A 112836-nucleotide genomic window follows, 5' to 3' on the forward strand; every position below is an offset into this window, starting at 1 on the left:
GGTATCGGCCGCGACGGCGGCAACTGGAGCTTCGAGTTCTACATGGAACAAAAACACGTCGGCTTCGCAACCGGAAACCACAACATCATGCAGCTGGGGAAACTGTAACCGACTGCACTCGAAATACGCGCGAAGAAACTCTAACTCCAGGAGGAGACCATGGGAGAAATCGTACTTGCCGCCAAAATGACTCACGTGCCTACCCTGCTCATGTCCGAGCAGGAAGGACCGATCAAAGGCAAGCGTCAACCGGCTATTGATGGCCACCGGGAGATTGCTCGTCGCGCCAAGGAACTGGGCGCAACAACGGTTGTCATCTGTGATACGCATTGGGTGTTGAACGCGGGCTTTCACATAAACGCCAACGACCATTTTGAGGGTCTATTCACGTCGAATGAATTCCCGCAGTTCATTCAGGACCTGCCCTATAAATATGAGGGCAACCCCGAATTGGGTGATGCGATTGCGCGGATTGCGACCGAAAAGGGTGCTTATACGTTGGCCCATCACCTGGACAGCCTTGAGGTGGAATACGGCACGCTGGTGCCGATGCGGTTCATGAGCCGTGAACACGAAATGAAAGTGGTGTCGATCGGTGCGTGGTGCACCGTGCACGCTCATGACGAGAGCCGTATCGTCGGCGAGGCAATCCGCGAAGCAGTCGAGGCCAGCGACGAAAAGGTGCTGCTGGTTGCGTCGGGTTCGCTGTCGCACAAGATCTGGGCCAACAAGGACTATGCCGCCAATAACGGCACTTTCACAATCAGCTCAGAATTCAATCGCCAGATGGATCTGCACGTGCTGGAAATGTGGAATAACGGCGATCACGCTACGTTCCTCAAGATGCTGGGTGACTATGCCAACTTCTGCTGCGGTGAAGGTTCGATGCATGATACCGCGATGCTATACGGCGCACTCGGCTGGGACGCTTACGACAAGAAATGCGAGGTTGTGACCGAGTATTTCCCGTCCTCGGGCACCGGTCAGACTAACGTCATATTCCCGGTCTGAGGGTCGCGGTTCCCATACCGATTGCTTGCCCCTGGTGCCTTTTGGCGGGGCAAGCCGTTGATCTATCTAATTCGAACTGATGCAGGTCCCCAAATGTTTCCTTTGAAAGACCCCGGTTTGCTGCGAGAGGCTGCCCTTGTAGGTACACGCTGGATTGAAGCTGACCCGGCCAACGGCCTTGCCGTCACCAACCCTGCCACCGGTGAAGTTATTGGTCATGTTCCCAATCTGGGCGCCGCCGAAACCGCCGAAGCTATTGCTGCCGCCGAGACCGCGCGCCACGGGTGGGCTAAACGCACCGCCAAAACGCGTAGTCAAATTCTGCGTCGCTGGTACGAACTGATGATGGAGAACCAGGACGATCTGGGTGCCATCCTGACAGCTGAGCAGGGCAAGCCACTGGCCGAAGCCAAAGGTGAGATCGCCTATGGTGCCAGCTTCATTGAGTGGTTCGCAGAAGAGGCCCGCCGCGCCTATGGTGATGTCACCCCAGGCCACGCGCCAGACAAACGCATCCTGACGATCAAACAACCCATCGGGGTTGTAGCCGCGATTACGCCGTGGAATTTCCCAAACGCTATGATCACGCGCAAGGCTGGCCCTGCTCTGGCGGCGGGCTGCTCCATGGTTCTGAAACCGGCCAGCCAGACTCCATTCTCAGCTATCGCGTTGGCGGTTCTGGCCGAAAGAGCGGGCCTGCCTGCGGGGCTGTTCTCGGTCGTCACCGGCTCAGCCCGTGGCATTGGCGGCGAGATGACCGGGAACCCGACAGTACAGAAACTGACCTTTACCGGTTCGACCGAGATCGGAACGCTTCTATATGCGCAATGCGCACCAACGATCAAAAAACTGGGGTTGGAGCTGGGTGGCAATGCGCCCTTCATTGTTTTCGATGATGCTGATCTGGACGCTGCTGTGGAAGGAGCGGTGATCGCCAAGTTTCGAAATAATGGTCAGACCTGCGTTTGTGCCAACCGCATTTACGTGCAGGCCGGTGTCTACGATTCCTTTGCCGCCAAGCTGCGCGACAAAGTAGCGACTTTGCCCACTGGTAATGGCTTTGACGAAGGTATCATATTTGGTCCGCTGATCGATCAGGCGGCAGTCGACAAGGTTGCTGAGCACATCGCTGATGCGACCTCGAAAGGTGCCGAAGTCACTCTGGGCGGCAAGTCGCACGATCTGGGTGGCACATTCTTTGAGCCAACCATTTTGACCGGTGTTACTTCGGAGATGGCGGTCGCGACCGAAGAGACGTTTGGCCCGGTCGCACCCCTTTTTAAGTTCAACACCGAAAGCGAAGTCGTCGCTGCGGCAAATAACACCGAGTTCGGCCTTGCCTCATATTTCTATTCCCGCGACCTGGCTCGCGTTTGGCGAGTTTCCGAGAAGCTGGAATATGGCATGGTCGGAATCAACACCGGCCTGATCTCGACTGCGGAAGCTCCGTTTGGCGGGGTTAAGATGTCTGGTCTGGGCCGTGAAGGCTCGCGCCATGGGCTGGATGACTTCATGGAACTCAAATACCTGTGCATGGGCGGCATCGACACCGCCGAGGAGGCTTAATGCGCTTTGCTACTTTTACCACCGAAGGGGATACCTTTTTTGGCGCGATTACCGATGATGGTGCGATTGCCCTGAACGGTGATTTCCCCGAGTTTTCCAGCCTGTATGAGGTCATCGCTGCGGGTGAGTTTAGCCAGTTGGCTGCGGCGGCCGAGGGTAAGCCTGTGACCCATTCCGATTTCACCTATGAAATGGTGATGCCGGATGCACGTCGCATTCTGTGCGTCGGCGTGAACTTTCCGGACAGAAATGCGGAATACAAGGATGGCAGCGCGCAACCGGAATATATGTCGCTGTTCCCCCGCTTTGCCAGCGGTTTTACCGGCCACAACCGCCCGCTGATCCGTCCGCCGGAAAACCACACGCTGGACTACGAGGGCGAAGTGGCCATTGTAATCGGCAAGGCGGGTCGCCGGATATCGCAGGACGAAGCCTATGAGCACATCGCCGCGTTGACGCTGTGCAACGAAGGCACGATCCGCGATTGGGTGCGCCATGCCAAGTTCAACGTAACTCAGGGCAAGAACTGGGATAATTCAGGGTCGATCGGCCCTTGGCTGGTGCCCTTCACCGACCCGGCGCAATTGGATGACGCCCGCATTCAAACCCGCGTCAATGGTGAGTTGCGTCAGGACGACACCCTCGACCGCATGATGTTCCCGATCCGGCGCGAGATCGAGTATATCTCGACCTTCATGACCCTGAAGCCGGGTGACCTTATCGTAACCGGCACCCCCACCGGTGCGGGCGCGCGCTTTGACCCGCCAAAATATCTTGCACCGGGTGACGTGGTCGAGGTTTCTGTCGGAGGTATCGGCACCCTGCGCAACACAGTCGAGGATGAGAAGGCATGACACCCGAAGAGCATGCCCGCGCAGCAGCCGACCTGCTTCAGGCCGAACGCACCGGCGACCAGATCGGTCTGCTGAGCCTGCGCCACCCCCAGATGGGTATGGACGACGCTTATGAGGTGCAGAACGCCATCTATCGCCAGAAGCTGGCCGAGGGGCGCAAGGTCATCGGGTGGAAAATCGGTCTGACATCGAAAGCGATGCAATATGCGCTGAACATCGATATTCCCGACAGCGGCATCCTGTTTGATGATATGGCGTTTGAAAACGGTGGTATGGTCCCTGCGGGCCGGTTCATCCAGCCCCGGATCGAGGCTGAAATCGCCTTTATCATGAAATCCGCCGTCGGTGGCGAGAATGTCAGCCGCGACGACATCGTATCCGCCACGGACTACGTCTCACCGGCGATTGAAATTCTGGACACACGTATTCAGCGTCAGGACCCCGAGACCGGCAAGGCCAGAACCGTCTTTGACACGATCAGCGACAATGCCGCCAATGCAGGGATTGTGCTGGGTACAGAGCGCCACGCGATTGACGAATTCGACCTGCGCTGGGTTGGTGCCTTGACCTTCCGCAACGGTGAGATTGAGGAAACCGGCCTTGGGGCCGGCGTATTGAATGATCCTGTTGAAAGTGTTGTCTGGCTGGCCCGGCGCATGGCGCAATACGGACAAAGTATTGAACCCGGACAAGTGATCCTGTCGGGCAGCTTCATTCGCCCCGTCGAATGCCCGCCAAGCACAGAAATTCACGCCGATTTCGGACCCTTCGGCTCGGTCGATATCAAATTTGATTGAAGGAGCACCTTAATGCCCGCGCCAACAAACCCCTTCAAGGCCGCACTGAAAGCCGGAAAACCCCAGATCGGATGTTGGATTGGGATGGCCAATGCATATGCCGCCGAAATCGCCGCCACATCCAGATTTGACTGGCTGCTTGTTGACGGGGAACATGCCCCGAACGATCTGCGGTCTATCCTTGAGCAAGTGAGGGTCATCGAAGGCACAGGTAGCCAACCGGTAGCGCGCCTGCCAATTGGCGAGACCTGGATGATCAAGCAATATCTCGATGCTGGCGTCCAAAGCATATTGGTGCCAATGGTTGAAAGCGGCGATCAAGCGCGGGAATTGGTGCGCGCGGTGCAATATCCACCACATGGAGTTCGAGGCGTTGGGTCTGCTCTGGCGCGTGCTTCGCGTTTCGCGGCGATCCCGGATTACCTGACAACGGCAGGCGACCAGATTTGCCTGTTGGTTCAGGTGGAAAACCGCCTTGGCCTGGATGCACTGGATGACATTCTGACGACAGATGTCGACGGCGTATTTATCGGTCCGTCAGATTTGGCCGCGGATATGGGGCACATCGGCAATGCTGGCCACCCCGACGTGGTCGAAGCGGTTTTGGACGCGTTGTCAAGGATCGTGGCAGCGGGCAAGGCAGCGGGCATCCTAACGTTGGACCCCGTGATGCAGCGCAAGTGTCTGGATCTTGGGGTTACGTTCCTGGCCACGAATATCGACGTAACACTTTTTGCCAAGTCTATGCGCGGGGCGGCCGAAACTGCGTTGGAAATGTTGCCAGACCAGTGCGCGTCTGGAAATGCGCGAACAGAAATGGCCAGCAAGTATCTTCAGCAGTTATGCAAGCACTGGTCCCACAAAGGGCAAGTCGAATTTGGCGCAACTGAAGGAAACGTTTCGTTTGAAAACCGGCGCGCGGTTGCGATGAAAGCGACGGACGAAGGGCTGGAAATAGTTGCTTCAGTCGGCCCACGTGAGGATTTGAACTTTTGGATGGGTGTTATAGAGGACCACCTGAAACGCTTTGCGTTTCGCGAGGAGTTCGAGGTTGTTTGGAATGCATAGCGCTGGAATGCAAGGGCAACCGAGCGCGCCCGGGACTTTCGGACACCGTCGCAGGCTACGATTTGTAGTCTGCGGGTATTCGACAAGATCCTGCACCGGATTCTGACTCGGGTAAAACAAGCCGCAACTGCGGATTTTCCAAACCTAAAGCGGCATCAACCTCGATAGACGTTGTGACAGTGGAAACAGACAGGCTTGCAACGAGTGATAGATGTCCGGCTTGCCGTCAAAGATGGATGTCACAACAGCCCCTGCCCCATCTACTGCTGGATACCAGCCGCCATGCTGATGATCGACAAATGTTTCATTCGCATAGGTCCAGAGCTTTCTGTACCACTCCTCGTCTTCTGGCCTTCTGTCAAGCACGATCAGAGCGGCAACCGCCCCGATGGCTTCGGTGATGGGCCACCAGAACCGCGAAGCGTTGGCAACGCGGCCATCAAAATCAAGTGTGTAGGCCAACCCGCCATCAGGCAGCCACGCATCTTTCAAAGCCTGCGCAATCAGGTGGCGCGCCGTGTTCGGAGTATTAGGGCTCGTTCGGCCTGACAAATCCCAATGCTGAAGCTGAAGCCGACCCAATTCGAACGAATGCCCCGGCGTTGTTCCGGAAGGCCTGAACATCGGATCGCCCGCATAATCTCGGTTAATTTGCCAATCAGACGAATAGTGTTCGGGAAGCCGCCAGTTTTCACCGGGTGCAATTTTGCCAATGAAAAAGTCCAGAATGCGACCGGCGCGGGACAGGTAGGTTTCGTCCCCTGTTGCCTCAAAGGCAGCCAGCATCGCCTCAACGCCGTGCATATTGGCATTCATTCCACGATATGCGGAAAACGGCGTCCAATCCCTGTTCCATTCATCGCGAAACAGGCCCGCTTCTTCGTCCCAGAAGTGTTTTTCCAGAACATTTCGGACATCTGTCATTAGTTTGTCTGCATCCGGGTGACCCGCCATTTTCGCACTTGCCGAGGCAAGAAGGACAAAGACGTGCCCATAAGCAAGCTTGCGGTCATCCTTGATCTGATCCCCTTCCAGCGCCCAAAGATATCCGCCGTGGTCGCGATCTCGGTGATGGCTTTCAAGATATGCCATACCGTGATCGATGATCCGTTCAGCACCTTGAAAACCAGATAGATGTCCTAATGCATAAGAATGAATCAACCGGGTTGTCGTGTGCAGCTCCTGCAGCTTGCCGAGCAGCGGGCGACCATCGTGACCAAGTATATAGAACCCGGGCTCATCCCGGCAACTTGCGCTGAAGAACGTAAGTTGCCGCTTGGCCTGGTTCATCAACCAATCGCGGTGTCTTGGCGTTTCAATCCAAAACCCGGTCTCGGACTGTGACCCCGGAAGCAATAACTGATTGTCGTTCATCTAAATATCCCGCGGATGGAGTCCTGTCGTGCGCGACTTGGCCCGATCTTCCAAATTGCCCATCATCTCAGCAAGCACGTAGCAACGCTGTACCATCCGAGGCAAACAGATGTGCATTCTGTGCTTGAATGCGCAAACCGAGGCGATCCCCGGATTTCACGGGGATATTGCCATGCTTGCGCACCATCATGGGGCCGATCCCCTCAGCATTGACGTAGATGTTCGTGTCCGACCCCAGATGTTCAACAACATCCGCAACGGCGGACAGATCACCGGCACCGTTTTCCACAACATCGATGTGTTCCGGCCTTACACCCAGTTCTTTGGCCTCAGCGGCAAGGGGTTGATCGAGAATTTTAATTTCAACTCCATTCCCGACATTCACACCAGTTTCAGTTCCCAATACAGGCACAACATTCATGGTGGGTGAGCCGATAAACTGCGCAACAAACTTGTTGGCCGGTCTTTCATAAAGCTCAAGCGGGCTGCCGACTTGCTGGATGTCGCCTGCGTTCAGAACAACGATCCGATCTGCCAGCGTCAACGCTTCGACCTGATCATGGGTCACGTAGATCATGGTCGCGCTGAGCTTTTGATGCAGCCGCGCAATCTCCAGCCGCATCTCGACACGCAAAGCGGCGTCAAGGTTTGACAATGGCTCGTCAAACAGAAATGCGCGCGGGTCTCGGATGATGGCCCGCCCCATAGCAACCCGCTGACGTTGACCACCTGAAAGGGCCTTGGGCAAGCGATCCGTCAATTTGGTCAATCCCAGCGTCTCTGCCGCCTGGGCGACCTTTGATATGCGTTCAGCCACCGGAGCTTTGCGGATTTCCATCGAGAAACCCATGTTCCGAGCGACATCCATATGCGGATAGAGAGCGTAGGATTGGAACACCATCGCGATGTCCCGGTCCCTTGGCCTCACATCGTTCATACGCTCGCCATCGATCAGAAAGTCGCCGCTTGATATCGGTTCAAGACCAGCAACCATGCGCAGCAAAGTGGATTTGCCGCAGCCTGACGGGCCGACCAGAACGATGAACTCACCATCCTGAATTTCAAGATTGATGTTGCGCAGGACCTCGACGGATCCATAGCGTTTTGCAACATCACGAAGTTCGATACGTGCCATGATCTGGCCTCCTATCCTTTGACCGCGCCGGACGTGAGGCCCTGCACGAGATAGCGTTGAATGAAGATGAAAAAGAGGCAACTTGGGATCAGAGCCAGCACGCCAGCCGCCATCATTTGCCCCCAATCGACCGAGAATTTGGAAACAAATGTCAACAAGCCAACCGGGAATGTCATCGCGTCGTTCTTCGAGATCAGCATCAACGCAAACAAGAGCTCGGACCACGCGGCAGTAAAGACAAACCCAAGCGTCGCCCCTAACCCGGGCAATGTCAGCGGGAACACCACTTTGCGCAGCGCCTGAAACCGTGTACAGCCATCCATCATCGCCGCATCTTCCAGATCTTTGGGTATGCCATCAAAAAATGACTGCATCAGGAATGTTGCAAAGGGGATGTTGAACGCAGTGTAGACCACGATAAGGCTTGTCAGCGAATTCAGCAGCCCCAGGTCCGCGATGATCTTGTAGATGGGTGCGATGATCATCAGCAGGGGGAACATCTGGGTGACTAGCATCAAGGCGATGATGATGCGTTTGCCCGCAAAAACGAAGCGGGAAAAGGCATAACCCGCCCCAGCCGCGAACAAGGTCGTAAAGAACGCCGCGCCCAGCGACACCACAAGAGAGTTCCGGAAATAGGCCACAAAATCGGTCTGAAAGATAACCGTTTTGAAGTTTGAAAAGGTCACCTCGCTTGGAAACAGGCGGGTGCCCTCTGAAAAGATCAGTGCGTCCGGCGTCAACCCGATCTTGAGCAACCAATAAAGCGGGAACAACGCAAAGATCAGATAGAACGCAAGTGCCGCGTATTTACCCACAACCAGCAGGGGGTTGGGTTTCCTGACAGCTGACATGGTCAACTCCTCAAATCTTGACCAGCTTCTTGCGAAGCCAGAGCAGGATAACGGCGTAAATCAGAAGGATCAGCAACAGCGCCACAGCAATGGTTGACGCGTAGCCGAAGTCCAATTTGCGAAAAGCGGTGGTGAATATGTAGGTCGACAGGATTTGCGTCGAATTGGCAGGCCCGCCGCCGGTCATCACATAGATCAGGTCGGCGAAATTGGCGATCCAGATCGTCCTCAGCATCACGGTGATCGCGATCATCGGAGCAAGAAACGGCAACGTGATCTTGGTGAAGGTCTGCCAGGGGGTCGCGCCATCGACTTCTGCGGCCTCATAAAGCTCATCGGGTATTGATTGCAAAGCCGCCAGCAGCGTGATCGCAAAGAACGGCACGCCAAACCAGATATTTGCTGTGATCGGACCCCAAATGGCAAGCTTGGGGTCGCCAAGGATATTGTAGGGCTCTGACAGAATGCCAAGCGCGGCCAGCCAATGCGGCAGCGGGCCGATGACAGGGTTGAAAAGCCACGCCCAAGTCAGCGCGGAAAGGAAGGTCGGGACAGCCCAGGGTAGGAAAACAAGCGCCTGAAAAAGTTTCTTTCCAAAGAACTGCGTGTTCAAAAGCATGGCAAGGCCAAGGCCAAGCAGAAACTGGAACGTTATCGACCAAAAGGTCCAGAACAGCGTGTTCTCCATCGCGATCCAGAACTTGCGGTCTCGCCACAGGTCAACGTAGTTTTCAAACCCGATCCAACCAGACGCAAAAGGCTTTAACAGCTCAATGGATTGGAACGAATATGAGATTCCGATGATTAGCGGAACCATGATCACCGCACCGATCAAAAGAATTGCGGGCGACAAATAGAAAAAAGGCTCGACCATGTATTGCAGGTAGAGCGAGCGTCGTGCCCGGGTTTCCCCGGGCCTGACAGTTTTCTGAATGCGCGAAATCACTGTTTTGCCTTCCACTTGGCATGCTCGTCGGTGAGGAACTCTGCCCACTCATCCGCGACGTCCTGCGCACTGCGCTGTCCCAACAGGGCTTCCTGACTGGTTTCCAGCAGAAGTGTGCTGCCAAAATAGCCCCACTGCTCCAGGTTGGTTGGCATTGTTGTCGGCACATATTGCTCACCGTTCAGTTCTTCGAACCAGCCTTTGAATTGCTCGGTCTGGAAATGAGGATCCTGATCGGCGCCTTTGTGGATCGGAATGACGCCAACACGCTTTGCCCACGTGGCGTTGGCTTTGGGCGTCGACAAGGCCGCAACCAGATCAAAGGCTTCGTCTTCATGTTCAGTCGCATTGAAGATCGACCAGCCTGCGAACCCAATTGTTGGGAAAGCTTTGCCCGATGGTCCGACAGGCATCGGAATGACCGCGAAATCTTCGGCAGGCATCCGCTCGGCAATAGCGATCAGTGCGTCCGGGTCTTGATCGAGGAATGCACAGGTGCCGGAATAAAAACCAGCCACAATCTCGTTAAAGCCCCAACTGACGGCATCCTTGGGCGCATATCCGTTCTGATACATGTCGATCATGAACTGGATGCCTTCGACCGAGCCGGGCTCGTTGATGCGGCTGGTGCCGTCTTCTGTGAAAAACTCGTTGGTGCCGTTCATGGCTGCGGCGAACATGATCCAGCCATTTGTTCCACCGGGACCACCGCGCAGACAGTATCCGTACTTGCCTTCAAGCTCGGACACCGCGGCAGAGGCAGCCTTGAACTCCTCCATCGTAGTCGGGGGAGTGTCGATACCGGCTTCGGCCAGCAGTTTTTTGTTGTAGAACATCGCCCGCAGGTAGAAGCCGTACGGGATCATATAGAGATCACCCGCCTGGCTGCCCATGGCAACGGTCTTGTCTGTCAGCGTTGCCCCGTGTTCCCATCCAGCGACATGGTCCTTGAGACTGACCAGCTGATCGGACCCGGCATAAAGAGCCTGCCAGGTATCAGGCATTTCAACCACATCCGGGATGTCGCCACCTGCCACCATTGTCGCCAGCTTTTCGAACGCGTTGCCCCACGGCAGCGATACAATCTCGACAGTGACGTCGGGATTATTGGCTTCAAATTCATCAACCAGCCCCTGAAGCACCTCTGTACGCTCGGGGCTCGTAATAACCTCGACCAGTTTCAGTGTGGTCTCGGCATAAGATGCCGAACCCATGAACACGGCCGCAGCCGTCATTCCTGATAGTAGTTTTTTCATGTTTTCCTCCTGTTGATTTTATTGAGCGAACAGTTCTAAGCCGTGCTTTCGGCGAGAGCCGAAGCAAAATCGGCCCACAAGTCTTCTGCCGACTCGAGCCCCAAACTCAGGCGCACCAGATTGGGTGAGACCCCAAATTTCTGCATTGAGTTCTGTTCGGCAGCCTGAGCAAGCCCAACGCGTGCAGGCAGAATCAGACTTTCGAAGCCGCCCCAGCTCACGCCGAGGCGGAATAGGTTCAAAGCATCAGAAAACTTTGCGATGTCGACACTGTCATCAAACTCAACCGACATAAGTCCGGACCGCCCCGTCAACCCGGGAACGTCGTTGGCCCCGGGTGAGTTGACTCGCCTCACCTGCGGAACAGTGGCCAGGTGATCGACGAACAAGTTGGCCGTCGTCTGATGCTGCATCATGCGCGCATGCAAAGTACGCAGGCCGCGCGTCAACAGGAACGCTTCAAAAGGTGCCAGTTTAGCACCAAGCAAAGGAAGTGTCAGATCACGGATGCGGGCGATATGGTTTCGGGAGGCAACCACCACGCCCGCAACCGTGTCCGAGTGCCCCGAGATGTATTTCGAGGCTGAGTGGATGACGATGTCGATGCCCAATGCGAGGGGGCGTTGGAACACCGGGCTTGCCCATGAATTATCGATCATCGTCAGCACATTGTGGCGTCTGGCATGCTCTGCGACGCGGCGCAGATCCATCGCCTCAAAAATGATCGATCCGGGGCTCTCCAGATAGGCCACCGTTACATCGGCAAGCAGATCGGGGTCGTTCTCGAAACGCTCCGGCGCATGGTAGTCGATATGCACCCCGAACGGGCGCAGGATGCGCTCCATGAACCGGAATGAATCCGGATAGACATGTTCGACGCAGGCAATCCGGTCACCGGGTTTGACAAATGCCAGCAGCGTTGAGGAAATGGCCGCCATCCCGGAAGCAAATGCAACGGCTGCCTGACCTTGCTCGGCTTCAGCCATAAGCGTTTCAAACGCGGCGACGGTCGGGTTTTCCACGCGCGTGTATATGGCCGTTTCTGATCTTCCGGCCATCCGGTCTTCAAAACTTTGGTAATTGTCGAAGATGAACAGTGACGTTTGAACGATCGGCGGCGTGACCGAACCAGCCGCATCCGGGAAGGTTGCTGCAAGACGCGTCGAAAGGTCTTCGTAGTCAGACATTCTGGCTTTCCATGATTTCTAGGACTTCTGCTTCGACCATGTCCATGATCGCGCCGATAATACTTGCGGCTTCGTCTGCACGGCCGGAGACAACTGCTTCGGCCAGCGGCGCATGTATTGGAATTGAGGCCTGCCCCAAGTGTGGTTGACCGAAGGGCGTGTCATATACTTCGTGAAAAGCTTTTTGAATTTGCCGGATCAACTGCCCGAAAAGTGGATTTCCGCACGCTTCATGCAGTGCCGCGTGAAACCGGTAATCGGCCGGCCGCCAATCCTCACCTGCAGAATGAACAGCTATGAGCTCTGCAACGCGGGCCGAAATCAAAAGCCGCTGCGCGTCTGAGCAATTCAGTGCTGCCAACCTTGCTGCCTCGATTTCCAGTGGCCGGCGCACGGCGTGTGTTCGCAAAAGGCTTTCGGCTTCGAGCTTCAGCGTGAGTGGGAGATGGATCGTATTGGCAGATACCTCGGCCGCCAATCGCGTCCCGGCTTTCTTGTTCCGTACAACGATGCCCATATTCTGCCAACTTGTCAGGGCCTCGCGAACCTTCGCCCGTCCGATCCCAAGCTGATTTGCAATTTCGATCTCTGGCGGCAGGCGATCCCCTACTTTCAATCCTTCCACTTCGATCATTCCAGAGAGAGCCTCCAGAACGTCCCGGCCGCTGCTGCCAGCCGGTAGCACCTTCAAGGTGTTGCCGACACTCTCAGCTTTTTCCTTTGGGGGCGTTCTTTTGACCACGCGCGGCTTCTCCGATTCGTATTTCATTCACTTTTACATTTAATGTAGGACAAAATAAACAATAATGTCCGACATTAAAAAAAGCTTGTCATCCTTACAGTTGAAGTCGAAAAATCCGGTCTCGGTCATTTCGCGGCGGGATCAATGCAACCTTAATCGCCTGCGGCTTGTTGGCGGGCTGCGGTCTTCGCGCGTCCGTATATTTGCTGTATTCCGCCCGATTTGCCGTAATCCTGAAACGCCCGCCCAGCGGCGCCTGTAATTGCCGTTAGATTTTTGTCAGCTACGGCTGAATAGTGCTTCTTTACGCTAGGGACCCGCGGTTTCTTGCCCAAAAAAAGATGTGCAAACTTGGCAAGGCTGATCTAACTTTTTAAATGCGGGGGCGCATCTCCGGATAATATGGATTTAGAACATTGAAACCTGAACACCGCGTATCTGCGGCCCCCCGGCATGAACTGCGCAATGTGCGCAATCAGGGGATCGCGTTCCTTGCTTTGGCGTTCTTGTTCAGCATTTTTGTGAACCTGCTTATGCTGACTGGCCCATTGTTCATGTTGCAGGTGTATGACCGGGTATTGGGCTCGCGTGCAGTGGAAACACTGACAGCGCTGTTTTTGTTGGTGGCGTTGCTTTATGCGCTGATGGCGATGCTGGATTTTGCCCGCGGACGCATCGTGGCCCGGTTCGGCGCACGGTTCCAGTCACAGTTGGATGAGCGCGTCTTCGAAGCAACGCTGCGGCGTTCACTTTTGCCGCAAATACGATCTGCCCCGGCAACGGCCTTGCGTGATTTGGAATCCATTCGAAACCTGTGCTCATCCCCCGTTCTGCTGGCGGTGATGGATATTCCATGGACGCCTGTTTTTCTGGGTGCGATTTTCCTGTTTCATCCCTTGCTGGGCTGGCTGGCCGTGGCAAGCGGTGTTCTGCTTGTCGTGATTGCACTGCTCAATCAGGCTCTGACCAGCAGAAAAGTCGCTGAAGCACAAACTGCAGCAGCGCGGGCAAACGCCTTTGCGGAACATGCGAGACAAGCGGCAGAGGTTGTGCGCTCACAGGGTATGCAGGCGGACGTGACAAAGCGGTGGTTGGACCAGCGTTCGAATGCCTTGCGCCAAACCATTTCGGCCAGCGACTGGACAGGCAGTTTTACGTCTTTGACCAAGTCGTTACGACTGTTTCTTCAATCTGCAATGCTTGCCTTGGGCGCGTGGCTGGTTTTGCAAAACGAAATGACACCGGGCGCGATGATCGCGGGTTCAATCCTTTTGGGTCGGGCCCTCGCCCCGGTCGAACAAGCGGTCGGCCAATGGGGCATGATCGAACGTGCGCGAACGGCCTGGACTTCCCTAAGCCGGTTTTTGGATCAGACCCCTCCCGAAGAGCAGCGGATTCGCTTGCCCATCCCGAAAGCGCAGTTGGAAGCCAAATCGCTGACTGTCATTCCCCCCGGGGCAACAACGCCAACGTTGCGGAACGTGAATCTGAAGCTGCAACCGGGCAAGGCGCTGGGTGTCATCGGCAAAAGCGGATCGGGAAAGACGACACTGGCCAAGGCGTTGCTGGGGCTTTGGAATCCGGCAGCCGGTGAAATTCGACTGGGTGGTGCCACTCTGGATCAATATGACTCCAACGATCTGGGCAGCCATATCGGATATTTGCCGCAGCAGGTTACCCTGTTTAACGGGACCGTGGCCGAGAACATCGCCCGGATGTCAGAAAACCCGGATTCCGAAGCGGTGGTGGCCGCAGCCAAGAAAGCCAATGCGCACGACCTGATCCTGTCTTTGGAGAAAGGTTATGGTACCTTCCTTGAAGGCAATGACAGTCAGTTGTCAGGCGGGCAGAAACAGCGCATCGCTCTGGCCCGCGCCCTCTATGGCGACCCTGTTCTGCTTATTCTCGACGAACCAAACTCGGCACTGGACGCGGATGGCACCGAAGCCTTGAACGCGGCCGTGAGGGGGCTCAAGGCGGCAGGCAAAGCCGCCATCATCATGACACACCGCCCGCAGGCCATTTCGGAATGTGACGATCTGGCCGTTGTCGAAAAAGGACAAGTGGTCAGGTTCGGCAGTCGTGACGAGGTTCTCAGCGCAATGGTGCAGAACGCGGGCGCGATTAAGCGCAAGCTTAGCCCCGTAGGTGAATAATGGCAAAAAAGACGACCAAGAAGCAGGCGCAGGCCTGGAGTATGAGAATTCCCGCCCTGGTGGGATTCGCCGCACTTGCCATTTTGGTTGGCGGATTGGGTCTTTGGGCAGTGAAGACGCGCCTCGCAGGTGCGATCGTATCCTCAGGCGTGATCGAGGTACAAAGCAACCGTCAGGTGGTAGAACACCCCGATGGCGGCGTTGTTGGCGAAATATTTGTACGCGATGGTGATGTGGTCGCCTCGGGCGAGATGCTGTTGCGGCTGGATGATACTTTCCTATCGTCCGAACAGACGATTGTGGAAGCGCAGCTTTTTGAGCTTCTGACACGGCGTGTCAGGCTTCAGGCCGAACGCGACGGGCTTTCGTCGCAAGAGTTGGCGGCGCAGTTGCACGAGGTTCAGACGGAATACAGCATTGATCTGGACCTGATCGAAGGTCAGCAAAACCTGTTCGACGCCCGGGTGGAAACCCTATCCAAACAGCAAGAACAGCTGAACAAGCAGCTGGTTCAGATCGAGAGCGAGATTGAAGGCACGCAGGCCCAACTCGTTTCGCTGCGCCGTCAGGTTGAATTGATCGAGGATGAGCTGGAAGACCAGCAAAGCCTGTTGAAACGAGGATTGACGCAAACCAGTCGTGTACTGGCCCTGCAACGGGAAGAAGCCAGCCTGACAGGAGAAATAGGCCGACTGGAAGCTGCTGTCGCCCGCCTCAAAGGGCAGATCGCATCAACCGAGATCCAGATCGTTGAACTGTCTGCAACCCGCCGGGAAGAGGCAATTACCACGTTGCGGGACGTACAGGCGCAAGTTGCTGAACTATCGGAACGCCGACTGTCCCTGTCCGAGCGGCTGACACGATTGGACATCCGCGCACCGGTCAGCGGAACAGTATATGGAAGTCAGGTCTTTGCCCTTCAGTCGGTGATTCAGCCGGGTGAACCCATGATGTATGTTGTTCCACAGGATACGCCATTGCTTGTCGCCGCGCGCGTTGACGCGATCCATGTGGATCAGCTGCATGTGGGTCAACCTGTCGCCCTGCGGTTTCCGGCCTTCAATCAGCGTGAAACGCCTGAATTGGACGGGCAGGTCAAAAACGTGTCAGCCGATACATTCACGGATGAAAAGTCCGGCTTTACATTCTATCGCGCCGAAGTGGTTATGAATGATGGCGAGCTGGACCGTCTCAACGGTCAGGAGCTTTTGCCGGGTATGCCTGTTGAGACACTGATCAAAACCGATGAACGCACCCCGTTGTCCTATCTGGTCAAGCCGATGGCCGATTACTTCAATCGTGCATTTAGGGAATGACGGCAGGGCTATCTCTGGATAACTGCGCTTTCCCATTCGGCCAGAAAACGGCGGCGTTTTAATCTGTCCAAAAACGTCATCAGCGCTGGATCAAGCCCAATCGTTTCACGTTCTTCGTCCGTGTCAAAAGGTGCCAAAGGCGGGAGGGTGTGGCCCCCACCTGACTGCGTGGATTGCTTTGATACAAGGTGACGAACAAAAGACGCGGCAAATTCGGGTACGGGTGTACCTTCAAGAACCATCACCGTGCGCATCATGGTCGTCTGAAAATCCGACGGCAGGATAACCTCAAGCGTATCCTTGTGCCCGGCGCGCGCATCCGCATAGCTGCCAAGTACATTATAGGCTACGGCGATCTCACCTTTAACAAGATCATCAATCATGTCGCCGGAACAGCAGTACAGACGCACATCCAACCCGCCCATGACTTCCATCAGGCGCCAGAACGTTTCTGACGCACGGGCATCCTGCGTCGCAAACAGATACCCTAGACCGGACTGACGGATGTCATAAGTTCCCACCCGGCCCCGAAAGCTGTCCGGTCGCATTCGAAGAGCTTCAATCAGTTGCTGTCGGGTCTCTGGGACAGGCGCGCCGGAAAAGGCGGCACGGTTGATCACGATGGTCGCGGGCTCGAACGTGAAGGCGAAAAGACTGCGATGCCACTGCGCCCAGGATGGCAGCGATATGTCATCAATCACGCGTCCATAACCGTCATTGGCCAGTTTCAGTTGCAGGTCCATGGCGCTGGAAATGACAATATCGAAATCTTCCGGTGCGGTGCGCACGATCCGATCGATGTCGGCAGTACCCGTCACCAAATACTCGACAGAAATGTCAGGGTTTTCCTTGATAAAGCTGGAAATCATAGGCTCAAACAAAAACGTATCGGTGCTTGAGATGACCCGAATATGTGCCTCGTCTGCTTCGGCGTTGAATACTTGCCGATCCTCCCAGACTTGCGCCTGTGTGACAGCGGGAAACCAAAGGAAGACTAAAGCGATAATGTAACGCATGCGCCGCCTCCCTGTCTGTTGGACAAGGCAAGCGCTCCACCATGCGCTGTTGCAACGTCCTGCGCGATGGTCAGGCCCAAACCGGACCCAATGGTACCACTTGCGTTCTTACCCCGTTCAAACCGACGCGTGAGAGTGTCAATTTCGTTTAAGGGAAACCCCGGGCCACGGTCTTTTACCCGGATTTGAGCCCATGGCTCCGACGTGACTTCGATGCGAACAGAACTGTCGGCCGGAGCATATTTAAGTGCGTTGTCAATCATGTTGCGCACGGCGTTTTGAATGAGGATGGGGTCACCTGAATACATGACCTGTGGGTCGCCACAAAGCGACAACGACAAGTCCTTCATCTCGGCAATTGGTGTCAGGCGCTGCACAAGGTCACTGACCAAAGCGTTCAGGTCAATGTCTTCCCGCTCAAGGTGGTCAGCCCGGAACGTGATCATCGCATGATCCAACAGCTGTCCGGCTGCACGAGAGCTTTCGTCAATGGCGCGCACCATCGAGCGCAGCGCCTCGCGGTTTTCTTCTTTTTCAACCCTTTGCAAAGTGGCGTCAGCATAGGACCTGACCGTCGCAAGAGGGGTGCGAACACGGTGGGCCGCCTCGGCAATAAAGTCTTCTGACTGGCTGAGTGACTGATCAAGCCGACCCATCAATGAGTTCAGTGAAGCAACCAAGGGGGCCATTTCGCGGGGTACCGGCTTTTTGAACGGGCTCAGATCCTGCGGCCCACGGCGGGTGACAGAGGTTGTCAATCTATTCAACTGCCCGATGGTCGAGGACGTCGCCCAGAAGGAAAGAGCGGCAGCAAGGGCAAAGAACCCTACGCCCAGAATCGCCGCATTGCGCGAAATCTGGTCCAGAGTTTCGGCCAACGCGTCTTGTGTCTGCCCCAGCGCGACCACCAGTTCGGTTTGCTTATCCAATCCCACCAAAGTCCGGCTGGCGCTGACCTGACGAATGGTTTCACCGCGAATCTGACTGGAACTGAAAAGCGATTTTCCGTCACGCGGTCCAATGGTCGGTGGAAAATCCTCGTATCCGGAAAGAAACGTGCCGTCCTGAAAAATAGAATAGAAGATCCGGTCGTCCGCAGGGGTGCTTAGCATCGCGAAGGCGGCATATGGGATATCGACCTCCAACACCCCTTCCCGCAAGGCGGCCGCATCGAGGATTGAGGCCACTGATGCACCAAGTATGTTGTCTTGCCCCTGTTGCGCGACCTGCGCAGCATAGTTTCGGACTGCGACAAACAGCAGGAACGCAAGTATGGCCGCGCCGCCGATCAGTGTCAGAACCAGCCTGTTCCGCAGCGATCCTGACACATTGGGATCAGGAGGCATGGTCAAGTCTGTATCCCAGCCCACGAAGCGTGGTGATCTTCAGGTCCGAGGGTTCCAGATGCTTGCGCAGGCGGCCCACATAAACTTCGATCGCGTTATCAGAGACATCATCATCATAAGAAAAAAGCCGGTCGGTTAGTTTTTGTTTCGAAAAAACCTGACCAGGTGCGCTGATGAACAATTCCAGCAGGCGCAGTTCACGATTCCGCAGCGACACGGTCTCGTCACCCACGGTAAGATGGCCCGCCAGGGGATCGAATACGATGCCACCGACTTCTATCGTTGTCTTCGTATTCCCGGATTTGCGACGCAGAACTGCGCGGCAGCGCGCTTCAAGCTCGGCATGATCAAACGGCTTGGTGACATAATCGTCAGCACCCAGATCAAGCGAGCCGATTCGATCCGAAACCTGACTGCGGGCCGTCAAAACGATCACCGGCGTGTCCAAATGGCTCGCGCGATGTCGCTTGAGGAAATCGCGACCGTCCCCGTCCGGCAGCATGATATCCAGCAGGATCAGATCGTATTCCTGCGATTCAACAAAGGCTGTCGCATCGTCCAGTTTTGAAGCGTGATCAACCACATGGCCGTCCAACCTCATGCGGGAGCCGATCGCGTTTGCGAGGTCAAGATTGTCTTCGACAAGTAGAAATTTCATCGGGTCTTAACACTATTCTCGTGCATGACAGGTTGATGTCAGGTTGGTGTGTTTAAGTTTTCCCAATCTGAGCCGCCATGCGGCCCGTTGTCAAATGGGAGGACATCATGACAACATTCGCACTGGGCCGTCGCGCCCTTATCGCAGCTGTAGCTGCAGTAGGTCTTGCAGGACCTGTTCTGGCTGAAGACCAGGTAGTGGACAGCATCCACTTTCTGATCCCCGGCGGCGCCGGTGGTGGTTGGGACGGTACCGCCCGCGGCACCGGCGAAGCGCTGACGAACGCCGGCCTTGTGGGCACCGCGTCTTATGAAAACATGTCAGGCGGTGGTGGCGGCAAAGCCATCGGCTATCTAATTGAAAACGCCGACAGCAACCACGGGACATTGATGGTAAACTCCACGCCAATCGTGATCCGTTCGTTGACTGGCGTGTTCCCTCACAACTTCCGCGACCTGACGCTGGTGTCGGGTACGATCGGTGATTACGCAGCCATTGTTGTCGGCAAAGACAGCCCCATCAACTCTATGAGTGATCTGCTGGCAGCCTTCGACGCCGACCCGGGCAACACGGCCATCGGCGGTGGCTCGGTTCCTGGTGGTATGGACCACCTGGTCGCAGCCATGGTGATGGAAGCGGCCGGAAAAGATGCGCTTGGCGTGAAGTACATTCCATATGATGCGGGTGGCAAAGCCATGGCTGCCCTTCTGTCCGGTGAGATCGCAGCGCTGTCTACAGGTTTCTCTGAAGCCGTCGATCTGGCCAATGCAGGTGAAGTCAAAATCATCGGCGTCACATCGGCAGATCGCGTAGAGGCCGCCCCAGACGCGATGACCATGAAAGAACAGGGCATCGACACCACCTTTGTGAACTGGCGTGGCTTCTTTGCGGCCCCGGGTCTGCCCGAGGACAAGCTTGCAGCATACCAGGCCGCGATTGCCAAGATGTACGACACCCCGGAATGGGAAGAGGTTCGTGCACGCAACGGTTGGGTGAACATCCACAACTCGGGCGATGATTTCCGGTCATTTCTTGAGCAGCAGGAACAACAGATCGGTGATCTGATGAAGAAGCTGGGCTTCCTCTGAATACAATTTGGGCAGAGCGGTAACCCGCTCTGCCATCCCTGACGACGAAAAAAAGGAGGGGGTCTCATGGCGCTGGATCGCTGGATCGCGCTCATTCTTCTGGGTGTTTGTTTAACATATGGCTACGCCGCTTGGTTCACGATGGACAGTAGTCTTCCCCCTTTCATGCAAAGAAACCCCATATGGCCAAGCACTTTCCCCAAAGTGCTGTCTATTCTGGGGATAATCACGGCCACGATCATTCTGCTGGGTTTCGAAAAAGCTGAACCCAGCGAACCTGAAATCGATTACCGGCGGTTGGGCGATTACCATCTTGGTCAGGCGATCATGCTGCTGGTTCTGATGGTTGTCTACGCGTTGTGCCTGCGTCCCGTCGGGTTCCTGATCTCAACTTCGGCCTTCCTGATCTTTGGGTCTTTTATCCTGGGTGAACGAAAATGGCATATCATGCTGCCCGTCGCTCTGATCGCCACTGGTACGGTCTGGTATCTGGTTCAGGAAGTCCTTGGCATTTACATGCGCCCTTTGCCCGGCATTTTCGGAGGCTGACATGCTTGAAGGACTTCTGATAGGCCTGCAAACGGCATTCTCACTGCAAAATCTGCTGATGGTCGTGGCGGGCTGTCTGATTGGCACATTCATCGGAATGCTGCCGGGTCTGGGCCCGATGTCGATCATCGCCATCATGATCCCGGTAGCTATTTCCATGGGCGACCCGTCCGCTGCGCTGATCCTGCTGGCCGGCGTGTATTATGGCGCCATTTTTGGTGGTTCGACCTCTTCTATTCTGCTGAATGCGCCGGGGGTCGCGGGTACCGTCGCCTCCAGCTTTGACGGCTACCCGATGGCACGTCAGGGCAAAGCGGGCAAAGCCCTGACCATTGCCGCAATCGCGAGCTTTGCAGGTGGCACGTTCGGCGCGTTGCTTTTGATGATCTTCGCCCCTGCCCTGTCTTCTGTCGCGTTGCTTTTCCATTCAGCCGAGTATTTCGCGCTGATGGTTGTCGGCTTGTCGGCCATTGCCGCCTTTGCGGGAACAGGTCAGGTTGCCAAGGCTATCATAATGACAATCCTTGGATTGATCATGGCCACTGTTGGCGAAGGCGTACTGTTCAATATGCCTCGTTTCACCATGGGCATCATGGATTTGCAGTCGGGCTTTGGCTTTATCACACTTGCAATGGCCATGTTCGCGTTACCCGAGGCGCTGTTTCTTGTCCTCAAACCCAAGGACCTTAAGGGCGAAGAAGGTGAAATCAAGGACCTGCGCATAAGCAGGGAGGAAGCCAAAGCCATTGCTCCGGTGATTGGTCGCCAGTCTATCCAAGGGTTTTTCATCGGCGTTCTGCCCGGTGCAGGCGCAACGATTGCCAGTTTTCTGGGCTATGCGGTTGAGCGTAACATCGCCCCAAAGGCCGAGCAGGACGAATTCGGCAAAGGGTCGATCAAAGGGCTGGCCGCGCCTGAAACGGCGAACAACGCCGCCTGTACCGGCTCGTTCGTGCCGCTGCTGACCCTGGGCATTCCCGGATCGGGAACGACGGCAATCCTGCTTGGGGCATTGATTGCCCTGAATGTGACACCGGGGCCACGCCTTATGCTGGACGAACCGCAGATCTTTTGGGCGGTCATCATGTCCATGTTCATTGGCAATCTGGTGCTTCTGATCCTGAATCTGCCGCTGATCCCCTATATTGCCAAAGTTCTCTCGGTGCCGCGTAACTATCTGATTCCCTTTATTTTGTTCTTTACTCTGATGGGGGCCTATATCGGACAGAACAATGCAACCGAACTGCTGATACTGGTGGGTTTTGGGGTATGCGCAACGGCGTTGAAATTTGCTGATTACCCACTGGCACCACTGCTGATCGGTTTCATCCTCGGCGGTATGATGGAAGACAACTTCTCACGGTCCATGCAGTTGTACGATGGTATCGCCTTTATCTGGGAACGCCCGATGACGCTGGGTCTGCTGGTTATTGCGGCGCTTCTGGTGCTACTACCCAGCTACCGCGCGCGCCGTGCACAGGCCCGGGCGGAAGGGGTTGCCGAAGGTGACTGACCCGCTGGCGGGAATACGGGTTCTCGATCTGACCAATGTCCTCGCGGGTCCGTATTGTTGCTACCAACTGGCATTGATGGGTGCCGACGTGATCAAGGTCGAGCGCCCCGATGGTGGCGACCTTGCTCGCGTTCTGGGTGCCGATCCCGCTAGAAACAAGGCGGGGATGGGGATCAGTTTTCTGGCGCAGAATGCCGGGAAAAAGTCTGTCACGCTGGACATGAAATCGGAAAAGGGCAAGGCGCTGTTGAAACGCCTTGTCCAGTCAGCTGATGTTCTGGTGGAAAACTTCCGGCCCGGAGTAATGGATCGTCTTGGTCTAGGGTATGAAATTTTGCGCAACTCCAATCCCAACCTGATCTATTGCGCCATCAGCGGGTTCGGGCAGGATGGCCCCCGGCGCGGCGATCCGGCTTATGACCAGATTGTGCAGGGTATCAGCGGCGTGATGTCAATCACCGGAGCCCCCGACACGGCACCGTATCGCGTCGGTTATCCGTTGGCGGACACGGTCGGGGGGATGACGGCCGCCTTTGCAGTCGCGGCGGCATTGAACGCCAACCCACGCGGCACCTATCTGGATGTTGCGATGTCCGAAGCCGTGATTTCGACGATGGGTTGGGTTGTTTCAAATTATCTGGTGGGTGGCGTAACGCCCGGAGCGCATGGGAATGAGAACACAACCTCGGCCCCCTCAGGTACATTTGCCACGCGGGACAACCCGATCAACATCGCGGCCAATCGGGACGAGCAATGGCAGGCACTTGCCCGCTGTCTCGGGCGGGATGACCTGCTGAACAACCCCGACTACGCAACGCGTGAAGATCGCAAAACAAACCGCCACGCCTTACGTACAGAACTGGAACGCACCCTAAAGACGAAGGCCGCGGCCGAGTGGGTGAGTGAATTAAACGCATTGGGGGTACCGACAGGACAAGTTCTGACCGTGCCCGAGGCCCTTGCAGACCCGCAACTTTCCGATCGCGGTCTGATTGGCTCTTTGTTGGTTCACGGCGAACAAATGCAACTTGCAGGCAGTCCCGTCGTAATGAATGGCGCCCGGCGAATGCCGCAAATCGCGCCACCAAAACTTGGGGCCGACAACAAGGCGGTGTGGTCCGAAATCGGATTGACCGACGCGGAAGTCGACGCGCTGAGCAGAGAGGGGATCATATGAGCGATGTGTCAGATTGGTGGGCAACATCCATCATCGATATGGAACCTGGCCGGATAGACCTGCGCGGGGAGCCGATTCAAAACCTGATCGGACGCCTTGGTTTTGCGGAGATGATCTGGTTCATGGTACGCGGCGACCGCCCATCAAAAGCGCAGGCCCAATTGTTCGAAGCCGCGCTGGTCGCGGCAGTCGACCACGGTCCTCAGGCACCGTCGATTGCAACCGCGCGCATGGCGGTTACCTGTGGCCTGCCTCTCAACAACGCGATGGCGAGCGCTGTGAACATGTTGGGCGACATTCATGGAGGGGCTGGCGAGCAGGCCGTGGAACTCTACCACTTTATGGGCCATTACCCTGGCACTTTGGCGCAGGCAATCGATGCGTGGATCGAAAGCCACGGAAAGATACTTCCGGGTTTTGGACACAGGTTTCACACGCCCACAGACCCCCGCGCGCCGCGCCTGATGGATTTGGTCGCCGAAGCGGTGAAAACCCGTGCTTGCGATGGGCAATTCATGCGAATTGCGCAGCAAATCGAGGCAGAACTTGCGCGGCGTAAGGGTAAACCCGTCCCGATGAACATCGATGGCGCAACCGCAGTTATTTATGCCGAGCTTGGGTTTGCGCCACCATTGGCGCGCGGCCTTTTCTGCCTGTCCCGATCAGTAGGTATTCTGGCACATGCCTGGGAGCAGATGCAGCAAGGTGGTCGCAACAAAGGGCCTACCCCACCCTCGTATCGCTGGACGTATCAGCCGGGTTAAGCGCTTTTCCGATGGGACCGATTTGCCAACAGATCGGCGGCCGCACGGGCAATAACCAGCTCTTCATTTGTCGGGATAACCATGGCGACCACTCGGGACAGGTCTGTCGAGATGATCCGATCATTGTCCGCGTTGGCATCGGGATCCAGTTCAATCCCCAGCCACCCCATTCCAGAACATACCCTATCACGTACAAGACGCGAGTTTTCTCCGATACCACCTGTGAAGATCAAGGCATCAATACCGCCCAATATTGCGGCCATTGCCCCAAGTTCGCGGCGGATGCGGAACGTGAAATAGCTGATGGCCTGTCGACTTTCGCGGGTATCTGCGTTTTCAAGGGTGCGCATGTCGCTTGAAAGTCCCGAAAGACCCAGCAACCCTGATTTGCGAAACAGAAGGTCGGAAATCTCTGAGGCGCTCAACCCTTCCTGATCCATTAGATACAACAAAACACCGGGATCAAGCTGACCGCAACGGGATCCCATCGGCAGACCGTCCAACGACGAAAACCCCATGGTAGAACCGACGGATCGCCCCCCAATCATGGCACACATCGACGCACCGTTGCCCAGGTGCGCAACCACGACCCGCCCCGCGTGCAAAAGCGGTGCGGTTTTGGCCAAATGGTCCGAAATGTACTCATAACTAAGCCCGTGAAAACCATAGCGCCGGACGCCTTTGTCGTAATACTCGCGCGGCAGGGCGAATACGTCGTTCTCCCAGGGGTGGTTGCGATGAAAGGCCGTGTCGAAACAGGCAATCTGGGCGGCATTTGGAAAGCGTTCCATAGCTGCCTTGACGCCAGCCAGGTTGTGCGGCTGGTGCAGAGGTGCATACGGAGAAAGCTTGTCCAACTCCTCCAAAGCAGCGGCAGTCAACGGCAAAGGCGTATCGATCTCGGGTCCGCCGTGAACAATACGATGCCCAACCGCGGTGACCTCGCAACTGGGGAAGGCCCGTGACAACAGGTTCAGTACCCAGTCCAGGGCAGCAGCGTGGTCGTGAATATCGCCTGCCGTGCCATTCGCCAGAACTCCACCACCAGATGACCGCGCCTTGACGATTGGCTCAGGCTCACCGATCCGTTCGACCACACCGGCGCACACCATGACTGGATCGTCTTCTGTCAGTTCGAACAGGCCGAACTTCATCGAAGACGATCCGGCATTCAGGGTCACGACATGTGTCATGCATATCCTCTGGTTTGCGAAAAGGTGAAGTTCCTAAGGTTTACTGATCCGCTCTGGTACAAGGTTGAGTTTAAGACATTACCCAAGACTACGAGCCAGCCAACCGCTACAAACCCTGGTCTTTGCAAATCTCCATGGAAGAAAAGATCGTTCAGCCCATTTTTTTCCGGGGTGCCAACATCACCTTCATTCCTGCCAACCTAGTCGTAATCATGGATTGGAACACGTGCAAGGCACTAAGCTGACGCTGTCAAACACGGGTCCCGAAGCACAGTTCACTTCATCCGCCGCGACGGTTTCCTCCACCCCCTTGTTTTCGCATGGTCAACCCAATGCGCTTTCTCGCGACATCAACATCGACGACACGTACTTTAACCACCTGCCCGGTTTTAACCACGTCATGCGGATCTTTGACAAACCGGTCCGCCAGCTGGCTGACATGAACCAGCCCATCCTGATGCACGCCGATATCCACAAAAGCGCCGAAAGCGGCGACGTTGGTGACTGTGCCTTCCAAAACCATTCCGGGTTTCAGATCGGTGATTTCTTCGATGCCATCGGTGAAAGATGCGGAGACAAAACTGGGTCTGGGGTCGCGTCCGGGCTTTTCAAGTTCGGCAAAGATGTCCCGAACCGTCGGCAGGCCGAAATCCTGAGTTACGAATTGTTCCGCCCGCAACCCCTTTAACGCGCCATCATGGCCCATGATGTGACGGATATCGCGACCGCAGGCGGCAACGACCCGGCGCGCAATGTCATAGGCTTCGGGGTGCACTGAAGACGCGTCTAAAGGCTCTGAACCGTCCCTGATGCGCAGGAAACCGGCGCATTGTTCGAACGCACGTGGTCCAAGGCGGGCGACGGACAGCAAATCCTTCCGCGATAGGAAGGGCCCATTCAGGTCACGGTGGGTGACAATCGCTTCGGCCTGCGCCGGACCCAGACCAGACACGCGTGACAGCAAAGGGGCAGATGCGGTGTTCAGATCAACCCCGACAGCATTCACCACATCCTCGATCGCGGAATCCAGCGACTGTGACAGGCGATGCTGATCCACATCATGCTGATACTGGCCAACACCAATGGATTTCGGTTCGATTTTAACCAGCTCGGCCAAGGGGTCCTGCAATCGGCGCGCAATCGAGACCGCGCCACGTAGCGAGACATCCAGATCAGGAAATTCGCGCGCAGCCAGTTCAGATGCGGAATAAACCGAAGCGCCAGCTTCTGACACCACCACTTTTGTTGGTGCTTTCACCGTCTTGGGTAGAAGTGCAAGAGTGTCTGCAACCAACCTTTCGGTTTCACGGCTGGCCGTCCCGTTCCCGATTGCGATCAGTTCGATCCGATGAGCTGATATCAGATTGAGGATACTGGCCTGTGCACCTCGCAGATCATTCTTCGGCTGAAACGGGTACAAGGTGTCGGTGGCGACAACCTTGCCGGTCGCATCAACAACAGCAGCCTTTACGCCCGTACGAATGCCCGGATCCAGACCCAAGGTCGCCTTGGCACCTGCCGGTGCGGCAAACAGCAGATCCTTGAGGTTTCGCGAGAAGACCTGAATGGCTTCGTCTTGCGCCCGGCTGCGCAGGTCAGCCATCAGTTCGACCATCATGGACAGCGAAAGTTTCACCCGCCAAGTCCAGCCCGCGACTTTGCGCAACCATGCGTCTGCCTGCCCAGTGCCACGTGTCTGTAGATGGGCGGCGACAATCGTCTCGGCCCGCGCGGCACCAAATTCCGGTTCAGGCGCGATATCCAGCGTGACGATGCCCTCTTTGGATGCCCGCAACATCGCCAAAGCCCGATGTGACGGCACGTCCGCCCACAATTCGGAATGGTCAAAGTAGTCACTGAACTTGGCGCCGTCCTTTTCCTTGCCTTCTATGACCTTTGCGCTGAGCAGAGCCTCTTGCTGCATGAAACTGCGCAATTCGCCCAGCAGAGCGGCGTTTTCTGTCAACCGCTCGGTCAAAATATCCCGCGCACCGTTCAAAGCATCCCGGGTCGTTGTTACCGCCTCGGTGAGGTACGCCGCGGCTAATATTTCAGGGTCGCAGTTGCGGTCCGCCAGAATAGCGTCAACCAAAGGTTCAAGCCCATTTTCGCGTGCAATCATCGCCTTGGTGCGCCGTTTTGGCTTATACGGCAGATAAATGTCTTCCAACTGCGCTTTGGTTTCCGCGCGCGCAATGGATTTACTCAGATCGTCGGTCAGTTTGCCCTGATCCTTGATCGAGTTCAGAATGGTTTCACGCCGCGCTTCAAGCTCGCGCAGATAAGTCAGCCGCTCAGACAGCAGGCGCAATTGGGTGTCGTCCAATCCTCCGGTTGCTTCTTTCCGGTATCGGGCGACAAAAGGCACGGTTGCTCCTTCGTCCAGTAGCTTGATCGCGGCACCGACCTGCTCGGAACGTGCCTTAATCTCGGTGGCGATAGTGCGGGCGATACGGTCCAATGGTGCCTCCTGAAGCGACGGTGGAAGAACTTCTTAACCAGCCGTTTCGGCAAGGGGAAGACCCTTGGTTCACTCCGCAGTCAGGCCGTTTCAGTTTGGCTGTTCATCAAGTCAGCACGCCAGGCAGTGTCCACATCAAACCCACGGCATAAGTCCGCGATACGGGCTACGCGTGCTTACCGAATGGGCCATATGTGCCAAGGTCACCAGATCATAAACCGGCAGGCTCAATTCCTTCTGAATTGAGGCCGCGTAAGGCGGTAGATCGGTGCATTCCAGTACCAGCGAACGGATTTCCGGTGTATCGCGTTTCAGTTTGCGTACAGCATTCAGAACTTCAGCCTCAATCAGATCGGTATCCATTCGGGTGCGCGTATTGCGCAGGATGACATCGGCGAACTCGGTCGTGTTCTCAAGACCCTGCACAGCTACGGGGATATCTCCTGCCCCAACCCCATCGAAATGGCGTTGCGTCAGCGCCGAGGAATCGGCGGTTATCACTCCTACCGGTGCACTGGCACCGGTCATGTAATAAGCCAGCGGCACCTGAATCAGGCTTGAGGCAAAAACGGGCACGGACACGGCTTCGGCCAGCTCTTTCTGGAACAATGCAAGAAACCCGCAACTGCCAGTGATGGCCCGCACACCTTCGGATTCAAGCCTCTGCGCGCCTTTGATGAAGGGCTCCAGCAACTCTGGTGTCGGGTTGTTCAGCAGCTTTGGTACTGTGACGCCTTCAATCATCTCATACAGCACCGGGAACGGAAGACTCGATGGGTTTTTGATATGGCCCGGAGGTTTGGGGAAATAGCTTTCCAGGCACAAAACTCCGATGGATGCCCCGCAGATATTCTGTCCACCTGGGTAGATCGGCATGACGTTGTGATCCTTCTCGAGAAGTCGCTTCGCGTGTTTTAAAACCGCGACAAGGCAAATGGGTCCAGACTGATGTTCAGACGCTGTCCAGCTACCAGATCGGCCACAAGCTCTCCGGTTTTAGGCGCCATCATCAGGCCATAGTGGGAATGACCGAAAGCGCTGAACAATCCCTGATGTCCGTCAATCGGCCCGATGGCAGGCAAGCTGTCTGGAAACGATGGGCGGCGCCCCATCCAGAATTGCGTGTCGGCGGTATTAAGATCCGGTATCATTGCCTTGGCTTGTCGCGTCAGTAACGCCTGTTTTCGTGGATCGGGCGGGGCATCTACACGCGCAAACTCGGCGGTGCCTGCCACACGCAGCCCGCCCTGCATCGAACTGGCAACCACTTTGGCATCCACATCCATGACCGAATTCTGAAGGCTCGCCAAAGGTGCGGGGAACTGAACATGGTACCCGCGTTCAGCAGCCAGCGGCACAGACAGACCCAAAGGTTTCAAAAGCTCGGCAGACCACACACCTGCAGCCAATATGACTGTATCAGCCTGAAGCGTATCGGTCTGGGTTGTCAGATGCCACCGCCCCTCGTCGGTACGGTTCAGTTTTCGAACTTCGGCCCGAATAAACTCAGCGCCTTGTTGGCGCGCTTTTTCAGCCAGAACCGCGCCAATCTGACCGGGTGATGTAATCCGTGCCTGACCTTTGATAAGGATCGCTGCTTCGAAATCCTCGGATAGAGCGGGTTCAATTCGGCGCAACTCTGGGCCGTCGATCCTCTCGAGTTGCCCACCTTTCTCCTGTCGGATCAGATATCCCAGCGCCTTCAGGTCAGCTTGATTCGGGTGTCGGAAAGCATGGATGTAGTTGGAAGCGACAATCAGGTCTTCATAACCAGTGTTCTGCAAATGACGTCGATACAACTCTATCGACGGTCTGCAAAGAAGCTCCATCGCATCCGAGATTCGGCGGACCGATCGTTCATCAGATGCTTTCAAAAACCTCAGGCCCCAAGGGACCATCCTCGGCCAGAACGAGGCCCTGACGGACAAGGCGCTTTTGGGGTCCAGCAGCATCCGGGGGATTGCCTTCCAGATACCGGGAACCGCTTGGGGGATCACTGACCATGGCGAGACGACACCAGCATTACCGAATGAGGTCTCCTGCCCGGGCTCTCCCCGGTCAATCAACCGCACGGTTTTGCCACGTTCCTGCAATGACAGCGCGCAGCAGATGCCGACGATCCCGGCGCCGATTATGGTAACACGTTCAGACATGTCAGGCCGTTGCTTGAGTTCGGGTGCGGGCGATCAACTGCGCAACGATCACGGGTGACGCCACTGCCAGCGCGATCAGGTCTGCCGTTAACGTGGGTGCCACGAAGATGATCCCGGCAAAGGCAATCAGAATACGAGACAATACGTTGAGCGGTTGCAGCCAATATCCGACGACCGCCGCGGACAGAGCGATGACCCCCGCTATGCAGCTTGTCGCAGTATATGTGAATTCCCAAAAATCAAACCCAGTGGAAGACACGAACAACAAAACCGGCGCATAGACGAATGCCATCGGCGCTATCACCTTGCCCAACCCGAGCGTAAACGCGGACAGCCCGGTGCGGAACGGATTTGAGTTGGCGATCGCAGCTGCCGCATAAGCCGAGGTACAGACCGGAGGTGTAATTTCGGATACCACACCGTAGTAAAGCACGAACAGGTGGCTTGCGATGGGCGGAACACCCAACTGAGCCAGCGCGGGCTGCGCGACAGAAACCAGCATGATGTAAAGCGCGGTGGTCGGAATACCCGCCCCCATCAAGATGCAGACGACAGCGATGAAGATCAGTGAGATGAACAGTTGCAGGTCTTCGATTGCAAACAGCTGGAAGCTGCCGAACGAGATCATATTATAAAGATCCGCCGCCAGATTGCCTGCCCCTTGCGTGACCATAAATCCGATACGAAAGCCGATACCGGTGGTGTTGATCACACCCACAACAATACCGACAGCGGCGGCAGCGGCACCCACCGCCAGCGAGTATTTTACGCCCAGTTCGACAGCAGCCAGCATCTCGGGCACTTCGATACGTTTTTGTGGGTTCAGTGTGGCTGTCACAGACAGCGCGCAGAGTATCGCGGTCATTGTCAGGTCGAACCCGCCATCCGAGAATTTCCACAACACAAAGGCCAGAAACGCCGCCGCGTAAATCAGCGTTGGTGGCTGCTTGATACGCGACATACCCGCGATCACCGCCAGCGATATGCCGCAGAAGGCCGACATGAATGGCGTGTAACCGGTAAACAGCACCACCAGCAGGCCAATCAGGGGCACGATATTGGCCCAACCTTCAGCCCAGACAGCTTTAAGCTGCGGTAATTGCTCTTTCGTCAGACCCTTCAGGTTCAGCTTGCGCGCCATCAGATGCACAACTGCAAAGACACCCACGTAGTGCAGAAGCGCCGGGAAGATCGCCGCAATGACAATAGTGGTGTAAGGCACCTCCAGGAACTCGGCCATGATAAAGGCCGCGGCTCCCATGATGGGCGGGGTGATCTGGCCGCCCGCCGAGGAAGCGGCCTCGACCCCGCCCGCGAAATGGCCCGGATAACCCAGGCGTTTCATGTTCGGGATGGTTAGCGCTCCGGTTGAAACCGTGTTGGCGACTGAAGACCCCGAGATCGTTCCAAAGAATGCCGATGAAACGACCGATACCTTGGCCGGGCCACCTGTATAGCGACCCGCCAGAATGGTGGCATTGTCGATAAACAACTGTCCCAACCCGGTGCGCTGCGCGATCACACCAAACAAAACGAAATGGAAGACTATGGTCGAAACGACCCAAAGCGTGACGCCATAGATGCCTTCCTGCGGAAAGTACATCGACGACACGAAGGTTTTGAAATTTACACCGGGATGCTGCAACAAACCGGGAAAATAAGGACCAAGCAGAGCGTAAGAGATGAATACGCAGATAATCAGCGGCAGCACCCAACCCAGCGTGCGACGGGCGATGTCAAGTACCAGCAGAATGATAACCACGCCAAGAAAGACATCGTAATTGTTGGGATTACCCATACGAAAAGTCTGTTCCTCGATCCCGAGAAAGGGAATACCGCGCCAGGCAAATCCAACGTAAAGCGCCGCAACGATGCCAAATGCCATGAATACCAGGTCATAAAGCGGGACGTTCCCAATACGAAACCTGCTGATTTTGAGCGCATATAGGTTTTTAGCCCCGACAATCGGAATGGTCGCGTAAACCAGTATGAACAACAGGGCCAGATAAATGCCCATGTGCCAGTGGTCCGCCGGCAAGCCGAAACCTGCGGTGAAGAATTCATAGGACGCGAATAACAGGGCAACAACCCGCAGAACCTTGGCCGTGTTCGGTGTAACCTGACGTACTGCGGCGCCTTCGTCGAACTGTTCTTCGATGGCTGCCAGTTCTTCGGCTGTCAGGTCGTGGTCATCGCGTGTTTCGGTCTCGGACATGATGGCCCTCTGATTGCGCGTGTAAGGAGAGTGCGGTGCCCCGCACAGGGGCACCGACGACAGGCTTCAATGAGGTTCGATTACTGCAGAAGGCCTGCTTCTTTGTAGAACTTCTCTGCACCAGGATGCAGGGGGACACCCAGTGCTTCGACTCCGTCCAAAGCTGTGTCAGCTGTGATCTGCTTGCCTTTGGCGTGACCGTTGTCCAGCAGTTTTCGGGTGTTGTCGTTCCACAGTGCTTTGGTCAGCTGATAGACCAGTTCTTCGGACAGATCCGACGACACAACCAGCATAGCGCTGACCGCTGGGGTCTTGGTTTCGGTGTCAATCCCTTCATACACACCGCCCGGTATGGCGGAAGGGATATAGGCCGGAATGATCTCGTTGATCTTAGCAAGGTCTTCGTCACTGAACGAGTGCAGGTTCATACCTTTGGTCGATGACAACTGCACCATAGCGGCGACCGGCCAGCCAGCTGCGTAGAAATACGCGTCCAGCTGCCCATCGGCCAGACGCTCGGCGCTCTGACTGTTGTTCAGCTCTGCTTCGTCCATGTTATCGCGGTTCACGCCCCATGCATCCAGCATCTGCAGCACGGCCACCTGTGTGCCTGAACCCGCCTGTGCGATACCCACGCGCTTGCCTTTGAGATCGCTCAGGTCACCAATGGTCTGACCTGCGGGCAGAACCAGATGCAGATCCTCTGGGAACAGGTTTGCCACAATGCGCAGCTTGGGATGCGGCTTGCCTTCGAACTTGCCTTCGCCCAGATACATCGAACGGGTGACATCAGCGGCGGCCAGACCGGCCTCAAGCTCGCCATTCTCCACTGCCGCGTTGTTAAAGACTGACGCAGTTGTTGATTGTGCAATCGCGATCAGGCCGGGTACGCCGCACTGACCACCCTCTTCGCAGGGGCGCGAGCCCGGAGGGGCCGAGATCCCATTTGCGATGGTTCCGCCAATCGGAAAATAAGTGCCGCCTGCACCACCGGTGCCAATACGGAAAAAAGTTGGGTCCTGTGCAAGTGCAGGCGCGGCCATAGCGCCTGCCAAAGCCAGACCTGTCAGGCATTTCATCAGTCTCATCGTAAGCTCCCAGTTTTGGATCATTGGATTCGGTTTGTCCGAACTCTGATCCAATCAGCCTATGGAGATTTACCATAAATACAAATTTGTTATATTTAACTAAACTGAAGTTTGGCTTATGGATGTGGTATGAACCTTACTCAATTGACTGTTTTTCGTGAGGTGATGGAAAGCGGCTCTATCTCTCAAACCGCAAAAAAACTGAACCGGACACAGCCGGCCATCAGCCTTGCGCTCAAGAACCTAGAAAAAAGTTTGGGGCTGATCCTGTTCGAACGAAGAGGGCGCCGTTTGATTCCAGTACCGGAAGCACACTACCTATTGTCGGAAACCACTGGTATTCTGGACAGATTATCTACGATTTCCAGTACGATGCACGGACTTCTTAAAGGGAGTTCCGGTAGCTTGAATATTGCAGCGATGCCAGGCCCTTCCACTTTTGCCTTTCCGAATTTCATCAGCCGTTCAGTTGGTGGAAACCCCGATATACAAATCACACTTTCAACCCGCAGCTCTCCGCAGATTATGGAACTGGCGGGTACTCAGAACATCGATTTCGGGTTTGCGGATTTTGAGCATCCGACAGGTAAGCAACCACAGTTCTCAGCCGAGATCATAAGCGGCGACTGTTTTTGCGCGCTGGACAGAGACAACCCTCTGGCGAAAGAAAGCGCCGTTACGATATCCGATCTTGACGGAGTTCCAATGGGCGGGCTGCATGACACGCATCCGTTTCAGGAAAAAGTGCGACAAGCGTTTCAGATGGTCTCGGCGAATTATACGCCAACCGTGACCTGCCAATATTTTCTGCCGCTTATCCCTTTTGTCGGATCGGGCCAATGCTGCACGATTGTCGATCCGTTGACAGTCGTTACCGAGCGGGAGTTGAACATTTCAAACGACCGTGTCGTGTTTTTGCCCTTCAGTGAACCGTTGAGGTATGAATATGCGATCCTGTCACCGAACCACCGGCCTCCGTCCCAGCTAGCGTTGCAGATCAAAGCCGGCTGGAAGGCAGAGGTTTTGTCGATGCTACATCGAACAGGTGCCAACCCACAGACAGAAATCGCCTGAAAACATACACGTTTCCAGTGCTGCTCAGTTGCGTTGTTCAATTGATGACTCCAGCGTTGACCGCAAAAGTTGCGCATCAAGCGGTTTGTAGAGCAAAGGCAGATTGGCGCGCTTGCAGCGCCTGGCCAGTTCAGGTGATCGGTTGGCCGAAATAACGCAGCCGGGCAGAGGTCCAAACTCGTTCGTCAGGGCATGTATCGCGTCGACACCGGTTCTATCGTGATTCAACTGAAAATCGGCAACTATTGCATCGGGCAGAATGTCAATTTCACGAAGAAGATTGATTGCTTCGTCTTCGCTTTCGCTCTCCAAAACCTCGACCCCCCAGGATTCGATGGTCATGGTCAGTGCACTACGAAGGTTTTCATCATTCTCAATCAACAATACGACCGTGTTACCAAGTACCTTGGAGCCCGGATCGTGGGCCGCAGGGGCGCTGCTGGATGTGGTCTGCTCTTCCCGCGCCAACGGCACTTCGACCGAGAATCCAGTGCCTTTGCCTACTTCGGAATACAGCTGGATTGGATGTTGCAACAGCCCACAGGCGCGCTCTACGATTGCAAGGCCCAATCCCATACCCTCTGCGGCGCTGGCATCAGAATGCAGGCGCTGAAATTCCTGAAAGACGATGTCTCTTTGGTCTGGCGCGATACCGATACCTGTATCCCAGACCTGCAGGGCGATTGCGCCTTTACGCCTTCGAACACCAACCAGAACCTTTCCGGTCTCGGTATACCTGATCGCGTTCGACAGCAGGTTCTGCAAAATCCGACGCAAATAGCTGGCGTCGCTGGTCACACGCGCGTTCGTGTCAACAAATGACAGCTCAAGCCCTTTTGCCTGCGCCACCGGGCGAAATGCGTCTTCCATCTGCGAAAACAGCGTGCTCACTGATATGGTCGACAAATGCGCGGTGGCCCGTCCTGAATCCAGCTTCGAGATATCCAGCAGCGCTTCCAGAATGTGTTCAACGCTGTTCAGCGCACTTTCAGCCTTGCCTGCAACGGTCTTTGCGTCGTCTTTATCCAGGCCGCTGCCCAGCGATGCAACATAAAGCTTTGCCGCGGAAAGAGGTTGCAACAGGTCGTGACTGGCTGCTGCCACGAATCGCGACTTGGATGCATTTGCACGCTCGGCCTCGTTCAACGCGTCAGCCAGTTCCATTGTGCGAGATGTTACGCGCTGTTCCAGCAATTCTTTGGCCTCATATAAGGCCTGAGCGGACTTTCGTTCTGCGGTTACATCGGTGAAGGATATCACAAAGCCCCGGTCCGGCATCTCCTGCGCAAACACCGAAAGAATTTTTGACCTTCCGCGGTGCATCTGAAATTGCAGAGGACGGCGATAAGTTTGCCGCGTCACCCAATCCAGCAGATCGGCTTCCGTTACCCCCTTCTGGAACCTGATGTTCGCGCCAAGGCGATTGGACAGCGATTCAAACCGGGTTCCCGTCTGAAACTGTGCGATCGGAATGGCCAGCAACTCGCTGGCGCGGTTGTTCCACCCGATCAGACGGTGTTTGTTGTCAAAAATGCAAACGCCCTGTTCAATATGTTCAAGCGTTGCGCGGATCAGCCTGGCCTTGTCATCCAGTATCCGGTCACGCTCCTGCCGTTCGATCCGCATGATATCGGTCACATCGGTTTGCAGGATAACAGTGCCGCCATCCGGCGTGCGGTGTTCGGACACTTGTGACCACCGATTGCCAACAAGCCGGACGTTGAACACCACATGATCGTCCGTGTGCCGATCCAGGCGGCTTTTGGCCCAGTCTGTCGGTGTCATTGTTTCAGGCAGGGACAGAAACCCTGATCGGCTGACCAGTTCGACATATTCGGCAAAGCTCAATCCCGGGCTCAGCCGCTCCTGAATGTCGGGCATATGCAGACCAAAACGGCTGTTACACAGCACCAGTTTTTCGTCGCGATTGAAAAGGGCAAACCCCTCTTGCACCGTTTCGATTGCATTGGCCAGATCCGCGCGTGCGGCTTCGGTGTCCTTGTTCGCCTGTGCCAATCTGGCATTGGAATCGTTCAGCAATTCAAGGGCACGTTCCAGATCATTCGTCCGGGCGCGGACCTCTTGTTCAAGCACGGCCGCACGCTGAAACTGCGCATAAGCTGCGCCTGACGCATCGGTGGATTCTTCTACCCGACGCATCAGCGCTTCGGCGATCTTGCGAAGTTTCTCGTTCTGGCGGTCAACCGAGTCCGACGGGTCAGTAAGATGCTCGATCATGCGTTACTCTTTCTCGGGCGGATAAATCGCAACACCCGTCAGAGTTTGGTTCACATGGATTGAGTTGTACTGCTCTCCGTAAGTTGAAAATCCGACAACGTGATTGCGGGCCAGAATGTCCGAGATTTCGCGTGTCTTTTGCTTTTCCTGCGCTTCCAGTCGGCGGAGAATGCAATCACAGCCCAGAATTGTGTCGGGTTGCCGTTTCTCGGTCAGAAGGCCGATTTCTTCCTCAAGGTGCTCTACCATGTCCCTTGGTTCGGCCAGCGTCAGCACAAGCCCTTCATCAATGGCCGAGAAAAAGACAAGGTCCCCGTTGCCCGCCACCTGCTGAATGGCGCGGACGTGATGCTGCCCACCAATCTGCACAACAACGGGGTGCGCCGCAAAGGTGAATGTCGTCAGTTGTTCCGGATCCTTGCCAAGGATACGGGCGTACTCGCGGGCGGCGGGCTCGGCATTGATCTCCTGAACGATGCGTTTTGCCGGATCCGCCTTGGTTACGACCATACGCCGGGTCGTTGGAACCAGATGATCCGTTTTGAACACCTTGATCGGGCACCGCGTACGAACCTGAGTCAGTATGGCAGCATTGCTCAGTGCCTTGCCCTGATGCAGCACATAGGTACGCCCGAACCGGGTTCCATCACCGGCCGATCCGCCAAACAATGGCACCGGCCCCAAGCCGACGGCCAACTCGGAGGTCAACGCATCCTCTTTGGTCGACAATCCGTCGATCATCAGGAACGTAAACTCATGGCTCCAGTCGGGCGCCGTGACCATCATGGCATTTCGGTTGTGGATCATCTCGTTGATGATGCTTTCCGCCTCAAAATCGTTCAGATCGGAAACTAGGACCGTACGCGTGTCGAAATGGGATTGCGGGAGGCCGATTGCGACGATCTGGTCTTCGCAATAACCGCTATCCGCAAGTTCTCCGGCGGTGGTGCAGCCAACCACCGGCGTAGGCGCAAACACCTGCTCGGCTTTGGCAATGACCGCAGCGGCGTCCGCGTTCGGACTGACGAACAATATCACCAGCGCAAGTGGCTCAGCCCCGATTTGACGTTCGAGCACCCCAAGCGCCTGCCCGGTGTCGTAACGCACGAAAGCCGTTTTGACGATGCCTGTTGCACCGGTCCGGGCTGTCGCCCACCCGACTGCTTGGTCCATCGAGCCTCCTCCTTAAAGCGCGACGATGTGGTGAGAGTATGACGCTTAGCCTTGGTCTTGCAAGACGCTGGCAAACGAAGCTTTCTTTGCAATCAGAACGGCTTGCGTCCGGCTTTGCACACCCAGTTTCCGCATGATTGCCGTGACATGCGCTTTGACCGTGGGTTCCGCAATGGACAGGTCATAGGCAATCTGCTTGTTCAGTTTACCTTCGCAGATCAGTTGCAGGATGCGGGCTTGCTGATTTGTCAGTGTCGCAAGCCGATTGACCGCGTCGGCGTGTTCATCCTCTTCAACATTGATCAGAACGCATCCTTCGGGCACAAAAACTTTGCCGGAATGCACTGTCTCGAATGCCAGGCGAAACACATCGCGTTGGCTATGCTTGGGTACATAACCCGATGCACCCGCCTGAATCACCTGACTGACAACGCGATTATCCGTCATCGAGGACACCACAATAACCGGGGCATTCGCAGCAGCCTTCAGACGGACAAGGCCGTCCAGCCCTTCCACATCCGGCAGGTTGAGGTCCAGCATGACCGCGTCCGGTTTCAGCCCCCCTGATAGAAGTTCCATCGCGCCTTCCAGTCGGTCTGCGGTATGGATTTCGCCGATCTGCGCCACGCTTTGCAAGGTCATCGACAGCGCGTCGCAAAACAGGGGGTGGTCATCGACGATCAGCACTTTCTCGAAGCCAGACCTTACAACGGAGTCAGCAAGCATTTGGTATTGCCTTTTTTCAATCAGATTGTCCCCAGCTTACCCAATCCTAACAACGAAAGTAATCTGCGCCTACTGGCCCAAAGTCGTACATAAGACCGGCTCGGCGTCACCTACACCCAAGGTCTAATAGGCAGGGCGAAAAACACCACGTAGCGTAAGAAAAAACACCTGGAGAAGAGAAATGGAGCTTAGCGACAGCCGCGTCATCGCCGCGCCGCGATCCAAGGTCTGGGATGCGCTATTGTCGGTTGAGGTTCTGAAAGAATGCGTTCCGGGATGTCAGGAAATGACGGGCTCGGTCGATGACGGGTTCGAAGCGACGGTGGTGCAGAAAGTTGGCCCCGTCAAAGCGACCTTCAAAGGGGCTGTTACCCTTTCTGATATCGTAACGCTTGAAAGCGTGAAGCTCTCGGGTGAAGGTAAGGGTGGGGCTGCGGGTTTTGCCAAGGGTGCGGCCGATGTCAGTTTGTCTGATGTGCCCGAAGGTACTCTGCTGACCTATACCGTCGACGCACGTGTCGGTGGCAAGCTGGCCCAGCTTGGCAGCCGAGTCATTGATGGCGTCGCCAGAAAAATGGCCGACCGGTTCTTTGAAAACTTTCAGAACGCGGTCGAACCGGAAAAAACGCCCGATCCGGAAACATCGGATCAGGTTCAAGCCGAACCTTCGGCCGAGGATGAAGGCGGCGAAGCAAAAAAAGGTTGGTTCAAGCGCGTATTGGGCGGTTGAACCGTTGGAATTCAGGGAGGAGAAAGTCATGAAAATTTCTATGACCGTGAACGGCAAGGCCGTAAGCGGCGAGGTTGAGGGCCGGACATTACTGTCCGGCTTTCTGCGCGAGCAACTGTCATTGACGGGCACGCATGTCGGCTGTGATACGGCCCAGTGCGGCGCTTGCGTTGTACATGTGAACGGCCAGGCCGTGAAGTCGTGCAATATGTTGGCGGTCGAAGCCGACGGCGCTGATGTTGGCACCATCGAAGGTCAGGCAAATGCGGACGGTTCGCTGAACGTGATCCAGCAAGCCTTTCAGGATCATCACGGCCTTCAATGCGGGTTCTGTACACCGGGTATGGTGATGAGCGCCGCAGCGCTGCTGAAAGACAACCCTCGCCCATCTGAGGCCGAAATCCGAAAGTACCTGGAAGGCAACCTGTGCCGCTGCACCGGGTACCACAATATCGTCAAGGCGATCATGGCCGCCTCAGGCCAGGACGTCGGCAGTATCGCTGCGGAATGATGCCGCTGCGGGCGTAAACGTTGCGCCCGTGGGAAAAGTGAAGGGTGCAGCAGCATCCGTTTATGGGAGGAGAACAAGCAATGCCCAAAGACAGTGGCATCGGAGCCAGTTCCAAGCGGCGCGAGGACGTCCGCTTTCTGACCGGAGCAGGCAACTATACCGACGACATCAACGTACGTGGTCAGGCTTACGTATATTTCCTGCGGTCCGACATCGCGCATGGTCGGATCAATTCTGTAAATACATCAACCGCCGAAGGTATGCCCGGTGTGGTCAGAGTATTCACCGGCAAAGACTTTGAAGGCGTGGGCGGAATGCCCTGTGGCTGGGAAGTGACCGACAAGCACGGCGCGCCGATGCAGGAACCACCACACCCAATTCTGGCACAGGGCAAGGTGCGCCATGTGGGCGATCCCATTGCCGCCGTGGTTGCCGACAGCCTGGAACAGGCCCGTGACGCGGCCGAGGCTATTGATCTGGATATCGAGGAGCTGCCCGCCGTGATCGACATGAAATCCGCGGCGCAGGAAGGCGCGACGCTGGTTCATGACGATCTGAAAAACAACATCTGCTATGACTGGCAGCTGGGTGAGGCCGACGACGCCAAGGTGAACGACGTCTTTGCCAATGCCGCGCATGTCACCACTTTGGATCTGGTGAACAATCGGCTGGTCGCCAACCCGATGGAGCCGCGCGTGGCTGTGGCCGAGTACAGCCGGGGCACGGATGAATATACGCTCTATACCACTTCGCAGAACCCGCATGTCATCCGCTTGTTGATGTGCGCGTTCGTTCTGGGTCTGCCGGAACATAAAGTCCGCGTCGTAGCCCCGGATGTGGGCGGTGGTTTTGGCACCAAGATTTTCCATTACGCAGAAGAAGCGTTCTGCACTTTTGCCGCCAAGGCCTGCAACCGCCCCGTCAAGTGGACAGCCAGCCGGTCCGAGGCATTCATGTCGGATGCGCAGGGTCGTGACCATGTCAGCACGATTGAACTGGCTCTGGATGCGGATAACAATTTCATCGGCCTGCGGACCAACACCTATGCCAATCTGGGCGCCTATCTGTCGACCTTCTCCAGCTCGGTTCCGACATGGCTGCACGGGACGCTGATGGCAGGCAACTATAAGACCCCGGTCATTCAGGTGAATGTGAAGGCGATGTTCACAAACACGGTGCCGGTGGACGCCTATCGCGGCGCTGGTCGACCGGAAGCAACCTTCCAGCTGGAGCGTGTCATCGACAAGGCTGCGCGCGAGTTAGGTGTCGATCCGATCGCCCTGCGTCGCCAGAATTTTGTCACGCAGTTCCCCTATGACACGCCAGTCGCGCTGACCTATGACACCGGGGATTATAACGGGACCATGGACAAGCTTGAGGCCGCTGCTGATCTTGCGGGCTTTGCCGCACGACGCGCGCAGAGTGAGGCCAAAGGCAAGCTGCGCGGTCTCGGCGTCAATTGCTATATCGAGGCTTGTGGTATCGCGCCTTCGAATATCGTCGGCATGTTGGGAGCCCGTGCAGGTCTTTACGACGCGGCGACAGTTCGGGTGAACGCCACTGGTTCGATCAGTGTTATGGTCGGCGCACACAGCCACGGGCAAGGCCATGAAACAGCCTTCCCGCAGGTCGTGGCCGACATGATCGGCATCGACGAGTCAATGGTCGAGATCGTGCACGGGGACACTTCGAAGATCCCGTTCGGCATGGGCACCTATGGCTCACGCTCGCTGGCGGTCTGCGGCTCGGCTATGGTCAAGGCCACCGAAAAGGTGATCGACAAGGCCAAAAAGATCGCAGCCCATTTGCTGGAAGCGTCCGAGGCAGATATCGAACTTAAGGACGGTCAGTTCAGTGTTGCGGGGACCGACAAGTCGGTGGCGTGGGGGGATGTGACCCTTACGGCCTATGTCCCGCACAACTATCCGCTGGAAGTTGAACCGGGACTGGAGGAAACCGCGTTCTATGACCCGGCCAACTTTACTTTCCCGGCAGGGGCTTATGCCTGTGAGGTCGAGGTTGATCCAGACACAGGTCAGGTCACGATTGAGAAGTTCACGGCGGCGGATGACTTTGGCAATATCGTCAATCCAATGATCGTTGACGGACAAGTGCATGGCGGTATTGGTCAGGGCATCGGTCAGGCCCTGCTGGAGAACTGCGCCTATGACGAGAACGGCCAATTGCTGAGCGCGTCGTTCATGGACTATGCGATGCCACGCGCCGATGACGTCCCGTTCTACGGCGTGGATCATTCCAGCCAGACGCCCTGTACGCACAATCCGCTTGGTGTGAAGGGTTGCGGCGAGGCCGGAGCGATCGGCTCACCGCCAGCGGTGGTCAACGCGGTGCTGGATGCGTTGAACTCGGGTGGAAGGGCTGTTGATCATATCGACATGCCGATGAGCCCGTCACGCGTTTGGACGGCGATGCATGGTTGAGAGGTTGGGGTGCGAGGGGCCAGCCCCCCCCGCTCCCCGGGATATTTCTAGTCAGATGAAGGGCGGATCAGCGCCTTTCGGAAAGGAAGAACGAAATGTACAATTTCGAGTTTGAGAAGCCCTCGACCATTGCTGACGCAGTTGCAGCATTGGCAACAGAGGATGCGCAGGCGTTGGGAGGCGGGCAAACCCTGATCCCGACATTGAAACAGCGATTGGCGGCACCGTCCAAACTGGTGTCGATGGGCGGCATTGCCGAGATGCAAGGTGTTTGCGTTGATGATGACGGCTCGGTCTCTGTTGGGGGTGCAACACCTCACGCTGTCGTTGCTCGCGACGCTGCAGGATCTTATCCCGCGCTGGCGGCATTGGCTGGACAAATTGGCGACCCGGCAGTGCGCAATCGTGGAACCATCGGTGGTTCGGTTGCGAACAATGACCCGGCTGCCTGTTATCCGGCGGGTGTGCTGGGATCGGGCGCAACCGTGGTGACCAACGCGCGTCAAATTGCGGCAGATGACTTTTTTCAAGGCATGTTCACCACAGCCCTGGATGAAGGAGAGATCATCACCTCGATCCGCTTTCCGGTTCCGCAGGCGGCAAGCTATCAAAAATTCCTGCAACCAGCATCGCGGTTTGCACTTGTTGGGGTATATTTGGCCCGTTTCACGGACGGCGTGCGCGTGGCGGTGACCGGGGCAAGTGAGGATGGCGTCTTCCGTTGGAGCGAAGCCGAGCAGGCGCTGAACAAGGAGTTTCGCCCGGACGCCTTGATGGACCTTCGGATTAACCCCGCCAACATGATCGCTGATTTACATGGCAGCAAGGAATACCGGGCGCATCTTGTGTCGGTCATGACCAAACGCGCCGTTGAAGCCTGCATGTAGGCATTTCACGACAAGATGCTCAAAAGCCCCGGTTTTTACCGGGGCTTTTTCGTTGAGATATGGTTTTGATGTCTCACCAAGGTCGGGCTGGCCAGCACTTTTCCGTTGTTTGAGGGTCGTGGCCAGTGTCTGCGCAAAATGAAATCAGGCCGCCCATTTCCGGGCGGCCTGATCAAGTCATAAACTAAGCTTTCGCTTTATTCGGCGGCTTGTGCACCTGTAGCGGCGTGTTTGTCACGCTGGCTGTCGCGGAACAAAGCTTTGGCCAGAGCAATACACATCAGACCCATCACAGCAGTAAAGGGCAATGCACCGATGATCATCGCGTTTCGCAGCGCATCCATCGGGTTGTTTTCACCGGCTGCGAGGATCAGAGCGCCGATCACAGCCGTCAGGATGACACCCCAGATGATGCGGTGCTTGATGCCCGTCTCCTGGCTGCCACCCGACATGATGGTGTTCATCACGAGAATGCCCGAGTCTGCCGACGTGACGAGGAATGTCATGATCAGGATCACGCACATCACGTTCAACATTGACAGCAGACCACCGTCAATCATGTAAGATAGTGTCACGAACAGCTTGTTGGTGTTCGATGCGCCGATGATTGCACCTTCTGCAGCGCCTGCCAGTTCCAGATCAATCGCAGTTCCTCCCAGAACAGTCATCCATGCAAAGCACACCAAAGCCGGGGCGAACACACAGCCTACGATGAACTCGCGGACAGAGCGTCCTTTCGAAATGCGCGCGAGGAACAGGCCCACGAAGGGCGAGAACGCGATCCACCAGGCCCAGTAGAACGTGGTCCAACCCGACTGCCAGCCGAACTGACGCCCCTGCTCACCCGCCGCATAAACGGCTGCCAGGGTTGCTTCATCCAACTCTGCTGCTGCCCCTTCCAGGCCGCTCTTGAAACCGTCAAAGCTGCCCCACGCATTGGTAGCTCCGCCCATCAAATCATTGGCATGGGCTTGTGCTTCGGCAGGCAAAGCCGCAGCGAAGGCTTCAACTGACAGCGGGCCATAGGCGTTAAAGCTGAGCGACAGGATATGCAGGATATAGTCGACCATTGCCGTGCCATAAGTGGTCATGGCAAAGACGAACGAGCCGAAGACGATAAATGTGCCCAATAGGATGATCGACAATACGAGGTTCAGGTTCGACAGATATTTAACACCACGACCAACGCCTGATACGGCCGAAATAATCGACAGACTCATGATGATGACCAGACCGGCGATCAAACCTACTTTGCTTGGGGTTGGAACTTCGCCACCCAGATCCATGACCCATTCCATACCGGTGATGGCATAAAGCCCATCGATGAACTGGCTGACACCATAGCCGATGGTGACGGAAACACCGAGGATCGTCGCAACAACACCCAGAACGTCAACCACATGGCCGAAGAATCCATTGACGAAGCGGCCGAACAGGGGCGTCAGCGCCGAGCGGATGGTGAGAGGCATGTCGCGTGTATAAGCGTAATATGCCAGCGACAAACCGGTCACCACATAGATGGCCCAAGCGTGAAACCCGTAGTGCAAGAAGGTATAGCGGTAAGCCGACTGCAGCGCTTCGGGTGTATTTCCAACGACCGCCTCGGATACGACTTCGGGGTTCGAACCCCACAGCCCCAACGGTTCTGCGGTTGCAAAAACCATCAGACCAACACCCAGGCCGGCGCCGAACATCATGGAGAACCATGAGAAGTTTGAAAACTCGGGCTTTTCACCGGGTGTTCCCATCACACGGCGACCCGTGGACGGAATAGCGGCGACAACGGCCAGAAAAACGAGGAACAACCCGACAATGACAATGTAGAAGCTGTTGAAAAGCTCAAGCAGCCGCCCGTTCAGGCTGCCAAGCGTGCCGTTTGCATTTGCAGGGAATACCAATGCCCACAGAACCAGCGCGACCATGATGGCCTTGCTGATCAGGGCAATTGGGACGCTGTAGTTTTCATAAAAACCGGCATCCGCCGTCTTTATCTCAACGTCCGTGAATGGATCGGGTATCGACATATTGCGTTTTCCTCCGTGTGTTCGCCGTTTCTTGTTCTTTGGATTTCTGCTTGGGGTGCACCGCGCGGGACGGCGTAAACAAACATGCCCAATGCACCAAACGATCAGCGAGTTGACTGCAACTCAGCTGAGATTTACGGGGAAGACCACACACCATGTGGGATCGCCCACCGCTCTTTTCCTCCCAGATTGTGTTCGCTTGCAAAAGCTGTTGGTTCGTTGTGGCAAGTCTGTCTGCCGTTGAACCTGGTAGCAGCTTCGCAAGAAGTGGTTGCGCCCTTCAATTCGGGAAAACCTATGACAGAGGTTAGGGCAGCTCACCCAAGAATCCGACCCTTATGCTACTCGAAACGACGCTCTCGGTTACTCGAAACACGTGTTAGCGAGAACAAGTAAAGGGCGTGATTGTGGTTCCTTCTACAGTTTCAATACCAGTTTGTCCGACTTGGCCCGCGAAACGCATGTGCACAGGAACTCATGCGTTTCCTGCTCTTGCGGAGTAAGTATACCGTCGCGATGATCAACTTCGCCGGACACGACATCAACGATACAGGTTCCGCAAAGCCCTTCGGAGCAGCCGAAATCAACCTGCACACCATTGGCCTGCAAAACCTCCAGAATAGATTGGTCCTTGCCAACGGGATAGACCGCGCCGGTCGACTGGATCTCGATCTGGAAATCGGCGTTCGGGGCATGTTCAATGTCCGACGCGGCGGCGAACCGTTCAAAGTGTATCGCGCCGCCACGCAGCAAGGCACCTGCTTCCAGTACCGCATTCAGCATCGGTTCCGGGCCGCAGGTATAAACGTCTGCGCCCATCGGCATCGATTGCATGACCGATCTCAGATCGAATACCCCGTCTGTGTTATCACAATGCAAATGATACCATTCATCCAGTCCAAGCGCCCGGAATTGCGCATCCATCGCCGCGTATTCTTTCGAACGAACAAGATAGTAGACACGAAAATCCTGCCCTCGGTTCAGCAACTCACGTGCCATTGCAACCAATGGTGTGGCCCCGATACCGCCAGCGATCAAAGTGACGTGCCGATCATGGCTTTCGAGTTTGAAATGGTTGCGGGGACCGCCAATTTCCACGGTCGCGCCCTCTTGCAGGTCATGCATCGCCAGTGACCCGCCTCGCCCTTCGTCTTCGCGTTTGACGGCCACGTTGATCAGGCGTCCATCCTGGCTCCAGCTCCACAGCGAGTATTGCCGTATCAGACCGTCTTCAAGATGGATGTCCACATGCGCCCCGGGCTCGAGGCTGGTGAAGCGCCCGCTTTCGATCTCGAAGCAGAAATCAGAGGTGTCGGGACTGAGTGGTGTTTTTCGCACAAGGCGGGCAACTTGAGTATCCATCACTTGTCCTGTTCGGTCTCACGTGGCGTACATTCTGCGTCTTTCAGCAAACAACAGGAAAAAAGATAGATTTCAATTGCAAAATTTCTAACATTCGGGTGAATTGAGCTCACCCAGAGTTCAAAAGCCAACAAACCTCCATGTCTCGACGCCACTACAACCTTCCTCCACTTACGACACTATCGGCCTTTGAAGCCGCCGCTCGGCATCTCAGTTTCAAGGAAGCCGCAAGCGAGCTTTCCGTGACGCCTGGTGCCGTCAGTCATCAGATTAAGGCGCTGGAAAGCGAGCTGGGCGCGGCCCTTTTTGTCCGAAAGCACCGCGGCGTGGAACTGACCGAGGATGGGCAAGACCTGTTTGAGGCACTCGGCACTTCGTTCCGGCAGATTTCAAAGGCACTTGAAAAGATTCGCAGCAATGATTCCGAGAACCACGTAACCGTTGGATCAACCACTGCAGTCGCCGCACTTTGGCTGTCGCCGTCTGTCATCCGGTTCTGGCAGGATTATCCGCACGTGAAAGTGAACCAGATGGCGCAGGACAAGGCGTTCACGGACCGGCCGGATATCGACTTGTTCATCCGCTATGGCCGGGACGCGAACGCGCAACTCACGCACACGAAATTGTATCGCGATATCCTGACACCCGTTTGCAGCCCCCAGATGGCCGCGGACCTTAAAGGGGCCAGTCTTGAAGACCTCGTGCAGCGGCGGCTGATCCATCTTGAAACGCAGGACAGCACCTGGACGACCTGGTCATCCTGGTTCCACGACCTCGGGTTTTCTGGGGTTGTTCCGGTGGAATCGCGGGTGAACAGCTATGCGCTTGCCCTTCAGGTGGCGCGTAAAGGGGCGGGTCTTGCGCTGGGGTGGAAACGTCTGGTCCAGCCCATGCTCGCATCAGGGAAACTCGTCGCATTAGAGGAATTCAGCCTACCCGCCCCGGATAATTTCTATCTTGTCGGTCGTCCGGACGATCAGCTTTCGGAAGGAGCGCTGGCTCTCAAGAATTGGTTGCTTAACGAACTGTCTGAAGGTTCGGTTTAGCCTGCCTCAATTTGCCATTAGGTTTTTTAGTATTGAACGTGGGCGGCCTCGGCCGCCAATGGATGCAGCGATAAACTCATTCAAATCACTCAGGAGTGGCCGATGAACAAGCACGCACCGCTTTCGTCTGTTCTGACACCGGTAAATACCGCAAAGGGTCTGCCGAACGAGCATTATATTGATCCCGCAGTTTTTGCCGAAGAACGGGATGCGGTCTTGTTTGCGAACTGGTCCGGCATCGGCTTTGGCAAAGACATTCCAGAGGCGGGAGATGCGTATCCGATCGATTTCCTGGGTGTGCCGCTGTTGATGGTACGCGATCGCGACGGTCAGATCGGCGTGTTCCAGAACACCTGTCGCCACCGCGGCATGATTTTGGTCGACAAGCCGCAAAAAATCCGCGGCGCGATCCGCTGCCCCTATCACAGCTGGTGCTATGGCTTGAATGGTGAACTGCGGACCGCCCCTCATGTCGGGGGCCCTGGGCAAAACACCCATGAGGATCTAGATTTCGCCGAGTTGGGCCTTATCCGCATCCGCTCGTATGTCTGGCGGGATGTTATCTTTGTCAATGTCAGCGGCGACGCGCCGGAATTCGAAGATGTCCATGGCGAGTTGATGGAACGCTGGAAAGAATTCGATCAACCGATGTATCACGGTGGCGCTGGCGCATCGGTTTATCTTGAGTTGAACTCGAACTGGAAACTGGCTGTTGAGAACTACTGCGAAAGCTATCACCTGCCTTGGGTTCATCCCGGCCTGAACAGCTATTCGCGTCTGGAAGATCACTACAACATCAACGAACTGGGCAAGTATTCGGGTCAGGGCACCTATGTCTACCGCCAGTTCGAGGGTCACGATGGCGAAAAGCTGGATGATTTCGAGAATCTGAGTGAGCAGTGGACTGACGGCGCGGAATATATCGTCGTTTACCCGAATACCCTGCTGGGTGTTCAGCGTGACCACGGCTTTGCTTTCCTCATCGATCCGATCACGCATGAGCGTTCGAACGAACGGATTGAGCTCTACTACGCCAAAAAACCCGAAGACGCGCCCGAACACGAAGCACTGCGTGCCAAGAACGCGCAACTATGGAAGACGGTGTTCGAGGAAGACGTCTTTGTGGTTGAAGGCATGCAGAAAGGCCGTCACGGCGTGAAATTCGATGGCGGTCGTTTCTCGCCCGCGATGGACGGCCCGACCCATTGTTTTCACCATTGGGTGGCCACGCAGATCGAAAAAGCCCGCGCTGAAGCGTAAGCAATCCTGAAAAGTCGATCTGGTTAGGCCTGACTGACCAGATCGCGGGTCGGTTGCAAACACTATAGACGGGACGGCGTTGCATTCTTTTCTTTAGTATTGGGCAGCCGGTGTGAATTCGCTGAAAGGATCACAGTGGATCTGAACGAACTCGATAAACAACTCTTGCGAGCCCATGCGGAAAAAGATGTACCCGCATTGATCCGGCTGTATCACCAAGCGGCGATTCTGGCCGAACAACGTCAGGATCATGAAGCCTCGTGTTTTTACCTGACCCACGCATTTGTGTTTGCGTTGGAATATGGCGCGCCGGAAGCAGATGAGTTGAACCTAAAGCTGTTTGAACGTGGCCGCGCACACCGATTGACGTTCTGACGAATTCGTTTGCTTAAGCGTATTGCGCCGTCAGGCATTCTCCAAATTTGAGTTTAGCTGACTTCATTCGATCTCGAATTTTGTCGACATTGTCGATGGGTCAGTCTTCATGAAAGAACAAGCGCGAACGAAAACGCGCGAGATAGCCAAAATGCGAAACGAAGCTCAGGCCGTGGTCATCGGCGGAGGAGTGATCGGGTGCTCGATCCTGTATCATTTGACCAAACTGGGATGGTCGGATGTTGTTCTGTTAGAGCGGGACGAGCTGACCTCGGGGTCAACATGGCACGCAGCCGCCAACATTCACGGATTGCACGACAGTACCAATATCAGCCGCATCCAGCATTACACGATGAGCCTGTATAAAGCGCTGGAAGCTGAAACCGGTCAAAGCTGCGGCGTATTCCAGCCCGGCTCGCTATACCTGGCCCAGACAGAAGAGCGCGAACATCAGCTGAAGCTACAGGCCGCAAAGGCCAGACTGTATGGCATGAATTTCTATGAGATCAGCATCGAAGAAGCCCAAAAGCTGAACCCGCTGGTCAATTACGACGGCATCCGTTGCGTGATGTTCGAGCCCGATGGCGGCAATGTGGACCCGTCGGGCGTGACCAACGCCTATGCGGTCGGCGCACGTCAACGCGGGGCGCAGATTCACCGTTTCACGCCGGTCACTGCAACCGAGCAGCAGGAGGATGGCAGCTGGATCGTCAGAACGCCAAAAGGTGACATCAGGACACGCTGGGTGGTGAACGCAGCGGGCCTGTGGGGGCGCGAGGTTGCGGCACTGGCCGGAATCGAACTGCCGCTGCAACCTACAGAGCACCAGTATTTCGTAACCGAATCCATGGCGGATGTGAAAAGCCACGGCACCCGCCTGCCATCTGTGTCAGACCGGGATGGCGAGTATTACCTGCGTCAGGAAGGCAACGGCCTGCTGGTCGGTGCTTATGAGAAAGATATGAGGTTCTGGGCCGAAGAAGGCACGCCGCTGGATTTCGCCCACGACCTGTTCCCTGATGATCTGGAACGGATCGAAGAGAACATGATGAACGCCATCGAACGCCTGCCTGCGGTTGGTGAAGCCGGGATCAAGCGTGTCATCAACGGCCCGATGATCTGGTCACCGGATTCAAATGTTCTGATGGGGCCGGTGCCTGAGGTCGACGGCTATTTCTGCTGCAACGGTATCATCCCCGGCTTCTCGCAATCGGGCGGCATGGGCCTGATGGCGGCGCAGTGGATCATCGAGGGTGAAACGGAATACGACATGTTCGCCTGGGATCTGGCGCGTTTTGACAGCTGGGCCACCAAGGCGTTCACCAAAGCGCGCGTGGCAGATCAGTACAGTCATCGGTTCGCGATCCATTTCCCCAATGAAGAACGCAGCGCCGGTCGTCCGGCACGTGTACGCCCGATCTATGAGGCGCAGAAAGCCATGGGCGCGGTTTTTGGCCTGAACGCCGGTTGGGAACATCCGCTGTGGTTTGCCGCAACGCCCGGCACCAAAGACACCAATGGCTTTACCCGTCAGAACTGGTGGGGACCTGTGGGTGAGGAATGCAGGATGTTGCGCGACCGTGCCGGGATCATCGATATCTCGAACTTCGCCAAATATGTCTGCAAGGGTCCGGGTGCAGCAGACTGGCTGAATGCCGTCTTTGCAAACACCATGCCGAAAACCGTTGGTCGGTCCTGTCTGACCCCACTGATTTCAAAACGCGGCGGTATTGCAGGCGACTTTACCGTCACCCGCGTGGCTGATGACGAGTTCTGGGTGATTGGTTCGGGCATGGCAGAACGGTATCACAAACGCTTTTTCAAACAGGTTCCGCTGCCTGAAGGCACCACTTTCGAAAGCAAAACCGAAGCGATGTGCGGCTTTAACGTGGCCGGCCCCAGGTCCCGCGACATCCTGCTACGTCTGACCAACACATCGCTGGCAACCGAAGATTTCCCGTTCATGCGGTCCGCCAAGATCGAGCTGGCGGGAGTCCAGGTCCTTGCCCTGCGCGTCTCCTTTACTGGCGATCTGGGGTGGGAGCTGCATTGCGACACCCAAGATCAGGCCCGGCTGTACAATGCCTTGCTTGAGGCAGGCAAAGAGTTCGGGGCTGGCCCTGTTGGCAGTCGGGCACTGATGTCTATGCGGGTCGAAAAGGGCTATGGGTCTTGGAGCCGCGAATACAGCCCGGAATACTGGCCGCATGAAGTGGATCTTGATCGCCTCTGCAAATTCGAAAAGGACTTCCTCAACAAGGCAGCTGCGCAGAAAGTATTGCAGAACCCAGCTCGGGAAGACCTGGTGATCCTGCACCTTAACGAAACGGATGTGACAGCGTCCAACGCGGATGCAACAGGTGGCGAGCCGATCTTCAAGAACGGTGAAGGGATCGGTCGGGTGACCTCAGGCACCTATGGCTACACCGTCGGAATGTCGTTGGCCTTGGGATATGTAAAAAATGCCCAGCCAGGTGATGAGGTCGAGGTTATGGTTCTGGGGCGCCCACACAGGGCCACAATCCTGCATGAACCGCCCTTTGATGCCGCAGGAAAAGCGCTTAGGGCTTAAAACCGCAATAGCTCAAGGCGTTGCCCTTCGGGATATTCCGTCACTTCTGCCGGGATGATCGCCAATCCATCCGCTTGCGCAAGCAAAGCAACACGACCACTGTAGGACGGCTCCATCAGACGCAATCGGGGCCGTCCGTCCAGTGTGTGACCGTCAATCTGAACCGGGCGATATTCCTGTCGGCCTGCGGTGCGGTACAAAGGTTCCGACAGAACTGCTTGTACGGCTGCGTGCGGTGTGTGGTGCAGACCGGCGCGGCGCGCCATCATCTGCGATCCGAAAATTTGCCAGGTCACAAAAGCAGAAACCGTGTTACCAGGCAGACCGATGTAAAGCGCACGGCCACGCCGACCGAACATGATGGGCTTGCCCGGTTTCATTGCGACTTTCATCACATCCGTCACGCCACCGATCTCGGTGAACAGACGCGGCATATGATCTTCATCGCCGACAGAAACACCACCGGTTGTGATAATCAGGTCAGAGGTTTCAGTCGCGTCCAACAAGACCTGTTTCAAAAGCTCGGGATCATCTTCAACCTGCCCCCGGTCCGTGAGTTCAATCCAAGGCTTCTGCAACAGCGCAAGCAGCATGTAACGGTTCGAATTATAGATCTGCCCCGGCCCAAGGGGCTCACCCGGTTGGCGCAATTCACTGCCGGTTGAAAAGATCAAAACCTTCAGCTTGCGGAGGACCACGACCTCGCCATACCCGGCGGAAGCAAGGGCTGCCACCTCACGCGGGCCAATCTCGCAGCCGCGCCGCAGGATCGGCGCTCCGGCACGAAGGTCTTCACCGGCACGCCGGATATGTTGCCCGGGCTTTGGACGGCGGCTGAAGCGAATTTGTCCCTCCACAAAATCACAATCTTCCTGCATGACGATGGCGTCGTAATCAGAGGGAACGGGCGCTCCGGTAAAAATCCTCAGCGCGCTACCCACAGGTGCAGCATGAGATCCGCTGTCCCCCGCCGCGATGCGACCCGCCACCGGCATCTGGAACAGGTCGGTATCGCCAAGATCGGCTGTTCGAACCGCATAGCCATCCATTGCCGAATTGTCGAAAGCGGGCATATCGACCTTGCTGAAACAGTCGCAGGCCAATACTCGCCCAATTGCAGCGGCCAAAGGCAGCGTTTCCGTTTCTGTGATCGGATCAGCAGCGGACAGGCCCCGGCGCAGGGCCTCATCCACGCTCAGATACATATGCGCGTGTCGATCACAGCCGCATCCATCAGCCATATCCAGCCTCCAACTCTGCGAACATGCCTTCCATCCATTCTAAGGTGGGCTAGGCTCGCTCAACCGACACGACATCCGCGGTACTGTCATTGACATAGGTCACGTGAAACCGCGTCGCGCGCTTCGAAACGACGAGTTGGCTGGCCAAGCGCGACTTCCGCTACAGTGGCTTCCCGGATGGCTCTCAGGCCGGGAACAGCTCTTCCTGATATGCGAACAGCGCGGGTTGCCCACCCGTATGCAACAGCACAACTTTCTGGCCCTGTTGAATTGTGCCGTTTTCAAGTAATTCCAACAAACCTGCAAAGGTTTTGGCCGAGTAGACCGGATCAAGAAAAACACCCTCGGCACGCGCCATCTGTTCAAGCGCCCTCCGTGTGGACGGACCTATCCGCCCGTATCCAGGGGGCAATGTGCCGTCCCATGTGAGGATGTCATTCATGACCAGAGCCGGGTCAAACTTCATCATACCCGCCAACCGTTCCAATACCTTTTGCAACCGCGCATGTTGCTGGTGGCGGTCGCGGCGAACGCAGATGCCATAAACAGGTGCCGTGTTGCCAGCCAGCCGCAGCCCGGCCAAAAACCCGCCGTGGGTCGAACCGCTGCCGGATGGCACCACCGCCACGTCGAAATCGGCGATCTGATCCAGTAGTTCGGCAGCCCCGGCCACATAACCTAACGCCCCCAAGGGCGGATGATCGATGCCCAAGTGAATTACATATGGTTTTCGGCCCTCAGCGATCAGCTGATCTGCCCGCGCGTGAAGGGCATTGTCGGCCCCGGCCTCGTCTTCTCCGGTATCGTAGTGCATGTGCTCGGCACCCAGAAGCCGGGCCAGAAGTACATTTCCCGAGGAATAATAATGTTCTCCCATATCCGGCACACGCTCTTCCAATTGAAGCACGGCCTCCATCCCAAGCTTCGATGCAGCCATGGCAGCCGTGCGCACGAAATTGGATTGCACAGCGCCGGTGATCAGAATGGTATCTGCCCCCTGTTTTTGTGCCTCGCCCATATAGAATTCAAGCTGTCGGGTCTTGTTGCCGCCAAAGCTCAACCCTGTCAGATCATCCCGCTTGATCCACAGATCCAGACCAAGCTGGTCGGACAGACGGTCGAGCCGTTCGATCGGTGTAGCAGCTGTCATCAGTCTCGCGCGGGGAAAACCGGCCAGTAGCTGTTCAATCGTCATGCCTGTGTTCCATCAACTCACCCATTCAGCATCACGCCCGATAGGGCATATCCAGCAAGAATAGGAAAGATAGTGATTGCCGGAAAGATCGCAGACCGGGAATGGCCAGTTTACTATACAGAGCAACCGTCACGCGGCTCTATTTCTCGCTCGGGTCGCTTTCCGCGTAATTCCGCAATACATCCATATCTGCAATTTCCGCGTGGTTTCGGTTGATCTTAACCCCAACTGGTTTCAACCTCGAAAACGCGCGGCTCAGGCTTTCGGGTTTCATCCCCAGACGCCCGGCGATCAGCATCTTGTCATACGGCAGTTCAACTTCGCACTGGCCGGCATCGCAATCACACAGGTTCAGCAGGAATTCCGCGACACGCTGCGCACCGGTCTGGGCTTTGAGCTGTTCGAGCTGCGCCACCAGGGAATGCAGATGCGTGAATGTGGCCGCCAGGATCGATACGCAGATTTCCGGGTCTTGCTTCATCAGCGACAGCAGCACCGGACTTGGGATGTGCATGATCTCGCAGGGAGATACCGCCTCGGCCGAAACGGGATAGCGCACATTGCGCAGCGCAACGGCTTCGCCAAAGCTTTCACCACGCGTGAAAACGCTCACCACGGCTTCGGCACCGGTCGGGGAAATGCGAAACAGCTTGACCCAACCAGCCAGTACAACATGTACGGCCTTGGCCTCTTCCTCTTGCAGAAAGATCGTCTCGCCCCGGTCGTATTGCCGCCAGACGGCCTGACGCAGCAGAGTATCGACATGTTGCTCTGGCAGGCTTCGCAAGAGCAGTGACTGCCGCGCAATTATCTTTTGTGCCTCGTGTGACAAGAAGGCAGCCCCTTATTCGTCCGCTCCGGGAACACCCCCGGATGATCAACCCCGAGATATGCTATGCCAAAGCCAGCGCGGGGGTGCCACCCTTTTCTCAGTCTCCAACTTGACTATTGTCATGTAAGGGCGGGCGCCACTGGCATAGGTTCAACGAAATTTCAGTTATCCGGGGAGCACGCCAGATGGACTTCGAGCAATTTTTCAGCCAGAGCCTCGACACTTTGAAAGACGAAGGCAACTACCGGATTTTCATCGACCTGCAACGCCGTCGTGGCGCGTTTCCGAACGCGCGTCAAACCGACGGGCCGGTTCAGCGGGATGTGCGGATCTGGTGCTCAAATGACTATCTGGGCATGGGTCAGCACCCTTCGGTGATCTCTGCCATGCACGACGCACTGGATCGCTGCGGAGCAGGCGCTGGCGGTACGCGCAATATCTCGGGCACCACGCATGATCACGTTCTGCTTGAGGCTGAGTTAGCTGATCTGCATGAGAAAGAAGCCGCGTTGCTGTTCACCTCGGGATATGTGTCGAACTGGGCTGCTTTGGGGACATTGGCCGCGCGAATTCCCGGGCTGATCGTGTTTTCTGACGCGCTCAACCACGCCTCGATGATCGAAGGTATCCGGCATTCGCGTGCCCAGAAGGTGATTTGGAAACATAACGATCTGGCGGATTTGGACGCCAAATTGGCCGCAGCGGATCCCGACGCACCCAAAATGATCGCATTTGAATCGGTTTACTCCATGGATGGCGATATCGCTCCCATCAAGGAAATCTGCGATCTGGCTGACAAATACGGCGCGATGACCTATCTGGACGAGGTTCATGCCGTCGGCCTTTACGGCCCGCGCGGTGGCGGGATTGCTGAACGCGATGGATTGATGGATCGCCTGACGGTCATCGAAGGTACATTGGGCAAAGCGTTCGGCGTGGTTGGTGGGTATATCGCGGCCTCAGCCGCGCTGTGTGATTTTGTCCGCAGCTTTGCCAGTGGCTTCATCTTCACGACTGCCCTACCCCCATCGATTGCAGCCGGCGCTGCCGCATCGATCCGGCATTTGAAGCATTCAAGTGCAGAGCGTGACTTGCAAAAGACTCGCGTGGCGCAGGTACGCGCCCGTTTGGACGCCGAGGGCATTCCGCATTTACCCAACCCCAGCCATATCATCCCGGTGATGGTTAGCGACCCGGTGAAGTGCAAATTCATTTCAGACACCTTGCTTGAGGAGTTTGGCATCTACATTCAGCCGATCAACTACCCAACAGTTCCAAAAGGAACCGAGCGCCTGCGGATCACGCCGTCACCCGTTCATACGGATGAGGACATCGATCATCTGGTGGGCGCCCTGTCGGCGCTGTGGCAGCGCTGTCAGATCGCGCGGATGCCAATGGCCGCACAATAACCTAAGCGTCCCTTTGCTTGGTAACCTGCCGTCCCTTTTAGGGGCGGCTTTTTTCAGATCAGGTAAAGTGCGAAGATCATAGCAGAGAACCCCGTCAGAACCAAGGTGAAGCCTCGCAGCCAGCCCGGGCTTTCAGCCAGGTCCAGATATCGGGCCAGAATCACACGGGTTTTGATCAGGGCAAGGAGCAGGATACCGCCTGCAATGAGTGCGTCAGGCGTTTTCATCAGGGTCAAAAGCGTTGAAGCCAGACTGAGCGCCAAAAGCGCCAGCCACGCGCCGGTGAGTGAGTTCGGACGCCTCCGGCGGGAGTATTTAGCAAAAGATGAAGTTGCCGGCATATTGTTTATCCCAGAAGATAAATCACGGGAAACAGCAGGATCCAGACCAGATCGACCATGTGCCAGAACTGTGCGCCCGCCTCGATGTTACGAGGATCATCGCGCCACGCGACCAGCAACAGAATACCCACCCCGGCCAGAACATGCGCCGCGTGAAATCCTGTCAGCAGGTAGTAGAACATGAAGAACGGGTGGGTTTCATAGGTAATGCCCTGCCCCGCCTTTCCAGCATATTCCACGCTTTTGATAACCAGGAATGCGATCCCAAGTACGGCCGCGCCTGTCAGGGCAAGCCTGGCCTTGAACCGGAATGCTGCGCGGCGCCAGTTCAGGGCCTGCGCGGCCAGGTAGCCAGATGTGACCAGTATTGCAGTGTTAAAGGCTGCATCTGTTCGATAAAGATGCGATTGCGCCTCGGCAAAGCCTGCAGGGTCGGTCAGGCGAACGCCCATGAACGCGATCAGCCCGGCACCAAAAACCAGCAGCTCACTGATAATCAGAACCCACATCAGCAATTCGCCCGGAAGCTCGTCGATGAAGGAGGTTTCGCTCATGCACCGACCAATTGGCGATATATTTGCGGCAACGCCATGGTCAGGCGGTGCGGGTCTGGGATAACAGCGAAACCGCCCTGTCCGAACATGCGGGGGAACCAGCTTTTGCCGGTTTTGTCGATGGTGACACCAAAAACCGATTGCCCGGCGCGGCGTGCCTCACGCACGGCCATGCAGGTGTCTTCAATACCGTGACGCCCTTCGTAATGGTCAAGGTCATTGGGTTTGCCATCGGTGATCACCAGCAACAGGCGGCGTTTGCGGGTCTGACTTGCCAGATCCTTTGAACAGTGACGGATCGCGGCCCCAAGCCGCGTGTAATGGCCTGGTCGCAGCGACGCGATACGTTGTTCAACTTTGGCACCCATCGGCTCATCAAACCGTTTGCATCGCTGGATATAAACGCGCTGGCGTTTCAGCGAACTGAAGGCATGAATGGCGAAATCGTCACCGCAGGCGTTCAGGCCCCAGGCCAAAGCGGCCAGAGCTTCACGTTCAATGTCGATCACGGCGCGGCCGGTTACGGCACTTTCGGTGGACCGGCTGACATCCAGCAGGATCGAGACTGCCAGGTCGCGCGCCTCGGGGCGGGATTGTTGCCAAATGCGGTCGTTGCTTTCGCCGCTGGCCATGCGGTCGGTTTCGGCACGCACGGCGGCTTCGATATCCAGCTGGTCACCGTCCAGATGGCCGCGTGTCATCACACGACCGGGGCGCAGCGCCTCGAACTGGCGTTTGACCGCGCGGATGCGGCGGGCGGTGGCAGGGTCCTTGCCGAAGGCGGCAGCGTCGTCGCGGATATCCGCATCCGACAGCAGGACGTTGACGTGATCTGGCAGATACCGGCCCGATCGCACGTCCCATTCGGGATAGAGGATGCGACCGGACAGACGCTCGCGGTTCACATCCTCGGGTGCCAGATCAAGGTGCAGCTTCAGCCGCGTTGGGGGGGCTTTTGATATCTGACCCAGGCCAATTTCTTCCTGATCATCGGCCGCTTTCTTGGCATTGTCGGGATCATCATCGTCGATGCGGCGGTTGATGTTCAGGAACTCGGCCCAGCTGAGGATGGCTTCGAACTTATGCAGAATGAAACTGTCGCTGCGCTCGGCCTGATCCGATTTGCGACGACGGGCGCGGTGGGTTTTCTCACCGGATTCCTCGGGTGGACCTTCAGTTTCGGGGTTTTCCACCTCGTTATGTTCGGAAAAGCCAACTGCGCGCAGTTCAGGCCACAGGGGAACCGGGCGCATAGGCTGATAGCCGCGAGGGGCGATCAGGTCCTCGTCCAGTGTCAGAAGCTGCTCGGCTTTCGCCGACAGCGGTTGAGGGTCACCCAACTTATGGCGGATCAGCTCTTCGACTGCGTCCTCAGTCGGTGGCAGATTGGGGATATCGCGCTGATGCAGCACGCCCTTGCAAAGTTCGGTATAAAGTGGGCGCAGGCCGGGGGCGTCGTCCAGGGTCGCATCAACCATGCTCTGCGCGGCGATCAACGCGCGCAGGTCGGCGCGCAGCGGGTCGTCTTCATCAATTCGCGTTCCGGCATGGGCAGCCGCGGCGGCCAGCCAAACATACAACGCGCCGTTGGCTTCGCGGGCCGGAAAAACCGCCAGACGGTCCGGTAGGCGCAGAACTTCACCATCGAACGAGGCGCGTGGCATCAGTTCTGCCTCGGTTGCCAGACGACGACGCCAACCCAGACGGTGGTGTGAAACCTCGGGCGAGACCGGGCGCAATTCTACGCCCGGACCACCGCCCAGCCCTCGAAAGAGGACGGCCAGCCGCCCCGCGACCTCAGAAAGGTCGACCGCGGCTCCATCGTGCACCTGTGGTGCATCGAGGCGGCTGGCAAGGGTGTGCCACAGTTTCCCGATCGTTTCTTCGGGTTCCCATGGCTCAAAATCGATCTTGACCATTGGCTGGCCTCACCCAAAGACAGCCGTAACAAGATCGAGGAGCCCGCGTTTGATATCCTCGTCATCTGTCAGAGGTTCGATCATGGCGGCAAGGATGGCGCGGTCGGTGGACATGCCCTGTGCGATCAGTGTCGCGGCATAGACAACCAGACGAGTGGAGACGCCTTCCTCAAGATCCTGACCCTTGAGCCCGCGCAGCTTGCCCGCCAGCCGCACCAGCGGCTTGCAACGTTCCAGCGGCAGACCGCTTTCCTGCGCGACCACTTCGGCTTCCATCTGTGCGGACGGGAAATCGAACTCCAAAGAGATGAAGCGTTGCCGGGTCGAAGGTTTCAGGGTTTTCAGGATATTCTGGTATCCGGGGTTATATGAGGCGACCAGCATGAAGCCGGGTGCGGCCTCAAGTTCTTCGCCGGTGCGATCGATTGGCAGGATGCGCCGGTCATCGGTCAGCGGGTGCAGAACAACAGTAACGTCCTTGCGGGCCTCGACCACCTCATCGAGATAGCAGATTGCGCCTTCGCGCACCGCGCGGGTCAGGGGGCCATCAACCCAGACGGTTTCCCCGCCTTTCAGCAGATAACGGCCAATCAGGTCGGCGGCGGCCAGATCGTCATGGCAGGCTACGGTATAAAGCGGGCGGCCAAGTTTTGCGGCCATGTGGGCGACAAAGCGGGTTTTGCCGCAGCCCGTCGGACCTTTCAGAAGAACTGGCAAATCGTTGTTATACGCTGCGGCAAATACATCGCATTCATCGCCTTGGGGCAGGTAGAAGGGGGCGTTTGCCGCCCCCTCATTCAGTTTCATGGAACCGTCCATATCCATCACTCCGCAGGGGTTTCAGCTGCGCCGGGTTCAATGACTTCTTTCCGGGGAACCCAGATCGAGTAGATGAACAGCAGCGCACCAAGGACCACGACGATACCGGAACCCAGACGCATCCAGTAGAAGATTGCGATCTGGTCTTGTACGTCCATGAAGTAGTCTCCGACCACACGTTGCATGTGAGTCTGCACGGTACCACCGAAGGTCAACACGAAGGTCATAAAGACCATACCGCTGGTCATCAGCCAGAACGAGCCCATGTTCAGCACCTGATTGTAAGGATCACGATTCTTCAGGATCGGCATCGCGTAGCTGAAGATCGCAAGGTTGAGGCAGACATAGGCGCCGTAGAAGGCCAGGTGACCATGGGCCGCAGTGATTTGCGTACCGTGGGTATAATAGTTCACCCCGTGCAGCGTATGCAGAAAGCCCCAGACACCGGCACCGAAGAAGGCAAGCGTTGCGCAACCCAGCGACCACAGCAGAGCGGCTTTGTTGGGGTGGTCACGACGGCCTTTCCAGACCATGACGAAGGCAAAGGCCATCATCGCGAAGAACGGGATCACCTCGAGGCTTGAGAAGATCGAACCGATCCACTGCCAGTAACCGGGGGTACCGATCCAATAGTAGTGGTGACCTGTTCCAAGAATGCCCGAGAACAGCGCAGCGGCGACGATGACGTATAGCCATTTTTCCACCACCTCGCGGTCAACACCGGTCAGCTTCAGCATCAGGTACGCCAGGATCGACGCCATGATCAGTTCCCACACACCTTCGACCCACAGGTGGACAACATACCACCAGTATTGCTTGTCCAGCGACAGGTTGCCCGGGTTGTAGAAGGCAAACAGGAACAGCAGCGCCAAACCCCACAGACCCAACAACAGGATGTTGGTGATGGCAGTCTTCTTGCCCTTCAGAACGGTCATGGACACGTTGTAAAGGAAGATCAGTGCGGCAACGACGATACCGGCCTTGACCCATTTGGGTTGCTCAAGGAACTCGCGCCCCTCTTTGCCCAGCAGCCAGTTGCCTTCGAACAGGTTGAAGACATAGGTCAAAACCACGCCCAACGTACCGACCACAAGAATGATCAGCTGCAAATAGGCCAGCTTGGGCGAATGGATTTCACGCTCGGCCTCTTCCGGGATCAGGAAATAGGCCGCCCCGAAGAAGCCCAGTATCAGCCAGACAATCAGCGAGTTGGTGTGCAGCATCCGCACGATATTGAACGGCAGAAGCTCGCTCAGGAAGTTAGGCGACACATAGATCAGACCGGCCAGCAGGCCGCCGATCACCTGGATCGCGAACAACGCCATGGCTACCGCAAAGTAGGCATAGGCGATTTTTTGGGATTCATATTTCATTGCTCCATTCCCCTTCTCAGCCAGCCTCGTTGGGCGGCCAGTCCTGAGCATCGATATTGTCCGTCCAGATCAGGAAGTTGGTCAGATCCCGGATCTCTTCGTCGCTGAGGTTGAATTGCGGCATCTGCCGACGACCGGGAATGCCGGTGGGTTGTGCCTCCATCCAGCCCTTGAGGGATTCAAAGGCCGATTCCGGGTCGTCCAACACGCCCCAACGTGTCATCACATTGCCGACCTCAGGGGCAAAGTACGCCCCTTCGCCAAGGATCGTGTGGCAGTTGATACAGGCGTGTTTTTCCCAAACATGTTTGCCCCGAACCACACTTTCGTCGAGCTTCGCGGCATTTTCGGAATTGACGATATACAGATGTGAATGGGCTGATAGAGCCAGAAAGATGAGGATGAAGAACAGTGACCCGCCATAGAATATGTTGCGAGCCATGCTCTTTGTCATGACTTCTCGCATCGCGCTCTCCTTTGCGCAGATTAGCTAGTGCAGGCAACATGACGTGCGGGTCGCAGGGCTGCCTTAACGAAAGTCAAGACTTCTAAAGTATCCTCAGGAACGAGATCAGAGATCCGCAAACACCGAGAATAACGAAATGACCTTAGGGTCGCCTTGAAATCTGAGGCAATTGTGAACACTTTCGCGTCGACTTCTTGATATACCGGACGTAATCAACCACCTGAGAAAAGGTGAAAATTCCGCTTCAAAGATTGATGGGCAAAAATGGCGAACTATTCCTATATCGGTTATACACCCGGTGTCATCACGGTGAATACGATTGGGCCGGACACGGTTACGTTGGATGTCAATTTTGATCCCGACACGGATCGTCGTTTGTTCAGCGTGACTGACGCAGCCGGTGGTTTTATTCAAAACGGCGGCGGACCACCTATCCCCGATACAGGGAATGTTTTCAACGGTGACCGCTTTGACAACGAAGACGGTGATGACCTGACGCAGACCGGTACTATCACCACCCTCGATGGTTCGACCACCTTTCTAAGCGGCCCAATATACCTGGAAGAATCCTACGTTCTGTCCAAACCAGGCGGGGGCACAATTACTGTATATCGCGTCGAAGTTGACGGCGTATTGGGCGGCTATATTACCTCTGAACCTCTTGTGCCCGGTACGACCTACTCGATGAACATCGTGAACGTCACGCCGACCAATGCGCCCGACACAACTGACCCGGCTGCCATCATTGACGTGCCGTGCTTTACTGCCGGAACACTTATCATGACGCCAGAAGGTCCGATGCCCATCGAGGATCTGAAGGTGGGTGACATGGTCATGACTGCCGACAACGGGTCACAACATGTACGTTGGATCGGAACGCGGCATCTGGATCAAGCGGCGCTTCGCGCCCGTCCCAGGCTGAAACCCATTCGGATCGAGGCCGGTTCATTAGGCGATCGGGTACCACGGCGCGACCTGCTTGTTTCGCCACAGCACCGTATGCTGGTTCGATCCCGGATCGCCGTCAGAATGTTTGACACCGAAGAAATCCTTGTTCCGGCCCACATACTTGTTGCCAGCCCCGGAATCTGTGTCGCAGACGAAACCGTGTCAGTCACGTATTTCCATTTGCTGTTCGACCGTCATGAAATCATCTACGCGGAAGGGGCCCCGTCAGAGAGCCTGTTCACTGGTGCGCAGGCCCTGTCCAGCGTTCACCCTGACGCCCGAGAGGAGATCTTCACTCTGTTTCCGGAACTGGCTGAACCGGGGCACGTCCCTCAGGCTGCGCGGCAAATACCCGCAAAAGGAAGACGCGCACGCGCGCTCGTCCAGCGTCACGTCAAGAACGAACGCCCCTTGATATCCTGAAACGGCAAGCCGCGGCGAAACGAACGGGTCAGCCCTGCTTTGTTGCGCGCGGGCCTGTCAGCGCCGGCCACATGGCAAACAGGTACAACCCAATTGCGGCAATCCAAAGCCCGTCAGCCGTCAGCATGGCCACCATATAGCCACCTGCCAGCCCGGACCCCAGCCAGCGGACCAAAGCCGCCGCCGCCATAAGTCCGTATCCGACCGCCATAGGCGACGGTGCAACAAGGGGGCGGCCACTGTGGCCAAGGGCGGCGCGGCTCATGACGGCAAGGGTCATGCCACCAACGCACCCGATCCCCAAAATGTGCAGCGCGCCGATCTCATTACCATATCCGATGACGGCAGACCCCCACAGCAACAACCCAAGGGCCAGCATCATCAGGCCCAGGTGCAAAGCAATCAGGATCGGCTGCCGCAGCGCCCAACCCGCTCTCCACCGTGCCATGCGCATCAGCTGGGCGCCGCCCAGCAACAACGCGCAGATACCCGCCAAGGAAACACTGCCCAAGCTCAGCACCAACAACGGCAGCACAAGGGCAAGCGCCATCACGGCCTTTTCCAGCGGCGCATTTGAAACCGGCCACAGGGCTTCGGGTACACCGTCGCGTTTCATTGCATTGCGCGTAAAGGCTGGTGTGATCCGTCCCCCCAGTATCGCTATCATAGAACACAAGGTCAGCAGCCCTGCGCGCACCCCGGTATTCAACGTGTCTGTGGTGATACCAATCCATTCCAGATGAACCATCAGGTTGGCCACCCATACCAAACTCAGGAGATACAGAAATATCATGTTCTGTGGCTTGGGCCTGCGTATCAGCTGGCTGGCAATCTTCAGGACAAGGATCGGGACAAAGCTCAGGTCGACAATCGCGACGGTGATCAGAGAGAGCGATCCTGAAAACCACACCGCCAGCCGCCCCGCCATCCAGATCAGCGCTACAATCGTGACAAAGCGCGCGCGCACTTCGGGCGTGCCGGTCCAGTTCGGAACTGCCGTCAGAAAGAACCCACCCAGTGCTGCCGTTGCATAGCCAAAAATCATCTCATGGGCATGCCACATGACCGGGGGCATTCCATAACTTTGCTCGTCATAAGGTAAAAGCCCATCCAGTGAGGCCAGCCAAACACCCCAGGCGACACCGGCAAACACACCATAAAGACCGGCGGAAAGGAAAAATATCCGAAATCCTTCGCTGAAAATGCGCGATATTGCAGATGACATGCCTGCTCTCCATGGCTCATCTTATCGTTCAACAAGCAGTACCGTCCGACGGGATTGGGGCACTTAACCGAAATCAAGACGCCATAAACATGTGTGAAAAAAACAGGTTTTATTGGTGAAATCTGCACCTGGTTTTTGTCCAAAGAACAAAGTTAGCGCCGCGCCCGTTGACTTTGGTCAAGGATGACAATCCCGTGATGGATCAGTCTCCGCATTGCCTCACCACGCAAATGGAGAGTGATCATGTCACTTGGAATCAGCTACAACAAGACCGGCCGCGCATTTGGGGTCGGATTGGCAATGTTGTTGGGCAGCGTCGCTGCTCCAGCTTTTGCCGACGAGCCAACACTTAGCGACGAAGCCTTTGAAGCTTCGAAACAACTGTACTTTGAACAATGTGCAGGCTGCCACGGGGTTTTGCGCAAAGGCGCTACCGGTAAAAACCTGGAACCGCATTGGAAGAAGACCGCAGCCGACGGCACCGTAACCGAAGGCGGCACCCTGAAACTGGGTCAGGAACGCCTTGAGAAAATCATCGCCTGGGGAACTGAAGGCGGGATGAACAACTTCTCGGACATCATGTCTGAGCAGGAAATCAAGGATATGGCGACATACATCATGATGGAGGCCCCAAAGCCGCCTGAAATGTCGCTGGAACAGATGAAGGCAACCCGCAAGGTTTACGTCGAAGAAGCAGACTACCCGACCGAGCCGCTTCACGGCCGCAACTGGGAAAACTTCTTTGTCGTCATCGAACGCGATGTGGGCAAGGTTGCCGTCATCGACGGTGACACGAAAGAAGTGCTGACGCATATTCCGACCGGCTATGCCGTGCACGTCCTGAAGGCTTCGGAACATCACAACATCACCGAACCCGAAACACCTGGACGTTTCTGGTACACAATGGGCCGTGACGGCAAGATGACCAAGATCGACCTCTGGCAAACGCCGGACAAGATGCTGGTTTCGGAAGTCAAGATCGCCTATGACGCGCGCGATGTCGCCGTGTCCGGTGACGGCAAATACGTCATCGGTGGTGGGTACTGGCCGCCTCACTTTGCGATCGTTGATGCGCAGACCATGGAGCCGGTCAAAGTCGTTTCGACCCGTGGCACAAACGTAGATGGTGAGTATGTGGAAGAAGCCCGTGTGGCCGCTATCTACACCACGCCGAACGAACCCACCTGGATCGTTGCCGTGAAAGAGCTGGGTCAGCTTTGGCAGGTTGACTACACCGACCTCGACAACTTGCGGATTGACAAGATCAACTCGGCCAAGTTCCTGCATGACGGGTTCTTCGACCCGACAGGCCGGTACTTCCAGATCGCGGCAAACGCATCGAACAAGATGGTCGTTGTCGATACCGAAACGCACAAGCTTGAGGCTATGATCGACACCGCTGCCCTGCCGCACCCCGGCCCGGGCGCGAACTGGATTGACCCGAACTGCGGACCTGTGGCGGGCACAACCCATCTGGGTGTCGGTACCGTGACAGTCTGGGGCAACGACCCAGAAGGCCACCCGGATCAGGCGTGGAAAACCTGTTACGAGGTGGAAACCGACGGCCCCGGCCTGTTTGTCCGCACCCACCCGAACTCGGATTACATCTGGGCTGATCAGACCAAACACCCCGAGCCGGAAATTCAACAATCGGTTCAGGTCATCTCGAAAGAGACCGGCGAGATCGTGAAAACCATCCAGATCACCGAAGACGAAGGCAGCGCCGCTGTTCACTTCGAATTCAACGCCGATGGTACCGAGGTCTGGGTTTCCAAGTGGAACCTGTCGGACTCGAAGGAACCCAACGGTCAGATTGTGATCTTCGACGCCAAGACATTGGAAGAGATCGGTCGGATTGACGGACTTTACGCGCCAACCGGCAAGTTCAATGTCCACAACCGGTCGAACCACGTCACCTGAGGGGTTCGCAACCTAAACCGGAAAGGGCGGGCCCCTCGCCCGCCCTTTCCTCGTTTGACAGATCCGCCAAACTCACCGGCCTGCCACCCAAGGCCAGACAAGACAGCCAAAACGGAGCCCGGATATGACTTCCGAACCGGATAAGAAAAAACCGATCTGGCGCCGGTATTTCCTGTGGGGAATGCCCGTGGCCGGTATTGCTGCGGCTTTCGCCGCCGGCATCATCTTCTGGGGTGGGTTCAACACCGCCATGGAAGCCACGAATACCAAGGAATTCTGTGTCTCGTGCCACGAGATGCGGGATTTTGTTTATGCGGAATACCAGGGCACGATCCACGACGTGAACCGGTCGGGCGTTGGTGCGGTCTGCTCGGACTGTCACGTGCCCAAGGACTGGACCCATAAGATCATTCGAAAAATAAAAGCCTCGAAAGAGCTTTATGGAAAGATGGTCGGCACCATCAACACCCGCGAGAAATTCGAAGCCAAGCGCATTCATCTTGCCATGAATGAGTGGGAGAGGATGAAATCGACGGACTCGCGTGAATGTCGAAACTGCCATGACTTTGAATCGATGATGCCCGAATTCCAGCGTCCCCGTGCGCGTCAGCAGCACCTGAACGCAATGGAAACCGGTCAGACATGTATCGACTGCCACAAGGGCATTGCACACTCGAACATCCGAGACCGCGCATCCGACGAATATCTGGAAGAGCTTGAAGCGCCAAATCCGGCCTTCATTCGACCAATTCCGCCAGAATACCTTGCCAGCCTTGAACGGATCGAAGCCAAGGAAGCTGCCGAGGCCGAGGCTGAGAAAGCTGCAAAGAAAGCCCAGCAGGAGGCCGTTCAGGCCCAGATTGCGGCAGCAGTTGACGCCGCTGTCGCGGAAGAGCGGGCAACGGCTGCAACCGATGGGTCTGCAACACCTGCCAGCAGTGAAAGCGGCGATGTTGGTGCCAACATCGACTGGAATGCGGTGGCTAGTGCGGACCTGAAACTGTTCTACCCAGGCCAGGCGTCATTTGAATGGGTGCAGAACGGAAAAACCCATGGCGGGGCCCGCCCGCTGACCAAAGGTGGTGATCAATGTTCGACCTGTCATGCCAAGGAACTGGATGCGATTGGTAACAAGATCGTTGCCGGTGGCGAGCTGGAACCCACTCCGATCCCCGGCAAACGCGGTGTGATCGACGCAACCGTTCAGGCGGCACATGATGACGAAAACCTGTACATCCGTCTGCAATGGCCGGATGCGGGGCACAACCCTGCTCCGTTTGTCGATGGCGGCAAAATGGATCCTGAAAACCAGATCAAGGTCGCTATGATGATCACCGGAACCGGTATCGAGCTGGGCGATCAGGTCGGGTGCTGGGCGTCGTGCCACGCCGACAACACCTATATGCCCTTTGCGCCTGAGGCCGATGCAATTGCCGCAAACGGGGATGTTTCCGGTCGCCTGACCGCTCAGGACACCGTGACCAAGTACCTCAGCGAAAGCCGCACCGAGATCGAGATCAAAGGTCGAGGCGGCAAGGCTTTGGGCGGTTGGGACAAGTTGCAGGCCACCGAACAAATCGAGCAGTATCTGGCTGACGGCACCTATCTTGACCTGATGCGTGTCTACGCGGACGGCAGCGCCACAAATGGTTATCTGCTGGAACAGCGGGTGGTCAATGATGGTGAGATTGCAGCCTCGGCAAACCTGTCTGGTGGCATGTGGACGGTTGTTTTCACACGTCCGCTGAACTCGGGCGCACCCGGCGATGTCCCGCTGGAGGCCGGTCAAACCTATACGGTCGGTTTTGCAATCCATGATGACTTTGCCGCCGCACGGTTCCACCACGTAACGCTGGATACCAGCCTAGCGCTCGACGACGACAGCGCGTTTATCAACGTGGTCAAGCAATAACAGTTTGGGGCCGGTTCTCCCGGCCCCAATTACTTTGGAAAGGAGACATGGACCATGAAACCCCACCGCCTTCTTCCCGCGCTGCTGCTTCTTGCCGCGCCAGCCTGGTCAGATGAAACCGCCGAGATCTGCGCCGAAGCCGAAGAGCGTTATGTCGAACTGTTCGGCCACCCCTCGGCCTCGGTCGAGGACGCCAAGGTGGTTTTGATGTACAACTACAATTTCTGCCCGTTCGAGCTGACAGTAAAGGCAGGTACAACTGTCCGATGGGTGAATGTCGACAAGCGCACCAGCCACAGTGTGTTGCTGAAAGATGGCAGCGAACCCGAAAGCGATCGGTTGTTCCCGGAAGAAACGGTTGAAATGACTTTCCTGACACCGGGCCCTCAGGATTATCTCTGCGGACCCCACTGGGAGACACAGAACATGATCGGGATGATCACTGTCGAGCCCTGATTTTAGGTGTACTTACAGGCTGAATTAAGGGGCGCGGGCGCAAATCCCGCGCTCCTTAACTTATGTCAAGGAGGTTGGTTTTCGATTGCGCCAATCTGCCTTCATGACACGCCCGGCCTACCCAGCAACGTCCCGCAAAAGCATTGGATTCGCGCAGGAAACCCCGGGTTTCGAAGACATTCAGACCCAGCGAGTTTGAACATGAGCGGTAAGGTTTTTCTGATTGGTGCAGGCCCCGGCGACCCCGAACTGATGACGCTGCGTGCCCTGCGAATGCTGCAGGAAGCAGATGTGGTGGTCTATGACAGGCTGGTGTCTGCTGATATCCTGAATCTGCACGCCGAAGGCGCGCGGCTGATCCCTGTTGGGAAAGCGCCCAAATGCCACACCGTCCCACAGGACCGGATCAACGAAATCCTTCTGGAAGAGGCCAGCGCAGGTCACACGGTCGCCCGTCTGAAAGGTGGCGATCCGATGATCTTTGGCCGCGGCTCGGAAGAAGCCGCTTATCTGATGGCCCATGGCGTGGCGGTCGAATACGCACCGGGGATAACGGCGGCGCAGGGCGCGTCCTGCTCGACCGGCGTGCCGCTGACCCATCGCGGTCTGGCCACCTCGGTTCAATATGTTACCGGACACCGGCAGGCAGACAAAGTGCTGGATCTGGACTGGAAACGCCTGGCCGACCCGGACACGACACTGGTGGTCTATATGGGTGTGGCCAATATCGGCCAGATCGCCATGGGGCTGATGACCGAAAACCTACCGGGATCAACACCGGTTCTGGCCATCGGAAATGCGACGACACCCGATGAACGCCGGCTGGTGTCACGGCTGGACCAATTGGCCAACGACGTGCGCACCTCCGGGTTGAAGGCACCAACGCTTTTCATCATCGGCAAAGTTGTCTCACTCTACGCCGAACAGCCCGTGGCGAACATTCTGGAACGGGCTCATGGCTAAGCTAGGGTGCAGAAATCGTGTGCCGCGTCCCGCGCCGAACAGAAATGTGCCCGGCCACAAGGGGTGGGTTGCCCGAACCTTTCTGACAACTGCGGTTCTGGCCGCAACGTCCGCCTTTGCTGCCGATGTCATTGATCCCAACGCACTGAAAAGACTTGTGCATCAGGATTGCGGCTCGTGCCACGGGTTATCACTGAAAGGCGGCCTGGGGCCTGATCTGCGCTCGAAAACACTGGAGCATTATGACGCCGAGGTTTTGACCGGCGTCATCCTTGACGGCATCCCCGATACGGCGATGCCCCCGTGGCGGCCCCTGATCAGCGAAGAAGAGGCCGAATGGATTGCCCGATACCTGCTGGAACAGGAGGCACAATGAAACACCTTATCCTCAGCCTTGCGGCGACATTGATGATGACCACGGCCCAGGCCGAGCCGATGGCAACAGGAGACCTTGGGCTGGTGATCGAACGTGCCAGCGGATCGGTCCTGTTGGTGGACCAGTCCGACCGTGCAGCTCTGGCCCGGATAGAAGGATTGGGCGATCTGTCCCACGCCTCGTTGGTCTATTCACCGGATGAACGTTTTGCCTATGTCTTTGGCCGCGACGGAGGCCTGACCAAGGTTGACATTGTCACCCGCCAGATCGTGAACCGTGTTGTGCAGTCCGGAAACGCCATTGGCGGCGCAATCTCGGACGATGGCGCCCTTGTAGCGGTATCGAATTACGAACCCGGCGGTGTGCGCGTGTTTGATGCGCAAACGCTGGAGATGGTGGCTGACATTCCCACCGGCAGCAAAACGATTGGTCTGGTCGACGCGCCGGGTCGCCGTTTCGTTTTCACAATGTGGGACACGGGTGAGACATGGATCGCGGATTTCGCACAAGGCGCGCCCGAGATCACCAAGATCCCCGATATCGGCAAGAACCCTTATGACGCGCTGATCACTGCCAATGGCCGCACCTATATCACCGGCCTGTTTGGCGAGGATGGTCTGACCGCGCTTGATCTGTGGTCCGACAACCCGGAACCGATCCGCGTTCTACCCGGCTATGGCCGTGGTCAGGAGGAAATGCCGGTCTACAAGATGCCCCATCTGGAAGGTTGGGCGCTGACAGGGTCCGAATTTGCCTTGCCCGCCGTTGGCCACCACGAGGTTTTGTGGATCGACTCCACCACCCTGACCGAGACCGGACGCACGCAAACCTACGGACAGCCGGTCTTTGCCATGGCCCGCCCGGACGGGCGGCAGGTCTGGGTTAACTTTGCCCACCCGCTGAACGATACCATTCAGGTCATCGATACCGTCAGCAAACAGATCATCCACGAATTCAAGCCCGGCCCGGCCGTTTTGCACATGGAATTCACGCCGCGCGGGCACGAGGTTTGGATCAGTGTGCGCGATGCGAACAAGGTCATGGTTTATGACACGCATAGTTTTGAAAAGCTGCGCGAGATCGAGGCCGAAAGCCCTTCGGGTATCTTCTTTACCGCGCGTGCGCACAAGACGGGTCTGTAAGTCATGCAACACATTACAGACCCGATCGACCGCCGCTTGCTGGATGAATTTCAGCGCGATTTCCCGGTGACCGAACGCCCGTTTCAGGTTCTTGGAAACGCACTTGGACTTGACGAAAGCGAAGTCATCCACCGCCTTTCAAGAATGCGCACTACGGGTCGCATCACGCGGGTTGGCGCAACCATCACGCCCGGCGTGGTGACGGCCAGTACGCTGGCGGCAGTGTCCGTCCCGGAGGAGCGGCTGGAAGAGGTCGCCGCCCTGATCGACGCCGAACCGGGTGTAAACCACAATTATCAGCGTGAGGATACCTGGAACCTCTGGTTCGTTGCAACCGGCCCGGATCGGGCGCATGTGGATGCTACCCTCGCACGGATCAGCCGGGTCACCGGGCTGCGGGTGCTGGATTTGCGGCTGGTGCGCCCTTTCAACGTTGATCTTGGGTTCCGCATGATCGGCGGGGTCAAAACCGTGCCTACAGCACGCCAGGTGGATGCAACTGCGATGCGCGAGGGTGATCGGTGTCTACTGCAGACGCTGAGTTCGGGACTGTCTCTGGTCGCTGAACCCTATGCAGATTTGGCACATTCACTGAACCGGGACGTTGATGATGTGATGGCGCGAGTCATCGCGTTGCATTCGGCCGGTATCATCTCGCGGCTGGGCGTCATCGTACGTCACCGGGCGCTTGGCTGGTCGGCCAATGCGATGGTGGTCTGGGACCTGCCGGCAGAGCAGATCGACATCGCTGGCCCCGCTTTGGCCGCTTTCCCAGGGGTGACCTTGTGTTACGAGCGCAACCCGGTGCCCGATGTGTGGCCATATCGCCTGTATTCCATGATCCACGCGCGGTCCCGCAGCGAAGCTTTGGACGTACTGGCCCGTGCGACGACCCTGTCCGAACTGACAGGTGCACGGAACAAGGTTCTGTTCTCTACCCGCTGTTTCAAGCAGACCGGTGCACTGATTCAAACCAAAGAGGTCGCCGCATGACGCTGGACCAAACTGACCGTGCGATCCTGAACCGTATGCAGGACGATCTGCCACTGGTTTCACATCCTTACGCAACAGTCGCCAAAGAACTTGACCTGTCCGAGGCCGAATTGCTGGCGCGCCTGACGCGCATGAAAGAGACACGCGTCATCACACGTTTTGGGCCGTTCTTCGATGCCGCTGCAATGGGCGGTGCCTTCTGCCTCTGCGCGATGGCCGTTCCAGCCGGGGAATTTGAAGCCGTCGTGACCAAAGTCAATGCACACCCCGAGGTCGCCCATAATTATGAACGCACGCACCGGCTGAACATGTGGTTCGTACTGGCCACTGAAACGCCCGAAGGAATCAGGGCCACAGCCGATGCAATCGAACGGGAAACGGGGATCGAGGTTCTTTGTTTCCCCAAACTTCAGGAATTCTACATCGGCTTTCGGGTGGCGGCATGATCGACGCAACAGACAGACAGATTATCCAAGCGCTACAGGGCGGATTGCCTCTGGTTTCTGCCCCATATGCTCAGGTTGCTGATGATCTGGGGATGCAGGAAGCCGATCTGCTTGAGAGGCTGTCAGCCCTCAAAGCGCGCGGCGTAATCCGCCGCATCGCGGCCGCCCCCAACCACTACAAGCTTGGCATGACCTCGAACGGCATGACTGTCTGGGATGTCGAAGATGACCGCATCGCCGAATTGGGCGCTCAGATCGGTGCTCTACCCTTTGTCACCCATTGCTATGAACGCCCGCGCGCCCTGCCCGACTGGCCCTACAATCTGTTTGCCATGGTTCACGGATCGGATCGGGATGAAGTCGAGGAAAAACGCGCCCAGATCACTATGATCCTGGGTGATGCCTGCCGGGCCAAGGATATCCTCTATTCCACGCGCATCCTGAAAAAGACCGGGCTGCGCCTGAAAAAGAAAGGCTGAGACGATGTTCCGCCTGACCGAATACATGCACCAGCTGGTCAAACCGACCCCGGTGCGAAAACGCCGCCCCGGTCCTGTGAAACCGGTTGTAATCTGGAACCTGACGCGGCGCTGCAATCTGAAGTGTCGTCATTGCTACACCGTCTCGGCGGATGTTGCGTTCCCGGGCGAGCTCAGCCACGAGCAAGCCATGGTAACCCTTGAGGATCTGGGCCAGTTTCGCGTCCCGGCCCTGATCCTCTCGGGTGGGGAACCACTGGACAGGTTCGATTTCTTCGACATTGCCAAACGTGCGCGCGACATTGTGCCGATGCTGGCGCTGTCGACCAACGGGACACGCATTCATGATGAAACAGCCGACATGATTGCCGACGTTGGTTTCAACTACGTTGGCATCTCGTTGGATGGGATCGGGGCCACGAATGACTGGTTCCGCGGTGTTGAAGGGGCTTTTGCCGACGCCCTGCGCGGTGTGCGCGAATGCAAGAGGCGCGGCATCAAGGTTGGCTTGCGGTTCTGCCTGACCGAAGGCACGCAGCATCACCTGCCGGACCTGCTTCAGCTATGCGATGACGAGGGCGTCGACAAGTTTTACCTGTCGCACCTGGTTTATGCCGGGCGTGGTGACAAGAACCGTGGTGAAGATGCCGAGCATCAGCGCACCCGCAAGGGAATGGATCTGCTGTTGGAGCGCGCGTGGGAGGCTGCCTCGGGCGGTCGCCCGCTGGACATCGTAACCGGCAACAATGACGCAGATGCGGGGTATTTTCTGAACTGGATTCGTGCGCATTTCGACGTTGACAAGGCTGCGCATGTCCGCGAGCATCTGGCCGCTTGGGGAGGAAATTCCAGCGGTTTGGGTGTGGCCAATATCGATAATCTGGGCCGGGTCCATCCTGACACCTACTGGTCTGATTACACAGTCGGCAACGTCAAGACGACATCGTTTTCCGAGCTTTGGACCAGCGACGATCCGATGCTGGCCATGCTGCGCACGCGTCCGCGCCCCCTCAAGGGGCGCTGTGGGGCCTGTGAGCTAAAGGATGTCTGCGGTGGCAACACCCGCATCCGGGCCCTGCAACTGACCGGTGATCCCTGGGCCGAAGATCCGGCCTGTTACCTGACAAACGAAGAAATCGGTGTTGACGACGCAGGCGAGCGTCTGCGGGTCACGCCGTTCCGGGGGAAAAGCCATGATCCGGCGCATCAGTTCTTTTGATCCTGTCTGCTTTGAGCCTTCGACATGGGCGCCAGAGACACGTAACGGAGCCTCCGGCGGGAGTATTTTTGAAAAGATGAAGGTCGTGTTGATGTGTTCTGTACTGGGCGCCGGTGGTGCCTGGGCGGATGCACCAACGGATTATGCCGAGCATTGTGCGTCCTGCCACGGTGAAAACCGCCTGGGCGGTGTGGGTCCGGCACTGATCCCAGAGACGCTGCAGCGCATGCGTGGGCCGCGTATCGCGGCGGTGATTGCGGAAGGGCGCGCGGCGACGCAAATGCCTGCTTTCTCGCACGAACTCGATGCTTTGCAGATTGAAGAGCTGGCCGGCTGGTTGAAATCACCGCTGGAAACCGACCCCGAATGGGGCGAGGCCCATATTATGGACAGCCGCACGCTGGATGACGGTTATGTCCCGGTTGATGCGCCAGTGTGGTCAAGTGACCCGATGAACATCACCCTGGTGGTCGAAACCGGGGATCATCATGTCAGCGTGCTGGATGGTGACACGTTTGAGGTTTTGGACCGGTTCGAGACACCCTTCGCGGTTCACGGCGGGCCGAAGTTCAGCCCGGATGGGCGTTACGTTTTCATCATGTCCCGGGATGGCTGGGTTCAGAAATACGACATCTGGGCCCTGCAACAGGTGGGGCGCGTACGGGCGGGGCTTAACAGCCGAAACATCGCAATGTCCGGTGACGGCAAGTGGCTGGCCGTTGCGAATTATCTGCCAAACAGTCTGACCCTGCTGTCGACCGAAGACCTGTCGGTGGCAAAAGTCATTGCGATCAAAGGAAAAGCGGGGAAATCCAGCCGCGTATCCGCGGTGTATCAGGCCCCCCCGCGCGAGAGCTTTGTTCTGGCGCTCAAGGATGTTCCCGAGATCTGGGAGGTCTTTTACGGAGCCAACCCGCCGCAATCCGGGTTGGGTCACGACTTCCGCATCGAAGGGCAGTTCAAGAACCCTGACCCCTTCCCGGTGCGCAAGATCACCACGCCCGACTATCTGGACGATTTCTTTTTCGATCAAAGCTATGAATACGTCATGGGTGCCGCGCGCGATGGCAAGGGCGGACAGGTGATCGACCTTGTTATTGGGCACAAGGTGGCCGATCTGGACTTGCCGGGGATGCCGCATCTGGGCTCGGGAATTACGTGGAAACATGGCGATACGACCGTTATGGCCACACCGCATCTGACCGACGGCACGGTATCGGTGATCGACATGGAGACTTGGGAAACCGTCAAGCGGATCAAGACCGAAGGGCCGGGCTTCTTCATGCGGAGCCATGAAAATTCGCCTTACGTCTGGGCCGATGTCTTCTTTGGCCCCAACAAGGATGCCATGCATGTGATCGACAAGCAAAGTCTTGAAATCGTAAGGACTTTGCGCCCTGCCCCGGGCAAGACCGTGGCACATGTCGAGTTCACAAAGGATGGCCGCCACGCGCTTGTATCAATCTGGGAAGATGACGGCGCGGTGATCGTTTATGACGCGCAGACGCTGGAAGAAGTGCGCCGCCTGCCGATGCGAAAACCGTCTGGGAAGTACAATGTCTGGAACAAAATCACCTTCTCGGAAGGCACCAGCCACTGAAGGCAAATGGCCGGTCTGGAAACTGGCAATTCTGCTTTATCCAGCCACCATGTTGACCGTGGCCATCAACCTGTTTCTGGCCGGTCTGATCCTGCACAGCGCCGGTTTCGGGGTGATTGGACCGGTTCCGGCAATCCTTTGGTCAATACCTTTAGGCATACCCGCGTCCTGGTTGGCAGGGCGATGGGTGCGTGGGTTGATGGACGAAGCGGACGGCTGAAGGGAAATTCCAAAGGCCTGACGAAAGTCAAGTATCGGACAGGGAAAACCGCCTACGACTCGGGAAAGAATACCGAGTTGGATTCTCCATGCCTGCCTTTAACTCCTTCCACACCCTCCCTGTTCGCGCATCACGCGCGGCGTGTGGACTGGCAGGCATTTTCCTTCTGTTGTTGCAAATGCTTGGCCCGGTTCTGGCGAGTCCCGGTGAGAGCATGTGGGTGGAGATCTGCTCGGAGGCGGGCGCGGTCTGGGTTCAAGTTGACCTTGAAGAAGAAGGCGACAACGATCCAACCGCGCCCTGCCCGAAATGCGCGGACTGTGCGCTTTGTGCGGTGACGGTGTCAGCACCGATGCCGGGCGCTTTGCAGCCCGCAAGCGTCGTAAATGTTCAAAACGTACGCTTTGAACATGGGGGGCAGTGCATTTTGTACAGCCCCAAACACCTGTGGCCCGAAACCCGGGGGCCCCCGTTTGCGACCCGAGAAGAATCTGAACGCGCCCCGCGCGCGTCCATGGCGTCCACCCAATTGATCGGAGGTGCGCCGTGGTCGTAAGTCGCGCAATCCATTTCCTTCTGGCCCTCGTTCTGTCCTGCAGTGTTGCAATCAGTGCACGCGCCGACAGTCTTGCCAGCTTTCTTCCTGACATCAATCCGGCTGACCTGGCCCCGGGTGCCGACGCGTTTGGCCCGGTACGCAGCGACGTGAAGGTTGCCCCGGTCCTTCGGGGTGGCGAGACCATCGCGTGGGCTTTTCTCACTTCGGACTTTGTCGGAACGACCGGCTATTCCGGCAAACCCATTCACGTGGTTGCTGCCATCGACGCAGACGCTGTTCTGACCGGTGTTCAGCTGGTCAAGCATTCCGAACCCATCGTGCTGATCGGCATTCCCAATTCCCGGATGGTTGAACTGACCGAAGGCTATGCGGGCCTTGACCTGAAACGAGAAGTCGAAACCGGGGGTGAGGGGCATGACCTAGACATTATCTCGGGTGCGACCGTGACGATCATGGTGATCGATGACAGCCTTGTGCGCGGAGGGATCAAAGTGGCCCGCGCGCTGGGGCTGGGCGGATTGTCTCCGGTACAGGCTGGAGGTCCCCAGCGCGAAGTCGATTTGGCGCAGGATGCGGTTTACGACTGGACCACATTGTCTGGAGACGGCTCGGTCCGGCGGATGACGCTGGATGTCGGGCAGGTCAATGCTGCCTTTGAAGCCACCGGGGATCAGCGCGCGATCAAGCGACCCGAACCGGGCGAGCCGGATGACACCTTCATCGACATGCACATGGCGCTTGTTTCGGTCCCGTCTATCGGCAAGTCGCTGCTGGGTGAGGCTGAATACCAGAACCTGACCAACTGGCTGGACGAAGGTGAACAGGCCATTCTGGTTCTGGGGCGCGGGGCCTATAGCTTCAAGGGCTCGGGCTATGTCCGGGGTGGGATCTTTGACCGGATTCAACTGATCCAGGGCGACAGCTCGGTGCGGTTCTTTGACAAGCAGCAGCGCCGTCTGGGTGAGGTTGCCGCGCCAGATGCCCCCAGCTTTACCGAATTGGATATCTTCAAGATTCCCGCTGATGCCGAGTTTGACCCGGCCGAGCCGTTCCGCCTGCAATTGCTGGTGCAGCGTGCCGTCGGGGCGGTTGAAAAGACCTTTCTGACCTTCGATCTGGGATACAAACTGCCGGAACAGTACCTGTTGCCCGTCACCGCGCCTTCGGTCGTGGATGATGCAACAGGCGAAGCGGCCGCCAAGGCCGCCCTGTGGCAGCGCATCTGGAAGGATCGCACCGTCGAGATCGCCGGGCTTGGTGTCATGCTGCTGGTGCTGACGGCCACGTTCTTCTTCCAGTTCCACGCCACGATGAATGCGCGCGTCTTCTACTGGTTCCGCATCGGGTACCTGACGATAACCCTGTTCTTCATCGGCTGGTATGCCAATGCACAGCTGAGCGTGGTGAACCTGATGGCGCTGGCGGGCAGTTTGCGCACGGGGTTCTCGTGGGATGCGTTCCTGCTGGATCCGCTGGTCTTTATCCAGTGGTTTGCCGTGGCCGCCGCCCTGCTGTTCTGGGGTCGTGGGGCCTATTGCGGCTGGCTGTGCCCGTTTGGCGCGCTTCAGGAGCTGACCAACAAGATCGCACGGGCGCTGAAAGTGCCGCAATGGACTTTGCCCTGGGGTCTGAACGAGCGCCTGTGGCCTGCGAAATACATGATCTTTCTGGGCCTTTTTGGCCTGAGTTTCGTATCGATCCCGCTGGCCGAGCAATATGCCGAGATCGAGCCGTTCAAGACCGCGATCATTCTGAAGTTCATGCGCGACTGGCCGTTTGTGGTCTTTGCGCTGGTCCTGCTGGGGATCGGGCTGTTCGTTGAACGGTTCTATTGCCGCTATCTTTGCCCGCTGGGCGGAGCGCTGGCGATCCCTGCCCGTATCCGCATGTTCGACTGGCTGCGCCGCTACAACGATTGTGGCACGCCCTGTCAGACCTGCGCCAATGAATGCCCCGTTCAGGCGATCCACCCCACCGGTGAGATCAATCCGAACGAGTGCGTCACCTGCCTGCATTGTCAGGTGCTCTATCAGTCCGAGGACAAATGTCCCGTCGTTATCCGCCAACTGAAACGGCGGGCCAAGACCGGGTCGGTCACACCTAAGACCCCCCTCGGGCAACCACCGGCGAACCATCCGAACGCCAAACCGAAAACCGTTTCCTAAAAAGGAGGAACGACCATGTCGGACCAAGAAAACAAACTGAACATCACGCGCCGCGGAATGCTGGGGGCCACTGCCACCGGTGCCGTCATCGCCGGGACCGGTCTGGGATCGACCCTGATGACCGCGAAAGAGGCCAGCGCTGCCGCCAAGCAGCATCTGGAACCGGGCCAGCTGGACGAATATTACGGCTTCTGGTCGTCGGGCCAGACTGGCGAGCTGCGCATTCTGGGCGTGCCGTCCATGCGCGAGCTGATGCGGGTGCCGGTGTTCAACCGCTGCTCGGCCACGGGCTGGGGCCAGACCAACGAGTCGCTGAAGGTTCTGACCGAAGGCCTGCTGCCTGAAACCAAGGAATTCCTGGCTGCAAACGGCAAGGTCACCTATGACAACGGCGACCTGCACCACCCGCATATGTCGTTCACCGACGGCACCTATGATGGCCGTTATCTGTTCATGAACGACAAGGCCAACACCCGCGTGGCCCGTGTGCGTTGTGACGTGATGAAATGCGACAAGATCATCGAGATCCCGAACGCGCATGACATCCACGGCCTGCGTCCGCAGAAATTCCCGCGCACCGGCTATGTCTTTGCCAATGGTGAGCACGAGGCCCCGCTGGTCAATGACGGCCAGATCCTTGATGATCCGTCGCAATATGTGAACATCTTTACCGCCATCGACGGCGACAGCATGGAAGTTGCATGGCAGGTGATGGTGTCGGGCAACCTCGACAACACCGACTGCGACTATCAGGGCAAATACGCCTTCTCGACCTCGTATAACTCGGAAATGGGTATGAACCTGGCCGAGATGACCGAGAACGAGCTGGACCATGTGGTCGTGTTCAACCTCAAAGGTATCGAAGAAGCCGTAGCGGCCGGGAACTATCAGGAACTGAACGGCGTCAAGGTCGTGGACGGGCGTAAAGAGGCGGGTGGAAACCTGACCCGGTACATCCCGATCCCGAACTCGCCACACGGTGTGAATGCGGCACCCGACAAGAAACACATCATGATCAACGGCAAGCTGTCGCCGACTGTATCCGTGATCGATGTGGAAAAGGTCGATGCGCTGTTCAGCGAAAACGCCGATCCGCGTTCCGCTGTTGTCGCCGAGCCGCAGCTGGGTCTTGGCCCGCTTCACACGGCGTTCGACGGCAAGGGCAACGCCTATACCACCCTGTTCCTGGACAGCCAGGTGGTGAAGTGGGACATCGCCAAGGCGATCGAGGCCTATGCGGGTGCCGATGTTGACCCGATCGTCGACAAGGTCGACGTGCATTACCAGCCGGGCCACAACTCGACCTCGATGGGTGAAACTGCCGAAGCTGATGGCAAGTGGCTGATTTCGATGAACAAGTTCTCGAAAGACCGCTTCCTGAACGTGGGTCCTCTGAAGCCCGAGAATGAGCAGCTGATCGATATTTCCGGCGACAAGATGAAGGTGGTCCATGACGGCCCGACCTTTGCCGAGCCGCATGACTCGATCATTGTTCACCGGTCCAAGGTGAACCCGGTCAATGTCTGGGACCGCAACGACCCGATGTGGGAAGAGGCGCGTGCGCAGGCTGCCGCTGACGGTGTCGATCTGGACGAAGGTGCCGAGGAACCGATCCGGGATGGCAACAAGGTGCGGGTCTACATGACCTCGACCGCGCCCGTGTTCAGCATGGAGAAGTTCACCGTCAAGCAGGGTGACGAGGTGACCGTTTATGTCACCAACCTGGACGACGTGGATGATGTGACCCACGGCTTCTGCCTGTCGAACTTCGGTATCGCGATGGAAGTTGCACCGCAGGCCACCGCCTCGGTCACGTTCATTGCAGACCGTCCGGGCGTGCACTGGTTCTATTGCCAGTGGTTCTGTCACGCGCTGCACATGGAGATGCGCGGCCGGATGTTTGTTGAGCCGCGGAGCGCATAAACATGCGTTGGCCCCTGCTCATACCGCTCCTGCTCGGCTCGCCCCTTTGGGCGGCGGACTGGGATGTGCCCAACCGGGCGGGGGCCATCAACGAGATACTGGCGCAGGCGGCGGATGGGGACACCCTTCGCCTGAGCCCCGGCGTTTACGTCGAGCAGTTGGTTCTGGACCGGCCCGTGACCCTCGACGGGCTGGGACAGGCCACCATCGACGGACAAGGCCAAGGCAGCGTGATCACAGTGACCGGGCCGGGCGTGACCCTGCGCGGGCTGACTGTGATCGGATCAGGCTCGGACCATGACGGGATCGACAGCGGCATCCAGCTGACCAAGACGGCGCGCGCGCCGGTGGTCGAGGATAACGTGCTGCTGGGCAATCTTTACGGCATCGACATCCACGGTGCGAAGGACAGCATCGTGCGCGGCAACCGGATTGAAGGGCGGCAGGATCGCCACATGAACGCGCGCGGCAATGGTGTCTATGTCTGGAACGCGCCGGGTGCGGTGGTTGAAGGCAATGACATCCGCTATGGCCGCGACGGGATCTTTGTGAATTCGTCCAAGAAGAACACCTTTACCGGCAACCTGTTCCGCGATCTGCGGTTTGCCGTTCACTACATGTATGCCGACGACTCGGTCGTCAGCGACAATGTCTCGATCGGCAACGATCTGGGCTATGCGGTGATGTTCACGACCAATGTGCGGGTCGCCAACAATGTCTCGATCGGGGACCGCGAACATGGCGTGATGCTGAACTATGCCAACAAGAGCGTCATCACCGGCAATGTCGTGAAAGGTGCCAAGGAAAAGTGCACCTTCCTGTATAACTCGAACAAGAACGAATTCACCGACAACTGGTTCGAGGGATGTGGCATCGGTATCCACTTTACCGCTGGCAGCGAACGCAACCGCATTGTTGGCAATTCATTCATCGGAAACCGGACGCAGGTGAAATACGTCTCGACCAAGTGGGTCGAGTGGTCCGAAGACGGGCGCGGCAATTACTGGTCCGATTTTGCCGCCTATGATGTGGATGGCAACGGTATCGCCGATGTCCCCTATCGACCCAATGACAGTATGGACCATGTGCTGTGGACCCAACCCGCAGCCAAATTGCTGCTCGGCTCGCCTGCCGTGCAGCTGGTGCGCTGGTCGCAATCGGCCTTCCCGGCACTGTTGCCGGGGGGTGTGATGGACAGCAACCCATTGATGCAAGCCCCTGAACCCCCAGCTATGAAAAAGGTGCCTCATGACGGATAAGGCCCTGTCAATTGACCATGTCAGCAAGAACCGGGGGAAAACCCGCGTTCTTGACGATATCACCCTGTCCCTTGCCCCCGGTCAGCGCGTGGCGCTGCTGGGCCATAACGGCGCGGGAAAGTCGACCCTGATCAAATCCATCCTTGGCCTGACGCCCATTCGGGACGGAGCCATTCGGATCGGGGGTGCCACCCCCGGCAGCGCGCAGGCGCGACGGGATACGGCCTATCTGCCCGAGGCGGTCTCGTTTCACCCGGCGTTGACCGGGCGCGAGCAGCTGACGCTGTTTGCAAAACTGTCCGGGTCAAAAGCCGATGTTCCCGGCCTGCTGGAGCGCGTTGGCCTGAGCGACGCATTGGACCGCCGGATCGGTGCCTATTCCAAGGGGATGCGGCAACGACTGGGGCTGGCGCAGGTGCTGCTGGGACAGCCGAAAGTGGCGCTGCTGGATGAGCCGACATCGGGCCTGGACCCGATCTCGCGGCAGGACCTCTATGCCATTATTGACGAATTGGCCGCGCAGGGTACCGCCGTGCTGATTGCCAGCCATGCCTTGACCGAGGTTGAGGCGCGCACCGACCGGATCGCCATCATGCGCAAGGGTCGGATGGTGGCCGATGACACGCTGAACAACCTGTCGGCGCTGGCCGGTCTGCCGATCCGCCTGAAGGTGCGCGCCACCGCCAATGCGGATGCCCTGGCCGCCGAACTGGGCGGCAACCGGATCAACGGCGCATCGGTCGAGCTGCTGTGCACACCCGAAGACAAGATGGAGGCCCTGCGCCGGATCGCCGGATTGGGCGATGCGGTGGCGGATGTGGAAATGACACCGCCCAAGCTGGAGGACCTTTATCGCCACTACGCACAGGAGGAGAGGACATGACCCGCTTCCTTGCCATTTCCCGAACTGAAATGCTGATCCTGCGCCGCAACCGCTGGCTGCTGGTTGCCACGCTGATCATGGTGCTGTTCGCCTTGGCGCTGACCTTTGCGGGCAGCGCGCCCACCGGCACATTGGGTGTTGATATGCTGACCGTTTCGGTCGCGTCGATGACCACGCTGTCGGTTTACCTTGCGCCTTTGCTGGCGCTGATGATTTCCTTCGATGCCATCGCGGGCGATGTGGACCGGGGCAGCCTGTCGCTGCTGCTGTCTTATCCGGCTGGACGCGGGGAAATCCTGTTGGGCAAGTTCTGCGCCCATCTGGCCGCGCTGGCCTTTGCCATGACCGTGGGTTTTGGCACCGCAGGCGCGGTAGCCGCGTTCTTTGGTGGTGCGGGGCCGGAAAGCCTGATGGCGCTGGTGCGACTTATCCTGACCTCGATCCTGCTGGGCGCCGTGTTTCTGGCGCTTGGATACCTGCTGTCCGCTTTGGCGAGGGGCGCCACGGCGGCAGCGGGTCTGTCGGCCGGGCTTTGGCTGGTTTTTGTCGTCCTTTATGATCTGGGCCTGTTGGGGGCCGTCGTCATGGACAAGGGCGGCGCATTCACCCAATCCGTCTTTCCATGGGTGATGGTGGCCAACCCGGCCGACGCGTTCCGTTTGTGGAACATCGCCGCGACGGAAGGCGTGGCCATGGCTTCGGGCATGACCGGGGCCGCACAGGCGCTGCCGGTCTGGGCCGCACCCGCGTCGCTGCTGATCTGGCCGGTGCTGGGCTTTGCCCTCGCCCGGCTGGCTTTCCGGAGGGTCGAGCCATGAGACGCCTTGCCCTGATCGCATTGCTCGCACTGGCGGCCTGCAAGGAAGAGCTGGCCGAGGCCCCTGACCCGGTCGACCTGACACCCGATGCGCTGAGCTATTTCTGTCAGATGAATGTCACCGAGCATGGCGGCCCCAAGGGGCAGGTTCATCTGGAAGGCTATCCGGCCCCGCTGTTTTTCGCGCAGGTGCGGGACATGGTGGCCTATCTGAAAAGCCCCGAGCGCGATGCGGATATCACTGCCATATATGTCAGCGATATGGGTGTCGCGCCAAGCTGGCGGCAGCCAGGGATTTCGAACTGGATCGCTGCGGATGGTGCGACTTTTGTCGTTGGTGCCGATGTGGCAGGTGGCATGGGGGCGCGCGAAGTGGTGCCCTTTGCTGATCCTGCCGATGCGCGGGTTTTCGCGGAGACCTATGGCGGGACCGCGATGCGCCTGCCCGACATTCCCGACGCCGAAGTGCTTGGCCCTGTCGATCTTGATCTGACATTGGAGACCCCCGTATGACCGCCCTGTCCCGTCGCCGTTTTCTGATCATTTCAGCTGCCTGTGCGGCCACCCCGGCCATGGCTTCGGACGCGCATTGGCGCGGCACAGCCCTTGGGGCTGCGGCCAGCCTGCGGCTGGTTGGGCTGGCGGATGTCGAGGCCGCACCGATCATTGCCGCCGTCGAGGGTGAGGTGACCCGGCTGGAGGATATCTTCAGCCTGTACCGTCCGCAGTCACAGCTGAGCCGCCTGAACCGCGACGGTGTTTTGACCGCACCCGCGCCTGAGCTGTTGAATGTGCTGAGCCTGAGCAGTGCGCTGCATCAGGCCTCCGGCGGCGCTTTCGATCCCAGCATTCAGCCCCTGTGGTATGCTTTGGCAACAGGGGCAGGCCCCGGAGATCTGGCTGCCGCCCGCGCTGCTGTGGGTTGGGAACGGGTGTCTTTCGATGCTGCGTCGGTGCGGCTGCCGGTGCCGGGCCAGTCGGCCCTGACGCTGAACGGAATCGCCCAAGGAGCGATCACGGATCGGATCGCCGCGCTGCTGCGTGGCTTTGGTTTGCGTGATGTTCTGGTCGATATGGGAGAGGTTGCCGCCTTGGGTGCGCGAGGCGACGGCGCCCCCTGGAAAGTCGGGTTGGTCGCGCCGGACCAGCGGGTTTTGAAACGGGTCGCGCTGCGTGACCGCGCGGTCGCGACATCATCGTCGCTGGGGACGCAGCTGGGACAGGGTTTGGGCCACATCATCACCCCGGACGGGCCTGCAAACCGGGACAGAACGGTTTCGGTTTCTGCCCCTGACGCGGTGATCGCAGATGGGCTGTCTACTGCGATATGCGCGGCGCCCGAAAGCCAAGTAGCTGAAATCTTTAGATATTTTATCGGAGCCCGTGTCGAGCTGAATGTATGACGCATGGTCGCAAATCTCAGGTGGGTCAGGAAAATTCACCAAGAACATGATATTCGCGAAAAACATGATATAGGTCAATTCGTGCGCTGCTTCGCGCAGTTAGGAAGTAAGGACGCGAACCAATCTATCCACACTCGAGTCGCCAGCCATGAGCCAGTTGACCAGCAGACGCGCTTTTCTGAGCGCACGTATCCTACGGGAGGATCCTGATGCGATCCGACCGCCGGGTGCGGGCGTGACAGGCTTTGCCGATCTGTGCACAGGCTGCGAAGACTGCGCCGGGGCCTGCCCGGAAGAGATCATCACATTCGACAACAGCGGCTTTCCGGTTCTGGATCTTTCCGCAGGCGGCTGCACCTTATGCGGTGCATGTGCCGAGGTTTGCCCGACCCCGGCGTTGTTGCCCGAGCGTGTGACCGAGTGGCCGTGGCGCGCACGGATCGAGGCTGCAAGCTGCCTGTCGATGAACGGGGTAAGCTGCCGCCTGTGTCAGGACACTTGCGAACAGGAAGCCATCCGCTTTCGCCTGCAACTGGGCGGGCGGGCTGAACCAGCGCTTGAAACCGAAACCTGCATCGGATGCGGCACATGTTCTGCCGCCTGCCCCGCCGGGGCCATCACGATGCACCGCCCCGCCCCTTTGCACCCGGAGGTGACCCAATGAATATCTGTGGCTGTCTTGTCCACATCGCCCCCGATCACACCGACGCCGCACGCGCGGCGATGACCGGCACCGATGGCGTCGAGCTTCATGCCGAGGCCGAGGATGGCCGGTTCGTCGTGGTTGTCGAGGATACAGCCGACCGGCTGGCCTCGGAAACCATCATGGATCTGCACCAGATCCCCGGCGTGATCTCGCTATCGCTGACCTATCACCATTTCGAAGATCCCGCGGAGGCTGCTCCGCGTCCTGATGCTCCAAGCCAACCGTCCAGCAGGAGGCCCATGCAATGACCATCTCTGAATCCCGTCGTACATTTCTGAAAGCGTCCGCAGCGGCTGCCACGGCCTCGGCTGCCGGCATTCCAATGGCCGCTGGTTCGGCCAGCGCCCAGGCCGCCGCGCCCGATATCCGCTGGGACAAGGCCGCCTGCCGGTTCTGCGGCACGGGCTGTTCGGTTCTGGTGGGCACCAAGGATGGCCGCGTAGTCGCCACGCAGGGCGACCCGGATGCGCCGGTCAACCGGGGTCTGAACTGTATCAAGGGCTATTTCCTGTCCAAGATCATGTATGGCAAGGACCGCCTGACCACGCCGCTTTTGCGCAAAACCAACGGCGAATATGACAAGAATGGCGAGTTTGAGCCGGTCAGCTGGGACGAAGCCTTTGACGTCATGGCTGCCAAGTGGAAAGAGGCGCTGGCCAAGAAAGGCCCGACCAGCGTGGGTATGTTCGGTTCCGGTCAGTGGACCGTCTGGGAAGGTTATGCGGCGGCCAAGATGATGAAGGCCGGGTTCCGGTCGAACAACATCGACCCCAACGCGCGTCACTGCATGGCGTCGGCCGTGGTCGGCTTTATCCGTACCTTCGGCATCGACGAGCCGATGGGCTGCTATGACGACCTTGAGCACGCGGATACGTTTGTTCTGTGGGGGTCGAACATGGCCGAGATGCACCCGATCCTGTGGTCGCGCCTGACCGATACGCGCCTGACCAAGCCGGGATGCGAAGTGCATGTTCTGTCGACCTTCGAGCACCGTTCGTTCGAGCTGGCCGACAATGGCATGGTGTTCAACCCTCAGACCGATCTGGCGATCCTGAACTATATCGCCAATTACATCATCCAGAATGGCGCGGTGAACGAAGAGTTCGTCAAGAACCACGTCAACATTACCAAGACCGCCACCGATATCGGTTATGGCCTGCGCGACAATCATCCGCTGCAACAAGAGGCCGCGAACCCCAATGTCGGCAAGATGGAGCCGATCAGCTTTGAGGAATATGCCGAGGCGGTATCGGCATACACGCTGGAATACACTTCGGAGTTGTCCGGTGTTCCGGCGGACAAGTTGGAGCGTCTGGCCCAGCAATATGCCGACCCGAACCGCAAGGTCATGAGCCTATGGACCATGGGGTTCAACCAGCATACCCGCGGGTCGTGGGTGAACTCGTTGATGTATAACGTGCACCTGCTGGTGGGCAAGATTTCCGAGCCCGGAAACTCGCCCTTCTCGCTAACCGGTCAGCCGTCGGCCTGCGGAACCGCGCGTGAGGTTGGCACCTTTGCCCACCGTCTGCCTGCCGACATGGTTGTCATGAATGACGAGCACCGCAAGATTTGCGAAACCGCCTGGAATGTGCCTGCGGGTACCATTCCGGCCAAGCCCGGCTTTCACGCCGTACTGCAGCACCGCAAGCTGAAGGATGGCGATCTGAACGCCTATTGGGTGCAGTGCAACAACAACATGCAGGCGGCACCGAATATCAACGAAGAAGGTTATCCCGGGTATCGCAACCCCGAGAACTTTATCACCGTTTCAGACCCCTACCCGACCGTCACGGCCGTGTCCGCCGACCTGATCCTGCCCACCGCCATGTGGGTCGAGAAGGAAGGCGCTTATGGCAATGCCGAGCGCCGCACCCAGTTCTGGCGGCAGCAGGTCAAGGCACCGGGCGAGGCCAAGTCGGACGTGTGGCAGGTGATGGAATTCTCGAAACGCTTCACCGTTGAAGAGGTCTGGGGCGAAGAGTTGCTGGCCACCATGCCGGAACATCGCGGCAAGACCATGTACGAGGTTCTGTTTGCCAATGGCAGCGTCGACAAATTCCCGCTGTCGGAAACGGCCGAGGGCTTTGACAACGACGAATCCGAGCATTTCGGGTTCTACGTTCAGAAGGGTCTGTTCGAGGAATATGCCAATTTCGGACGCGGCCACGCGCACGATCTGGCACCGTTTGAAACCTATCACCAAGCCCGTGGTCTGCGCTGGCCGGTCGTGGATGGCAAGGAAACGCTGTATCGTTTCCGCGAAGGCTATGACCCTTATGTGCCCGAAGGTGCGGGCGTGAAGTTCTATGGCAAGAAGGATGGCAAGGCGAGCATCATCTTTGCGCCCTACGAGCCTGCGGCCGAGGAACCGGATGCGGAATATGATCTGTGGCTGTGCACCGGTCGTGTGCTGGAACACTGGCATTCGGGGTCGATGACGCGCCGTGTCCCAGAGCTGCACCGCGCCTACCCGGCGGCTGTGGTTTACATGCATCCGCAGGACGCCAAGGACCGGGATCTGCGCCGGGGTCAGGAGATTGTTCTGTCTACCCGTCGAGGCGAGGTCACCAGCCGGGTCGAGACCCGTGGGCGCAACAAGGTGCCGCGCGGTCTGGTGTTCATGCCGTGGTTCGACGAAGGCCAGTTGACCAACAAGCTGACGCTGGACGCGACCTGCCCGCTGTCGAAAGAGACCGACTTCAAGAAATGCGCCTGCAAGGTCGAGCGCGCATAGGCAACAAGGATCGTACGGGTAAATCCTCATGTCTTTTGCCGACAAACCCCTTTCGCCGCAGCGGCGCCGGTTCCTGCAGGATTCGGCGCGGGCGGCGGGCGGCTGCGTGGTCGCCGGGACGGTGCTGGCCTATCTGGCCCGCGACGCCCGCGCCCTGCCGGCCGAGGCATTGCGCCCGCCCGGCGCGCTGCCGGAAAAGGAGTTTCTGTCAGCCTGTATCCGCTGCGGCTTATGCGTGCGGGATTGCCCATATGATACTTTGAAACTGGCCGAGTTGGGCTCGGACGCGGTGGCGACGGGAACACCCTTTTTCACCGCGCGGGATATTCCCTGTGAGATGTGCGACGACATTCCTTGTGTCGCCGCTTGTCCGACCGGGGCACTGGATCCCGCGTTGGACAATATCGACGATGCGAAGATGGGGGTCGCGGTTCTGGTCGATCAGGAGAACTGCCTGAACTTCCTCGGGTTGCGCTGCGATGTCTGTTACCGCGTTTGCCCCGTCATCGACGAGGCGATCACGCTGGACACCACGCACAACACGCGGTCGGGTCATCACGCGATGTTCATCCCGACCGTCCACGCCGACCGCTGCACCGGCTGCGGCATGTGCGAGAAAAGCTGTGTTCTGCCCGAGGCCGCCATCAAGGTGCTGCCTGCCCGGCTGGCGCGGGGCAGTTCGGCAGAGCATTACCGCAAGGGCTGGGAAGAAAAGGCCGCGAAAGGCGCGCCGGTGGTCGAGGGGATCATCGACCTGCCGGACCGTTTGCCCGGACCGGGCACGGACAATCTGGCCACGCCCGGCGGCTTTGCGCCGGGATATGATCTGCCGGGGGTGGGACAATGAGCGCCCGCACAGATATGCCCACAGGTCACGAGGCCATCGCCAGCAAGGGCTGGATCGGCGCGCATCGCTATCTGCTGCTGCGCCGGGCAAGCCAGCTGTTCTTTCTGGTTCTGTTTCTGCTGGGCCCATGGTTCGGTATCTGGATTGTTCAGGGAACGCTGGCTGGGTCGCTGACGCTGGGCGTGCTGCCTTTGACCGATCCGTTCATCCTGTTGCAGAGCATGGTTGCAGGCCACTGGCCCGAAATGACCGCGCTGATCGGTGGGCTGATCGTTCTGGTGGTCTATGCCCTGATTGGTGGCCGTGTCTATTGTTCCTGGGTCTGCCCGATCAATCCGGTGACCGACGCGGCCAACTGGTTGCACCGCAAGCTGGACCTGCCGAAAGGCTGGCAACCCAAGCGCGGCACACGCCTGTGGATTCTGGCAACTATCCTGGCTGTTTCGGGTCTGAGCGGCATGATCGCGTGGGAACTGATCAACCCGATCACCATGCTGCATCGCGGGCTGGTCTTTGGAATGGGCTTTGTCTGGGCCCTGATCACAGCCATCTTTGTCTTTGACGTTTTTGTCTCGCGCCACGGATGGTGCGGACACCTGTGCCCGGTGGGCGCGTTCTATGGCCTGATCGGAGCAAAAAGCCTGCTGCGGATCAGCGCCACAAACCGCGCCGCCTGCGACGACTGCATGGATTGTTACGCGGTCTGCCCGGAAAATCAGGTGATCTCGCCCGCGCTGAAGGGCAAACCGGGAAGTACCCCGCTGATCCTGTCACCCGACTGCACGAATTGTGGCCGCTGCATCGATGTCTGCGCGGTCGACGTCTTTACCTTTACTCACCGGTTCGACGACCACGTCGTCCAACCTTCCGATCCAGTTGCCGCGCCCGAGCCGCGCGCCGCCAGACCTATCTAGGGGAGTGCCAAGATGAAAAAATCTATCGTTACAGGCGGAATTGCCCTTCTACCCGTATTATTGCTGAGCGGATGGGCCCTCGCGCAATCTGCTCAGGTTGAATCCCTGCGCGGTGCGGATGTGGATGAGCCGGTGCCGCTGGACCAGATCCACCGCAATGTCGAAGGGCGCCAGCAGCGCAATTACCGGCAGCAGCCGCCAGTCATCCCGCATTCGGTCGAACAGTACCAGATCGACATCCGTACCAACCAGTGCCTGTCCTGCCACGACTGGACCAAAGCCGGTGACCGTAACGCGCCGACGCTGTCGATGACCCATTATCTGGACCGCGAAGGCCGCGAACTGGATCGGATCGCCGGAACCCGGTATTTCTGCAACCAGTGCCACGTACCGCAGGCCGACGCCCCGCCGCTGGTCGACAACGTGTTCCAGCCCTCCGCCGGCAATTGATCCAACGCAAGACTGAAAGGAGCACCGATATGGCCGACTCTCCTGAAAACCGCGGCTTGCTTGGTCGCCTCTGGAACGCGATCTGGACGCCGACGGTGCTGTTCAGTTCAGGCTTTCTGGTCCTGGCCGGATTTCTGGCCGGTATCCTGTTCTGGGGTGGATTTCACTGGACCCTTGAGCTGACGAATACCGAAGAATTCTGTACCTCGTGCCACACGATGGAAACCAACCTGGGCGAGTATCGCGAAACGGTTCATTACAACAACCATTCCGGCGTTCGCGCGATCTGTTCCGACTGCCACGTGCCGGATGAATGGAGCCACAAGATCAAAGCCAAGATCATGGCCGTCAAAGACGTCTATCATGAGCTGGCCGGAACCATCAGCACACCCGAGCAGTACGAAGAGCATCGCCTGAGCATGGCTTCGGCCGTGTGGAAGAAGATGAAGGAATCGGACAGCCGTGAATGCCGCAACTGTCACAACTTTGACTACATGGACTTTACCATTCAGGAAACCCGCGCCGCGTCGGAACACCAGCGCGCCATCGACACCGGCATGACATGCATCGATTGCCATCAGGGCATCGCGCATAATCTGCCCGCGAACTATCTGGAACAATACCAGAAGATAAGCGAGGCCGTGGAGGGCGTGGTTCTTCAGGAACATGCATCCGCCTCGGGCAGCGACATCCGCGCGTTTCTGAACAACAGCTCGAATTAGGGTGGGGGCAGACATGTTAGACTTACTTGGAACAATCGGCGCCAATGTCCTGGGCCTGCCCGGCATACTGGGACTGGCGCTTGGAATGATGACCCGCAAGCTGTGGTTGGGTGCGGCACTGGGGGCCGGTGTCGGCATTCTGGAAACGCTGGTTTTCGCGGGCTTTCAGTTCGCCCATGTGGAAGCGCTGGAACTGGGCATCTCGGTTCTGGTCGGGCTTTGCGCGGGCAGCCTTGGCACTGCCATCCGCCTGAAGGGCGCAACCGTCTGAAGAAGAAACCGGTTCTGCCCATTGGTGGAACCGGTATCCTGCCGGGTCACGTTTCCAGCGCCAAAGCGGGTGTTTGTACCGCGCGCGACACGTCCATTGACGTATGGGAAGCGCTTAAGGCGCGCGGCAGTGTCGAAAATCGGCAGGGTCTGATTTTCGCATTTCCACAACTTCGATAAAAGCGCACGAGGCCCTAGCGCCTATGGGAAAACACCCTTCCCCATTACGCGCGGCAAGGCAGCAGGCCAGGCCCAAAACTGCGCGTGAAAAATCTATATGAAATCGAAAGCCAATGATTTGACACGAAAAACTCAAAGTGGAGTGGAATTTCAACCCTACATCTGTCACAGCAGATAACAAGTTAACAATGGTGTCCCTGCGTCATGTGGATTGAACGTAAATTCCTCTCTATTTTTGCTTATACAAATACAATATGTTTTGAGGGGAGTAAGGGGAGAAGGAAAATGGGCGGGGGCGCAGAACGATGACGGGGGTCCTTGAGGCATCGCCGCGTATCTCAAAAGTTCTTCGACTGGCTGATCTGGAAAACCATGCCACCCTGTTTCGGCAGGAAGGCGTGGATGATGATATTCTGGACGAGCTGACAGATCCCGAACTGCGTGATCTGGGGTTGACGGTTGGCGAACGGAAACGGTTTCGCAAGGCGCAGGCCAGTCTGAAATCTGAGGAAGCATCGACCCGGCAGGAGCTTAGGTCCGAAGCCGAACGGCGGCAGCTTACGCTGGTTTTCTGCGATCTCGTGGGGTCGACGCAACTGGCCCAGCGGTATGACCCGGAAGACCTGATGCAGATCATGAATCTGTATCTGGATACGGCGATCGGCACCCTGAAACAGCATGGCTGTCATCTGGCCTACAGGCAGGGCGACGGGATCATGGTCTATTTCGGATATCCCAAAGCCATGGAGGACGATGCCGAACGCGCCGTTCGCGCCGTGCTGGAGACCATCGAAGCCGTACAAAACCTTGAAAACAGGTTTGGCGAAAAACTGGATCTGCGCGCGGGAATTGCCACCGGTATGGTTGTTGTAGGGGTGGTTTCGTCGACAAGTCTTGGGTCGCAGGACTTTCTGGTCGGTGAAACCGCGAACCTTGCATCCCGCCTGCAAGGTCTGGCCGAGCCGGGTGAGGTGATCGTTTCCGCAGAGACGTGGCGATTGACACAAGGCGCATTCGAATTCGAGCCCCGTGGCAGCCAGAACCTGAAAGGGTTTGACAATCAGCGCACCGTCTATCGCGCCATTTCCGAAAGCGTCGCGACCAGCCGGTTCGATGCGCGTGTCGGACAGTCAGCCGTTGATCTTGTCGCCCGGGGCGACGATCTTTCGGTCCTGACCCAGCTTTGGAAAGATGCACAGGCGGGCTCCGGCAGGTTTGCGTTTGTCGGTGGCGCCGCAGGCATTGGCAAATCGCGGCTGATCAAGTCCCTGTCTGAAACAATTGGCGTCAAACCCTTTACCTTGCAGTGCATTCCGCATCTGGCCAGCCTTCCGCTTCACCCGATCGTGGGAGAGTTGAGGCGTGTTTCAGGCGACAAGTCCGATGACAGCATCCGGGGCGCGATTTCCGATTTTGTTCAGGCCGCCTCTCGTCTGAGCGACGCGGATTTGCCTGTTCTTCTCGATATGGCCGGGGTCGAAACGGGCGCAGAGCCGGATCCAGACCCCCTGAAGAAGGCCCGCAAATCGCTGGACGTGTTGTTGCGCAGCCTTGGCAGCCTGTGTGACAGGCGCGGCACCTTGCTGCTGGTGGTGGAAGACGTGCACTGGGCTGACGCAACCACGCTGGACGTGCTGGAGGCGCTGGCATCAGGTCTGGACGGGTTCCCGATACTGGTGGTCCTGTCGCATCGCCCTGAATACGAGCCGCCTGAGCATTACGAGGGCCGCGCGGCGCGCATCGATCTGACGCCTTTGGCCAGCAGTGAAGCCTCGGAACTGGTCCGGCGCGTGGCCGAGCCATACAGTTTGCCGGTCATCCTGATCAGGCAGATTGTCGAGAAAGCCGATGGCGTGCCGCTTTACATCGAAGAGATGACCAAGGCGGTTCTGGATCAGCTGCCGCAAGATGCGCCGATCAACGCCGAGGTTCTGGATGCCCTGAGTATCCCCACGACCCTTCAGGATTCGTTGATGTCGCGTCTTGACCGGATGGAAAACGCCAAGCCCATTGCGCAGCTTGGGTCTGTTATCGGGCGCAGTTTCACCTCGGCGATGATCCAGGCGGTTGCGCAGGAAGACATGGATGTGGAAAGCGCGCTGATGCAGCTGATGGCGGCTGGCGTTGTGCTGATCACGGGCGAAGCCGGAACGGCCACCTATACGTTCAACCACGCGCTGGTTCAGGATACGGCCTATAACTCGCTGCTGCGCGAAGACCGGCAGAAGGTTCATCTTAAAATCGCACGGGCCTTGCTGGCCGGACATAACGCATTCGGAAACCCCGCCCCCGATACCGTGGCGCATCACTGCGACCATGGCGGGTTGAAGGATGAGGCGGTGTCCAACTGGTTTACGGCAGGCGAACAAGCCCTGTCGCGGTTGGCGAACCTGCCTGCGATCTCGGCGTTTCGCGCGGCACTGCGCAATATCGGAACGATGCCCGCCAATGCCGAGCGTGACGGGTTCGAGCTTCGGGTGCAGATGAATATCCTTCCGGCTTACATGGCGATCTATGGATGGTCCTCCGACCAGGTCGGAGAGACAGCCGCCCGCGCGATGGAGCTTGCCCATGCCTTGGGCGATGGCGAAACCCTTTTCGCGGCCACCTTCTGCCGCTGGACCAATTTCTTTGTCGCGGGCCAGATGAACCGGGCAATGGAGATGGGACAGGCTCTGGACGCGATGGCCGGTATGAGTGGCGATCCTGTCACCAACGTGCTGGCAGCCCGCGCGCTGAGTTTCACGCATTACTTCCGCGGGGAGTTCGCGGATTGCGAGCAGCAGCTTGACCGTGCCTTTGCGCTGATCACGCCTGAGCTGGACATGGCCATGATGCCGATGACCCAGTCCTCGACCACGGCGTCGTTGCTGGCCATTCAGGGGTGCCTTCTGTGGCAGCAGGGCAAGTTTGATGAGGCGGAGGCCGCACGTCTGAAAGCCATCGACGTCAGCCGGGCACTGAACCACGCACCCAATCTTGTCTATGTCATGGGCGCGTGCAGCATGTTCCTGCCCTACGCGGGCGAATGGGACCGGCTGGACGTCACTATGAAAGAAGCGCGCAAGATCGCCGATGAGGAAGGGTTCCTGTATCTTCACGCCATGCAGGATATCTACATGGGTCTTGCGCAGGCGGGAAAAGGTGACATCGAGGGCGTCCCGGCCCATATCGAGGCCTGCATGAACCTGATCTCAAAGTCTGGTGGAAACTTTACTTTTCCGCAGAATCAGATTGTTCTGTCTGAGTTGATGATCGATCACGGGGATATTGATCAGGCCCTGGACCGGCTTGAAACCGTGTGTACCCCCGGTTGGGAACGAGGAGAAACGCTGAACAAACCGGAATATCACCGCGTGCGGGCCAAAGCCTTTGCTGCCAAGGGTGATCGGGATAGCGCGATTGCCGAGGGTGAACTGGCATTGGCGCTTGCCCGCGAATGTGGTGCCGTTGTTCAGGAACAACGCGCCGAGGCACTTCTGGACAGTTTGACGAAAGCCGAATGAACGAGACGGACTGCCCGGCCAAACAGGGCAGCATCACCAAGAGGGATTTACAATGACCGACGCATTGGATTGGAACACCGAACAGTGGAATGCCGTTAACAAGGCCGTCCATGATGAAGCGCTGCGTGCGCGGGTGGCTGCGAGTTTTCTGCCGCTTTATGGGCCGCTGCCGGCGGACACGCAATCTGTTCCCCTGAACAAGCTGGGTCTGGTCGACAACGCATCAGGCGCGGCCAAGCGTCTGGAAGTGAATGATTATGACACCCTGCGGCTGACGACGGTTTCCGTCAACGTCTACCTGAAAGGCGCGCAGGTGGCTGATCCGGAACTGGCCGCGGCCATGATCATGTTCCGCCGGGCCGCCGCCGTCGTGGCCAAGGTCGAGGATGACATCGTTTTCAACGGCCAGCCAGGCAGCAGCGAAGCGCCCAAACATGCCGGTGGCGCACCTGCGGATCTACCGCCGATCTATACCGTCAGCGGTGGCGGCAAATACCCGGGGCTGCTGGAGGCTGGCGAAGGTCAATCCATATCGATCAACGGGAAGAAAAAACCCTGTTCCGGCCCCGAGGTTTTCGAGGCCGTGGTCGCGGGCATCAACAAGCTGGAAGCGCATGGATACCTTGGGCCTTTTGCCTGCGTGATGGGCAATGGGCTGTTTCAGGCCGTGACCACGCCGATCGAAAACTCGATGGTGCTGCCGCGTGACAGTATTCTTCCGTTCCTTGACGGCCCGCTGCTGCGATCGGGCACCCTGCCCGCAAACAAGGCAGCACTTGTATCGCTGCAAGGTGCGCCGGTCGAGATTGTCGTGCCTTCGGATATCGCGGTGAAGTATCTGCAAACCTCGTCTGACGGTGAGCACATCTTCCGCGTGCAGCAGAAGTTCCACCTGAGGATCAAGGAAGCACAGGCGATCTGCACCATCACGTGCTGACCGGGGATCTGGTCATGCGAGAATTCACAGACCGGGGTGTGACATTGCGTTGGTCCGAATTGATCAACGTAAATGGGTTAAATCGGGTGCTGATCGAAGCCGGACCCGCCGTGTCTTCGCATGACGTGGTCCGCGTGATCTGTTCCGAAGATGGCGGCCCCGAACGCGCCATTCGCGGCTGGCCCTTGCAATGCGACCCGATGACGGGGTTTCAGCAGTTTGCAGCCATGCTGCCATCTGTGACCCAGGAAAAGACATTGACCTGGCGACCGGTGCTGACGACCGGTGGTCGCGAATATGATCCCGGCCCCGGAAAGGCCCCCGAGCCTGCGCCGCCAAGCCCGGCAAAGCCTGTCACGCAAATGCCCGCGCTTGAACACGTTGGCAGGTTTGTGGTGCCGTTCACCGACGAGTTCTATCCGTCAGGTGAAACACCGGACGGCATCTGGCTGCATTTCGGGATCAAAGAGGGCGGAACGGTTGAAGGACCTCATCTGAAGGGGACGATCGATCCGCTGGGGGGCGACTGGATGCGCGTGCGGTCCGACGGAGTTGGGCTTTTGCACGCCCGAGCGCTTATTCAACCCGTTGAAGGGGGTGCGCCGATCCTGTTTGAAGATACCGGCGTGTGTGACTTTGGTCCGGATGGGTTTGCCGGGCTGGCGAAGGGCAATCTGCCCGCCTCAGCCCCGGTCCGGCTTGCGCCGCGATACCTGACGTCAAACCCGAATTATGCCTGGATGAACAGGTTGCAGGGGTTCGGCATCGGCGAAGCCAGCCTGTCCGATATCACCCTGCGCTTTGACGTCTATGCCGCGAAAGGAACATCCGATGGCTGAAAAGGTTGTCATATTGGGCGGTGGCGTGGCCGGAATGAGCGCCGCGCATGAGCTGATCGAGCGCGGGTACGAGGTCGAGATTCACGAGCGCCAGCTGATCCCCGGCGGTAAGGCACGCAGCATCCCCGTGATGAAGGGCGAAGGCGATCACGGGTCCAAGGCGAAACACATCAAGGCGCTTGAACAATGGGCCGAGATGGACGGTGCCAGTTATCCTCCAGGCGTGAAACGCCCCTGGTTGCCCGGCGAGCACGGGTTCCGGTTCTTTCCGAATTTCTACCGCCATATCACCGATACGATGGCGCGCACGCCCTATTACGGCAAAGGCACCTGTTACGATAATCTGGTGTCCACCACTCAGGTTCTGGTCAGCCAGTTTGACGACCCAGGCATCATCGTACCCGAACGGTTTCCCCGCACGCTGAAAGACGTGGCCGACGCGCTCAAGACGGTTGCATTCACGCTCTCGCCCCGTGACCAGATCGCCTATGAGGATGTCGAACATTTCATCGCCTGCATGTGGCGCATCGCGACATCCTGCAAGGAACGCCGGTTCGATGAATATGAACGCATCGGGTGGTGGGACTTCATCGGTGCCGAACAACGCTCGGAAGCGTATCAGAAGTTTCTGGCCATTGGCCTGACTCGTTCGCTGGTGGCTGCGAAGGCGACAACTGCCAGTACAAAGACCGTGGGCGACATTGCCGTTCAGCTTCAACTGGGTATCGCGACGCCCGAGCCGCATGGCAACCGGCTGTTGAACGGTCCCACCAACCTTGTCTGGATACAGCCGTGGCTGGATTACCTCAAAAGCAAGGGGGTCGTGTACAAGTTCAACTCAAAGGTCACGGGCATCGACTGCGAGGATGGCCGCATCGTCAGCGCGACGGTTGAACAGGATGGCGAAGAAAAGCAGGTCACCGGGGACTGGTTCATCAGTGCGATGCCGATCGAACGGATCGCTCCGCTGATCACCCCTGCGATGACGGCAATCGACCCGTCTCTGGCCAAGCTGCCCCTGCTGGCCGAAGATGTGCAATGGATGAACGGAATTCAGTTCTATCTGACAAAGGATGTTGAACTGACGCACGGCCATGTCATTTTCATTGACAGCCCATGGGCCCTGACCGCGGTTTCGCAAAAACAGTTCTGGTCGGCCATCAACTTTGAAAACTGGGCAGAAGGCAAGACCAAGGGTTTGCTTTCAATAGATATTTCGGAATGGGACAAGCCGGGCCTGAACGGAAAAACCGCGCGTGATTGCAGCCGCGAGGAGATTGCGCAAGAGGTTTGGGAACAGCTCAAGCGGAGCGTCAACGTGGATGGCCAGACCGTCCTGCGCGACGAGGACATGCATTACTGGTTCCTTGATCCGGATATTGTGCAGGATCCCAACGACCCCAAGCGCCAAACCAATGTGGAGCCGCTGTTGGTCAATCGCATCAACAGCTGGCGGTTGCGCCCTGAGGCGGCCACATTAATCCCGAACTTCATGCTGGCGTCGGATTATGTGCGCACCTACACCGATCTTGCCACCATGGAAGGGGCGAACGAAGCGGCGCGCCGGGCGGTCAATGCCATCCTGCAACGCGGTGGATCAAAAGCTGAGCCCTGCCAGATCTGGGACCTGCACGAGCCGGATATCCTGAAACCGCTGCGCGCCTATGATTTTGCCCGTTATCAGGCCGGCCTGCCCTGGGACAACCGGTTTGCGGTTGCGGTCGAAGCCGCGCTGAGGATGGGACAGGATTCCGTGGGTGTTGAGCGTGGCGGCGAAGGGCCGCTTGCCGTCATTGCGAAACCGGCTACGGAATATTCAAAACCCGGCGGGATTACCGAAGACCCTGCGATTGCGGACGCGTTGCGCATGATCTGCCCTCCGAAAGAGCTGTTTGACCTGATGGTGGCCTACGAGCCGACCGCTGATCTTCCGATCCCGGGAGAGGAGATTGCAGAGGATGTTGCCTTTGATCTGGGCCGGGACAGCGGCCAGACGGGGGTGTTGTCCAAAGCCTTGCCGTTGACGGATTCACCTTTTTCCGCCACCGGACCAAACCTTGCCGAGACGGGCAGGAACGAGACCAAAACCCGTGTGATCATCACCCAGAAGGGATGACCCTGTGGCCACTGGCACAGCACATCTGGATCCTGCGGCACAGCAGGACTTTCTGAAAACCCTGACCTCATACGGGGATCGGGCCCGTGAGACGCTTTTGCAACTGCTGCCGACGGGCGAACCGCAGGCCTATCTGTACGGGCCGATGCGGGATTACATCGAAACCTCGGGCAAGGGGTTGCGGCCCGCGCTGTTGCTGGCCACATGCGAGGCTTTCGGCGGTGACAGCGAAAACGCACGGGTGTCTGCCGCCGTTCTTGAACTGCTGCACAACGCATTTCTGATCCATGACGATATCGAGGATCAAAGCGATTTCAGGCGCGGGCGCGAATGTATGCACAAGCGGCTTGGGGTTCCTCTGGCGATCAATACCGGCGACGGGATGCAATCGCTGGCCCTGCGCCTGTTGCGCCAGAACCTTGGGCCGCTGGGCCCTGAAACGGGTATACGCGTGGTGGACGAGTTCGATCACCTTTTGCAGCAGTCCATTGAAGGTCAGGCGCTGGAGCTTGGCTGGATACGGGACAACCGGCTGAACGTGGATGCATCGGATTATCTGACGATGTGTCTGAAGAAGACCTGCTGGTACAGTTTCATTCACCCCATGCGCATCGGGGCGCTGATTGCCCGGCCACATGATGTGGCGTCAGGCGCGCTTAATCTGGACGATTTCAACGCGTTTGGGTTTTTTCTGGGGGCCGCGTTTCAGATACAGGATGATGTTCTGAACCTCGTGGGCTCGCAGGACAAATATGGCAAAGAGATCGGCGGGGACATTTACGAAGGCAAACGCACGCTGATGCTGGGGCGGCTTAGCTTCCAGGCGGACGAGCCCGAAAAAGCGCGCCTGTCGGAGATGTTGTCAAACCCGCGTGACAACCGCTCGACGCAGGATGTCAGCTGGGTTCTGGATCGCATGGATCACTATGGCTGCATCAGATATGCACAGGACGCGGCCAATGACTTGCTGGCCTCGGCCCGTCAGGAGTTTGCGCAGGTTTTTGCAGCCACCGAAGAAGTGCCGCGCGCGTTTCTGGGCCATTTCATGGACTATCTCGTAACCCGTCAGGTTTGAGCGCCCACCACCTCATACATCACGACGATCGAGGTTTGCACTGTGCCCGTGCAGGCAATCCGACCGTGATATTCGCCGGGATCGGCGAGGTCCGGCACGGTTACAATGACGGCAACATCTGTTGACTCGCCGGGGTTTAGCTGGATTTGCGGGGGGACAACGTTGACCCGGTTTGCCGGAAGAGTGTCGCCGTTCCGGTTAATCAGGTCGCCCGGTTCGAATTGTAATGCGACAGGCCCGCCACCGTTTGGTGCGTCAAAGGACAGCAATATGGTTGCGGTACCGCCGGGGTGGCAGGTTTTGCGGCACGCAAATGGCCCTTCAAGCGGCTGTTGCGCGCCCCGTTCAGCCCCAAGCACGCGGCGGGCAATGTCCGAGATCGGTTGCGCATCCGGCTGCGGCGCGATCGGGCTGACCGGAAGTGGCGTGCTAACGTATGGTTTTCGTTCGAAATAAGGCATGCCCAACTGTGCACCTGTGGCGCGGATCAGTAAATGGGAAATTTACCGGATCCGCGCGACAAACACACCGCGTTATTATTTGCCTTTCCAGACCGGATCACGTTTTTCGGCAAATGCACGCGCGCCTTCAAGCTGGTCCTCGCTGGAATATAGGACATCCACGCTGCGCAGTTGCCGTTTGGTGATGCGGTTCATGGCGTCCTGAAACTTGGCGTCTTCGGCATCGCGCACGATTTCCTTGATGGCCGCATAGACCAGCGGCGGCCCTGACGCCAGCAGTCGGGCGAGGTCCCACGCGCGGTCCATCAGCTGATCAGCGGCGACGATCTCGTTCACCAGACCCCAGCGGTTGGCTTCTTCGGCATCAAACCAGCGGCCTGTCAGAAGCAGCTCCATCGCGATGTGATAGGGGATGCGCTTGGGCAGTTTGACGCTGGCGGCATCCGCAACGGTGCCCGAGCGGATTTCCGGCAAGGCAAAAGTGGCGTGGTCAGCGGCAAGGATCATGTCTGCGGACAAGGCCAGCTCTAGCCCGCCGCCGCAGGCGATACCGTTGACGGCGGCAATCACGGGTTTGTTCAGGTCGCGCAGCTCTTGCAGGCCTCCGAACCCGCCGACGCCGTAATCTCCGTCCACCGCGTCGCCGTCGGCGGCAGCTTTCAGATCCCAGCCGGGGCAAAAGAATTTTTCGCCCGCGCCGGTCAGGATGGCCACGCGCAGGTCCGGGTCGTCGCGGAATTCAGCAAAGACCTCGCCCATTCTGCGGCTGGTGATCAGATCAATCGCGTTTGCCTTGGGGCGGTCCAGCGTAACCTCGAGGATCGAGCCATCGCGGCGGGTTTTGATCGGGTCCATGTCTCAGGCCTTTCTTATCAGGGCGTCCACGGCAACGGCCTTGTCCGGCGTGCACAGGAGCGGGTTAATCTCGACCTCGCCAAGCGTGTCGGCATTTTGCATGACATAGGTCTGAACGGCCTCGACCGCGGCAACAACCGCATCCATATCAGCCGCCGGTTGACCGCGATAGCCCGCCAGCAGCGGGGCGATCTTCAATTGGCTAAGGGCGGAGCGGATGTCTTCGGGCGGGCTGGGCACCAGCACGGATACCGTATCGCGCAGCAGTTCGGTCAGCACGCCCCCTGCCCCAAGGGTCAGAACAAACCCATGGGCGGGATCACGCACCACGCCAATCAGAAGTTCGGCAACGGGTCCGGTGACCATCTCCTCGATCAGGATGTCTTCGGTGCCGATATCTGCCGCGACAGCCGCGACGTCCTGGGCCCGGATGCCCAGCCGAACGGCGCTGTGTTCGGATTTATGCGCAAGCCCGACACCTTTGACGGCAAAGGGGCCTTCCATCTGGTCCGCTGCGGCACGGGCAGCTTCCGCGCCCCGCACCGTCCGGTTCTGCGGGATACGCAGGCCGCATTCCGCCAGCGCCGCCTTCGAGGCGCCTTCGGTCAGGGTTTGGGTTGGTTCCATCATACCCGGTTGCAAAACGGGCGCAGCGGATGGGGCCTTGACCTGCCCTGCGGCGCGGGTCGCAGACAGCGCCTCGCGCAGGCCCATGAAGGGGACAACACCCCCGGCCATCAGCTGTTGTGCGATGTCTTCCGGCAAAAGTTCCGGCAAGGTGGCGACAATCGCAAACCGGGCGCCGGTTTCTGCCCGTACGTTCAGCGCTGCCTGCGTTGCGCAGGCCCAATCGGTGGAGTCGGTGGTCGGGTAGTCGACGATCGAGAATGTCATGTCGATATCGTCACCCGTCATGCCCGACCAGGCCCGCGTCATCGCCTGCTCGTCACGCCAGATATAGGTGTGATAATCCAGCGGGTTGTTCAGCGCGACCATGGGCCCGAGCGCGCCGCGCAGGCGGGTCAGCTTTTCACCGCTCAGCCGTGGAAATTGCAACCCCGTGCCGACGGCCATATCGGCAATCAGGCTCGCCTCGCCCCCCGAACAGCTGATCGAGGAAATGTTGCCCCCCGGCAGCGGCCCGTAGCAATGCAACAGTTTGAGCGTTTCAAGGAAGTCAGGCAGTGCCGAAACGCGCGGAATGCCAAGCCGGTCAAGCAGCGCCTGCGCCCCGGCATCGCTGCCCGCCAGCGACGCGGTATGGGAAACGGTCGCCGCTTGCGCCTGTTCCGATGCGCCGACCTTGAGGGCAACCAGCGGGACGCCCTTTGCATGGGCTTTGGCGGCCAGCGCTTCCCACTCGCGGATGTTCTTGAAGCCTTCGATATGCAGGCCCACTGTGGTCACGCGCGGGTCATCGATCAGGGCCGAGGCGATCTGCGCCTGACTGGTCTGAGCCATATTTCCGCAGGTGACCATATAGGCAATCGGCAGCCCGCGTTTCTGCATGGTCAGGTTGATCGAGATGTTCGAGCTTTGCGTCAGGATCGCCACGCCCTTGTCAACTGGCACAACCCCGTGCTGATCGGGCCACAGCAATGCCCCGTCCAGCGCGTTGATGAATCCATAGCAATTCGGGCCCAGAATGGGCATGTCTCCGGCCGCGGCGATCAGTTGATCCTGCAAATCCCCGCCGGTGTCGTCCTCGGCCACAGCCTCGGAAAAGCCCGAGGCGAAGCAGACGGCGCCACCCGCACCCATGCTGGACAGGACTTGAACCGCTTCAATCGTGGCATGGCGGTTGATGCCGATAAAAACCGCGTCAGGTGCGTTGGGCAGGTCTTCGATCCGGCCATAAACCTTGTGGCCCGCAATGTCCGAAGCTTTAGGGTGGACCGGCCAGATCTGACCGGCATATCCCATGCGTTCGGATTGTAGGATAACCTGTTGGCACCATGCACCGCCGCCAATGACAGCGATGGATTTCGGGCGCAGCAGCCGGGTCAGGTCTTTGGTCATGGTCAGGCGCCCAGCGGACGCAGAAGATCGCGGCTGATGATGTGGCGCTGAATCTCGCTGGTGCCGTCCCAGATCCGTTCGACCCGGGCGTCGCGCCAAAACCGTTCGATCGGGAAATCATCCATCAGGCCCATGCCGCCGAAGATTTGCAGCGTCGTGTCGGTGACCCGCGCCAATGCCTCGGAGGCATAGAGCTTGGCCGAGGCGATCTCGCGGTTTGCGGGCAGGTTCTGATCCAGACGCCAAGCGGCGGCAAGGGTCAGCCAATCGGCGGCGTCAATCTCGGTGATCATGTCGGCAATCTGGAAGCCAACGCCCTGAAACTTGCCGATGGGCTGGCCGAATTGCTTGCGCTCGGCGGCGTAATTCAGCGCATAGTCAAAGCAGCGCCGCGCGCGCCCGACCGAGAAGGCCGCAACCGTCAGACGGGTCGCGTAAAGCCATTCGTTCATCACCGCAAAACCGCCATCGACCTCGCCCAGAACCTGCGCATCGGACAGGCGGCAATTGTCGAAATACAGGATACAGTTTTTATAGCCCCTGTGGCTGACGGATCTGTAGCCGTCGCGTACTTCAAAGCCCGGTGTGCCGCGATCCACCAGGAAAGTGGTGATGCGTTTTTTGGGGCCTTTCGGGGTCTCATCCACGCCGGTGGCAACGAATACAATAAAGAAATCCGCGTGTTCCGCGCCCGAGATGAAGTGTTTCGATCCGTTGACGACCCAGTCGCCACCGTCGCGCACCGCCTGACATTTCATGCCGCGCACGTCCGATCCGGCATCCGGTTCAGTCATCGCCAGCGCGTCCATCTTTTCCCCGCGCACAGCAGGCAGCAGATAGCGTTCGCGCTGTTCATCGTTGCAGGCCATCAGGATGTTCTGCGGGCGGCCAAAGAAATGCGTCAGCGCCATCGACCCACGACCCAGCTCACGCTCGACCAGTGTAAAATCCAGATGCGACAGGCCCGCGCCGCCTACTTCTTCGGGGAAGTTGCAAGCATAGAACCCCAGATCGATACATTTCTGCTTGATCTCATTGCCAAGCTCCAGCGGGACCGTTCCGCTGCGTTCCACCGCGTCTTCATGCGGGTAGATTTCTTTTTCTACAAAGCTGCGGACCGTCGAAACGATCATGTCCTGTTCTTCTGTCAGACCAAACTGCATGGCGCGTGTTCCCTGGATCGGTGGTTGACCAACCAAACGCCATCGCTCATGGTCGCGGCATGCAGAGATAGATCAGTTTCATGCCAAATTCGAAAATATTATTGCAGCAGTACAATGTCCTGCTGTTCAACGGGTTCTCGAACCATTGCCTTGCGAACATGGTCGAACCGTTGCGTGCGGCAAACACCCTGTCGCGGCAGGTGTTATATGCGTGGCGCTTCTGTTCGCTTGACGGCAACCCTGTTCAAAGCTCCAGCGGCCTTGTCGTCACCCCGAACGGGGCCATCGGCGATCAACAGGGGGATTTTCTTGTTGTTATGCCGTCATATGGATACCTGAAGCTGGATACGCGGTCGACCATGCGTGCCGTGCTGGCTGCGGCCAAGAAACACAAGCACCTGGCCGGGCTGGATACGGGAAGCTGGCTGCTTGCCAGCGCCGGATTGCTGGATGACCACAGGGCAACCATTCATTGGGACGAATTTTCGCGGTTCGAAGAAAGGTTTCCGGCGGTAGAGGCCGTGCAGGAACGGTTCGTCATCGATGGCAACCGTCTGACCTGTTCCGGGGCCATGGCAGCCTTCGATCTGGCCCTGACCCTTATCCGCCGGGATCACGGCCCGCTGCTGGCGATGGAGGTCGAGCACCTGTTCATGAGCCGGAACGGGCGTGGTCATTATGACCTGCCTCTGAAATCCGAGGACACGCTGGTCAATCGCGCACTGACCGTCATGCAGGCGCATCTTGAAGCACCGCTGTCAGTCCGGAGTGTGGCCCGGAAAATCGGGTGTTCGCAAAAACGGCTTGAAACGCGTGTTCAGGCGGAACTGAAAACAACTCCGCAAGCGCTGTACCGGCGTCTGCGCCTGAACCGCGCGCGCAATCTGGCCGAGGATACGGAACAATCCATCGCCGAGATCGCGGGGCGCTGTGGATATGAAAACGCCAGCGCCATGACCCGCGCGTTCAAGGCCGAATTCGGTCAAACGCCGACCGCATTTCGGAATGGAAACCTGTCGGGGCGATGAGCCCGGACTGGCGGGAAGCCGTTTGTTGCTTTTCACAACCTGCAATAAAGCATGCGGTTTTCTGATATCACTCCAGCGAAACCCACAGAATCCTGGCGTCTTCGTCGCTGGTCGAGATACAGCCATGGCCCATTCCACTGTCGTAATACAGTGAATCCCCGGCCTTCATGGGCAAGGGTCGGTAATGTTCGGAAAGGAAAATCAGCTCGCCGCTGAGTACATACATGAATTCTTCGCCAGAGTGCCGAATCCAAGTGTCGAACTCGGATACATCCCGCGCCTTGATCGTTGCGATATAGGGTAGCATCCGTTTGCTGGTCAGTTCGGAACACAGCAGTTCGTGATGATAGGTGGGCGTGGTCTTGAATTCCCCCTCGCCTTTTGGGGTGAAATCGCGGCGACCCGAGATGCCCGACTGACCCGATTGCAGGAACAGCTGTGGCGTGCTCATGTCGAGCGCCTGCGTCAGGCGCCGCACGATTTCAAAACTGGGCCGTGTCTGGTTGTTTTCGATCTTGGACAGAGTGGACCGACCAATACCCGCAGCACGGCCAGCCTCTTCCAAAGTCCAGCCTTTTGATCGTCGCGCATCGCGAATGGAGCGGCCCAAAGCCTCGCCTTCATCCGGTTCTTCCAACCCGGAAACATCGTTTTGGCTTTCATCGACCATGGATTTCCCCCTGTTTTTCAAAGGCTACAGGTTTTCCCATACATACGCAACTTCTTGAATAAGAGATTTATGTTGCCCTATTGGATCATTTTCCACTATTGGAAACAAAGTTTCGTACTGAGGATTCGGAACCGAAGGAGGGGATAATGTTCAAAACGTCGCTGAATGAGGCTGACCCGGTAATCGCCGCGTCGATCGCGCGCGAAGGAATACGTCAGGCGGAACAGATTGAATTGATCGCGTCCGAGAACATCGTCTCGAAAGCTGTGATCGAGGCTCAGGGCTCAGTCCTGACCAACAAATACGCCGAAGGTTATCCTGCGCGCCGCTATTATGGCGGGTGCGAATATGTCGACGAGGTCGAAGTCGAGGCCATCGAAAGGCTGAAACAGCTGTTCGGTTGTGAATACGCCAACGTTCAACCCCATTCCGGCGCTCAGGCGAACGGGGCGGTCAAACTGGCGTTGCTGAGCCCCGGTGACACCATCCTGGGCATGTCGCTGGATGCGGGCGGGCACCTGACACACGGTGCAAAACCTGCCCAATCCGGCAAGTGGTTCCGGCCGGTACAATACGGTCTGACCCAAGCCGGCCTGATCGATTACGACCAGGTGGCCGAGCTGGCCCGGGCGGAAAAGCCCAAGCTGATCATCGCAGGCGCATCGGCCTATTCCCAGAAGATCGACTTTGTCCGTTTCCGCGAGATCGCAGATGAAGTTGGTGCGTGGTTGCTGGCGGACATGGCGCATATCGCGGGTCTGGTCGCAACTGGCCTGCACCCTTCGCCCATTGGGCACGCGCATATCGTCACCTCAACCACCCACAAGACACTGCGCGGCCCGCGGGGCGGGATCATTCTGACCAATGACGAAGCGCTGGCGAAAAAGATCAACTCTGCCGTATTCCCGGGCTTGCAAGGTGGCCCGCTGATGCATGTGATCGCCGGCAAGGCGGTTGCATTCGGAGAGGCGCTGAAGCCGGAGTTCAAAGAATACATGCAGCGCGTTGTCGACAGTGCATCGGCTTTGGCCAATGTCATGATGGCGCGCGGATGTGACATCGTTTCGGGTGGCACCGAAAACCACCTGATGCTGGTCGATCTGCGCCCGATCGGTGTGACCGGCAAGGATGCCGAGGCCGCGCTGGAACGTGCCGGGTTCACCTGTAACAAGAACAGCGTTCCGGGCGATCCCCAGAAACCCACCATCACCAGCGGTATCCGTCTGGGCACTGCCGCCGGGTGCAGCCGGGGTTTTGGCCCTGAAGAGTTCAAACAGATCGGCCATCTGATCGGCGATGTTCTGGACGCGTTGGCGCAGTCGCCCGAAGGCGACGCGGCCATCGAAAAAGAAACCCGCGAAAAGGTTCGCGCGCTTTGCGCAAGCCACCCGATCTACTGAAAGTGCGCGAAATGAACACCTACGATCTGATTGTCATCGGAGGCGGACCGGGCGGTTATGTTGCCGCGATCCGCGCGGCTCAGCTGGGACTGAAAGTTGCCTGCGTCGAAGGGCGCGGCGCTCTTGGCGGCACCTGTCTGAACGTGGGGTGCATCCCCTCCAAAGCGTTGCTGACCTCCTCGGCCAAATATGCCGAGCTTGCACATCTCTCCTCCCACGGTGTTGCGGTCGAGGGGGCCAGCATCAATGTCGGCGCAATGATGGAGCGCAAGGACAAGATCGTGGGCGACCTGACCAAAGGCATCGCATTCCTGTTCAAGAAGAACGGCGTTGACCTGATCGAAGGTTGGGCCAGCATCCCTTCAGTCGGGCAGATCAAGGTTGGCGCTGACATCTATGAGGCAAAGAACATTCTGATCGCGACCGGGTCGGAACCTACCACGCTACCGGGGATCGAGATTGATGAGCAGGACGTCCTGAGTTCGACCGGCGCGATTGCGATGGAAAGCGTGCCGGATCATCTGGTGGTGGTCGGCGCAGGTGTGATCGGTCTGGAACTTGGTCAGGTCTGGGCGCGTCTGGGCGCGAAAGTCACCGTCGTCGAGTATCTGGACCGTGTGCTGCCCGGCATAGATGGCGAGATTGCAAAACTGGCGCAGCGGGCGCTGGCCAAGCGCGGCCTGAAGTTCCAGCTTGGTTGGGCATTGAAATCCGTCAACAAGACCGCGGCCGGACTGACGCTTGCTCTGGATCGGGTTGGCAAAGACAAGGAAGAGGTGATCGAGGCCGACAAGGTTCTGATCGCCGTCGGACGCCGACCGGTAACGCGCGGGTTGGGGCTGGAAGAACTGGGGGTAGCCTGCGACCCGCGCGGCTTTATTCAGGTGGATGACACATTCTGTACCTCTGTTCCCGGCATCTATGCCATTGGCGACTGCGTTCCAGGGCCGATGCTGGCACACAAGGCCGAAGAGGATGGCGTTGCCTGTGTCGAGATGCTGGCAGGCGAAGCGGGACATGTTGACTACAATACCGTGCCCGGCGTGGTTTACACCGACCCCGAGGTCGCCTCGGTCGGGCTGACCGAAGAAGCCTTGCAAGAATCGGGCATTGAATACGTGGTCGGGAAGTTTGCCTTCATGGCCAATTCGCGGGCGCGCTCGACCGGCGAGACCGACGGGGCCGTCAAGGTGCTGGCCAGTTCCGAAGGCAAGATCCTGGGCGCGCATATTTGCGGTGCGCATGGGGGAGATCTGATTGCCGAGCTGGTTCTGGCCATGGCCCAGGGCATCACCGTCGCCGAGGTCGCAGCCACCTGCCATGCCCACCCGGCGATGGGCGAGGCTGTGAAAGAAGCCTGCCTTGACGCCATGGGCCGGGCAATTCACGCGTAGCGGGGACCAGCCAGATGACCATCCAGCTAAGACCACGTCACCCGGAAAAAGCCAAAAAGGCCGACAGCGTCATTCCGCGCAAACCCAAGTGGATACGCAAGAAAAAAGGCGACAGCTCCGCCTATTACGAAACCCGGCGCCTGATGCGGGATCACAATCTGGCGACGGTCTGCGAAGAGGCGGCCTGCCCCAATATCGGCGAGTGTTGGTCCAAGCGTCACGCAACCATGATGATTATGGGCGAGGTCTGCACACGCGGATGTTCGTTCTGCAACGTATCGACTGGCCGCCCCGACGCGCTGGACGCTTTCGAACCCGGTCGCGTTGCAGCGGCGGTCAGGAAGCTGGGCCTGCGCCATGTCGTCATCACCTCGGTCGATCGCGACGATCTGGCCGATGGCGGGGCCGAGCATATTGCCCAGACCATTCGGGCGGTACGCCACCAAAACCCCGGCACCACGGTCGAAGTTCTGACCCCCGATTTTCTGGGCAAGGGCGACGCCGCCAAGGCAGTCTTTGACGCCGCACCGGACGTGTTCAACCACAATCTGGAAACCGTGCCGCACCTATATCCGACCGTCCGTCCTGGCGCGCGGTATTACACGTCGCTGCGGCTGCTGGATGATGCCAAGCGCGCCAATCCGGAACTATTCACCAAATCCGGCCTGATGGTGGGCCTGGGGGAAACACTCACGGATGTGCGTCAGGTCATGGATGATCTGCGTGCAGCGCAGGTCGATTTCCTGACCGTTGGCCAATATCTGCAACCAACCCCGAAACACCATCCAATTGACCGGTTCTGGACACCGGAAGAGTTCGCCCAGCTGGAACAGATTGCCCGGTCCAAGGGCTTTTTGCACGTGTCAGCAACCCCGCTGACCCGGTCGTCGTTCCATGCGGACGAAGATTTCGCTGCTCTCAGGCAGGCTCGCCAGCGGGCTATCGCCAAAGGGGCATAAACCAAACGCAAATGGGAGGGAATCCATGGAAGCGTTAAATTCAATCGTAGGGGCCATCAATGGCGTCGTGTGGGGGCCGCTGATGCTGGTTCTCATCCTTGGCGTCGGCTTCTTCCTGCAGGTCGGACTGAAGTTCATGCCGATCCTGCGCATTGGCACGGGCTTCAGCCTGCTGTTCAAAGGCCGTGAAGGTCAGGGCGAAGGGCAGATCAGCCCGTTCAACGCGTTGATGACTTCGCTGTCGGCCACCATCGGTACGGGGAACATCGCCGGTGTTGCCACTGCTGTCTTCCTGGGCGGTCCGGGCGCATTGTTCTGGATGTGGATGACCGCCCTGGTGGGCATGGCCACCAAATATGCCGAGGCTGTCTGCGCGGTGAAATACCGCGAAAAGGACGAGCTGGGCAACTTCGTCGGCGGCCCGATGTACTACATCAAGAACGGCCTGGGCGCGAAATGGGCGTGGCTGGGTGTTGCCTTTGCCCTGTTTGGCGCAGTTGCGGCCTTTGGCATTGGTAACGGCGTGCAGGCCAATGGTGTTGCACAGGTTCTGGAATCGAATTTCGGAGTAAACACCTCGGTCACCGGTGTCGCTCTGATGGTTCTGACTGCCGCTGTTATTCTGGGTGGTATCACCCGTATCGGTGCGGTCGCCGGTAAACTGGTTCCGTTCATGGCGATTGCCTATATCGTTGCCGGACTGCTGGTCCTGATCATCAACATCGGCAACATCGGTCATGCGCTGTCGCTGGTCTTCACCTACGCCTTCACCCCATCAGCCGCCGAAGGTGGTTTCGCAGGTGCAGCCGTCTGGGCCGCCATCCGCTTTGGTGTTGCGCGCGGTGTCTTCTCGAACGAAGCGGGTCTGGGTTCCGCTCCGATCGCGCACGCGGCAGCCGAGACCAAAGGCCCGGTCAATCAGGGCCTGATCGCGATGCTGGGAACGTTCATCGACACTATCATCGTCTGTTCGATCACCGGTCTGGCGATCATCTCGTCAGGTGCTTGGACATCGGGGGAATCCGGTGCGGCGCTGACCTCGCTGGCGTTCGAGACCACTCTGCCGGGTATCGGCGGGTCGATCATCGCCATCGCTCTGTCGATCTTTGCCTTTACCACCATCCTCGGCTGGTCCTTCTATGGCGAGAAATGCGTCGAGTTCCTGCTGGGCGTGAAATCCCTGCTTCCCTACCGCATCCTGTGGATCATCGCGATCTACTTCGGTGCAACCGCGGATCTGGGCTTTGTCTGGCTGCTGGCCGACACGCTGAACGCCATGATGGCCATTCCGAACCTGATCGCCCTGGCCCTGCTGAGCCCGATCGTCTTCAAGCTGACGAAAGAGTTCTTCGCCTCGGGCGGCAAGTCCGAAGAGCCGGGCGGCGCGCCTGCCGAATAAGCTTGGTCTGACTTGAAACCGGGGGGCCATTCCGGCCCCCCGCCTTTGAAACAGAATTCCATATCTCGAGGAGAGACGTGATGGCCACGAAAATCCTGCTGCCCATTGATCACACCGACGACCGTTCGTGGAAAAATGCCCTGCCAGTTGCCTTGGAACAGGCGAAATTCTACGGGGCTGAGCTGCATGCGGTTGCCGTTATCCCCGAGATCATCCAGCTGCCGAACCTGCCCGCCAACTACGGCGCCGGTGCCAAAGACCACGTGCGAAATGCGGTTCAGGCCATTCTGGATCATGGCAACGCATCGGACGTGCCTGTCCATGTTGAAGAAGGCAGCGTTTACCGTGAAATCCTCAAGCGCGCCTACAAGGACGGCTTTGACCTGATCGTCATGGCCTCGACCAAGGGTGATTTTCCGAATTATGAAATCGGTCCGAACCTGGCCCGTGTCGTGCGCAACGCGCATTGCACCGTCATGGTTGTTCGCGACCAGTCCCGTTGAGTGAAAGGTTGGATCAATGACCGAGATTAGACGCACGCCGCTTTTTGGGCTTCACGTTGAGTTGGGCGGCAAGATGGTTGATTTTGCCGGGTGGGAGATGCCAGTTCAGTATCCGCTGGGGATCATGGGTGAACATAAGCAGTGCCGCGAGAAGGCGGCGTTGTTTGATGTGTCGCATATGGGTCAGGTGATTTTGCGGGGCGAGGATGTGGGCGAGAAGCTGGAAGCTCTGTGTCCGCAGGCTTATGCGACGCTGAAGGAAGGCAAGGCGCGGTACGGGTTCTTCACCAATGCCGAAGGCGGG

At 57.8% G+C, this 112836-nt stretch carries 97 protein-coding genes and 1 pseudogene; 62 read left to right on the forward strand and 36 right to left on the reverse strand.

Features of this window, described 5'->3' with window-relative positions:
* Window positions 1-159: 159 nt before the first annotated feature.
* From hpaD to ACR0DY_RS15530, 5 genes are all read left to right on the forward strand, one after another.
* On the forward strand, window positions 160-1011 hold the full coding sequence (gene hpaD / locus ACR0DY_RS15510; RefSeq protein ID WP_480484357.1) for a 3,4-dihydroxyphenylacetate 2,3-dioxygenase: 852 nt from the start codon (window positions 160-162) through the stop codon (window positions 1009-1011).
* Window positions 1012-1104: 93 nt separating this feature from the next.
* On the forward strand, window positions 1105-2577 hold the full coding sequence (locus ACR0DY_RS15515; protein WP_480484356.1) for an NAD-dependent succinate-semialdehyde dehydrogenase: 1473 nt from the start codon (window positions 1105-1107) through the stop codon (window positions 2575-2577).
* The gene (locus ACR0DY_RS15520) at window positions 2577-3431 is read left to right on the forward strand and encodes a fumarylacetoacetate hydrolase family protein (RefSeq protein WP_480546698.1); all 855 of its coding nucleotides are present in this window, start codon (window positions 2577-2579) and stop codon (window positions 3429-3431) included. The genes ACR0DY_RS15515 and ACR0DY_RS15520 overlap by 1 nt, the downstream gene beginning before the upstream one ends.
* Window positions 3428-4228, forward strand: a complete 801-nt coding sequence (gene hpaH, locus ACR0DY_RS15525) for a 2-oxo-hept-4-ene-1,7-dioate hydratase (protein WP_480484354.1) — start codon at window positions 3428-3430, stop codon at window positions 4226-4228. Before ACR0DY_RS15520 ends, hpaH begins: the two co-directional genes overlap by 4 nt.
* A 12-nt stretch (window positions 4229-4240) precedes the next feature.
* Window positions 4241-5296, forward strand: a complete 1056-nt coding sequence (locus ACR0DY_RS15530) for an aldolase/citrate lyase family protein (protein WP_480484353.1) — start codon at window positions 4241-4243, stop codon at window positions 5294-5296.
* A 144-nt stretch (window positions 5297-5440) separates the two neighbouring features.
* Here the strand turns inward: ACR0DY_RS15530 and ACR0DY_RS15535 are convergent, their stop codons facing one another.
* From ACR0DY_RS15535 to ACR0DY_RS15565, 7 genes are all read right to left on the reverse strand, one after another.
* The gene (locus ACR0DY_RS15535) at window positions 5441-6670 is read right to left on the reverse strand and encodes an AGE family epimerase/isomerase (RefSeq protein ID WP_480484352.1); all 1230 of its coding nucleotides are present in this window, start codon (window positions 6668-6670) and stop codon (window positions 5441-5443) included.
* Window positions 6671-6737: 67 nt separating this feature from the next.
* Window positions 6738-7805, reverse strand: a complete 1068-nt coding sequence (locus ACR0DY_RS15540; protein ID WP_480484351.1) for an ABC transporter ATP-binding protein — start codon at window positions 7803-7805, stop codon at window positions 6738-6740.
* Window positions 7806-7816: 11 nt separating this feature from the next.
* Window positions 7817-8659 (reverse strand): carbohydrate ABC transporter permease, encoded by an 843-nt coding sequence (locus tag ACR0DY_RS15545; protein ID WP_480477286.1) that lies wholly within the window; start codon window positions 8657-8659, stop codon window positions 7817-7819.
* 10 nt (window positions 8660-8669) lie between these two features.
* Window positions 8670-9620 carry a carbohydrate ABC transporter permease gene (locus ACR0DY_RS15550; protein ID WP_480898649.1) on the reverse strand — a complete coding sequence of 317 codons (951 nt, stop codon included), beginning with the start codon at window positions 9618-9620 and terminating at the stop codon, window positions 8670-8672.
* Window positions 9602-10861: an ABC transporter substrate-binding protein gene (locus ACR0DY_RS15555; protein WP_480898651.1), complete on the reverse strand. Its 1260-nt coding sequence runs from the start codon at window positions 10859-10861 to the stop codon at window positions 9602-9604. Before ACR0DY_RS15555 ends, ACR0DY_RS15550 begins: the two co-directional genes overlap by 19 nt.
* 35 nt (window positions 10862-10896) lie before the next feature.
* Entirely contained in the window at window positions 10897-12048 is a 1152-nt protein-coding gene (locus ACR0DY_RS15560; protein ID WP_480546690.1) for an aminotransferase class I/II-fold pyridoxal phosphate-dependent enzyme, read from the reverse strand.
* Window positions 12041-12817, reverse strand: coding sequence for a FadR/GntR family transcriptional regulator (locus tag ACR0DY_RS15565; protein WP_480488680.1), 777 nt, complete (start codon window positions 12815-12817; stop codon window positions 12041-12043). Before ACR0DY_RS15565 ends, ACR0DY_RS15560 begins: the two co-directional genes overlap by 8 nt.
* 389 nt (window positions 12818-13206) lie before the next feature.
* Here ACR0DY_RS15565 and ACR0DY_RS15570 point away from each other — a divergent pair, with 389 nt between their 5' ends.
* Window positions 13207-14946, forward strand: a complete 1740-nt coding sequence (locus ACR0DY_RS15570) for a type I secretion system permease/ATPase (RefSeq protein ID WP_480484348.1) — start codon at window positions 13207-13209, stop codon at window positions 14944-14946.
* Window positions 14947-14987: 41 nt separating this feature from the next.
* On the forward strand, window positions 14988-16262 hold the full coding sequence (locus ACR0DY_RS15575; protein WP_480546688.1) for an HlyD family type I secretion periplasmic adaptor subunit: 1275 nt from the start codon (window positions 14988-14990) through the stop codon (window positions 16260-16262).
* An 8-nt stretch (window positions 16263-16270) separates the two neighbouring features.
* On the opposite strand, the gene ACR0DY_RS15580 is transcribed toward ACR0DY_RS15575, so the two are convergent.
* From ACR0DY_RS15580 to ACR0DY_RS15590, 3 genes are read right to left on the reverse strand one after another with little or no spacing between them, the layout of a single operon-like run.
* A complete protein-coding gene (locus ACR0DY_RS15580; RefSeq protein WP_480484346.1) occupies window positions 16271-17278 on the reverse strand; it encodes an ABC transporter substrate-binding protein in 1008 nt (335 codons plus the stop codon).
* Window positions 17257-18624, reverse strand: coding sequence for a sensor histidine kinase (locus ACR0DY_RS15585; RefSeq protein WP_480484358.1), 1368 nt, complete (start codon window positions 18622-18624; stop codon window positions 17257-17259). The genes ACR0DY_RS15580 and ACR0DY_RS15585 overlap by 22 nt, the downstream gene beginning before the upstream one ends.
* Window positions 18614-19282, reverse strand: a complete 669-nt coding sequence (locus ACR0DY_RS15590) for a response regulator transcription factor (RefSeq protein ID WP_480507962.1) — start codon at window positions 19280-19282, stop codon at window positions 18614-18616. The genes ACR0DY_RS15585 and ACR0DY_RS15590 overlap by 11 nt, the downstream gene beginning before the upstream one ends.
* Before the next feature lie 107 nt (window positions 19283-19389).
* On the opposite strand from ACR0DY_RS15590, the gene ACR0DY_RS15595 reads away from it, so the two are divergent.
* From ACR0DY_RS15595 to ACR0DY_RS15615, 5 genes are all read left to right on the forward strand, one after another.
* On the forward strand, window positions 19390-20370 hold the full coding sequence (locus ACR0DY_RS15595; protein ID WP_480484345.1) for a tripartite tricarboxylate transporter substrate binding protein: 981 nt from the start codon (window positions 19390-19392) through the stop codon (window positions 20368-20370).
* Window positions 20371-20436: 66 nt separating this feature from the next.
* Entirely contained in the window at window positions 20437-20919 is a 483-nt protein-coding gene (locus ACR0DY_RS15600; protein ID WP_267366075.1) for a tripartite tricarboxylate transporter TctB family protein, read from the forward strand.
* Between the two features lies 1 nt (window position 20920).
* Window positions 20921-22432: a tripartite tricarboxylate transporter permease gene (locus ACR0DY_RS15605; RefSeq protein ID WP_480494103.1), complete on the forward strand. Its 1512-nt coding sequence runs from the start codon at window positions 20921-20923 to the stop codon at window positions 22430-22432.
* Window positions 22425-23609 carry a CaiB/BaiF CoA transferase family protein gene (locus ACR0DY_RS15610; RefSeq protein WP_480484343.1) on the forward strand — a complete coding sequence of 395 codons (1185 nt, stop codon included), beginning with the start codon at window positions 22425-22427 and terminating at the stop codon, window positions 23607-23609. The genes ACR0DY_RS15605 and ACR0DY_RS15610 overlap by 8 nt, the downstream gene beginning before the upstream one ends.
* A complete protein-coding gene (locus tag ACR0DY_RS15615) occupies window positions 23606-24373 on the forward strand; it encodes a citryl-CoA lyase (RefSeq protein WP_480484342.1) in 768 nt (255 codons plus the stop codon). Before ACR0DY_RS15610 ends, ACR0DY_RS15615 begins: the two co-directional genes overlap by 4 nt.
* Here the strand turns inward: ACR0DY_RS15615 and ACR0DY_RS15620 are convergent.
* The 6 genes from ACR0DY_RS15620 to ACR0DY_RS15645 form a co-directional block, all read right to left on the reverse strand.
* The gene (locus ACR0DY_RS15620; RefSeq protein WP_480488682.1) at window positions 24370-25566 is read right to left on the reverse strand and encodes an acetate/propionate family kinase; all 1197 of its coding nucleotides are present in this window, start codon (window positions 25564-25566) and stop codon (window positions 24370-24372) included. The genes ACR0DY_RS15615 and ACR0DY_RS15620 overlap by 4 nt on opposite strands.
* Before the next feature lie 280 nt (window positions 25567-25846).
* Window positions 25847-28027, reverse strand: a complete 2181-nt coding sequence (locus tag ACR0DY_RS15625) for a Tex family protein (protein WP_480898655.1) — start codon at window positions 28025-28027, stop codon at window positions 25847-25849.
* Window positions 28028-28162: 135 nt separating this feature from the next.
* Window positions 28163-28903: an aspartate/glutamate racemase family protein gene (locus tag ACR0DY_RS15630; protein WP_480898657.1), complete on the reverse strand. Its 741-nt coding sequence runs from the start codon at window positions 28901-28903 to the stop codon at window positions 28163-28165.
* Between the two features lie 38 nt (window positions 28904-28941).
* On the reverse strand, window positions 28942-30180 hold the full coding sequence (locus ACR0DY_RS15635) for an NAD(P)/FAD-dependent oxidoreductase (protein WP_480898660.1): 1239 nt from the start codon (window positions 30178-30180) through the stop codon (window positions 28942-28944).
* Between the two features lies 1 nt (window position 30181).
* Window positions 30182-32395, reverse strand: a complete 2214-nt coding sequence (locus tag ACR0DY_RS15640; protein WP_480484337.1) for a TRAP transporter permease — start codon at window positions 32393-32395, stop codon at window positions 30182-30184.
* 80 nt (window positions 32396-32475) lie between these two features.
* Window positions 32476-33483 (reverse strand): TAXI family TRAP transporter solute-binding subunit, encoded by a 1008-nt coding sequence (locus ACR0DY_RS15645; RefSeq protein WP_480484336.1) that lies wholly within the window; start codon window positions 33481-33483, stop codon window positions 32476-32478.
* A 129-nt stretch (window positions 33484-33612) separates the two neighbouring features.
* Between ACR0DY_RS15645 and ACR0DY_RS15650 the strand changes: the two genes are divergently transcribed.
* Complete coding sequence (locus ACR0DY_RS15650; protein WP_480546684.1) at window positions 33613-34557, forward strand: LysR family transcriptional regulator; 945 nt, start codon at window positions 33613-33615, stop codon at window positions 34555-34557.
* Between the two features lie 24 nt (window positions 34558-34581).
* Here the strand turns inward: ACR0DY_RS15650 and ACR0DY_RS15655 are convergent, their stop codons facing one another.
* The 3 genes from ACR0DY_RS15655 to ACR0DY_RS15665 are packed head-to-tail and all read right to left on the reverse strand — an operon-like array spanning window position 34582 to window position 38694.
* The gene (locus ACR0DY_RS15655; protein WP_480898664.1) at window positions 34582-36795 is read right to left on the reverse strand and encodes a hybrid sensor histidine kinase/response regulator; all 2214 of its coding nucleotides are present in this window, start codon (window positions 36793-36795) and stop codon (window positions 34582-34584) included.
* A gap of 3 nt (window positions 36796-36798) precedes the next feature.
* Complete coding sequence (locus ACR0DY_RS15660) at window positions 36799-37968, reverse strand: FIST N-terminal domain-containing protein (protein WP_480520526.1); 1170 nt, start codon at window positions 37966-37968, stop codon at window positions 36799-36801.
* 45 nt (window positions 37969-38013) lie between these two features.
* Window positions 38014-38694, reverse strand: a complete 681-nt coding sequence (locus ACR0DY_RS15665; protein WP_480484332.1) for a response regulator — start codon at window positions 38692-38694, stop codon at window positions 38014-38016.
* Between the two features lie 181 nt (window positions 38695-38875).
* Between ACR0DY_RS15665 and ACR0DY_RS15670 the strand changes: the two genes are divergently transcribed.
* The 4 genes from ACR0DY_RS15670 to ACR0DY_RS15685 all read left to right on the forward strand — a co-directional run bounded on the left by ACR0DY_RS15670 (window position 38876) and on the right by ACR0DY_RS15685 (window position 43263).
* Complete coding sequence (locus tag ACR0DY_RS15670) at window positions 38876-39424, forward strand: SRPBCC family protein (protein WP_480494095.1); 549 nt, start codon at window positions 38876-38878, stop codon at window positions 39422-39424.
* A gap of 28 nt (window positions 39425-39452) precedes the next feature.
* A complete protein-coding gene (locus tag ACR0DY_RS15675; RefSeq protein WP_209507073.1) occupies window positions 39453-39935 on the forward strand; it encodes a (2Fe-2S)-binding protein in 483 nt (160 codons plus the stop codon).
* Between the two features lie 80 nt (window positions 39936-40015).
* The gene (locus ACR0DY_RS15680; RefSeq protein ID WP_480546680.1) at window positions 40016-42376 is read left to right on the forward strand and encodes a xanthine dehydrogenase family protein molybdopterin-binding subunit; all 2361 of its coding nucleotides are present in this window, start codon (window positions 40016-40018) and stop codon (window positions 42374-42376) included.
* Window positions 42377-42471: 95 nt separating this feature from the next.
* Window positions 42472-43263, forward strand: coding sequence for an FAD binding domain-containing protein (locus ACR0DY_RS15685; protein WP_480546678.1), 792 nt, complete (start codon window positions 42472-42474; stop codon window positions 43261-43263).
* A 197-nt stretch (window positions 43264-43460) separates the two neighbouring features.
* On the opposite strand, the gene ACR0DY_RS15690 is transcribed toward ACR0DY_RS15685, so the two are convergent.
* Window positions 43461-45287 (reverse strand): BCCT family transporter, encoded by a 1827-nt coding sequence (locus ACR0DY_RS15690; protein ID WP_480477333.1) that lies wholly within the window; start codon window positions 45285-45287, stop codon window positions 43461-43463.
* 417 nt (window positions 45288-45704) lie between these two features.
* Window positions 45705-46649, reverse strand: coding sequence for a PDR/VanB family oxidoreductase (locus tag ACR0DY_RS15695; RefSeq protein ID WP_480546676.1), 945 nt, complete (start codon window positions 46647-46649; stop codon window positions 45705-45707).
* A gap of 140 nt (window positions 46650-46789) precedes the next feature.
* On the opposite strand from ACR0DY_RS15695, the gene ACR0DY_RS15700 reads away from it, so the two are divergent.
* The 4 genes from ACR0DY_RS15700 (at window position 46790) to ACR0DY_RS15715 (ending at window position 51902) form a co-directional block, all read left to right on the forward strand.
* Window positions 46790-47695 (forward strand): LysR substrate-binding domain-containing protein, encoded by a 906-nt coding sequence (locus tag ACR0DY_RS15700; protein WP_480898669.1) that lies wholly within the window; start codon window positions 46790-46792, stop codon window positions 47693-47695.
* 102 nt (window positions 47696-47797) lie between these two features.
* Window positions 47798-48955: an aromatic ring-hydroxylating oxygenase subunit alpha gene (locus tag ACR0DY_RS15705; RefSeq protein WP_480898671.1), complete on the forward strand. Its 1158-nt coding sequence runs from the start codon at window positions 47798-47800 to the stop codon at window positions 48953-48955.
* 135 nt (window positions 48956-49090) lie between these two features.
* Window positions 49091-49330: a hypothetical protein gene (locus ACR0DY_RS15710; RefSeq protein WP_480507929.1), complete on the forward strand. Its 240-nt coding sequence runs from the start codon at window positions 49091-49093 to the stop codon at window positions 49328-49330.
* A 151-nt stretch (window positions 49331-49481) separates the two neighbouring features.
* Complete coding sequence (locus tag ACR0DY_RS15715; RefSeq protein ID WP_480898675.1) at window positions 49482-51902, forward strand: GcvT family protein; 2421 nt, start codon at window positions 49482-49484, stop codon at window positions 51900-51902.
* Here ACR0DY_RS15715 and ACR0DY_RS15720 read toward each other — a convergent pair.
* From ACR0DY_RS15720 to ACR0DY_RS15730, 3 genes are all read right to left on the reverse strand, one after another.
* Window positions 51899-53143 carry a molybdopterin molybdotransferase MoeA gene (locus tag ACR0DY_RS15720; protein ID WP_480484322.1) on the reverse strand — a complete coding sequence of 415 codons (1245 nt, stop codon included), beginning with the start codon at window positions 53141-53143 and terminating at the stop codon, window positions 51899-51901. The genes ACR0DY_RS15715 and ACR0DY_RS15720 overlap by 4 nt on opposite strands.
* A 184-nt stretch (window positions 53144-53327) precedes the next feature.
* Window positions 53328-54338, reverse strand: a complete 1011-nt coding sequence (locus tag ACR0DY_RS15725) for a D-cysteine desulfhydrase family protein (protein WP_480484321.1) — start codon at window positions 54336-54338, stop codon at window positions 53328-53330.
* A 139-nt stretch (window positions 54339-54477) separates the two neighbouring features.
* On the reverse strand, window positions 54478-55170 hold the full coding sequence (locus ACR0DY_RS15730) for a Crp/Fnr family transcriptional regulator (protein WP_267365173.1): 693 nt from the start codon (window positions 55168-55170) through the stop codon (window positions 54478-54480).
* A 185-nt stretch (window positions 55171-55355) separates the two neighbouring features.
* Here ACR0DY_RS15730 and hemA point away from each other — a divergent pair, with 185 nt between their 5' ends.
* Window positions 55356-56579 carry a 5-aminolevulinate synthase gene (gene hemA, locus ACR0DY_RS15735; protein WP_480546672.1) on the forward strand — a complete coding sequence of 408 codons (1224 nt, stop codon included), beginning with the start codon at window positions 55356-55358 and terminating at the stop codon, window positions 56577-56579.
* A gap of 53 nt (window positions 56580-56632) precedes the next feature.
* Here hemA and ACR0DY_RS15740 read toward each other — a convergent pair whose 3' ends face one another.
* From ACR0DY_RS15740 to ACR0DY_RS15765, 6 genes are read right to left on the reverse strand one after another with little or no spacing between them, the layout of a single operon-like run.
* Complete coding sequence (locus ACR0DY_RS15740) at window positions 56633-56920, reverse strand: cytochrome C oxidase subunit IV family protein (protein ID WP_480484319.1); 288 nt, start codon at window positions 56918-56920, stop codon at window positions 56633-56635.
* 5 nt (window positions 56921-56925) lie between these two features.
* The gene (locus ACR0DY_RS15745; protein WP_480898679.1) at window positions 56926-57474 is read right to left on the reverse strand and encodes a cytochrome c oxidase subunit 3; all 549 of its coding nucleotides are present in this window, start codon (window positions 57472-57474) and stop codon (window positions 56926-56928) included.
* Complete coding sequence (locus ACR0DY_RS15750) at window positions 57471-59393, reverse strand: nitric oxide reductase activation protein NorD (protein ID WP_480546670.1); 1923 nt, start codon at window positions 59391-59393, stop codon at window positions 57471-57473. Before ACR0DY_RS15750 ends, ACR0DY_RS15745 begins: the two co-directional genes overlap by 4 nt.
* A 9-nt stretch (window positions 59394-59402) precedes the next feature.
* Window positions 59403-60212: an AAA family ATPase gene (locus ACR0DY_RS15755; protein ID WP_480484317.1), complete on the reverse strand. Its 810-nt coding sequence runs from the start codon at window positions 60210-60212 to the stop codon at window positions 59403-59405.
* Between the two features lie 5 nt (window positions 60213-60217).
* Complete coding sequence (locus ACR0DY_RS15760) at window positions 60218-61585, reverse strand: cbb3-type cytochrome c oxidase subunit I (protein ID WP_209507056.1); 1368 nt, start codon at window positions 61583-61585, stop codon at window positions 60218-60220.
* Between the two features lie 16 nt (window positions 61586-61601).
* Entirely contained in the window at window positions 61602-62051 is a 450-nt protein-coding gene (locus ACR0DY_RS15765; RefSeq protein ID WP_209597154.1) for a c-type cytochrome, read from the reverse strand.
* A 264-nt stretch (window positions 62052-62315) separates the two neighbouring features.
* Here ACR0DY_RS15765 and ACR0DY_RS15770 point away from each other — a divergent pair, with 264 nt between their 5' ends.
* Window positions 62316-63422: a Hint domain-containing protein gene (locus ACR0DY_RS15770; protein WP_480484316.1), complete on the forward strand. Its 1107-nt coding sequence runs from the start codon at window positions 62316-62318 to the stop codon at window positions 63420-63422.
* 28 nt (window positions 63423-63450) lie between these two features.
* Here ACR0DY_RS15770 and ACR0DY_RS15775 read toward each other — a convergent pair whose 3' ends face one another.
* Window positions 63451-64647, reverse strand: a complete 1197-nt coding sequence (locus ACR0DY_RS15775; protein WP_480484315.1) for an NnrS family protein — start codon at window positions 64645-64647, stop codon at window positions 63451-63453.
* Window positions 64648-64890: 243 nt separating this feature from the next.
* Here ACR0DY_RS15775 and ACR0DY_RS15780 point away from each other — a divergent pair, with 243 nt between their 5' ends.
* The 32 genes from ACR0DY_RS15780 to ACR0DY_RS15935 all read left to right on the forward strand — a co-directional run bounded on the left by ACR0DY_RS15780 (window position 64891) and on the right by ACR0DY_RS15935 (window position 100681).
* Entirely contained in the window at window positions 64891-66567 is a 1677-nt protein-coding gene (locus tag ACR0DY_RS15780; RefSeq protein WP_480484314.1) for a cytochrome D1 domain-containing protein, read from the forward strand.
* A 124-nt stretch (window positions 66568-66691) separates the two neighbouring features.
* A complete protein-coding gene (locus ACR0DY_RS15785; protein ID WP_480898683.1) occupies window positions 66692-68479 on the forward strand; it encodes a NapC/NirT family cytochrome c in 1788 nt (595 codons plus the stop codon).
* Between the two features lie 54 nt (window positions 68480-68533).
* Complete coding sequence (locus ACR0DY_RS15790; protein WP_480484312.1) at window positions 68534-68935, forward strand: cupredoxin domain-containing protein; 402 nt, start codon at window positions 68534-68536, stop codon at window positions 68933-68935.
* Window positions 68936-69136: 201 nt separating this feature from the next.
* Window positions 69137-69898, forward strand: coding sequence for a uroporphyrinogen-III C-methyltransferase (gene cobA / locus ACR0DY_RS15795; protein WP_480484311.1), 762 nt, complete (start codon window positions 69137-69139; stop codon window positions 69896-69898).
* Window positions 69891-70274 (forward strand): c-type cytochrome, encoded by a 384-nt coding sequence (locus ACR0DY_RS15800; RefSeq protein WP_480484310.1) that lies wholly within the window; start codon window positions 69891-69893, stop codon window positions 70272-70274. The genes cobA and ACR0DY_RS15800 overlap by 8 nt, the downstream gene beginning before the upstream one ends.
* Complete coding sequence (locus tag ACR0DY_RS15805; RefSeq protein WP_480484309.1) at window positions 70271-71416, forward strand: cytochrome D1 domain-containing protein; 1146 nt, start codon at window positions 70271-70273, stop codon at window positions 71414-71416. Before ACR0DY_RS15800 ends, ACR0DY_RS15805 begins: the two co-directional genes overlap by 4 nt.
* A gap of 3 nt (window positions 71417-71419) precedes the next feature.
* A complete protein-coding gene (ahbB, locus tag ACR0DY_RS15810) occupies window positions 71420-72409 on the forward strand; it encodes a siroheme decarboxylase subunit beta (RefSeq protein WP_480488730.1) in 990 nt (329 codons plus the stop codon).
* Complete coding sequence (locus ACR0DY_RS15815; RefSeq protein WP_480477381.1) at window positions 72406-72855, forward strand: Lrp/AsnC family transcriptional regulator; 450 nt, start codon at window positions 72406-72408, stop codon at window positions 72853-72855. Before ahbB (ACR0DY_RS15810) ends, ACR0DY_RS15815 begins: the two co-directional genes overlap by 4 nt.
* Window positions 72852-73334 (forward strand): siroheme decarboxylase subunit beta, encoded by a 483-nt coding sequence (gene ahbB / locus ACR0DY_RS15820; protein WP_480484307.1) that lies wholly within the window; start codon window positions 72852-72854, stop codon window positions 73332-73334. Before ACR0DY_RS15815 ends, ahbB (ACR0DY_RS15820) begins: the two co-directional genes overlap by 4 nt.
* A gap of 4 nt (window positions 73335-73338) precedes the next feature.
* Window positions 73339-74553: a heme d1 biosynthesis radical SAM protein NirJ gene (gene nirJ, locus ACR0DY_RS15825; RefSeq protein WP_480484306.1), complete on the forward strand. Its 1215-nt coding sequence runs from the start codon at window positions 73339-73341 to the stop codon at window positions 74551-74553.
* 76 nt (window positions 74554-74629) lie between these two features.
* The gene (locus tag ACR0DY_RS15830; protein WP_480546664.1) at window positions 74630-76153 is read left to right on the forward strand and encodes a cytochrome D1 domain-containing protein; all 1524 of its coding nucleotides are present in this window, start codon (window positions 74630-74632) and stop codon (window positions 76151-76153) included.
* Window positions 76110-76373: a hypothetical protein gene (locus tag ACR0DY_RS15835; protein ID WP_209507042.1), complete on the forward strand. Its 264-nt coding sequence runs from the start codon at window positions 76110-76112 to the stop codon at window positions 76371-76373. The genes ACR0DY_RS15830 and ACR0DY_RS15835 overlap by 44 nt, the downstream gene beginning before the upstream one ends.
* A 546-nt stretch (window positions 76374-76919) precedes the next feature.
* Entirely contained in the window at window positions 76920-79097 is a 2178-nt protein-coding gene (locus ACR0DY_RS15840) for a 4Fe-4S binding protein (RefSeq protein ID WP_480898686.1), read from the forward strand.
* A 15-nt stretch (window positions 79098-79112) separates the two neighbouring features.
* Window positions 79113-81020, forward strand: coding sequence for a TAT-dependent nitrous-oxide reductase (gene nosZ, locus ACR0DY_RS15845; protein WP_480898689.1), 1908 nt, complete (start codon window positions 79113-79115; stop codon window positions 81018-81020).
* A 2-nt stretch (window positions 81021-81022) separates the two neighbouring features.
* Entirely contained in the window at window positions 81023-82279 is a 1257-nt protein-coding gene (locus ACR0DY_RS15850; RefSeq protein ID WP_480539705.1) for a nitrous oxide reductase family maturation protein NosD, read from the forward strand.
* Window positions 82269-83162, forward strand: coding sequence for an ABC transporter ATP-binding protein (locus ACR0DY_RS15855; protein WP_480546660.1), 894 nt, complete (start codon window positions 82269-82271; stop codon window positions 83160-83162). Before ACR0DY_RS15850 ends, ACR0DY_RS15855 begins: the two co-directional genes overlap by 11 nt.
* The gene (locus ACR0DY_RS15860; RefSeq protein ID WP_480484300.1) at window positions 83159-83980 is read left to right on the forward strand and encodes an ABC transporter permease; all 822 of its coding nucleotides are present in this window, start codon (window positions 83159-83161) and stop codon (window positions 83978-83980) included. Before ACR0DY_RS15855 ends, ACR0DY_RS15860 begins: the two co-directional genes overlap by 4 nt.
* A complete protein-coding gene (locus tag ACR0DY_RS15865; protein ID WP_480539709.1) occupies window positions 83977-84492 on the forward strand; it encodes a nitrous oxide reductase accessory protein NosL in 516 nt (171 codons plus the stop codon). Before ACR0DY_RS15860 ends, ACR0DY_RS15865 begins: the two co-directional genes overlap by 4 nt.
* Window positions 84489-85382, forward strand: coding sequence for an FAD:protein FMN transferase (locus ACR0DY_RS15870; protein WP_480546658.1), 894 nt, complete (start codon window positions 84489-84491; stop codon window positions 85380-85382). Before ACR0DY_RS15865 ends, ACR0DY_RS15870 begins: the two co-directional genes overlap by 4 nt.
* Window positions 85383-85530: 148 nt before the next feature.
* Window positions 85531-86046 carry a ferredoxin-type protein NapF gene (napF, locus tag ACR0DY_RS15875; RefSeq protein ID WP_480484297.1) on the forward strand — a complete coding sequence of 172 codons (516 nt, stop codon included), beginning with the start codon at window positions 85531-85533 and terminating at the stop codon, window positions 86044-86046.
* Window positions 86043-86336 carry a chaperone NapD gene (locus tag ACR0DY_RS15880; RefSeq protein ID WP_267363554.1) on the forward strand — a complete coding sequence of 98 codons (294 nt, stop codon included), beginning with the start codon at window positions 86043-86045 and terminating at the stop codon, window positions 86334-86336. Before napF ends, ACR0DY_RS15880 begins: the two co-directional genes overlap by 4 nt.
* Complete coding sequence (napA, locus tag ACR0DY_RS15885) at window positions 86333-88825, forward strand: nitrate reductase catalytic subunit NapA (RefSeq protein WP_480484296.1); 2493 nt, start codon at window positions 86333-86335, stop codon at window positions 88823-88825. Before ACR0DY_RS15880 ends, napA begins: the two co-directional genes overlap by 4 nt.
* 28 nt (window positions 88826-88853) lie before the next feature.
* Entirely contained in the window at window positions 88854-89672 is an 819-nt protein-coding gene (napG, locus tag ACR0DY_RS15890) for a ferredoxin-type protein NapG (protein WP_267363552.1), read from the forward strand.
* Complete coding sequence (gene napH / locus ACR0DY_RS15895; RefSeq protein WP_480546656.1) at window positions 89669-90586, forward strand: quinol dehydrogenase ferredoxin subunit NapH; 918 nt, start codon at window positions 89669-89671, stop codon at window positions 90584-90586. The genes napG and napH overlap by 4 nt, the downstream gene beginning before the upstream one ends.
* Before the next feature lie 12 nt (window positions 90587-90598).
* Window positions 90599-91036, forward strand: a complete 438-nt coding sequence (locus ACR0DY_RS15900; RefSeq protein WP_209507029.1) for a nitrate reductase cytochrome c-type subunit — start codon at window positions 90599-90601, stop codon at window positions 91034-91036.
* 29 nt (window positions 91037-91065) lie between these two features.
* On the forward strand, window positions 91066-91758 hold the full coding sequence (locus ACR0DY_RS15905; RefSeq protein ID WP_480546654.1) for a NapC/NirT family cytochrome c: 693 nt from the start codon (window positions 91066-91068) through the stop codon (window positions 91756-91758).
* A gap of 13 nt (window positions 91759-91771) precedes the next feature.
* On the forward strand, window positions 91772-92029 hold the full coding sequence (locus tag ACR0DY_RS15910; protein ID WP_267363546.1) for a hypothetical protein: 258 nt from the start codon (window positions 91772-91774) through the stop codon (window positions 92027-92029).
* 484 nt (window positions 92030-92513) lie between these two features.
* Window positions 92514-95714: an adenylate/guanylate cyclase domain-containing protein gene (locus tag ACR0DY_RS15915; RefSeq protein WP_480546652.1), complete on the forward strand. Its 3201-nt coding sequence runs from the start codon at window positions 92514-92516 to the stop codon at window positions 95712-95714.
* Between the two features lie 52 nt (window positions 95715-95766).
* On the forward strand, window positions 95767-96651 hold the full coding sequence (locus ACR0DY_RS15920; RefSeq protein WP_209507025.1) for an encapsulin: 885 nt from the start codon (window positions 95767-95769) through the stop codon (window positions 96649-96651).
* A gap of 14 nt (window positions 96652-96665) precedes the next feature.
* Window positions 96666-97490 (forward strand): DUF3237 domain-containing protein, encoded by an 825-nt coding sequence (locus ACR0DY_RS15925; RefSeq protein WP_480484290.1) that lies wholly within the window; start codon window positions 96666-96668, stop codon window positions 97488-97490.
* Window positions 97483-99606 carry a hydroxysqualene dehydroxylase gene (locus ACR0DY_RS15930; RefSeq protein ID WP_480484289.1) on the forward strand — a complete coding sequence of 708 codons (2124 nt, stop codon included), beginning with the start codon at window positions 97483-97485 and terminating at the stop codon, window positions 99604-99606. The genes ACR0DY_RS15925 and ACR0DY_RS15930 overlap by 8 nt, the downstream gene beginning before the upstream one ends.
* 4 nt (window positions 99607-99610) lie before the next feature.
* A complete protein-coding gene (locus ACR0DY_RS15935) occupies window positions 99611-100681 on the forward strand; it encodes a polyprenyl synthetase family protein (RefSeq protein ID WP_480546650.1) in 1071 nt (356 codons plus the stop codon).
* Here ACR0DY_RS15935 and ACR0DY_RS15940 read toward each other — a convergent pair.
* The 4 genes from ACR0DY_RS15940 to ACR0DY_RS15955 form a co-directional block, all read right to left on the reverse strand.
* A complete protein-coding gene (locus ACR0DY_RS15940) occupies window positions 100672-101142 on the reverse strand; it encodes a hypothetical protein (RefSeq protein ID WP_480546648.1) in 471 nt (156 codons plus the stop codon). The genes ACR0DY_RS15935 and ACR0DY_RS15940 overlap by 10 nt on opposite strands.
* Window positions 101143-101217: 75 nt before the next feature.
* Entirely contained in the window at window positions 101218-101997 is a 780-nt protein-coding gene (locus ACR0DY_RS15945; RefSeq protein WP_209597100.1) for a carnitinyl-CoA dehydratase, read from the reverse strand.
* A gap of 3 nt (window positions 101998-102000) precedes the next feature.
* Entirely contained in the window at window positions 102001-104016 is a 2016-nt protein-coding gene (locus tag ACR0DY_RS15950; RefSeq protein ID WP_480546646.1) for an acetate--CoA ligase family protein, read from the reverse strand.
* A gap of 2 nt (window positions 104017-104018) precedes the next feature.
* Window positions 104019-105179: an acyl-CoA dehydrogenase family protein gene (locus ACR0DY_RS15955; protein WP_480484285.1), complete on the reverse strand. Its 1161-nt coding sequence runs from the start codon at window positions 105177-105179 to the stop codon at window positions 104019-104021.
* A gap of 80 nt (window positions 105180-105259) precedes the next feature.
* Here ACR0DY_RS15955 and ACR0DY_RS15960 point away from each other — a divergent pair, with 80 nt between their 5' ends.
* Window positions 105260-106207 carry a GlxA family transcriptional regulator gene (locus ACR0DY_RS15960; RefSeq protein ID WP_480484284.1) on the forward strand — a complete coding sequence of 316 codons (948 nt, stop codon included), beginning with the start codon at window positions 105260-105262 and terminating at the stop codon, window positions 106205-106207.
* Between the two features lie 67 nt (window positions 106208-106274).
* On the opposite strand, the gene ACR0DY_RS15965 is transcribed toward ACR0DY_RS15960, so the two are convergent.
* Entirely contained in the window at window positions 106275-106877 is a 603-nt protein-coding gene (locus ACR0DY_RS15965) for a helix-turn-helix domain-containing protein (protein WP_480484283.1), read from the reverse strand.
* 146 nt (window positions 106878-107023) lie between these two features.
* Here ACR0DY_RS15965 and glyA point away from each other — a divergent pair, with 146 nt between their 5' ends.
* From glyA to gcvT, 6 genes and pseudogenes are all read left to right on the forward strand, one after another.
* Window positions 107024-108277 (forward strand): serine hydroxymethyltransferase, encoded by a 1254-nt coding sequence (gene glyA / locus ACR0DY_RS15970; RefSeq protein WP_480484282.1) that lies wholly within the window; start codon window positions 107024-107026, stop codon window positions 108275-108277.
* Window positions 108278-108288: 11 nt separating this feature from the next.
* Window positions 108289-109671 (forward strand): dihydrolipoyl dehydrogenase, encoded by a 1383-nt coding sequence (lpdA, locus tag ACR0DY_RS15975; protein WP_480898695.1) that lies wholly within the window; start codon window positions 108289-108291, stop codon window positions 109669-109671.
* A 14-nt stretch (window positions 109672-109685) separates the two neighbouring features.
* On the forward strand, window positions 109686-110630 hold the full coding sequence (gene lipA / locus ACR0DY_RS15980; RefSeq protein WP_480546642.1) for a lipoyl synthase: 945 nt from the start codon (window positions 109686-109688) through the stop codon (window positions 110628-110630).
* Window positions 110631-110655: 25 nt separating this feature from the next.
* Window positions 110656-112029, forward strand: a complete 1374-nt coding sequence (locus ACR0DY_RS15985) for an alanine/glycine:cation symporter family protein (protein ID WP_480488771.1) — start codon at window positions 110656-110658, stop codon at window positions 112027-112029.
* Between the two features lie 80 nt (window positions 112030-112109).
* The gene (locus ACR0DY_RS15990) at window positions 112110-112532 is read left to right on the forward strand and encodes a universal stress protein (protein ID WP_480898699.1); all 423 of its coding nucleotides are present in this window, start codon (window positions 112110-112112) and stop codon (window positions 112530-112532) included.
* 16 nt (window positions 112533-112548) lie between these two features.
* Window positions 112549-112836 (forward strand): annotated as a pseudogene (gene gcvT / locus ACR0DY_RS15995) (glycine cleavage system aminomethyltransferase GcvT); the annotation flags it as partial.

The organism is Ruegeria sp. O6 (assembly GCF_056535045.1).

What these genes read in the sequence shown, in the direction of transcription:
- ACR0DY_RS15900 (WP_209507029.1), top strand. Translation starts at nt 90,599, where the DNA reads ATGAAAAAATCTATCGTTACAGGCGGAATTGCCCTTCTACCCGTATTA.
- ACR0DY_RS15585 (WP_480484358.1), bottom strand. Translation starts at nt 18,624, where the DNA reads ATGCCTCCTGATCCCAATGTGTCAGGATCGCTGCGGAACAGGCTGGTT.
- glyA (WP_480484282.1), top strand. Translation starts at nt 107,024, where the DNA reads ATGTTCAAAACGTCGCTGAATGAGGCTGACCCGGTAATCGCCGCGTCG.
- nirJ (WP_480484306.1), top strand. Translation starts at nt 73,339, where the DNA reads ATGTTCCGCCTGACCGAATACATGCACCAGCTGGTCAAACCGACCCCG.
- ACR0DY_RS15915 (WP_480546652.1), top strand. Translation starts at nt 92,514, where the DNA reads ATGACGGGGGTCCTTGAGGCATCGCCGCGTATCTCAAAAGTTCTTCGA.
- ACR0DY_RS15605 (WP_480494103.1), top strand. Translation starts at nt 20,921, where the DNA reads ATGCTTGAAGGACTTCTGATAGGCCTGCAAACGGCATTCTCACTGCAA.
- ACR0DY_RS15755 (WP_480484317.1), bottom strand. Translation starts at nt 60,212, where the DNA reads ATGGACGGTTCCATGAAACTGAATGAGGGGGCGGCAAACGCCCCCTTC.
- ACR0DY_RS15860 (WP_480484300.1), top strand. Translation starts at nt 83,159, where the DNA reads ATGACCCGCTTCCTTGCCATTTCCCGAACTGAAATGCTGATCCTGCGC.
- ACR0DY_RS15635 (WP_480898660.1), bottom strand. Translation starts at nt 30,180, where the DNA reads ATGTCTGAACGTGTTACCATAATCGGCGCCGGGATCGTCGGCATCTGC.
- ACR0DY_RS15920 (WP_209507025.1), top strand. Translation starts at nt 95,767, where the DNA reads ATGACCGACGCATTGGATTGGAACACCGAACAGTGGAATGCCGTTAAC.
- ACR0DY_RS15785 (WP_480898683.1), top strand. Translation starts at nt 66,692, where the DNA reads ATGACTTCCGAACCGGATAAGAAAAAACCGATCTGGCGCCGGTATTTC.
- napA (WP_480484296.1), top strand. Translation starts at nt 86,333, where the DNA reads ATGACCATCTCTGAATCCCGTCGTACATTTCTGAAAGCGTCCGCAGCG.
- ACR0DY_RS15850 (WP_480539705.1), top strand. Translation starts at nt 81,023, where the DNA reads ATGCGTTGGCCCCTGCTCATACCGCTCCTGCTCGGCTCGCCCCTTTGG.
- ACR0DY_RS15835 (WP_209507042.1), top strand. Translation starts at nt 76,110, where the DNA reads ATGTCTGGAACAAAATCACCTTCTCGGAAGGCACCAGCCACTGAAGGC.
- ACR0DY_RS15545 (WP_480477286.1), bottom strand. Translation starts at nt 8,659, where the DNA reads ATGTCAGCTGTCAGGAAACCCAACCCCCTGCTGGTTGTGGGTAAATAC.
- ACR0DY_RS15520 (WP_480546698.1), top strand. Translation starts at nt 2,577, where the DNA reads ATGCGCTTTGCTACTTTTACCACCGAAGGGGATACCTTTTTTGGCGCG.
- ACR0DY_RS15540 (WP_480484351.1), bottom strand. Translation starts at nt 7,805, where the DNA reads ATGGCACGTATCGAACTTCGTGATGTTGCAAAACGCTATGGATCCGTC.
- ACR0DY_RS15580 (WP_480484346.1), bottom strand. Translation starts at nt 17,278, where the DNA reads ATGCGTTACATTATCGCTTTAGTCTTCCTTTGGTTTCCCGCTGTCACA.
- ACR0DY_RS15990 (WP_480898699.1), top strand. Translation starts at nt 112,110, where the DNA reads ATGGCCACGAAAATCCTGCTGCCCATTGATCACACCGACGACCGTTCG.
- hemA (WP_480546672.1), top strand. Translation starts at nt 55,356, where the DNA reads ATGGACTTCGAGCAATTTTTCAGCCAGAGCCTCGACACTTTGAAAGAC.
- ahbB (WP_480484307.1), top strand. Translation starts at nt 72,852, where the DNA reads ATGATCGACGCAACAGACAGACAGATTATCCAAGCGCTACAGGGCGGA.
- ACR0DY_RS15565 (WP_480488680.1), bottom strand. Translation starts at nt 12,817, where the DNA reads ATGAAATACGAATCGGAGAAGCCGCGCGTGGTCAAAAGAACGCCCCCA.
- ACR0DY_RS15865 (WP_480539709.1), top strand. Translation starts at nt 83,977, where the DNA reads ATGAGACGCCTTGCCCTGATCGCATTGCTCGCACTGGCGGCCTGCAAG.
- ACR0DY_RS15905 (WP_480546654.1), top strand. Translation starts at nt 91,066, where the DNA reads ATGGCCGACTCTCCTGAAAACCGCGGCTTGCTTGGTCGCCTCTGGAAC.
- ACR0DY_RS15600 (WP_267366075.1), top strand. Translation starts at nt 20,437, where the DNA reads ATGGCGCTGGATCGCTGGATCGCGCTCATTCTTCTGGGTGTTTGTTTA.
- ACR0DY_RS15680 (WP_480546680.1), top strand. Translation starts at nt 40,016, where the DNA reads ATGCCCAAAGACAGTGGCATCGGAGCCAGTTCCAAGCGGCGCGAGGAC.
- ACR0DY_RS15515 (WP_480484356.1), top strand. Translation starts at nt 1,105, where the DNA reads ATGTTTCCTTTGAAAGACCCCGGTTTGCTGCGAGAGGCTGCCCTTGTA.
- lpdA (WP_480898695.1), top strand. Translation starts at nt 108,289, where the DNA reads ATGAACACCTACGATCTGATTGTCATCGGAGGCGGACCGGGCGGTTAT.
- ACR0DY_RS15560 (WP_480546690.1), bottom strand. Translation starts at nt 12,048, where the DNA reads ATGTCTGACTACGAAGACCTTTCGACGCGTCTTGCAGCAACCTTCCCG.
- ACR0DY_RS15685 (WP_480546678.1), top strand. Translation starts at nt 42,472, where the DNA reads ATGTACAATTTCGAGTTTGAGAAGCCCTCGACCATTGCTGACGCAGTT.
- ACR0DY_RS15985 (WP_480488771.1), top strand. Translation starts at nt 110,656, where the DNA reads ATGGAAGCGTTAAATTCAATCGTAGGGGCCATCAATGGCGTCGTGTGG.
- ACR0DY_RS15715 (WP_480898675.1), top strand. Translation starts at nt 49,482, where the DNA reads ATGCGAAACGAAGCTCAGGCCGTGGTCATCGGCGGAGGAGTGATCGGG.
- ACR0DY_RS15670 (WP_480494095.1), top strand. Translation starts at nt 38,876, where the DNA reads ATGGAGCTTAGCGACAGCCGCGTCATCGCCGCGCCGCGATCCAAGGTC.
- ACR0DY_RS15720 (WP_480484322.1), bottom strand. Translation starts at nt 53,143, where the DNA reads ATGGCTGATGGATGCGGCTGTGATCGACACGCGCATATGTATCTGAGC.
- ACR0DY_RS15965 (WP_480484283.1), bottom strand. Translation starts at nt 106,877, where the DNA reads ATGGTCGATGAAAGCCAAAACGATGTTTCCGGGTTGGAAGAACCGGAT.
- ACR0DY_RS15910 (WP_267363546.1), top strand. Translation starts at nt 91,772, where the DNA reads ATGTTAGACTTACTTGGAACAATCGGCGCCAATGTCCTGGGCCTGCCC.
- ACR0DY_RS15780 (WP_480484314.1), top strand. Translation starts at nt 64,891, where the DNA reads ATGTCACTTGGAATCAGCTACAACAAGACCGGCCGCGCATTTGGGGTC.
- ACR0DY_RS15675 (WP_209507073.1), top strand. Translation starts at nt 39,453, where the DNA reads ATGAAAATTTCTATGACCGTGAACGGCAAGGCCGTAAGCGGCGAGGTT.
- ACR0DY_RS15770 (WP_480484316.1), top strand. Translation starts at nt 62,316, where the DNA reads ATGGCGAACTATTCCTATATCGGTTATACACCCGGTGTCATCACGGTG.
- ACR0DY_RS15595 (WP_480484345.1), top strand. Translation starts at nt 19,390, where the DNA reads ATGACAACATTCGCACTGGGCCGTCGCGCCCTTATCGCAGCTGTAGCT.
- lipA (WP_480546642.1), top strand. Translation starts at nt 109,686, where the DNA reads ATGACCATCCAGCTAAGACCACGTCACCCGGAAAAAGCCAAAAAGGCC.
- ACR0DY_RS15805 (WP_480484309.1), top strand. Translation starts at nt 70,271, where the DNA reads ATGAAACACCTTATCCTCAGCCTTGCGGCGACATTGATGATGACCACG.
- ahbB (WP_480488730.1), top strand. Translation starts at nt 71,420, where the DNA reads ATGCAACACATTACAGACCCGATCGACCGCCGCTTGCTGGATGAATTT.
- ACR0DY_RS15660 (WP_480520526.1), bottom strand. Translation starts at nt 37,968, where the DNA reads ATGGACCAAGCAGTCGGGTGGGCGACAGCCCGGACCGGTGCAACAGGC.
- ACR0DY_RS15590 (WP_480507962.1), bottom strand. Translation starts at nt 19,282, where the DNA reads ATGAAATTTCTACTTGTCGAAGACAATCTTGACCTCGCAAACGCGATC.
- ACR0DY_RS15690 (WP_480477333.1), bottom strand. Translation starts at nt 45,287, where the DNA reads ATGTCGATACCCGATCCATTCACGGACGTTGAGATAAAGACGGCGGAT.
- hpaD (WP_480484357.1), top strand. Translation starts at nt 160, where the DNA reads ATGGGAGAAATCGTACTTGCCGCCAAAATGACTCACGTGCCTACCCTG.
- ACR0DY_RS15870 (WP_480546658.1), top strand. Translation starts at nt 84,489, where the DNA reads ATGACCGCCCTGTCCCGTCGCCGTTTTCTGATCATTTCAGCTGCCTGT.
- ACR0DY_RS15815 (WP_480477381.1), top strand. Translation starts at nt 72,406, where the DNA reads ATGACGCTGGACCAAACTGACCGTGCGATCCTGAACCGTATGCAGGAC.
- ACR0DY_RS15650 (WP_480546684.1), top strand. Translation starts at nt 33,613, where the DNA reads ATGAACCTTACTCAATTGACTGTTTTTCGTGAGGTGATGGAAAGCGGC.
- ACR0DY_RS15615 (WP_480484342.1), top strand. Translation starts at nt 23,606, where the DNA reads ATGAGCGATGTGTCAGATTGGTGGGCAACATCCATCATCGATATGGAA.
- ACR0DY_RS15530 (WP_480484353.1), top strand. Translation starts at nt 4,241, where the DNA reads ATGCCCGCGCCAACAAACCCCTTCAAGGCCGCACTGAAAGCCGGAAAA.
- ACR0DY_RS15645 (WP_480484336.1), bottom strand. Translation starts at nt 33,483, where the DNA reads ATGAGACTGATGAAATGCCTGACAGGTCTGGCTTTGGCAGGCGCTATG.
- ACR0DY_RS15705 (WP_480898671.1), top strand. Translation starts at nt 47,798, where the DNA reads ATGAACAAGCACGCACCGCTTTCGTCTGTTCTGACACCGGTAAATACC.
- ACR0DY_RS15745 (WP_480898679.1), bottom strand. Translation starts at nt 57,474, where the DNA reads ATGAGCGAAACCTCCTTCATCGACGAGCTTCCGGGCGAATTGCTGATG.
- napH (WP_480546656.1), top strand. Translation starts at nt 89,669, where the DNA reads ATGAGCGCCCGCACAGATATGCCCACAGGTCACGAGGCCATCGCCAGC.
- nosZ (WP_480898689.1), top strand. Translation starts at nt 79,113, where the DNA reads ATGTCGGACCAAGAAAACAAACTGAACATCACGCGCCGCGGAATGCTG.
- ACR0DY_RS15830 (WP_480546664.1), top strand. Translation starts at nt 74,630, where the DNA reads ATGAAGGTCGTGTTGATGTGTTCTGTACTGGGCGCCGGTGGTGCCTGG.
- ACR0DY_RS15700 (WP_480898669.1), top strand. Translation starts at nt 46,790, where the DNA reads ATGTCTCGACGCCACTACAACCTTCCTCCACTTACGACACTATCGGCC.
- ACR0DY_RS15535 (WP_480484352.1), bottom strand. Translation starts at nt 6,670, where the DNA reads ATGAACGACAATCAGTTATTGCTTCCGGGGTCACAGTCCGAGACCGGG.
- cobA (WP_480484311.1), top strand. Translation starts at nt 69,137, where the DNA reads ATGAGCGGTAAGGTTTTTCTGATTGGTGCAGGCCCCGGCGACCCCGAA.
- hpaH (WP_480484354.1), top strand. Translation starts at nt 3,428, where the DNA reads ATGACACCCGAAGAGCATGCCCGCGCAGCAGCCGACCTGCTTCAGGCC.
- ACR0DY_RS15855 (WP_480546660.1), top strand. Translation starts at nt 82,269, where the DNA reads ATGACGGATAAGGCCCTGTCAATTGACCATGTCAGCAAGAACCGGGGG.
- ACR0DY_RS15740 (WP_480484319.1), bottom strand. Translation starts at nt 56,920, where the DNA reads ATGCCGGCAACTTCATCTTTTGCTAAATACTCCCGCCGGAGGCGTCCG.
- ACR0DY_RS15775 (WP_480484315.1), bottom strand. Translation starts at nt 64,647, where the DNA reads ATGTCATCTGCAATATCGCGCATTTTCAGCGAAGGATTTCGGATATTT.
- ACR0DY_RS15880 (WP_267363554.1), top strand. Translation starts at nt 86,043, where the DNA reads ATGAATATCTGTGGCTGTCTTGTCCACATCGCCCCCGATCACACCGAC.
- ACR0DY_RS15555 (WP_480898651.1), bottom strand. Translation starts at nt 10,861, where the DNA reads ATGAAAAAACTACTATCAGGAATGACGGCTGCGGCCGTGTTCATGGGT.
- ACR0DY_RS15630 (WP_480898657.1), bottom strand. Translation starts at nt 28,903, where the DNA reads ATGCCGATCTACCCAGGTGGACAGAATATCTGCGGGGCATCCATCGGA.
- ACR0DY_RS15800 (WP_480484310.1), top strand. Translation starts at nt 69,891, where the DNA reads ATGGCTAAGCTAGGGTGCAGAAATCGTGTGCCGCGTCCCGCGCCGAAC.
- ACR0DY_RS15960 (WP_480484284.1), top strand. Translation starts at nt 105,260, where the DNA reads ATGCCAAATTCGAAAATATTATTGCAGCAGTACAATGTCCTGCTGTTC.
- ACR0DY_RS15950 (WP_480546646.1), bottom strand. Translation starts at nt 104,016, where the DNA reads ATGACCAAAGACCTGACCCGGCTGCTGCGCCCGAAATCCATCGCTGTC.
- ACR0DY_RS15925 (WP_480484290.1), top strand. Translation starts at nt 96,666, where the DNA reads ATGCGAGAATTCACAGACCGGGGTGTGACATTGCGTTGGTCCGAATTG.
- ACR0DY_RS15765 (WP_209597154.1), bottom strand. Translation starts at nt 62,051, where the DNA reads ATGCGAGAAGTCATGACAAAGAGCATGGCTCGCAACATATTCTATGGC.
- ACR0DY_RS15725 (WP_480484321.1), bottom strand. Translation starts at nt 54,338, where the DNA reads ATGACGATTGAACAGCTACTGGCCGGTTTTCCCCGCGCGAGACTGATG.
- ACR0DY_RS15640 (WP_480484337.1), bottom strand. Translation starts at nt 32,395, where the DNA reads ATGTCCGAGACCGAAACACGCGATGACCACGACCTGACAGCCGAAGAA.
- ACR0DY_RS15655 (WP_480898664.1), bottom strand. Translation starts at nt 36,795, where the DNA reads ATGATCGAGCATCTTACTGACCCGTCGGACTCGGTTGACCGCCAGAAC.
- ACR0DY_RS15750 (WP_480546670.1), bottom strand. Translation starts at nt 59,393, where the DNA reads ATGGTCAAGATCGATTTTGAGCCATGGGAACCCGAAGAAACGATCGGG.
- ACR0DY_RS15760 (WP_209507056.1), bottom strand. Translation starts at nt 61,585, where the DNA reads ATGAAATATGAATCCCAAAAAATCGCCTATGCCTACTTTGCGGTAGCC.
- ACR0DY_RS15695 (WP_480546676.1), bottom strand. Translation starts at nt 46,649, where the DNA reads ATGGATACTCAAGTTGCCCGCCTTGTGCGAAAAACACCACTCAGTCCC.
- ACR0DY_RS15930 (WP_480484289.1), top strand. Translation starts at nt 97,483, where the DNA reads ATGGCTGAAAAGGTTGTCATATTGGGCGGTGGCGTGGCCGGAATGAGC.
- ACR0DY_RS15790 (WP_480484312.1), top strand. Translation starts at nt 68,534, where the DNA reads ATGAAACCCCACCGCCTTCTTCCCGCGCTGCTGCTTCTTGCCGCGCCA.
- ACR0DY_RS15665 (WP_480484332.1), bottom strand. Translation starts at nt 38,694, where the DNA reads ATGCTTGCTGACTCCGTTGTAAGGTCTGGCTTCGAGAAAGTGCTGATC.
- ACR0DY_RS15955 (WP_480484285.1), bottom strand. Translation starts at nt 105,179, where the DNA reads ATGCAGTTTGGTCTGACAGAAGAACAGGACATGATCGTTTCGACGGTC.
- ACR0DY_RS15575 (WP_480546688.1), top strand. Translation starts at nt 14,988, where the DNA reads ATGAGAATTCCCGCCCTGGTGGGATTCGCCGCACTTGCCATTTTGGTT.
- napF (WP_480484297.1), top strand. Translation starts at nt 85,531, where the DNA reads ATGAGCCAGTTGACCAGCAGACGCGCTTTTCTGAGCGCACGTATCCTA.
- napG (WP_267363552.1), top strand. Translation starts at nt 88,854, where the DNA reads ATGTCTTTTGCCGACAAACCCCTTTCGCCGCAGCGGCGCCGGTTCCTG.
- ACR0DY_RS15620 (WP_480488682.1), bottom strand. Translation starts at nt 25,566, where the DNA reads ATGACACATGTCGTGACCCTGAATGCCGGATCGTCTTCGATGAAGTTC.
- ACR0DY_RS15940 (WP_480546648.1), bottom strand. Translation starts at nt 101,142, where the DNA reads ATGCCTTATTTCGAACGAAAACCATACGTTAGCACGCCACTTCCGGTC.
- ACR0DY_RS15945 (WP_209597100.1), bottom strand. Translation starts at nt 101,997, where the DNA reads ATGGACCCGATCAAAACCCGCCGCGATGGCTCGATCCTCGAGGTTACG.